General features: G+C 72.9%; 74 protein-coding genes, 1 tRNA gene and 1 pseudogene. 22 read left to right on the top strand and 54 right to left on the bottom strand.

Annotated features, from left to right (window positions below; genetic code table 11):
- Positions 1–323 precede the first annotated feature (323 nt).
- Complete coding sequence (locus ACFXPX_RS04015; protein ID WP_380522065.1) at positions 324–875, top strand: TetR/AcrR family transcriptional regulator; 552 nt, start codon at positions 324–326, stop codon at positions 873–875.
- A 56-nt stretch (positions 876–931) separates the two neighbouring features.
- Here the strand turns inward: ACFXPX_RS04015 and ACFXPX_RS04020 are convergent, their stop codons facing one another.
- The 3 genes from ACFXPX_RS04020 to ACFXPX_RS04030 form a co-directional block, all read right to left on the bottom strand.
- Positions 932–2617: a methylmalonyl-CoA mutase gene (locus tag ACFXPX_RS04020; protein WP_375891490.1), complete on the bottom strand. Its 1686-nt coding sequence runs from the start codon at positions 2615–2617 to the stop codon at positions 932–934.
- Positions 2618–2862: 245 nt separating this feature from the next.
- Complete coding sequence (locus ACFXPX_RS04025) at positions 2863–3201, bottom strand: DUF3817 domain-containing protein (protein WP_375891489.1); 339 nt, start codon at positions 3199–3201, stop codon at positions 2863–2865.
- Positions 3202–3277: 76 nt separating this feature from the next.
- Positions 3278–3814 carry a MarR family winged helix-turn-helix transcriptional regulator gene (locus ACFXPX_RS04030; RefSeq protein ID WP_375891488.1) on the bottom strand — a complete coding sequence of 179 codons (537 nt, stop codon included), beginning with the start codon at positions 3812–3814 and terminating at the stop codon, positions 3278–3280.
- 498 nt (positions 3815–4312) lie between these two features.
- Here ACFXPX_RS04030 and ACFXPX_RS04035 point away from each other — a divergent pair, with 498 nt between their 5' ends.
- Positions 4313–5941, top strand: a complete 1629-nt coding sequence (locus tag ACFXPX_RS04035) for a M4 family metallopeptidase (RefSeq protein WP_375891487.1) — start codon at positions 4313–4315, stop codon at positions 5939–5941.
- Positions 5942–6389: 448 nt separating this feature from the next.
- A complete protein-coding gene (locus ACFXPX_RS04040) occupies positions 6390–8015 on the top strand; it encodes a M4 family metallopeptidase (protein ID WP_380639540.1) in 1626 nt (541 codons plus the stop codon).
- A gap of 105 nt (positions 8016–8120) precedes the next feature.
- On the opposite strand, the gene ACFXPX_RS04045 is transcribed toward ACFXPX_RS04040, so the two are convergent.
- Positions 8121–8432: a DUF3817 domain-containing protein gene (locus tag ACFXPX_RS04045; protein ID WP_375891485.1), complete on the bottom strand. Its 312-nt coding sequence runs from the start codon at positions 8430–8432 to the stop codon at positions 8121–8123.
- A gap of 247 nt (positions 8433–8679) precedes the next feature.
- Here ACFXPX_RS04045 and ACFXPX_RS04050 point away from each other — a divergent pair, with 247 nt between their 5' ends.
- The 5 genes from ACFXPX_RS04050 (at position 8680) to ACFXPX_RS04070 (ending at position 12418) form a co-directional block, all read left to right on the top strand.
- A complete protein-coding gene (locus tag ACFXPX_RS04050; protein ID WP_380639542.1) occupies positions 8680–9483 on the top strand; it encodes a DUF2127 domain-containing protein in 804 nt (267 codons plus the stop codon).
- Between the two features lie 80 nt (positions 9484–9563).
- Positions 9564–10202 carry an AIM24 family protein gene (locus ACFXPX_RS04055; RefSeq protein WP_375891483.1) on the top strand — a complete coding sequence of 213 codons (639 nt, stop codon included), beginning with the start codon at positions 9564–9566 and terminating at the stop codon, positions 10200–10202.
- Positions 10202–10852, top strand: a complete 651-nt coding sequence (locus ACFXPX_RS04060) for an AIM24 family protein (RefSeq protein WP_380396786.1) — start codon at positions 10202–10204, stop codon at positions 10850–10852. The genes ACFXPX_RS04055 and ACFXPX_RS04060 overlap by 1 nt, the downstream gene beginning before the upstream one ends.
- A 209-nt stretch (positions 10853–11061) precedes the next feature.
- Positions 11062–11862, top strand: a complete 801-nt coding sequence (locus ACFXPX_RS04065; RefSeq protein ID WP_375891555.1) for an AIM24 family protein — start codon at positions 11062–11064, stop codon at positions 11860–11862.
- Between the two features lie 40 nt (positions 11863–11902).
- A complete protein-coding gene (locus tag ACFXPX_RS04070) occupies positions 11903–12418 on the top strand; it encodes a MarR family winged helix-turn-helix transcriptional regulator (RefSeq protein ID WP_380639543.1) in 516 nt (171 codons plus the stop codon).
- A 72-nt stretch (positions 12419–12490) separates the two neighbouring features.
- On the opposite strand, the gene meaB is transcribed toward ACFXPX_RS04070, so the two are convergent.
- Positions 12491–13447 (bottom strand): methylmalonyl Co-A mutase-associated GTPase MeaB, encoded by a 957-nt coding sequence (gene meaB, locus ACFXPX_RS04075; protein ID WP_380639545.1) that lies wholly within the window; start codon positions 13445–13447, stop codon positions 12491–12493.
- A 119-nt stretch (positions 13448–13566) separates the two neighbouring features.
- Positions 13567–14760, bottom strand: a complete 1194-nt coding sequence (locus ACFXPX_RS04080; RefSeq protein WP_375892941.1) for an acetyl-CoA C-acetyltransferase — start codon at positions 14758–14760, stop codon at positions 13567–13569.
- 258 nt (positions 14761–15018) lie between these two features.
- On the opposite strand from ACFXPX_RS04080, the gene mce reads away from it, so the two are divergent.
- The 3 genes from mce (at position 15019) to ACFXPX_RS04095 (ending at position 21646) form a co-directional block, all read left to right on the top strand.
- Complete coding sequence (gene mce, locus ACFXPX_RS04085) at positions 15019–15462, top strand: methylmalonyl-CoA epimerase (protein WP_375892942.1); 444 nt, start codon at positions 15019–15021, stop codon at positions 15460–15462.
- Positions 15463–15970: 508 nt separating this feature from the next.
- The gene (locus tag ACFXPX_RS04090; RefSeq protein WP_380639547.1) at positions 15971–20599 is read left to right on the top strand and encodes a hypothetical protein; all 4629 of its coding nucleotides are present in this window, start codon (positions 15971–15973) and stop codon (positions 20597–20599) included.
- A gap of 117 nt (positions 20600–20716) precedes the next feature.
- Complete coding sequence (locus ACFXPX_RS04095; protein WP_188306039.1) at positions 20717–21646, top strand: cellulose-binding protein; 930 nt, start codon at positions 20717–20719, stop codon at positions 21644–21646.
- A 112-nt stretch (positions 21647–21758) separates the two neighbouring features.
- Here the strand turns inward: ACFXPX_RS04095 and ACFXPX_RS04100 are convergent, their stop codons facing one another.
- The gene (locus tag ACFXPX_RS04100) at positions 21759–22070 is read right to left on the bottom strand and encodes a hypothetical protein (protein WP_380521989.1); all 312 of its coding nucleotides are present in this window, start codon (positions 22068–22070) and stop codon (positions 21759–21761) included.
- Entirely contained in the window at positions 22067–22864 is a 798-nt protein-coding gene (locus ACFXPX_RS04105) for an alpha/beta fold hydrolase (RefSeq protein ID WP_375892947.1), read from the bottom strand. The genes ACFXPX_RS04100 and ACFXPX_RS04105 overlap by 4 nt, the downstream gene beginning before the upstream one ends.
- A gap of 92 nt (positions 22865–22956) precedes the next feature.
- On the opposite strand from ACFXPX_RS04105, the gene ACFXPX_RS04110 reads away from it, so the two are divergent.
- Complete coding sequence (locus tag ACFXPX_RS04110) at positions 22957–23961, top strand: ABC transporter ATP-binding protein (protein WP_375892948.1); 1005 nt, start codon at positions 22957–22959, stop codon at positions 23959–23961.
- Position 23962: 1 nt separating this feature from the next.
- Positions 23963–24730: an ABC transporter permease subunit gene (locus ACFXPX_RS04115; RefSeq protein ID WP_380521992.1), complete on the top strand. Its 768-nt coding sequence runs from the start codon at positions 23963–23965 to the stop codon at positions 24728–24730.
- 13 nt (positions 24731–24743) lie between these two features.
- Here the strand turns inward: ACFXPX_RS04115 and ACFXPX_RS04120 are convergent, their stop codons facing one another.
- Complete coding sequence (locus ACFXPX_RS04120; RefSeq protein WP_375892951.1) at positions 24744–25067, bottom strand: ATP/GTP-binding protein; 324 nt, start codon at positions 25065–25067, stop codon at positions 24744–24746.
- A 230-nt stretch (positions 25068–25297) separates the two neighbouring features.
- On the opposite strand from ACFXPX_RS04120, the gene ACFXPX_RS04125 reads away from it, so the two are divergent.
- The gene (locus ACFXPX_RS04125) at positions 25298–26605 is read left to right on the top strand and encodes an LLM class flavin-dependent oxidoreductase (protein ID WP_380639549.1); all 1308 of its coding nucleotides are present in this window, start codon (positions 25298–25300) and stop codon (positions 26603–26605) included.
- A gap of 65 nt (positions 26606–26670) precedes the next feature.
- On the opposite strand, the gene ACFXPX_RS04130 is transcribed toward ACFXPX_RS04125, so the two are convergent.
- Positions 26671–27063: an SCO5389 family protein gene (locus tag ACFXPX_RS04130; RefSeq protein ID WP_350504362.1), complete on the bottom strand. Its 393-nt coding sequence runs from the start codon at positions 27061–27063 to the stop codon at positions 26671–26673.
- Between the two features lie 481 nt (positions 27064–27544).
- Here ACFXPX_RS04130 and nucS point away from each other — a divergent pair, with 481 nt between their 5' ends.
- Entirely contained in the window at positions 27545–28204 is a 660-nt protein-coding gene (nucS, locus tag ACFXPX_RS04135; protein ID WP_188306031.1) for an endonuclease NucS, read from the top strand.
- A gap of 4 nt (positions 28205–28208) precedes the next feature.
- On the opposite strand, the gene ACFXPX_RS04140 is transcribed toward nucS, so the two are convergent.
- From ACFXPX_RS04140 to ACFXPX_RS04160, 5 genes and pseudogenes are all read right to left on the bottom strand, one after another.
- Positions 28209–30554 (bottom strand): ATP-binding protein, encoded by a 2346-nt coding sequence (locus tag ACFXPX_RS04140; RefSeq protein ID WP_380639551.1) that lies wholly within the window; start codon positions 30552–30554, stop codon positions 28209–28211.
- 284 nt (positions 30555–30838) lie between these two features.
- A complete protein-coding gene (locus tag ACFXPX_RS04145; RefSeq protein WP_375892956.1) occupies positions 30839–31156 on the bottom strand; it encodes an STAS domain-containing protein in 318 nt (105 codons plus the stop codon).
- A gap of 390 nt (positions 31157–31546) precedes the next feature.
- Positions 31547–32416 carry a 3-hydroxyacyl-CoA dehydrogenase family protein gene (locus ACFXPX_RS04150; RefSeq protein ID WP_380522000.1) on the bottom strand — a complete coding sequence of 290 codons (870 nt, stop codon included), beginning with the start codon at positions 32414–32416 and terminating at the stop codon, positions 31547–31549.
- A 178-nt stretch (positions 32417–32594) separates the two neighbouring features.
- Positions 32595–33245, bottom strand: a complete 651-nt coding sequence (locus tag ACFXPX_RS04155; protein WP_375892959.1) for a response regulator — start codon at positions 33243–33245, stop codon at positions 32595–32597.
- Positions 33246–33696: 451 nt separating this feature from the next.
- Positions 33697–34413: pseudogene (locus ACFXPX_RS04160) on the bottom strand (histidine kinase); the annotation flags it as partial.
- 187 nt (positions 34414–34600) lie between these two features.
- On the opposite strand from ACFXPX_RS04160, the gene ACFXPX_RS04165 reads away from it, so the two are divergent.
- Positions 34601–35206, top strand: a complete 606-nt coding sequence (locus ACFXPX_RS04165) for a hypothetical protein (protein ID WP_380522005.1) — start codon at positions 34601–34603, stop codon at positions 35204–35206.
- An 8-nt stretch (positions 35207–35214) separates the two neighbouring features.
- Here the strand turns inward: ACFXPX_RS04165 and ACFXPX_RS04170 are convergent, their stop codons facing one another.
- The 26 genes from ACFXPX_RS04170 to ACFXPX_RS04295 all read right to left on the bottom strand — a co-directional run bounded on the left by ACFXPX_RS04170 (position 35215) and on the right by ACFXPX_RS04295 (position 63240).
- Complete coding sequence (locus ACFXPX_RS04170; RefSeq protein ID WP_360233640.1) at positions 35215–35787, bottom strand: cob(I)yrinic acid a,c-diamide adenosyltransferase; 573 nt, start codon at positions 35785–35787, stop codon at positions 35215–35217.
- Between the two features lie 22 nt (positions 35788–35809).
- The gene (locus ACFXPX_RS04175; protein ID WP_030057523.1) at positions 35810–36310 is read right to left on the bottom strand and encodes a DUF2550 domain-containing protein; all 501 of its coding nucleotides are present in this window, start codon (positions 36308–36310) and stop codon (positions 35810–35812) included.
- A gap of 150 nt (positions 36311–36460) precedes the next feature.
- Positions 36461–36844 (bottom strand): F0F1 ATP synthase subunit epsilon, encoded by a 384-nt coding sequence (locus ACFXPX_RS04180; protein WP_375892967.1) that lies wholly within the window; start codon positions 36842–36844, stop codon positions 36461–36463.
- 184 nt (positions 36845–37028) lie between these two features.
- Complete coding sequence (gene atpD / locus ACFXPX_RS04185) at positions 37029–38474, bottom strand: F0F1 ATP synthase subunit beta (protein ID WP_375892969.1); 1446 nt, start codon at positions 38472–38474, stop codon at positions 37029–37031.
- 2 nt (positions 38475–38476) lie between these two features.
- The gene (locus ACFXPX_RS04190; RefSeq protein ID WP_375892970.1) at positions 38477–39391 is read right to left on the bottom strand and encodes a F0F1 ATP synthase subunit gamma; all 915 of its coding nucleotides are present in this window, start codon (positions 39389–39391) and stop codon (positions 38477–38479) included.
- A 32-nt stretch (positions 39392–39423) separates the two neighbouring features.
- Complete coding sequence (atpA, locus tag ACFXPX_RS04195; RefSeq protein ID WP_375892972.1) at positions 39424–40998, bottom strand: F0F1 ATP synthase subunit alpha; 1575 nt, start codon at positions 40996–40998, stop codon at positions 39424–39426.
- Positions 40999–41160: 162 nt separating this feature from the next.
- Positions 41161–41976: a F0F1 ATP synthase subunit delta gene (locus ACFXPX_RS04200; RefSeq protein ID WP_380522011.1), complete on the bottom strand. Its 816-nt coding sequence runs from the start codon at positions 41974–41976 to the stop codon at positions 41161–41163.
- On the bottom strand, positions 41973–42533 hold the full coding sequence (locus ACFXPX_RS04205) for a F0F1 ATP synthase subunit B (RefSeq protein ID WP_375892975.1): 561 nt from the start codon (positions 42531–42533) through the stop codon (positions 41973–41975). The genes ACFXPX_RS04200 and ACFXPX_RS04205 overlap by 4 nt, the downstream gene beginning before the upstream one ends.
- Positions 42534–42570: 37 nt before the next feature.
- A complete protein-coding gene (gene atpE / locus ACFXPX_RS04210) occupies positions 42571–42804 on the bottom strand; it encodes an ATP synthase F0 subunit C (RefSeq protein ID WP_350504378.1) in 234 nt (77 codons plus the stop codon).
- An 84-nt stretch (positions 42805–42888) separates the two neighbouring features.
- Positions 42889–43701, bottom strand: a complete 813-nt coding sequence (atpB, locus tag ACFXPX_RS04215; protein WP_375892976.1) for a F0F1 ATP synthase subunit A — start codon at positions 43699–43701, stop codon at positions 42889–42891.
- Positions 43702–43986: 285 nt separating this feature from the next.
- Positions 43987–44430, bottom strand: coding sequence for a hypothetical protein (locus ACFXPX_RS04220; RefSeq protein ID WP_375892977.1), 444 nt, complete (start codon positions 44428–44430; stop codon positions 43987–43989).
- Between the two features lie 301 nt (positions 44431–44731).
- Positions 44732–46012, bottom strand: coding sequence for an MraY family glycosyltransferase (locus ACFXPX_RS04225; protein ID WP_375892979.1), 1281 nt, complete (start codon positions 46010–46012; stop codon positions 44732–44734).
- 173 nt (positions 46013–46185) lie between these two features.
- Positions 46186–47466 carry a serine hydroxymethyltransferase gene (gene glyA, locus ACFXPX_RS04230; protein ID WP_380522015.1) on the bottom strand — a complete coding sequence of 427 codons (1281 nt, stop codon included), beginning with the start codon at positions 47464–47466 and terminating at the stop codon, positions 46186–46188.
- A gap of 279 nt (positions 47467–47745) precedes the next feature.
- On the bottom strand, positions 47746–48387 hold the full coding sequence (locus ACFXPX_RS04235) for a protein-tyrosine-phosphatase (RefSeq protein ID WP_360233710.1): 642 nt from the start codon (positions 48385–48387) through the stop codon (positions 47746–47748).
- Positions 48388–48419: 32 nt separating this feature from the next.
- A complete protein-coding gene (locus ACFXPX_RS04240) occupies positions 48420–49067 on the bottom strand; it encodes an L-threonylcarbamoyladenylate synthase (RefSeq protein WP_380639554.1) in 648 nt (215 codons plus the stop codon).
- A gap of 130 nt (positions 49068–49197) precedes the next feature.
- Complete coding sequence (prmC, locus tag ACFXPX_RS04245; RefSeq protein ID WP_375892984.1) at positions 49198–50064, bottom strand: peptide chain release factor N(5)-glutamine methyltransferase; 867 nt, start codon at positions 50062–50064, stop codon at positions 49198–49200.
- Between the two features lie 63 nt (positions 50065–50127).
- Positions 50128–51204 carry a peptide chain release factor 1 gene (gene prfA, locus ACFXPX_RS04250; protein ID WP_375892986.1) on the bottom strand — a complete coding sequence of 359 codons (1077 nt, stop codon included), beginning with the start codon at positions 51202–51204 and terminating at the stop codon, positions 50128–50130.
- A 147-nt stretch (positions 51205–51351) separates the two neighbouring features.
- Positions 51352–51573, bottom strand: coding sequence for a 50S ribosomal protein L31 (gene rpmE / locus ACFXPX_RS04255; RefSeq protein ID WP_327680707.1), 222 nt, complete (start codon positions 51571–51573; stop codon positions 51352–51354).
- 193 nt (positions 51574–51766) lie between these two features.
- Positions 51767–52915 carry an LCP family protein gene (locus ACFXPX_RS04260; protein ID WP_380639556.1) on the bottom strand — a complete coding sequence of 383 codons (1149 nt, stop codon included), beginning with the start codon at positions 52913–52915 and terminating at the stop codon, positions 51767–51769.
- A 139-nt stretch (positions 52916–53054) separates the two neighbouring features.
- Positions 53055–55175 (bottom strand): transcription termination factor Rho, encoded by a 2121-nt coding sequence (gene rho, locus ACFXPX_RS04265; RefSeq protein WP_380586782.1) that lies wholly within the window; start codon positions 55173–55175, stop codon positions 53055–53057.
- Positions 55176–55752: 577 nt separating this feature from the next.
- Positions 55753–56691 (bottom strand): homoserine kinase, encoded by a 939-nt coding sequence (gene thrB / locus ACFXPX_RS04270; protein ID WP_375892992.1) that lies wholly within the window; start codon positions 56689–56691, stop codon positions 55753–55755.
- A gap of 365 nt (positions 56692–57056) precedes the next feature.
- The gene (gene thrC, locus ACFXPX_RS04275) at positions 57057–58154 is read right to left on the bottom strand and encodes a threonine synthase (RefSeq protein ID WP_375892994.1); all 1098 of its coding nucleotides are present in this window, start codon (positions 58152–58154) and stop codon (positions 57057–57059) included.
- Between the two features lie 10 nt (positions 58155–58164).
- Entirely contained in the window at positions 58165–59457 is a 1293-nt protein-coding gene (locus ACFXPX_RS04280) for a homoserine dehydrogenase (RefSeq protein WP_380522025.1), read from the bottom strand.
- A 137-nt stretch (positions 59458–59594) separates the two neighbouring features.
- Positions 59595–60986 (bottom strand): diaminopimelate decarboxylase, encoded by a 1392-nt coding sequence (gene lysA, locus ACFXPX_RS04285; protein WP_375892997.1) that lies wholly within the window; start codon positions 60984–60986, stop codon positions 59595–59597.
- 88 nt (positions 60987–61074) lie between these two features.
- Positions 61075–62736: an arginine--tRNA ligase gene (gene argS / locus ACFXPX_RS04290; protein WP_375892999.1), complete on the bottom strand. Its 1662-nt coding sequence runs from the start codon at positions 62734–62736 to the stop codon at positions 61075–61077.
- A gap of 84 nt (positions 62737–62820) precedes the next feature.
- The gene (locus tag ACFXPX_RS04295) at positions 62821–63240 is read right to left on the bottom strand and encodes a response regulator (protein WP_380639568.1); all 420 of its coding nucleotides are present in this window, start codon (positions 63238–63240) and stop codon (positions 62821–62823) included.
- Positions 63241–63421: 181 nt separating this feature from the next.
- Between ACFXPX_RS04295 and ACFXPX_RS04300 the strand changes: the two genes are divergently transcribed.
- Positions 63422–63493 (top strand) — tRNA-Arg (locus ACFXPX_RS04300).
- Between the two features lie 139 nt (positions 63494–63632).
- On the opposite strand, the gene ACFXPX_RS04305 is transcribed toward ACFXPX_RS04300, so the two are convergent.
- From ACFXPX_RS04305 to ACFXPX_RS04315, 3 genes are all read right to left on the bottom strand, one after another.
- On the bottom strand, positions 63633–64634 hold the full coding sequence (locus ACFXPX_RS04305) for a trypsin-like serine peptidase (RefSeq protein WP_375893000.1): 1002 nt from the start codon (positions 64632–64634) through the stop codon (positions 63633–63635).
- A gap of 275 nt (positions 64635–64909) precedes the next feature.
- A complete protein-coding gene (locus ACFXPX_RS04310) occupies positions 64910–66529 on the bottom strand; it encodes an MFS transporter (protein WP_380522030.1) in 1620 nt (539 codons plus the stop codon).
- 215 nt (positions 66530–66744) lie between these two features.
- Positions 66745–68451 (bottom strand): DUF885 domain-containing protein, encoded by a 1707-nt coding sequence (locus tag ACFXPX_RS04315; protein ID WP_375893004.1) that lies wholly within the window; start codon positions 68449–68451, stop codon positions 66745–66747.
- Between the two features lie 164 nt (positions 68452–68615).
- On the opposite strand from ACFXPX_RS04315, the gene ACFXPX_RS04320 reads away from it, so the two are divergent.
- A complete protein-coding gene (locus ACFXPX_RS04320; protein ID WP_375893006.1) occupies positions 68616–69374 on the top strand; it encodes a TetR/AcrR family transcriptional regulator in 759 nt (252 codons plus the stop codon).
- Positions 69375–69416: 42 nt separating this feature from the next.
- Here the strand turns inward: ACFXPX_RS04320 and ACFXPX_RS04325 are convergent, their stop codons facing one another.
- Positions 69417–70268: a fumarylacetoacetate hydrolase family protein gene (locus ACFXPX_RS04325; RefSeq protein ID WP_375893008.1), complete on the bottom strand. Its 852-nt coding sequence runs from the start codon at positions 70266–70268 to the stop codon at positions 69417–69419.
- Positions 70269–70536: 268 nt separating this feature from the next.
- On the opposite strand from ACFXPX_RS04325, the gene ACFXPX_RS04330 reads away from it, so the two are divergent.
- Positions 70537–71235, top strand: coding sequence for an MBL fold metallo-hydrolase (locus ACFXPX_RS04330; protein WP_380639558.1), 699 nt, complete (start codon positions 70537–70539; stop codon positions 71233–71235).
- Here the strand turns inward: ACFXPX_RS04330 and ACFXPX_RS04335 are convergent.
- The 7 genes from ACFXPX_RS04335 to ACFXPX_RS04365 form a co-directional block, all read right to left on the bottom strand.
- Positions 71191–72399 carry a serine/threonine-protein kinase gene (locus ACFXPX_RS04335; RefSeq protein WP_380522034.1) on the bottom strand — a complete coding sequence of 403 codons (1209 nt, stop codon included), beginning with the start codon at positions 72397–72399 and terminating at the stop codon, positions 71191–71193. The two genes, ACFXPX_RS04330 and ACFXPX_RS04335, sit on opposite strands and share 45 nt — an antisense overlap.
- Before the next feature lie 146 nt (positions 72400–72545).
- Positions 72546–73535 (bottom strand): transporter substrate-binding domain-containing protein, encoded by a 990-nt coding sequence (locus tag ACFXPX_RS04340; protein ID WP_380522036.1) that lies wholly within the window; start codon positions 73533–73535, stop codon positions 72546–72548.
- Between the two features lie 76 nt (positions 73536–73611).
- Positions 73612–74364: an amino acid ABC transporter ATP-binding protein gene (locus tag ACFXPX_RS04345; protein WP_360233704.1), complete on the bottom strand. Its 753-nt coding sequence runs from the start codon at positions 74362–74364 to the stop codon at positions 73612–73614.
- 65 nt (positions 74365–74429) lie between these two features.
- On the bottom strand, positions 74430–75455 hold the full coding sequence (locus ACFXPX_RS04350) for an amino acid ABC transporter permease (protein ID WP_380522038.1): 1026 nt from the start codon (positions 75453–75455) through the stop codon (positions 74430–74432).
- Between the two features lie 28 nt (positions 75456–75483).
- The gene (locus tag ACFXPX_RS04355) at positions 75484–76431 is read right to left on the bottom strand and encodes an ABC transporter substrate-binding protein (RefSeq protein ID WP_380586771.1); all 948 of its coding nucleotides are present in this window, start codon (positions 76429–76431) and stop codon (positions 75484–75486) included.
- Between the two features lie 10 nt (positions 76432–76441).
- Positions 76442–76939, bottom strand: coding sequence for a GNAT family N-acetyltransferase (locus ACFXPX_RS04360; RefSeq protein WP_380586769.1), 498 nt, complete (start codon positions 76937–76939; stop codon positions 76442–76444).
- Complete coding sequence (locus ACFXPX_RS04365; protein ID WP_380639560.1) at positions 76936–78102, bottom strand: LLM class flavin-dependent oxidoreductase; 1167 nt, start codon at positions 78100–78102, stop codon at positions 76936–76938. The genes ACFXPX_RS04360 and ACFXPX_RS04365 overlap by 4 nt, the downstream gene beginning before the upstream one ends.
- A 680-nt stretch (positions 78103–78782) precedes the next feature.
- Here ACFXPX_RS04365 and ACFXPX_RS04370 point away from each other — a divergent pair.
- Both ACFXPX_RS04370 and ACFXPX_RS04375 read left to right on the top strand, forming a co-directional pair.
- Positions 78783–79760, top strand: a complete 978-nt coding sequence (locus ACFXPX_RS04370) for an amino acid ABC transporter permease (protein WP_380586763.1) — start codon at positions 78783–78785, stop codon at positions 79758–79760.
- Entirely contained in the window at positions 79757–81685 is a 1929-nt protein-coding gene (locus ACFXPX_RS04375; RefSeq protein ID WP_380522048.1) for an FAD/NAD(P)-binding protein, read from the top strand. Before ACFXPX_RS04370 ends, ACFXPX_RS04375 begins: the two co-directional genes overlap by 4 nt.
- A 28-nt stretch (positions 81686–81713) precedes the next feature.
- On the opposite strand, the gene ACFXPX_RS04380 is transcribed toward ACFXPX_RS04375, so the two are convergent.
- Together ACFXPX_RS04380 and ACFXPX_RS04385 are read right to left on the bottom strand one after the other, a co-directional pair.
- Entirely contained in the window at positions 81714–83600 is a 1887-nt protein-coding gene (locus ACFXPX_RS04380) for a protein kinase (RefSeq protein ID WP_380639562.1), read from the bottom strand.
- A gap of 70 nt (positions 83601–83670) precedes the next feature.
- Entirely contained in the window at positions 83671–85548 is a 1878-nt protein-coding gene (locus tag ACFXPX_RS04385; RefSeq protein WP_380639564.1) for a protein kinase, read from the bottom strand.
- Between the two features lie 150 nt (positions 85549–85698).
- Between ACFXPX_RS04385 and ACFXPX_RS04390 the strand changes: the two genes are divergently transcribed.
- The coding region (locus ACFXPX_RS04390; RefSeq protein ID WP_380639566.1) for an FdhF/YdeP family oxidoreductase at positions 85699–88018 on the top strand (2320 nt) is incomplete at its 3' end.

The raw sequence follows: 88018 nt of genomic DNA on the forward strand, positions 1-88018 counted from the left end.
CGCCTGGTTGTCACTGCTTTCGCTACAGGTCGTAGCGTAACTGGAGCCGGTGCCCCGGCCGCAAGCCCCACCGGCGGTTCGGGGACGTGAGCTGCCCCACTTTCACGGTCCGCCCGGCTGCCCGAATCGGCGAACAGTCGCTACCGTTACCAGCCCCACCCAGGTTACTTACCAGTAGATCGCAAGGAGGCCCGGTGCCGGCCGCCCAGCCCTCCGTGAGACCGGACGACACCGTCCGGGACGGCTCCGCTCGGGAGGGCACCGCCCGGGAGGGCGCCGTCCGGGCCAAGGGCCGCCCGCGCAGCGCCGCCGCCGACCTCGCGATCCTCGACGCCACCCGCGAGGCCCTCGCCGAACTCGGCTGGGGCGGACTGACCATGGGCCACGTCGCGAGCCGGGCCGGGGTCGCCAAGACCACGCTCTACCGGCGCTGGCCCTCCAAGAACGAGCTGGTGGTCGACGCCGTCGCCAGCCTCTTCGACGAGCTGGTGATGCCCGACCTCGGCAGCCTGCGGGCCGACATCGAGGCCGTGGTCGGCCAGTTCGCCGACCTGCTGGCCCGCCCGGAGACCCAGGCCGCGCTGCTCGCCCTGTTCGCCGAGGGCACCCGGGACCCCCAGCTGCGCCGCCGGATCCGGGAGGCCATCGTGGACCCGCAGAAGCGGCTGGTCCGGCAGGGCCGGGCGGCCGCCCAGGCGCGCGGCGAACTGGAGGCGGACACCGACACCGCCTCGGCCTGCGAGGAGGTCGACATCATCTTCGACACCATCGCCGGCACCGTCGAGCACCGCGTGCTGGTCAGCGGCGAGCCGATCACCCCCGCGTGGACCCGCCGCTTCATCGACCTGCTGCTCGGACCGCTGATCATCGGCTGACGGCACGCCGGAGCCGCCGTACGGACCTCCGTACGGCGGCTCGGGTGCTCAGCGGGTCAGAAGGCCGCGTTCTCCTGGTACGTCCCCCACTCCTGCCGCAGCGCGTTGCAGATCTCGCCCAGGGTCGCCTCGGCGCGCACCGCGTCCAGCATCGGCGGGATCATCGACTCGCCCGAGCGGGCCGCCGCCAGCATGGCGTCCAGCCCGGCCCGCACCGCCGCCTCGTCCCGGGCCGCCTTGCGCTCGCCCAGCACCCGCACCTGCTCGCGCTCGACCTCGTGGCTGACCCGCAGGATCTCCAGGTCGGGGGTGACGCTGCGCGGGTGGCAGTTGACGCCGACCACGCGCTTGTCCCCCTTCTCCACCGACTGCTGGTACTGGAAGGCCGCCTCGGCGATCTCGCCGGTGAACCAGCCCTCCTCGATGCCGCGCAGGATGCCGGAGGTGATCGGGCCGATCTCGTGGTCCTCCCGGCCCTTGTCCAGGATCCGCCGGAAGATCGCCTCGGCCTGCTGCTCGATCCGGTCGGTCAGCGCCTCGACGTACCAGGAACCGCCCAGCGGGTCGGCCACGTTGGTGACGCCGGTCTCCTCCATCAGCACCTGCTGGGTGCGCAGCGCGATCTCGGCGGCCTGCTCGGAGGGCAGCGCCAGGGTCTCGTCCAGCGCGTTGGTGTGCAGCGAGTTGGTGCCGCCGAGCACCGCGGAGAGCGCCTCGACCGCGGTGCGCACCACGTTGTTGTACGGCTGCTGCGCGGTGAGCGAGACGCCGGCGGTCTGGGTGTGGAAGCGCAGCCACTGCGCCTTGTCGGTCTTCGCGCCGAAGCGGTCGCGCATCCAGCGGGCCCAGATCCGGCGCGCGGCGCGGAACTTGGCGATCTCCTCGAAGAAGTCCAGGTGGGCGTCGAAGAAGAAGGACAGGCCGGGCGCGAAGACGTCCACGTCCAGGCCGCGGGACAGGCCCAGTTCGACGTAGGCGAAGCCGTCCGCGAGGGTGTACGCCAGCTCCTGCGCGGCCGTCGCCCCGGCCTCGCGGATGTGGTAGCCCGAGACGGAGAGCGGCTTGTACGCCGGGATGCCCCGGGCGCAGTGCTCCATCAGGTCGCCGATCAGGCGCAGGTGCGGCTCGGGGGCGAACAGCCACTCCTTCTGGGCGATGTACTCCTTGAAGATGTCGGTCTGCAGGGTGCCGTTGAGCACCGCCGGGTCCACGCCCTGGCGCTCGGCGGCGACCAGGTACATGCAGAAGATCGGGACGGCCGGGCCGCTGATCGTCATCGAGGTGGTGACCTCGCCGAGCGGGATGCCGGCGAACAGCACCTCCATGTCGGCGGCCGTGTCGATGGCGACGCCGCAGTGGCCGACCTCGCCGAGCGACTTGGGGTCGTCCGAGTCGTACCCCATCAGGGTGGGCATGTCGAAGGCGACCGAGAGGCCGCCGCCGCCCGCGTCCAGGATCATCCGGTAGCGCTCGTTGGTCTGCTGGGCGTTGCCGAAGCCGGCGAACTGCCGGATGGTCCAGGTGCGGCCGCGGTAGCCGGTGGGGTGCAGGCCACGGGTGAACGGGTACTCGCCGGGCCAGCCGATCCGCTCGAAGCCCTCGACGGGCTGCCCGGGCGCCGGGCCGTAGACCGGCTCGACCTCGTCGCCGGAGAGGGTGGTGAAGTCCGCGTCGCGCTTGCGGGCCTTGTCGTACCGCTGCTGCCAGCGCTGCCGTCCGCGCTCGATCTCCTCGGCGTCCATGGGCCGAACTCCGCTCCGTACGGCCGCCACGGCACCGGGCGGCACAGCTATTAGGACGTCCTACTAATTTACTCGGACGTCCTAGTACTTGTCGATGGAGCCCCGCCCGCGGAAACGACGGGAACGGCCGCCGGGCAGCCGGACAGCCGGTCCGCCCGGGCAGCCGGGTCCGGATGCGCCGAGGGCGCCCCTCCCCCGCTCGGGGAAGGGGCGCCCTCGTGGCGCGTGCTCGTGGCGCGTGCGGCTCAGACGCCGGCCGGCTGACGGGCGCCGCCCGCCGGCAGCTGCTCGGCGGCCTCGCGGGCCACCCGGCGCTCGAAGACGAAGGAGAGGAACGGGATGCAGCCCGCCGCCAGGGTCAGCACCAGGCGGCCGAGCGGCCACTTGAGCTTCTGCCCGAGCAGGAAGGTCACCACGAAGTACCCGATGTACAGGTAGCCGTGCAGCATCGCGACGTAGGTGGTCAGGTCCTCGGCGGTGCTGAACCCGTACTTCGCGACCATGAAGCCGCAGAACACCAGGAGTGCCACACCGGTCGCAATGGCCAGGCCGCGGTACCAGCCCAGCAGGGGGGTCGCCTTCATACTCTTCCTCGCCTCGCTCGGCTTTTTCGGCCGGTACGCCCGGATCCGCGCACCGCTCCCACGAGGGTAGCCGCCCTCACGGCCGCCCTTCCGCAGCCCCCTCGTCCGGCTCGGCGAAGTCGCCCGCCGCGATCCGCAGCGGCTTGAGCAGTTCGAAGACCTGCCGGCACTGCTCGGGACCGTACTCCTCCAGCCCGAACTCCATCGACATCAGCTCCCGGGTGGCCTCCTCGACCACCTCGCGGCCGCGCCCGGTGATCGCGGCGAGCACCCCGCGGCCGTCCAGCGGGTTGGGGCGGCGGGCGACCAGGCCGGCCCGCTCCAGGCGGTCGACGGTGTTGGTGACGCTGGTCGGGTGGACCATCAGCCGCTCGCCGATCTTGGAGAGCGAGAGCTCGCCGGTCCGGCTGAAGGTCAGCAGCACCAGCGCCTCGTACCGGGCGAAGGTCAGTCCGTACGGCTTGAGCACCGCGTCGACCCGGGACAGCAGGATCTGGTGGGCGCGCATGATCGAGGTGATCGCCGCCATCGAGGGCACGGTGCCCCAGCGGCGGGCCCACAGTTCGTCGGCGCGGGCGATCGGGTCGAAGTCGAGTGCGAGGGGCTTGGCCACCTCCTTACCGTACCGGCGGACGGGACGTGTGCTACCAGCCGTCCTGATGGTGGACAAGCGCGACGCGTGGCGGGATCCCGCCAATCGGACGGCCAGGTCCATACCTGGACATTGCGTCGGTGTGAACTGCGGGCAACAGCCGCCCGGCACAACGGGGTTGACCATCGAACGCCCGAACGCCCCGCTAGCAGGCCTCGGTTCGGACCGGAACCCGCTGAAAGTCGGGGCGGAACGCCCCCTTTGTCCGCCCGTTCACATTCCTTCGCCTTGGCGGGACTTGGCCAATTCATGAGGAAGACCTGTCATTTGATTTGCTCGATTGTCATGCTTTCCGCCAACCCCGTTCGACCGCCACCACCCCCACCCAACCGGTGGCAGCCGCACGACCGTTCGGGGTCCTCGCACGTCAGCGCCCGTCCCGCCCCGAAGGTGCCGAACCCGGCCCCCCGGGACGCGGCGCGACCGCGCCCACACGCGGTTTCCCGGAAGGACTCGTCCGTGAAGCGAAAGCTCGCCGCAGTCGCCGTACTCTCCGCCACCGCTCTGCTCACCGGTGTCGTCCAGGCCGGCGCGGCCCAGGCCGACCCCGCCCCGCAGGCCGGCAGCTCCCAGCAGCTCGCCGCCCTGCTCGCCCAGGCGAACGGCCAGTCCGGCAAGGTCGCCCACGCCCTGGCCCTCGGCGGCCAGGAGCAACTGGTGGCCAAGGACGTCGTGGTGGACGCCGACGGCACCCGCCACCTCCGCTACGAGCGCACCCTCGCCGGGCTCCCCGTCCTCGGCGGCGACCTGGTCGTGCACCAGAAGGCGGACGGCACCACCACCGCCGTGGACAAGGCCATCGGCGCCAAGCTCGCGCTGCCCAGCCTCACCCCGCAGATCCCCGCGGACAAGGCGGCCGCCCAGGCCACCGGCGCCGTGCAGTCCACCGTCGGCATCACCGTCGACGAGGACGAGGCGCCGCTGACGGCGGTGCACCAGACCGGCAAGGCCGAGCTGGTGGTCTGGGCCACCGACGGCAGCCCGCGCCTGGCGTACCGCACCACGGTCGAGGGCGAGCGCGCCGACGGCACCCCGAGCCGCCAGCTGCTGGTCACCGACGCGGCGAGCGGCCAGGTGCTGTCCACCCACGAGGAGGTGCAGACCGCCGCCGGCACCGGCAAGGGCGTCTTCGTCGGCACCGTCCCGCTGACCACCACCCAGAGCGGCAGCTCCTACCAGCTCAAGGACGCCACCCGCGGCGGCCAGGCGACCTACACCCTCAAGGGCAAGACCTCCGGCTCCGGCACCCTGGTCGCCAACACCACCAACAGCTTCGGCAACGGCCTGGCCTCCAACGCGGAGTCCGCCGCCGTGGACGCCCAGTACGGCGCCGCGGTCACCTGGGACTTCTACAAGAACACCTTCGGCCGCAACGGCATCAAGAACAACGGCGTCGGCGCCGCCAGCCGGGTCCACTACGGCTCCAACTACGTGAACGCGTTCTGGGACGACTCCTGCTTCTGCATGACGTACGGCGACGGCTCGGGCAACACCCACCCGCTCACCGCGCTGGACGTGGCCGGCCACGAGATGAGCCACGGCGTCACCTCCGCCACCGCCGGCCTCAACTACTCCGGTGAGTCCGGCGGCCTCAACGAGGCCACCTCGGACATCTTCGGCACCATGGTCGAGTGGTACGCCAACCTGCCCTCCGACAAGCCGGACTACCTCATCGGCGAGCAGATCAACATCAACGGTGACGGCAAGCCGCTGCGCTACATGGACCAGCCGTCCAAGGACGGCGCCTCGGCGGACTACTGGTCCTCCACGGTCGGCAACAAGGACGTCCACTACTCCTCGGGCGTCGCCAACCACTTCTTCTACCTGCTGTCCGAGGGCAGCGGCGCCAAGACCATCAACGGCGTCAACTACAACAGCCCGACGTACAACGGCTCCAGCCTCTCCGGCATCGGCCGGGACAAGGCGGCGAAGATCTGGTACCGCGCGCTGACCACCTACTTCACCTCCACCACCAACTACGCGGCGGCCCGCACCGGCACCCTCAAGGCCGCGGCGGACCTGTACGGCGCCACCAGCGCCGAGTACAGCGCCGTCGCCGCGACCTGGACCGCCGTCAACGTGAAGTGACGCCCGGCGGAAGGTGAGCTGGACGCCCGGGGCCCCGTTGGAGGGCAGGCCCCGGGCGTCCGTCCATGTCCGCCGCCGGCCCGCCGCGCCCCCTCGCCGCCGGCCCGCCGCGCCCCGCGGCGCGTCAAGCGGTCCCGGTTGGCGGAGTCCCGCCAGCCGGGACGAACCGACGATTCCGGACAGTGGACGGCAACCGAACCATCCGCACCGCCTCTGGCGACTCCTGGCCAATCCCGGGAGGCGCCCTGTCCTTTCCTGCCACGGATTGTCATGCTTATGACCAAGCTCCCGCCCGACGATCCGTCGCCCCCACCCGACCGACGGACCGTCAGCGGCCGCACGGGAGCAGCACGTTCGCGCCCTACCGCCCCAACGGCGCCACCCCCGGCGCCCCGGTACGCGGCGCACCCGCACGCACGCGCGGGTCCCGTGGAAGGAACTGCCCCACGTGAAGCGAAAGTTGACCCTCCCGGCGGTGCTCTCCGCCACCGCACTGCTGGCCGGCGTCGTCCAGATCGCCGCCCTCCCCGCCGCCCAGGCCGCCGACCTGTCGCAGTCCGCGCCGCTCGCGATCGCCGCCGGCCAGAGCGCCCCGCTCGCCGGCGCGCTCGCCCTGGGCGCCCAGGAGCGGCTGGTCGCCAAGGACGCCGTGGTGGACGCCGACGGCACCCGCCACCTCCGCTACGAGCGCACCTACGCCGGCCTGCCGGTGCTGGGCGGCGACCTGGTCGTCCACCAGCGCCCGAACGGCTCGGTGGCCTCGGTGGACCGCGCCTTCGACGGCCGGATCGCCCTGCCGAACGGCCTGGCCCCCGGCCTGTCCGCCGACCAGGCCGCCGCACGGGCCACCGACGCGGTGCGGGCGACCGTCGGCCTGGCCGCCGACGACGACGAGGCCGCGCTCAGCCGGGTGGACGGCACCGACCGGACGGACCTGGTGGTCTGGGCCGCCGACGGCAACCCGCGGCTGGCCCACCGCACGGTGGTGCGCGGCGAGCGCGCCGACGGCACCCCGAGCAGCCAGCAGGTGGTCACCGACGCGGCCACCGGCGACCTGCTCTCCACCCACGAGGAGGTCCAGACCGCGGCCGGCAGCGGCAAGGGCGTCCACGTCGGCACCGTCCCGCTGACCACCACCCAGAGCGGCTCGACCTACTCGCTCAAGGACGCCACCCGGGGCAACCAGTCGACCACCGACCTCAAGGGCGGCACCTCGGGCAACGGCTCGCTGTTCACCGCCACCAGCAACACTTGGGGCAACGGCCTCACCTCCAACCGCCAGTCGGCCGCCGTGGACGCCCAGTTCGGCGCCTCGGCCACCTGGGACTTCTACAAGAAGACCTTCGGCCGCAACGGCATCAAGAACAACGGCGTGGGCGCCCTCAGCCGGGTGCACTACGGCTCGAACTACGTGAACGCGTTCTGGAACGACTCCTGCTTCTGCATGACCTACGGCGACGGCAACGGCAACGGCAACACCAACCCGCTCACCGCGATCGACGTCTCCGGCCACGAGATGACCCACGGCGTCACATCCGCCACCGCGGGCCTCAACTACTCCGGCGAGTCCGGCGGCCTCAACGAGGCCACCTCGGACATCTTCGGCACCATGGTCGAGTGGTACGCCAACCTGCCGGCGAACCCGCCGAACTACTGGATCGGCGAGAAGATCAACATCTTCGGCAACGGCAAGCCGCTGCGCTACATGGACAAGCCCTCGCTGGACGGCAAGTCCGCGGACTCCTGGTACTCCGGCGTCGGCAACCTGGACGTCCACTACTCGTCCGGCATCGCCAACCACTTCTTCTACCTGCTCTCCGAGGGCAGCGGCGCCAAGAGCATCAACGGCTACAACTACAACAGCCCGACCTCCAACGGCTCGAAGGTCACCGGCATCGGCCGGGACAAGGCGGCCGCGATCTGGTACCGCTCGCTGACCGTGTACTTCACCTCCACCACCAACTACAAGGCCGCCCGCACCGCGAGCCTCAAGGCCGCGGCCGACCTCTACGGCGCCAACGGCGCCGAGTACAAGGCGGTGGCGGCGGCCTGGAGCGGGGTCAACGTCAACTGACCGCGCCCCGTACGAGCCATCCCCGGTAAGAAACGGCGACAGGCTGCCGCGGCCCTTTGGGAGAGGAGGCCGTGGCAGCCTGTCGGCCGTCCACCCGGAGCGGGATCAGGCGGTGGCGGGCTCCAGCTCGCCGCGCTCCTCGCGGCCGAGCATCCGCTCGGCGAAGAAGCCGCCGAAGGGCAGCACCGAGAGCACGAAGAGCAGGGCGCCGCGCTTGACGTCCCACTTCTGCGCCTGCCAGGCCTGGATCCAGAAGACCACGTACAGGACGAACAGGACCCCGTGGACCATGCCCATCACCGGCACGGCGTCGAAGGACGTGGTCCGCTTCAGCACCGAGCAGATCAGCAGCAGGACGAAGGAGATCGCCTCGGGGGCGGAGACCAGGCGCAGGCGGTGGACGGCGCTGCTGTTCACGTTGGATACCTCAATACGGGGGTCGGAGGCGTGGGCACGCTTGTGAAGCGACTCACAAGCCTTCCGGCCATTATCACCGAGCACACGTACGGGCCCCGGGCCGGGGGTGGCCACCGTGCCGGATGTCACAGCCGCGCGCCAGAACCCCGCCGGCCGCAGCAGGGCGTCGCCCGTACCCCCTATCCTGCTGCCCGCGCGCCCAACGGAACCGGGCGCCACCGGCATCGCACCACGGGGGTAGCACCACATGTTCAAGCGTGACTGGGACCGCAGGACCTGCGCCAAGCGCGGCCACACCACCTACGCGCCGACCGAGCCCGAGCTGGCCGCCCGGCTGCACACCGCCACCGCCGTCGGCGACGCCTGGCGCTGCCTGCGCTGCGGCGACTTCGCGCTCGGCGCCCCGCACGGCTCCGGCCCGGCGGCGGACGCCCCGCTGGTGCCCCGCGGCAAGGCGCTGCGGGACCTCTTCATCCTGCGCTTCCTGGCCGTCGAGCGGGTGCTGCGCGGCGTGATCATCATCCTGATGGCCTGGGGCGTCTGGAAGTTCTCCAACAGCCAGGAGGCCGTGCAGCGGATCTTCGAGGACGACCTCACGATCTTCAAGCCGGTCACCGACCACTTCCACTGGGACCTCGACCACGCCCCGATCGTCGAGACCATCCGCAAGACCTTCGGCTACCAGAAGAAGACCCTGCTGGTCGTCGCGGGCGCGATGATCGCCTACGCGCTGATCGAGATCGTCGAGGCGGTCGGCCTCTGGCTGGGCCGGCGCTGGGCCGAGTACCTGACCGTGGTCGCCACCGCCGCCTTCCTCCCGCTGGAGGGCTACGAGCTGCACGAGCACGTCAGCGCCGTGAAGGTCTGCACCCTGCTGCTGAACATCGCCGCGGTGCTCTGGATCATGCTCTCCAAGCGGCTGTTCGGCCTGCGCGGCGGTGTGGTGGCCTTCGAGGCGGAGCGCCACTCGGCCTCACTGCTGGAGGTCGAGGAGGCCGCCGGGACCGTCCCGCACCCGGGCCACGGCCACGGGGCGCACGCACGCTCCTGACGCGAACGATTGTCCCGAGTCCGTACCGGTCCGCCCCGGCCCTCTCGCCCGGCCGCCCCCGCGGCGGCTAGATTGCGGCCGTGGCACAGTTCAGACTCCAGGGATCAAGGGTCCTCGCCGTCGAGTTGGGCGGGGACGCCGTCAAGGCCCGGCACGGCTCGATGGTCGCGTACACCGGCCAGATGACCTTCAAGAAACTGACCGGCGGCGGGGACGGGCTGCGCGGCATGGTCGCCCGCAGGCTCACCGGCGAGCGGATGACGGTCATGGAGGTGAAGGGGCAGGGCACCTGCTACTTCGCCGACCGGGCCACCGAGATCAACCTGGTCCGCCTCGACGGCGAGACGCTCTACGTCGAGGCGGACAACCTGCTCTGCACCGAGGCCGGGCTGCACACCGGCACCAGCTTCACCGGGCTGAACGGCGTCTCCTCGGGCAACGGCCTCTTCACCACCAAGGTGGAGGGGCACGGCTGGGCGGCCGTCACCTCCAACGGGCCGGCCGTCATCCTGCGGGTCGGCAAGGACATGCCGCTGCGGGTCGACCCGGGCGCGTACGTCGCGCACACCGGCAACCTGCACCGCAGCGTGAAGTCGGGCGCGGGCTGGACCACGGTGATCGGCGAGGGGGGCGGCGAGGCCGTGCAGGTCGAGTTCACCGGCGAGGGCCTGGTGTACGTCCAGCCCTCGGAGAAGGTCACCCTCGGGGGTGACGTCTGATGGGCTTCACCCGGATCAACGGCAAGATGGTCGAGGCCCAGGTGGTGCCCGGCCAGCGGCTGTTCAGCCAGCGCGGGGCGATGCTCGGGTACACCGGGGACGTCCGCTTCACCCCGAACATCACCGGCGGCCAGGGCGGGGTGATGTCGATGATCGGCCGGCGGGTCGCCAACGAGGACACCCCGCTGATGACGGTCGAGGGCCACGGCCGGGTGATGTTCGGCCACGGCGGCCACCACGTGCACGTGATCGACCTGGTCGGCGACACCCTGTTCGTCGAGGCGGACCGGCTGCTCGCCTTCGAGGGCACCCTGCGCCAGTCCACCGTCTTCCTCGGCTCGCAGGGCGGGGTGATGGGCATGGTCCGCGGCCAGGTCAGCGGGCAGGGCCTGTTCACCACCCGGCTGGAGGGCCACGGCTCGGTCGCGGTGATGGCCCACGGCGGCGTCTTCGAACTGCCGATCACCCCCGGCCAGTCGGTGCACGTCGACCCCCAGGCGTACGTGGCGCACCGCGGCGAGGTGCGCAACAAGCTGTCCACGGCGATCGGCTGGCGCGAGATGATCGGCCGCGGCTCGGGCGAGGCGTTCCAGCTGGAGCTGTCCGGGCAGGGCACGGCGTACGTCCAGGCGAGCGAGGAGAAGCTCTGATGTCCCACCCGCCGCAGCCTCCGCAGCCGCCGTACGGGGGAGGCTCCCCGCACGACCAGCCGACCCAGCCGGGTTTCACGGTGCCGCCGGACTACGGCCGCGCCGCCGGGTACCCGCCGCCCCCGCCCCCGCCCTACCAGCCGCAGGCCCAGCCGCAGCAGCCCCAGCAGTCCTACGCCCAGGAGCAGTTCGGCGGCGTGCAGGCCCCGCTGCCGACCGCCCACGGCGGCTCCGGCCCGGTGGTGTACGACGCGCACACCCTGCCGTCCAACGACAACGTCAACCCGTACGCCTTCGCGGTCGAGCTGAACGGCTCCTACTTCCTGCAGAAGGGCAAGATGGTCGCCTACTACGGCGACATCTCCTTCCGCGGCGTCGGCGCCGGGATGGTCGACCGGGTGCTCGGCCAGCACTTCAACTCGCCGCTGCACGCCTCGGACTGGGTGGTCGCCCAGGGCTCCGGCCGGCTGCTGCTGGCCGACCGGGCCTTCGACCTCAACTCCTACGACCTGGACGACGGCAACCTGACCGTCCGCTCCGGCAACCTGCTCGCCTTCGACCCGACACTGCGGCTCAAGCAGTCGATCATCCCGGGCTTCCTGACCCTGATCGGCACCGGCCGCTTCGTCGCCGCCTCCAACGGGCCGGTGCACTTCGTGGAGCCGCCGGTCCGGGTGGACCCGCAGGCGCTGGTGGGCTGGGCGGACTGCCCGGCACCCTGCCACCACTACGACCACGACTACCTGCACGGGGTGGTCGGCGGCCTGCGCCGGCTGACCGGCATCGGCGGCGCCTCCGGCGAGGAGCACCAGTTCGAGTTCATCGGGGCCGGGCAGGTGCTGGTGCAGTCCAGCGAGACGCTGCTGGCCGAGCGGTCGGTCGGCCGGGTGGACGCCGAGGCCGGGGTCCCGGTCGGCGGGGTGCCGAACCAGCCGGGCCACGCCGGCGACCACCCCAACACCCCCGGCCTCGGTAACCTGGGCGAACTCGGGCGGCGTTTCGGCCTGTAAACTCGTACAAGATTGAACTAAATCGGCTATGCTGGACCCCATGGATACGCACGCGACCGACACTGCGGACACTCCTCCGTCGCAGCCCGAGGAGGAGACTCCCTGGCTGACCGCCAGGGAGCAGCGGATGTGGCGCGCCCATCTGGAGGTCGCCAAGCTGCTGGACTACCAGCTCAGCCGCGAACTCCAGCCCCACAGCCTGGCGATCAACGACTACGAGATCCTGGTCGTGCTCTCCGAGGCCCCGGACCACCGGATGCGGATGACGGACCTCGCCACCGCCACCCTCCAGTCCAAGAGCCGGCTCTCCCACCAGATCACCCGGATGGAGAACGCCGGACTGGTGCTGCGCCAGGAGTGCCCCGGTGACCGCCGCGGCCTCTTCGCCCACCTCACCGAGCAGGGCTGGGAGACCATGCAGCGGGTCGCCCCCGACCACGTGCGCAGCGTCCGGGCCCACTTCATCGACCGCTTCACCCCGGAGCAGCTCGACGCCCTCTACGAGGCCCTGGCCCCGGTCGCCGACCACCTCCGCGGCCTGCGCGGCCGCTCGTAGCCGCTCCTGGCCGCACCGCGGACAGCGGCGGGGCCCCGGACCGCACCCGGTCCGGGGCCCCGCGCGCGACGCTCAGCCCGTGGTCAGGCCCGCGACCAGTTCGTCGGCCGCGCCGTACGGGTCCAGCTCGCCGTTGACCACCCGCTCGGCCAGGCCGACCAGGTGGCGGTCGCCGGAGAGGTCGCCGATCCGGGCGCGCAGCTCGGCCAGCGCGATCGCCTCGATCTCCTGGGCGGCCCGACGGCGGCGGCGCGCCGCCAGCTCACCGGTCTCCTCCAGCCAGGCGCGGTGCTTCTCCAGGGCCTCGACCACCTCGTCCACGCCCTCGCCGCGGGCCGCGACGGTCTTCACGCTCGGCGGGCGCCAGTCCCCCGCCTCGCGGGCCTCGCCGAGGCCCAGCATGTGGTTGAGCTCCCGGGCGGTGGCGTCGGCGCCGTCCCGGTCGGCCTTGTTGACCACGAAGACGTCGCCGATCTCCAGGATGCCCGCCTTGGCGGCCTGGATGCCGTCGCCCATCCCGGGGGCCAGCAGCACCACGGCGGTGTCCGCCTGGGCGGCGACCTCGACCTCGGACTGGCCCACGCCGACGGTCTCCACCAGGATCACCTCGCAGCCCGCCGCGTCCAGCACCCGCAGCGCCTGCGGCGCCGCCCAGGACAGCCCGCCCAGGTGCCCGCGGGTGGCCATCGAGCGGATGAACACCTCGGGGTCGGTCGCGTGGTCCTGCATCCGGACCCGGTCGCCCAGCAGCGCCCCGCCGGAGAACGGCGAGGACGGGTCGACGGCGAGCACCCCGACCCGCTTGCCGAGCCGCCGGTAGGCGGAGACCAGCGCCGAGGTGGAGGTGGACTTGCCCACCCCGGGCGAGCCGGTCAGGCCCACCGTGTACGCCTGCCCGGTGTACGGCGCGAGCGCGGCCATCGCCTCCCGCAGCTGCGGGGCGGCGTTCTCGACCAGCGTGATCAGCCGGGCGACCGCCCGCGGCCGGCCCTCCCGGGCCTGCTCGACCAGCGTGGCGACATCGATCATCAGGAGCTCCTTGCGCGGATGCCGGCGGGTGGCGGCGGCGTACGGCGGCGAACGACGGCAGATGCCGAAGGGGCCGCGGACCACTTGTGGCGGTCCGCAGCCCCGGAGGTCGGAACAGATCAGGCCTTCGGCACGCGCACGATCAGCGCGTCGCCCTGGCCGCCGCCGCCGCACAGCGCGGCCGCGCCGACCCCGCCGCCGCGGCGCTGCAGCTCCAGCGCGAGGGTCAGCACCACGCGGGCACCGGACATACCGATCGGGTGGCCGAGCGCGATCGCGCCGCCGTTGACGTTGACGATGTCGGCGGAGACGCCGAGGTCCTTCATCGACTGGTGGGCGACGGCCGCGAACGCCTCGTTGATCTCGATCAGGTCGAGGTCGGAGACCTCCAGGCCCTCCTTGCCCAGCGCGTGCCTGATCGCGTTGGACGGCTGCGACTGGAGCGAGTTGTCCGGGCCGGCCACGTTGCCGTGGGCGCCGATCTCGGCGATCCAGGTCAGGCCCAGCTCCTCGGCCTTGGCCTTGCTCATCACGACCACGGCGGCGGCGCCGTCGGAGATCTGCGAGGAGGTGCCGGCGGTGATCGTGCCGTCCTTGGTGAAGGCGGGGCGCAGCTTGGCCAGGCCCTCCACGGTGGTGTCGGCGCGGATGCCCTCGTCCTGGCTGAACAGCACCGGCTCGCCCCTGCGCTGCGGGATGGCGACCGGGACGATCTCGGCCTCGAAGACGCCGTCGGCCTGCGCCTTGGCGGCCCGCTGGTGGGAGGCGGCGGCGATCTCGTCCTGCACGTCGCGGGCGATGCCCAGGCGGGTGTTGTGCTTCTCGGTGGACTCGCCCATCGGGATGTTCTCGTAGGCGTCGGTCAGACCGTCGTACGCCATCGCGTCGAGCACCTCGACCGCGCCGTACTTGTAGCCCTCGCGGGACTTCGGCAGCAGGTGCGGGGCGTTGGTCATGGACTCCTGGCCGCCGGCCACCACGATGTCGAACTCGCCGGCCCGGATCAGCTGGTCGGCCAGGGCGATGGCGTCCAGGCCGGAGAGGCAGACCTTGTTGATGGTCAGCGCCGGGACGTTCATCGGGATGCCGGCCTTGACGGCCGCCTGGCGGGCCGGGATCTGGCCGGCGCCGGCCTGCAGCACCTGGCCCATGATCACGTACTGGACCTGCTCACCCGTGATGCCGGCCCGCTCCAGCGCGCCCTTGATCGCGAAGCCGCCGAGGTCGGCACCGGAGAAGCCCTTGAGGGAACCGAGCAGGCGGCCCATCGGGGTCCGCGCACCGGCAACGATCACAGAGGTGGTGTTGGTCATGGGACGGGCCCCTTCGCACGTCGTGGCCAGGTGGTGAGGATGCGCTCAGGGTACTGACCCGTTTTCCGCCCGTCACCGGAGCGACGGTGTGATCGAGCGCACTGGCACCGTCCAGTCAACACCGTGTCAATGCGATCCGGGTGAACGTCCGGGTGATTCCCGGCGTGTGAGCAGGCTCGCACGTCCGGCACTGGCGCCGCCTCGGGGCCGTACGCTGCACTGGGTGCCACTGTCCGTCCACCGCCCCCTGGAGGCGCCGTGCTGACCCGCATCGACCACATCGGCATCGCCTGCCGAGACCTCGACAAGACGGTCGAGTTCTACCGCGCGACCTACGGCTTCGAGGTGTTCCACAGCGAGGTCAACGAGGAGCAGGGGGTCCGCGAGGCCATGCTCCGGATCAACGGCACGGACGACGGCGGCGCCTCGTACCTCCAGCTGCTGGAGCCCACCCGCCCGGACTCCACCGTCGCCAAGTGGCTGGAGAAGAACGGCGAGGGCGTGCACCACATCGCCTTCGGCACCGCCGACGTGGACGGCGACGCCGAGGCGATCCGCGACAAGGGCGTCCGGGTCCTGTACGACCAGCCGCGGATCGGCTCGATGGGCTCGCGGATCACCTTCCTGCACCCCAAGGACTGCGGCGGCGTGCTGACCGAGCTGGTCACCTCGGCCCAGCCGGGCGAGCACGAAGGGCACTGAAACGACCTCGGAACCGCTCCCGGTGCCGCCCGGGACCGGGCGGCACACCGGAATTCGGCACTAGCGACCCGTCAGTAACGTGGTCCGGCAGCCGGAAAACCCCCACGCGGCCATTCCCCCGCGGTGCGCGCCCACTACAATGCCCAGGTGCGCGAAGACTCCGGGGGACGGAGGCGACGGGCACGGCCGATGACAGGCCTGTCCGCCCTCCGGTGGCCGGCCCGTCGCAGGGGAGTCCAGTACGCGGGCACGGCTGAACAGTCGCAAGACGGATCTGTCACCATTCTCCACAGGCAAGAGTTCGCCCAGGAGTCCACCCGGACGGGGGAACGCGGCACGTCCGCGCTCCCGCGACCAGGACTCCGACGACCGCGGCGGACGGCTCCGGCTTGGCAGCGGGTCGTCCGGTGGGCGCGGATGCAAGGACCAGTCGGACCAGGACCCCGGACACGGGTGGCCGGGACCGGCCCGGTCGAGGACGCGACCAGGAGATGGATGGGACCGCGGAGTGCGGGGCAACGACCGCTACGAGGTTGACGATCACCTCTCCCAGTTCGAGGCCGAGATGGGTCGGACTCGGAAGGAGCGGGACAAAGCAGTCGAGCATGCCGAGGACCTCGCCTACCAGGTGGAGGTGCTCCGGGCCAAGCTGCACGAATCCCGGCGCATGCTCGCCCAGCCGCGCGCCTTCGACGCCGTCTCCGGCCAGGCCGAGCAGATGCTGCGGACCGCCGAGATGCAGGCCCAGCAGATGCGCGCCGACGCCGAGCGCCAGCTGCGCGACTCCCAGGCCGCCACCCAGCGGATCATGGCCGAGACCGCCGAGCGCACCGCCCGGCTGGAGGCCGAGCTCGCCGCACGCCGCCGCCAGCTGGAGGACGAGCTCACCGAGCTGCGCCGCTCCGCCGAGCAGCACGTCAACGGCTGGGCCGAGCAGACCCGGTCCGGCTCCGAGCAGGAGGCCCAGCGCCTCCTCCAGGACGCCCGCGCCGAGGCCGAGCGGATGGTCGCCGCGGCCCGCGCCGAGGCCGCCGCCCTCTCCGACCACGCCCGCGCCCAGACCGCCGCCGACGTGGACGCCGCCCGCGGCGAGGCCCAGGCCGCCGCCGAGGCCGCCCTCCAGAAGGCCCAGAACGACGCCGAGCGACTGCTGCGCGCCGCCTCCGAGCACGCCCAGCAGGCCGGTGCCCAGGCCGCCGCCGATGTGGACGCGGCCCGCGGCCAGGCCCAGCAGGAGCTGGCCGCCGCCCACGCCGCCGCCGAGCAGCAGCTGGCCGTCGCCCACACCGAGATCAGCCGGCTCAAGGAGCAGGCCGCCGCCGAGCAGGCCCGCGCCGAGCAGCAGCTGGGCGCCGCGAAGGCCGAGATAGAGCGGCTGCGCGACGCGGCGATCGCCGAGGCCGAGCGCGCCCGCCGGGAGGCCACCGAGCTGCGGGTCCAGGCCGAGCAGGCCGCCGAGCAGTTGCAGGCCGACGCCGAGGCCGCCGCCGAGCGCAAGGTCGCCGACGGTGAGGCCGCCACCGAGCAGCGCTCGCAGACCGCCCGGGCCGAGATCGCCCGGCTGGTCGCCAACGCCACCAAGGAGTCCGAGGCCATCCGGGCCGAGGCCGAGGCGATCCGCAGCAACGCCGCCACCCGGCAGGCCGAGGCGGACGCCGCCAAGGCCGCCGCCGCCGAGGAGAGCGAGCGGCTGCGGGCCACCGCCGAGTCGGTCGCCGCCCAGTTGAAGGCCGAGGCCGAGGCGGCGATCGCCGAGCTGCGCGCCCAGGCCGACCGGGACGTGGCGGAGCTGCGGGCCCAGGCCGAGGCCGACGCCCAGCGGCTGCGCGGCGAGGCCGAGGAGGCCGGCCGCGCGGCCGGCGCCAAGGACGCCACCGTGCACCTCGCCAAGGCCGCCAAGACCGCCGAGGAGGTGCTCGGCCGGGCCAACCAGGACGCCGAGACCGCCCGCGGCGAGGCCTCCGCCGAGGCCGAGCGGATCCGCGCCGAGGCGCACGCCGAGGCCCAGCGGCTGCGCGAGCAGGCCCAGGCCGCCGTCGAGCAGGCCCAGAACGCCGCCCTGGACGACGCCGCCGCGATCCGCGAGCGGATCGAGCAGATGCAGGACGAGGCCGCCCGGCTGCGCGCCGAGGCCGAGGAGCTGCGCGCCCAGGCCGCCGCCGAGGCCGACCGGGCCCGCAGCGAGGCCCGCCGCCAGGCCGTGCTGCAGATCGAGGAGTCGGCGAAGAACGCCGAGGAGCTGCTCACCAAGGCCAAGGCCGACGCGGACGAGCTGCGCGCCGGTGCCGCCGGGGAGATCGAGCGGCTGCGCACCCAGGCCCAGGAGCAGGCCGCCGAGACCCAGGGCCGGGCCGAGCAGACCCTGGCCCGGGCCCGGACCGAGGCCGAGAAGATCACCTCGGCCGCCGAGCAGCAGGGCCAGGACGCGGTGACCGCCGCCAAGGCCGCGGCCGCCGAGAACCGCGCCGCCACCGAGCGGGAGACCGCCGAACTCCGGCGCGGCGCAACCGAGTTCGACCAGCAGGTGCGCGCCGCGGCGACCGCCGCCGCAGAGGCCCTGGCCGCCGAGTCCCAGGCCGAGGCGAACGCCGTCCGGGACGCCGCGGTCGCCGACGCCGAGCGGGTGCGCACCGAGGCCGACACCGAGGCCGCCCGCACGAGGGCCGAGGCCGAGGCCACCGCGAACGCGCTGCGCGAGGAGAGCCGGCGCGAGTACGAGGAGGCCGCCGCCGGGCTGCAGCGCGAGCGCGAGGAGACCGCCGAGCAGCTGGCCGGTGCCCGCACCGCCCGCGAGCAGGCCGAGCAGGGCGCCGCCGAGCTGACCGAGCGCACCGCCCGGGAGAGCACCGAGGTCCGCGCGGCCGCCGACCGGTACGCCGCCGAGCAGCGCGAGAGCGCCGACCACGAGACGGCCGAGCAGCGCGAGGAGGCGGAGCAGTACGCCGCCGAGCACCGTGCCGAGGCCGAGCGGGCCGCGGCCGAGCTGCGCGCCCTCGCCCAGCAGGAGACCACCCAGCAGCGCGAGAGTGCCGAGGCCTACGCCGACCGCGTCCGCACCGAAGCCGAACAGCACGCCACCGACCTGCGCACCGAGGCCGAGCAGTACGCCGCCGACCACCGCACCGAGGCCGACGAGCTGCTGGAGCAGGCCGGCGCCGCCGCCGAGCAGCGCCGGGCCGAGGCCGCCCAGGACGCCAAGGCCACCCGCGAGAAGGCCGCCGCCGAACTGGCGCTGGCCGACGAGCAGGCCGAGACCGTCCGGGCCGAGGCCGGCCGGGAGCTGTCCGAGGCCCGCGCCACCGCCGACGCCATCCGCGCCGAGGCCGCCGCCGAGCTGGAGCAGGCGCGCGCCGACGGCCAGGACGTGGTGGCCGCCGCCCGGGCCGAGGGCGCCGAGCTGGTCTCCACCGCCGAGGACGAGGCCGCCGAGGTCCGCCAGTCGGTGGCCGGCCTGCACGAGGCCGCCGCCGAGCAGATCGCCGCGCTGCGGGCCACCGCCGAGCAGGACGCCGCGGACACCCGCGAGCGGGCCGAGCAGGACGCCGCCGAGGTGCGCGAGCTCGCCGACCGCGAGACCGCCGAGCAGCGCGAGGCCGCCGACCGGTACGCCGCCGAGGTGCGCGAGCTCGCCGACCGCGAGACCGCCGAGCAGCGCGAGCTCGCCGACCTCGAAACGGCCGAGCTGCGCGCCCGGACCGAGGCCGAGACCACCGCCCTGCGCGAGCGGACCGAGCTGGAGCTCACCGCCGAGCGCGAGGCCGCCGAGGCGGAGCTCGGCCGGCAGCGGGCCGAGGCCCAGGCCTACGACGAGCAGCTGCGCGCCGAGGCCGACGCCGAACTGCGGGCCGCCCAGGAGGCCGCCGAGCAGCTGCGCGCCGACTCCGAGGCGCAGGCCGTCCGTACGGTCGCCGAGGCCGACGCCCAGGGCCGGCGGGCGATCGCCGACGCCGAGGAGCTGGCCGCCGGGCTGCGCGCCGAGGCCGAGGAGTACGCGCTCGCCACCCGCACCCTGGCCGACGAGTACGACGCCTCCACCCACGCCCGCGCCGACGCCTACGACGCGCAGACCCGGGAGGCCGCCGAGCAGTTCGACAAGGCCACCCGGGACCGCGCCAAGTCCGTGCTGGAGAAGGCCTTCGCCGACGCCGAGTCGCTCGGCGAGGACGCCCAGACCACCGCGCTGGCCACCACGGCCGCCGCCGAGGAGCAGGCGGACGCGATGGTCGCGGCCGCCCGCAAGGAGGCCGACCGGCTGGTCGCGGCCGGCGAGGCGGCCGGTCAGGCCGAGGTCGAGAAGGGCCGCTCCGACGCCGACGTGCTGCTCGCCGAGGCCCGCCGGGACGCCACCGCGATCCGCGAGCGCGCCGAGGAGCTGCGCGAGCGCACCGACGCCGAGGTGGAGGCGCTGCACGAGCGGGCCCGCAAGGAGAACGCGGCGGCCATGAAGTCGGCCGGCGAGCGGGTGGACGCGCTGGTGACGGCCGCCCAGGAGCAGCTGACCGAGGCCGAGGAGCAGGCGGTGGCCACCGTCGCCGCGGCCGAGGACCGCGCCGCCGCCCTGGTCGCGGCCGCCGAGGACCGGGCGTCCGAGCTCACCTCGGAGGCCTCCGCGGAGGCCAGCAAGGTCCGGCTGTCCGCCGTCCGCAAGGCCGAGGGCCTGCTCAAGGAGGCGGAGACCAAGCTCGCCAACTCCACCGACCGGGCCGAGTCGCTGATCGAGAAGTCCGAGGCGAAGCTGCGCGCGGCCGAGACGGAGGCCGAGGAGCGCCTCGACGGCGCGGCCGCCGAGGCGGAGAAGCGGCTGCGCGACGCCGACCGCACCGCGGACGAGCAGATCGAGCTGGCGAAGGCGGAGGCCGAGCGGCTGATCGCCGAGGCGAAGGCCGAGGCCGAGCGGGTCACCGGCGAGGGCCGGCGCGAGCTGGACGAACTGGTGCGCCGCCGCAAGGACATCAACACCGAGATCTCCAGGGTCCAGGACGTGCTCTCGGCGCTGGAGGCGTTCGAGGCACCGACACCGGTCGCCCAGGTCAACGGGGGAAGCAACACCAAGAAGGACGGGGGCGCCAAGGCCGGTGCCGGAGTTGGCTCCCCCCGGTCGGGTGGCAATCGTTCCAAGAACGCACCACCCGATTGAGCGGACATTGACGGTCATTGTCCGTGAGACAACGGCATTTCGCCGTCGACACTCCGGTACCGTGTCAGGATTCCCTCAACCACCTCAGCGGTTTGACGACAGGAAGCCCAGAGTCCCATGAGCGACAGTCACTCCCCTCACGGCTTCGACCTGGTACGCCGTGGGTACGAGCGCGCCCAGGTCGACGAGCGGATCACCAAGCTGGTGGCCGACCGTGACAGTGCCTTGACCCGGATCAGTGCACTGGAGAAGCGCATCGAGGAGCTCCACCTCGAAACCCAGACCGCCCAGGCGGCGGTCGCCGAGCAGGAGCCCTCCTACGCCGGTCTCGGCGCCCGGGTCGAGAAGATCCTGCGGCTCGCCGAGGAGGAGGCCAAGGACCTGCGCGACGAGGCGCACCGCGCTTCCGAGCAGCACCGCGAGCTGGCCGAGGCCGCCGCCCAGCAGGTCCGCACCGAGGCCGAGAACTACGCCAAGGACCGCAAGGCCAAGGCGGAGGACGAGGGGCTGCGGATCGTCGACAAGGCGAAGAGCGACTCCGCCCAGCTGCGCGCCGAGGCCAACAAGGACGCCCAGAACAAGCGTGAGGAGGCGGACGCCCTCTTCGAGGAGACCCGCACCAAGGCCGCCCAGGCCGCGCTGGAGTTCGAGACGAACCTGGCCAAGCGCCGCGAGCAGTCCGAGCGCGACCTGGCCGCCCGTCAGGCCAAGGCCGAGAAGCGCCTGGCCGAGATCGAGCACCGGGCCGAGCAGCTGCGCCTGGAGGCCGAGAAGCTGCGCACCGACGCCGAGCGCCGGGCCCGCCAGACCGTCGAGACGGCCCAGCGCCAGTCCGAGGACATCGTGGCGGACGCCAACGCCAAGGCGGACCGCATCCGCAGCGAATCGGAGCGCGAGCTGGCGGCGCTGACCAACCGTCGCGACAGCATCAACGCCCAGCTGACCAACGTCCGCGAGATGCTGGCGACGCTGACCGGCGCGGCCGTGGCCGCCGCCTCGCTGCCGAACGACGACACCATGGGCGTGCCCGCCCAGCAGTCGCGCTGACGCAGCCGCTGACGCAGTCGCCGGCACAGCCGCCGACGCGGTCGTACGACAGGCCCTCACCCGCCCGGGTGAGGGCCTGTCGCGCGTGCGGCTGTCACCACCTCGGGGGCATTTACCGGGGGTAGGCCCCGTCCGGCCGCTGGTACCCGCTGCTGAGCTGGTTGCCCTCGTCGTCCGACACGGTGCCGTACCAGGAGGTGCACCAGACCGACACCGAGTCGGGCCAGTACTGCACCTCGAAGGGGTGCCCGGACCCGTAGTCGCCGTACGAGGTGACGATGAAGGTCTCGCCGGGGCGCAACCAGTAGTCCTCGCCCAGCGGCTCCAGGGTCAGCTCCACCAGCCCCTCGCCGCGGTTGGTCACCGGCATCCGGCCGGTGACCTCCAGCGCGGAGAAGTCCCAGCCCTGCTCGTCCGGGCTCATCCGGCGGCCGCCCGGGCGAGCAGCCGGCGCGCGGCCGCGTCGAACGCGCCCGGGGACTCCAGGGCGCTCAGGTGGCCCACCCCGGGGACGACGGTCAGCTCGGCGTCCGGGCGGGCCCGGTGCATCAGTTCGGCCTCCTCGGGCGCCACCAGGGCGTCCAGGGCGCCCGCGAGGAACGTCACCGGCACCCGGAGCCCGGCCAGCACCTCCAGGGAGTCAGGACGGGCCGCCATGGCCCGCTGGGCCCAGGCGACGGAGGCGGGCGGCGCGGCGGCCACCATCGCCTGCACCCGCTCCACCAGGTGCTGGGAGTCGGGCCCGAGCTGCCCGGCCGCGACCCGCTCGTCCAGCAGCAGCTGGACGCTGCCCCGGGCGGTCACGGCGGCGGCGATCCGCTCCCGGTCGGCCCGGGTGGCGTCCCGGTCCGCGGTGGCGCGGGTGTTGGCCAGCAGCAGGCCGGACAGCCGGTCCGGGTGGCGGCGGGCGAAGGCGAGCGCCACGTAGCCGCCCATGGAGAGCCCGCCGACCACCGCGCGGTCGATCCCGGCCGCGTCCAGGAGCAGCGCCAGGTCGTCGGCGACGAGGTCCAGCGAGGGTTCGTCGGCGCCCAGCTCGGTCCCGCCGAAACCCCGCTGGTCGGGGGCGAGCACCCGGGCCTCGTCCCCGGTCAGTCCGGGCAGCGCGTCCAGCTGGGCTGACCACATCGAGGCGTTCAACGGAAAGGCGTGCAGCAGCACGAGGGGTGTTCCGGTACCGCTCTCGCGGACGGACACTGCGGAGGGGAGCTGACTCATGCAGCCACCGTATTGCGGCACGCCCGACGGGCCCACTCAGCGGGCCGCGATATCCGCTTTGTCCTAGCCTGCCAGAGAGCAAGGGAGCGCCAATGATCGAGTTGCACGACCTGACGAAACGTTACGGCAAGACGCTCGCGGTGGACCGGCTCAGCTTCTCGGTCCCGCAGGGAGTGGTCACCGGCTTCCTCGGCCCCAACGGCGCGGGCAAGTCCACCACCATGCGCATGATCCTCGACCTGGACCGCCCCACCAGCGGCCGGGTCACCCTCGACGGCAAGCGCTACGGGCAACTCAGCGAGCCGCTCAAGTACATCGGCGCCCTGCTGGAGGCCAAGGCCGTCCACCCCGGCCGCACCGCCCGCGACCACCTGCTCTGGCTCGCCCAGAGCAACCGGATCCCGGCCGGCCGGGTGGACGAGGTGCTCGCCCTGGTCGGCCTCACCCCGGTCGCCCGCAAACGCGCCCGCGGCTTCTCCCTCGGCATGGGCCAGCGCCTGGGCATCGCCTCCGCCCTGCTCGGCGACCCGGAGATCGTCATGTTCGACGAGCCGGTCAACGGCCTCGACCCGGAGGGCATCCTCTGGATCCGCAACCTGATGAAGCGCCTGGCCGGCGAGGGCCGGACCGTCTTCGTCTCCTCCCACCTGATGAGCGAGATGGCCGTCACCGCCGACCACCTGGTGGTCATCGGCAGGGGCCGGCTGCTCGCCGACCTGCCGATGCCGGAGTTCATCCGGCGCAACTCCCGCTCCGCCGTCCGGCTGCGCACCCCGCAGCCCGAACGCCTGCTCGACGTCCTGGCCGGGGCCGGACTGCGGCACGAACCGGGCCCCGACGGCTCCTACGAGGTGGTCGACGGCGACATCGCCCGGCTCGGCGAACTGGTCTCCGCGCACGGCGTGGTGCTGCACGAACTCAGCCCCCAGCAGGCCTCGTTGGAGGAGGCGTTCATGCAGATGACGGCGGACTCGGTGGAGTACCACGCGGGCGACGGCCCCGGCCGGGACGCCGCCGGCGCGCCCGGCACCTGGGGCGCGGGCTGGCAGACGGACGGCGCGGCGCCGACCGCGGCGGCGCAGCAGGAGGAGAACTGAGATGACGTCCTTCCCGGCGATCCTGCGCTCCGAGTGGACGAAGATCCGCAGCGTCCGCTCCACCGTCTGGACCCTCGCGCTGGCCTTCGTGGTCACCGTCGGCATCGGCGCGCTGCTGTCCCTGCTCACCAACAACAACTTCACCGAGTTCAGACGCCACGAGGAGACCCCGTTCGACGCCACCGGCACGGCCTTCTCCGGCATCATGCTCGGCGAGCTGGCCATCATCGTCTTCGGGGTGCTGGCGATCGGCAACGAGTACAGCAGCGGCATGATCCGGGTCACCCTGGCCGCCGTCCCCCAGCGCGGCACCCTGCTGGCCGGGAAGGCGACGGTGCTGGGCGGGCTGGCCCTGGCGGTCTCGCTGGTGACCGCCTTCGTCACCTTCTTCGTCGGCCAGGCGCTGCTCGGCCCGCACTCCACCGCCCTGGGCGAGCCGAACGTGCTGCGCGCGGTGCTCGGCGCCGCGCTCTACCTGACGATGCTCTGCCTGTTCTCGGCCGGCGTCACCGCCATGCTGCACAACCAGACGCTCGCCCTGGGCGTGCTGGTGCCGTTCTTCTTCCTGCTCTCGCCGATCCTCTCGGCGGTGCCGAAGGTCAAGACCCTGGCCCACTACTTCCCCGACTACGCCGGCTCGCGGATGCTGCTGGTGTACGAGCAGAACGGCCAGCCGTACGGGCCGTGGGCGGGCTTCACGATCTGCCTGGCCTGGACCGCGGCCGCGCTGGTCGGCGGCGCGCTGGTGCTCAAGAACCGGGACGCGTGACGGCCCGGCGGACTCAGTGGCGCGGAGCGCCGCGGCCCCGCAGCACGTTGGAGGCCCGGCGCTCCCGCGCTCCCCAGCACGCCCGGTGCCAGTGCCGCCGGTCGTCCACCCCGGCGCCGTGCATCGGCCAGGCCACCACGTGGCCCACCCCGGGCGGGATCTCCTGGTCGCAGCCCGGGCAGCGGTAGAACCGTCCCGACGTCCCGGCGACCGTCTGCACCACCCAGTCGTCACCCTGGTAGTTCTCGGTGCGGCGCAACGATCCGCCCAGCGGGGCGGCGGCCGGTTCGGCGTTCTCGCGGTCGGCGGCGCTGTTGATCCGGTTGCGGCGGGGCACGGCGGACTGCCTCTCTTCCGGGGGCTCGAAGTCGCTCCAGCCTACGGGTGTCAAACCCTTTTATTGGCCCCTATCACGGCTTCGGCCGACCCGTCCGGGGTTTTTGCCGAGATCCACCCGATCATCGGGGAAATTCGGGGTTCCGCGTGCCATTGGCACATGACATCGGATACCCACGAGTGGACAGGCGGGGCCCGCAGACCCTGCGTGCACCCGAGGAGGCCCCCAGGATGACCAAGACCAGCCCGCGCGCCGAGACCCGCCGACCCGTCGGCGTGCGCCCACCCGCCCCGGGCCCGGCGCTCACCTGCGTACCGCCGCTGGCCGTCACCGGCGAACCGCTGACCGCCGCCCAGCGCGCCGGCGCACTGCCGCCCGACACCGCCCCGGTACGGGTCGGCGCGTTCCTGTTGTCCGCGCAGTTCCCCGGGCAGAGCCACGGCGAGGTGCTGGAGCGCACCGTCCGGGCCACCGTCGAGGCGGAACGCGCGGGCCTGGACAGCGTCTGGCTGGCCGAGCACCACTTCGTCCCGTACGGGGTCTGCCCGGACGCCGCCACCCTCGCCGCGCTGCTGCTCGGCCGCACCCGCCGGATCGGCATCGGCACCGCCGTCAGCGTGCTCTCCACCAGCCACCCGGTGGCGCTCGGCGAGCAGGCCGCGCTGCTGCACCTCATCTCCGGCGGGCGCTTCACGCTCGGGGTGGGCCGCGGCGGGCCGTGGATCGACCTGGACGTGTTCGGCAGCGGCGTGGACGCCTTCGAGAACGGCTTCCCGGAGCGGCTGGACCTGCTGCTGCGCTGGCTGCGCGGCTCCCGGGTCGGCGCGGACGGACCGCAGTTCTCCTTCCCCGAGGTCGCGGTGGTGCCGCGGGCCACCGAGCCGGTGCGCCGGCCGGGCCTGGGCAGCTGGCTCGGCCTGGACGAGCCGACCGGCCCGGTGCGCTTCCCCCGCCAGCGCCAGGACGCCGACGGCCTCGCCGAGGAACGCGACCGCACCGGACGGCCGGTGGCCGGCCCGCCGGTGGTGGTCGCCTGCACCTCCCCGGGCGGGGTGCGGCTGGCCGCCGAGCGCGGCCTGCCGATGCTGCTCGGCATGCACTCCGGCGACGAGGACAAGGTGCGGATGCTGGAGCTCTACCGCACCGCCTGGCTGGCCGCCGGGCGCGGCGAGGAGCAGCTCCGCCGGGTGACCCGCCAGCACGTCGCGGCGGGCGTGGCCCAGGTGGACGACCGCACCTCGGCCGCCCGGGCCACCCTGCTGAACGCGATGCCCGGCTGGTTCGAGTACGGGCTCGGCGCCCACCGCACCGTGGACGGCCGCGAACGCAAGATGCGCGACCCGCACCAGTACACCGAACTGCTCTGCGACCTGCACGCGGTGGGCACCCCGAAGCAGTGCGCCGACCGGCTGCTGGCCACCGCCGAGCGCACCGGCATCCGCCGCTTCGCCCTGCTCGCGGAGGGCAGCGGCGACCGTGAGGCGACCCTGCACAACATCGCCCGGCTCGGCTCCGAGGTGCTGCCGCAGCTGGGCTGACCGCCGGCCCGGACCGCCGCCCCTCCCCCCGCACCGGGGGACGGGGGCGGCCGGCTCCGGCCGGATCAGCAGTCCCGCAGCTCCTCGGACTGGTTGAGCAGCTGCTCCCGGACGGAGGTGAAGCGGTCGTACCGCGCCTCGTTGGCCTCCGACGGCACGAACACCGCCACCCGGTGACAGTTCTGGAAGGCCAGCCGGACACCGAAGTGGCGCTGCAGGGCGCCCCGGATGGCATCGCTGGCCAGGGCGCGCAGCAGCTGGCCGCGGGCCTGCTCGCTGGGCGGCGGCACCTGGTTGTCGGCGAAGTCGGTACCGTCGACCTTCGCCTGGGCGACCAGCGAGCTGATCAGGTCCCAGGCGTACGGCAGCGAGACGCGGACGCAGTCGACGAATTCCCGCTCGTCGACCTCGCCCCGCTCGGCCTTTTCCAGCAGGGCCGGTGAGACGTCGAGCGACATGGATTCTCCTCTCGCGGTCCACCCGCGCGGCGCCCGGGTGGTCATGCGTAGTCCAAGCTCACAGTGAGGGTGGGCGAAATCGCAGGAGGTGTCCGGAACACCGTCGGACCGGGGTTTCCGGCACCTGTTGCGAAGGCGGCGGCGCCACGGGACGTGACGTCCTGAACACCGACCGCGTCAGAACAGCGTGGCAGTCAACGGCGGAGCAGGCCGGTCGTTCCTGCGGATTGCTCCGGAAATACGCCGTGGTGCACCAGATTGGCCTGATCCCGTCGGATCGTTCATCTGAAGTCTCCGTCCCCGTTGACAGCGACCCCGCATCCGTAGCGTCACACACCGTAGCGACCCCGGGGGGCGTACGCCAGAGCGCGGCGAGCGGCGGCGGGTCCGCCGAACCTCCATGTTCGCGGGGTTCGCGCTTTCTTCACCCGGTCGTCTCGGAATCGCATCAACTGGCCCCGGTGGGCTAGCGTGGTCGACCGTGCGTCTCGTAATTGCCCGCTGCTCAGTCGACTATGCCGGTCGGCTCTCCGCCCATCTGCCCTCCGCCACCAGGCTCATCCTGGTCAAGGCCGACGGCAGCGTCAGCATCCACGCCGACGACCGCGCCTACAAGCCGCTCAACTGGATGTCCCCGCCGTGCGCCCTCAAGGAGGCCGACGGGGTCTGGACGGTGGTGAACAAGGCCGGCGAGAAGCTCATCATCACGCTGGAGGAGGTGTTGCACGACTCCTCCCACGAACTCGGGGTGGACCCCGGCCTGATCAAGGACGGCGTCGAGGCGCACCTCCAGGAGCTGCTCGCCGACCGGATGGAGGTGCTCGGCAGCGGCTGGTCGCTGATCCGCCGCGAGTACCCGACCGCGATCGGCCCGGTCGACATCCTCTGCCGCGACGCCGACGGCGCCACCGTCGCCGTCGAGATCAAGCGCCGCGGCGAGATCGACGGCGTCGAACAGCTCACCCGCTACCTCGAACTCCTCAACCGGGACCCGCTGTTGGCCCCGGTCAAGGGCGTCTTCGCCGCGCAGGAGATCAAGCCCCAGGCCCGCGTCCTGGCCACCGACCGGGGCATCGGCTGCGTGGTGCTGGACTACGACGAGCTGCGCGGCATCGACGACGACAAGCTCAAGCTGTTCTGACCGGTCACGGGGACTTCGTCCCCGTCGGGGACGGGGTGGCCGGACCGGTCGGCACGGCCGGGGTCGTCGCGGGTGCGGTCGGCGTGGCCGAGCCGGTCGGCTGGCTCGGCGACGGCGAGTTGCCGCTCCCGCCACCGGTGCCGCCGCCGCTCTGACCACCGCCGCCGTTGCCCCCGCCGTTGCCGCCCCCGCCCGACCCGCCGGGCTTCTGCCCCGGCGGCTGCTCCGACGGCTGCGGCTGCCCCGGGCCGGGCTGCTGCGACTGCTGCGGGGCCGCCGACCCGGTGGCCCCCGGCGAGGCGCTCGACCGCTTCGACGGCGTGGCGCTCGGCGCGTGCGAGGCACTGCCGCTCGCCGAGGGCTCCGTACCGGCCGCCGTCCCCGCCGGGGCGACCGGCTCGGTGCCGCCCGCCCCGGCCGTGCCCGGGGAGGCGTCGGGGGACGGCGCCGGCACCGGCGCGTTGCCGGTGTCCCCGACCTGGTCCAGCTGAGCGTGCGGGTCCTTCCCCTGGTGCTCCTCGGGCCCGGCGAGGCTCATCGCCACCGCCGTGCCGAGCACCCCGAAGGTGAGCAGGGCCGCGGAGGCCACCACCACCTTGCGCCGCCGCCCGGCCCGGGCCCGGGCCTTGAGGCCGGCCGGCACCCGGGCGGCGATCTTCCGGATCACCGGTCCGCGGCCCGACGCCGCCGGGGTCGCGGCGGCCGGCAGCTGACGGCCGTCGGCGCGCAGCAGGTCGATCATCCGGCCCGCGGCGGCCACCCCGCGCGGCTCCCCCGCGGTGGCCCGCAGGGTCAGGGCGGTCTCCAGTTCGGCGATCGCCCGGGAGGGCTGCCGCAGGCAGATCGCGAGCACGCCCGCCTCGTGGTGGAACCAGGCCTGGTCGACCGTCGAACCGGTCCGCCGGGCCGCCTCCAGGCCGAGCTGGAGGACCCGCTCCCAGGCGCCCCAGCGCAGCGCCAGCGCCAGTGCGGGGGCGGCGGCCCGGGCCAGTCGGACGACCGCCTCGTGCCGCCCCGCCGTCCGGTCCGCGAGCAGCACGCCGATCAGCACCTCGGCCTCGGCGGCGATCTGCGCCAGCGACACCGAGCTGTGCCCGACCCACCAGGCGAAGTGCTGGGCGGCGCCGTCCACGCAGCCGCGGGCCGGCCAGTGCGGGGCGAGCAGGTCGAGCGCCCCGGCGGTCAGCCGGTGGTGCCCGCCGATGGACACCGCGAGCCCGGCGTCGGCGAGTTCGGCCAGCGCGCTCTCGCCCTGGCCGACGTCGATCAGCGCGGGCAGGTGCGGCGCGGTGGGGCACTCGCCGCCGAGCGCGACGGCCAGCCGCAGCACGGCCTGCGCGGCCTCGCCGAGCCCTTCGGCGAGCCGGACGGCGGGCGAGGCGGTCTCGGCGACCGAGGGCAGCGGCACGGTGCGCCGCAGCGCGTTCTCCCGGATCGCCGGGTCGGGGTCGTGGGCGGGCTCCTCGACCGCGCCGAAGACGTCCCGCCGGTCCTCCTCGGCGGCGACCAGCGCGTCCACCGAGACGTCCCGCTGGCGCAGCAGCGCGGCGGCCTGGACGAAGCGCAGCGGCAGGCCCTCGGACTCGAACCAGAGGTCGACCGCCCAGGCCTTCTCGGCCACGTCCAGCGGCCGCCCGGCGAGCCGGGCGGTGAGGGCCAGACAGGCGGGCCGGGAGAGGCCGGGGACGAGGTGGTCGCGCAGCCGGGAGTCGGCGGGCAGCACCGGGCCGCCGGGGGCGACCGAGATCAGGAAGGCGCAACCGGGGGCGGCGGCGAGCAGCTCCTCCAGGTCGTCCCCGGCGGGCTCGGCCTCGTCGATCACGACGACCGCGCCGACCCCGGCGAGGTGGGCGGCCAGTTGGCCCGGGTCGGGGCGGTAGCCGGGGGCGTGGTGGGTGGCCGCGAAGAGGTCCTGGAGCAGGTCGGCGGCGGTGCGGCGGTGGCCGCAGAGCTGGACGACGCCGCCGGGGGCGAGGTCGGCGGCGGCCGCGGCGACGGCCGACAGCAGGGTGCTGCGGCCCGAGCCGGCCTGGCCGACCAGGCGTATCGAGCGGCCCTCGGCGAGCAGGCCGAGGAGTTCGGCGATGTCGGCCTCGCGGTCGAGCAGCGGCAGGTCGGTGGGGCCGGCGCCGAGGGCGAGCGGGCCGACCGCCCGGCCGACGCCGCCGACCGGGCCGCGGGCGGGCTCGCTGCGTTCGATCCGGCGCGGGCGGGGCCGCCACTCCTCCGGACAGGGCCGGGCCTCGGAGCCGTCCGGGGCGCCGACGCCGACCAGCAGGCCGCCGGAGACCAGTTCGCCGCCGCGGGTGCGGGCGGCCTCCTGCCGGAACTCCCCGGATGGCTGTGCCACGTTCTGCTCCGCATCGTGTTCGGCCGCCGGCGCCCCGCGCCGGCCGGCACACGTCTCGGTCGCGGCCGCGGGCGGGCTGTGGGCAGCCGGCCCCGGGCGGCCGTCATCTGACGGGCAGACTCTCGCACATCCGGGCCCGGCCGTGCAGTGCGGTCCCGGTGCGGGGAAGGTGAAGGCCGGAGGCGCCGGTCGGGCCCGGCCCGGTCAGGAGGGCGGCCCGAGGGGCGCGCGAACGGGCGTGCGGCATGTTCCGCGAGCCGCTCCGTACGCCCCCGGAACGGGCGTCAGGAGGCCTGGACCTCGGGGATCCCGCCGTCGACGGCGAGGATGCGGTGCAACTTGGTGGCCACCAGCAGCCGCTGGAGCTGGGCGGGGACGGCCCGCAGCACGAGCCGGCGGCCGATCCGGCCGGCCCGCCGGTGGGTGCCCATGATCACGCCGAGGCCGGTGGCGTCCCAGAACTCCAGCCGGCCGAGGTCGAGCACGAGGTCGCCGAGGCCGCCGTCCACGGCCTGGTGCAGCCGGGCCCGCGCGTCGGCGGCGGTGCGCACGTCGAGGCGGCCTTCGATGGCCAGCGCCGTGTGGTCGCCGGTGATGCGCATGCTCTCCTCCTTCGCCTGGGTGGTCTGGTGCGGGGCGGGTCCGGCCCCGGCCGGGACGGACCGGGAGGCGGGACGGCCCCTGGATCGGAGTGGGAGGGCCCGGGCGGAACGCCTGCGACGGCTCGGCTCGCGCCCGGCCCCGGTCGGAGTGCCGGGTTCCCTCATCTGACGGTGGAGCAGCGCCGCAGGTTGCTGGTTTCCGCCCTGATCTGAAGCAACTTCACTCGTCCGAGGGAATATACGCAGGAACTCTCCACACCTACGCTCGATTACCGCCCAAATCACCCGTCTGCGGCACCGGGCGTGAGGAAACTCACCCAGCCCGGTACGGCGGGCCGTACGATGCCCCGATCGCACGGCCCACCAGGGCGTTCGCTCAGTCCCGCGGGCTCACTTGCCCTCGTACGGGTAGAAGCCGCGGCCGCTCTTGCGGCCGAGGTCACCGGCCGTGACCATGCGGGCCATGATCTCCGGGGCGGCGAACTTCTCGTCCTTGGTCTCGGTGTAGATGTTGTGGGCGGCGTGCAGCAGGATGTCGACGCCGGTCAGGTCGGCGGTCTGCAGCGGGCCCATCGCGTGGCCGAAGCCGAGGCGGCAGGCGGTGTCGATGTCCTCGGCGGTGGCGACGCCCGACTCGTACAGCTTGGCGGCCTCGACGACCAGCGCGGTGATCAGGCGGGTGGTGATGAAGCCCGCCACGTCGCGGTTGACCACCACGACGTCCTTGCCGACGCCCTCGGCGTACGCGCGGGCGGCGGCCAGCGTCTCGTCGCTGGTCTTGTAGCCGCGGACCAGCTCGACCAGCTTCATCATCGGGACGGGCGAGAAGAAGTGGACGCCGACGACCGACTCCGGCCGCCGGGTGACGGCGGCGATCCGGGTGATCGGGATGGCGGAGGTGTTGGAGGCGAGGACGGCGCCGTCCTTGGCGAGCTTGTCCAACTCGCGGAAGACGCCCTCCTTGACCTCCAGGTTCTCGAACACGGCCTCGACCACGATGTCGGCCTCGGCGACGGCGCCCAGGTCGGTGGTGGTGGTGATCCGGCCCAGCGCGGCCTCGGCGTCCTCGGCGCTCAACTTGCCCTTCGAGACGAACTTCTCGTACGAGGCGCGGATGCCGGCCAGGCCCCGCTGCAGCGCCTCCTCGGTCACGTCCCGCAGCACCACCGGGTGGCCGGCCTGCGCGGACACCTGGGCGATGCCGGCGCCCATCAGGCCGGCACCGATCACGGCGATCTGCTTGCTGGACGCATTGCTCATGGCTGGGTCTCCCGACGCCGTCGCCGCCCTGCGGGCGGGCCCTGAAGGCGGCTCAGGGCAGGGGTCGCCGCCAAGGAGCCGCATTGCTCTGGCGGGGACTCTAATGCCCAGATCGCCCGTGCCATAGCAATCGGGAGTGTGATCTGCAACCGACCTGGTCACCCGACCAGGATGGTCGTCAGATGGTCAGACCGAGGTCCTGGGCGAGGATCGCCGCCTGCACCCGGCTGCGCAGCCCCAGCTTCGCCAGGATCCGGCTGACGTGGGTCTTGGTGGTCGCCTCCGCCATCTCCAGCCGGAGCGCGATCTCCCCGTTGGACATCCCCGCCCCGAGACAGGCCAGCACCTCCCGCTCACGCGCGGTCAGGCCCGTCACCGCCGTCCGGGCCTCCGGTCCGACCGGCCGCCCGGGGCGGGCGAAGGTGCCGATCAGCCGCCTGGTCACCGAGGGCGCCAGCATGCCGTCCCCGCGCGCCACCGTGCGGATCCCCTCGACCAGGGTGTCCGCCTCCAGGTCCTTGAGCAGGAAGCCCGCCGCGCCGGCCCGCAGCGCGCCGTAGACGTACTCGTCCAGGTCGAAGGTGGTCAGCACCAGCACCTGGGCCGCGCCGGCGTCCACCACCTGGCGGGTCGCCGAGACGCCGTCCAGCCGGGGCATCTGCACGTCCATCAGCACCACGTCGGGGCGCAGCTCCAGGGCCAGCCGGACGGCCTCCTGCCCGTCGGCGGCCTGCCCGACCACCTCGAACCCGGGCTCGGCCCGCAGGATCATCACCAGCGCCGCCCGCACCGCCGCCTGGTCCTCGGCCACCAGTACCCGGATCGTCATGCCCGCCCCCGCTCTCCCGGCCGCGCGGCAGCTCCGCACGCACCCTCCAGTACCCGTCCCGCGGCCCGGCCTCGAAGCTGCCGCCGAGCAGCGCGGCCCGCTCCGACATCCCCACCAGCCCGGCCCGGGCGCCGGGCAGTTCGCGGCCCGGCCCGCCGCGGTACGGGCTGTCGACCGCGATCCGCAGCGCGTCCGGGCCGAACTCCAGCCGCAGTGCGACCAGTCCGGGCCCGGCGTGCTTGAGCGCGTTGGTCAGCGACTCCTGCACGATCCGGTAGGCGGCCAGCCCGACCGGCACCGGGAGGTCGCCGCGCTCGCCGCTCTCGGTCAGCTCGAAGTCCAGTCCGACGTCCTGCCCGGCGGCCCGGGCCCCCTCCAGCAGGGCGTCCACGGCGGCGAGGTCGGGGGCCGCGTACGACTCGTCGGCCTCTCCCCCGCCGCTGTCCCGGAGCAGCCCGATCATGCGGCGCATTTCGGCCAATCCCTGGACGCTGTTCTCCCGGATCACCGCCAGCACCTCGACCAGCGGATCGCCCTCCGGCAACCGCCGCCGCCGGGCGGCCGACTGGGCGCCGGTGGCGTGGATCGCGATCGCCGACAGGTGGTTGGCCACCACGTCGTGCAACTCCCGCGCCATCCGGGCGCGTTCGGCGACGACCGCCTCGCGCCGGTCCATCTCCGAGAGCAGCGCGGTCTGTTCGGCCCGCAGCCGCTCGTTCTCCGCCTGCTCCCGGTGCTTGCGCACCAGGTCCCCGGTCCACACCGGCGCCAGGAACACCAGCGAGCCGACCACCACGACCAGCAGCCCGGCCGAGGTCCCGGCGACGTACCAGACCAGGCTGGAGAGCACCAGCACGGTCGCGCCGCCGGTCAGGTGCAGCACCCGCGACATCCGGCCGGTGCCGTAGAGCACCGCCGCGTACAGCAGGTCGGTGTACATGATCGTGGTCGCCAGCAGGCTGCCGGCGACCAGGCTTCCCGCGAAGGCCAGCCCGCCCAGCGACACCGCCAGCACCGGCCGGGTCCGCCGGACCAGTTCCAGCCCCGCCATCACCAGCAGCGGGGCCGTGACGGCCCACAGCGGCAGCCGGTCCGCCCGGTCGTAGACCTTGAAGGCGATCAGCACCGCGCCGCCGAGCAGCCCGCTCAGGGCGATCAGCCGGTCCATCCGGCGCGGGGCGAGGGAGGGTACGAGCACGCCCCCATCTCACCATCCCCGGCGGCCCGCCCGGCTCCGGTGCGCGGAGGAGGCCGCTACATCGAAAGGTGCAGGCCCGGACGGCACCGGGCGACGACGACAACAGCGCGCCCGCGCACGAGGCTGGGGACACCGTCGGAACGACCGGGAGCAGAAAGTGATCGTCACCCTCATCGTCGCGGCCGAGATCTCCTGGTGGATCGTGCTCGGCCTCGCCCTCTCCGCCCGCTACCTGCTGCGGATGCGCCGCACCAGCACCGTGCTGCTGATCGGCCTGCCGGTGGTGGACCTCGCCCTGTACGCCCTCACCGTGCTGAACCTGCGCGGCGGCGCGCAGGCGGGCTGGACGCACGCCCTGGCCGCGAGCTACGCCGGCTTCTCGGTCGGCTACGGCCCCTCGCTGGTCGCCTGGGCCGACCGGCACTTCCTGCACCGCTTCGCCGGCGGCCCCGCGCCGCTGCCCTCGCCCACGTACGGCCCGGAGCGGACGGCGCACGAGTGGCGGATCGCCCGCCGGACGGTCGTCTCCGCCGTGATCACCCTGGCCCTGATCAGCCTGCTCGTCCCGCTGTCGGCCGGATCCGCCCACTTCGGCACCTTCGCCCAGTGGTACTGGAAGCTGGGCATCGCGGCCGTGGTCAACGTGGTCGTGGCCGGCTGCTTCTCGCTCTGGCCCAAGGAGGCGCCGGCGGGCGTCACCGTGGTGGACGGCCGGGTGGTCGAGCGGCCCGCCCCGGAGAAGGCGTCCCAGGACGCCTCCTAGGGCAGGCCCTAGCGGTTCTCCCCCGGCACCCAGAGCACGTCGCCGCGCTCCTTGTTGGCCACCCGGGCCAGGATGAACAGCAGGTCGGACAGCCGGTTGAGGTACTTCGCGGTCAGCGGGTTGACGGAGTCCCCGTACGCGTCGATCGCCGCCCAGGTCGAGCGCTCGGCCCGCCGCACGACCGTGCAGGCCAGGTGCAGGTGGGCGGCGCCGGGGGTGCCGCCGGGGAGGATGAAGCTGCGCAGCTTCTCCACCTGCTCCAGGTAGTGGTCGCAGTCCCCCTCCAGCCGGTCGACGTAGGACTGCAGCACCCGCAGCGGCGGGTACTTCGGGTCCTCGACCACGGGCGTGGAGAGGTCGGCGCCGACGTCGAACAGGTCGTTCTGGACCCGGACGAGCACGGCCGCGACGTCCTCGGGCAGTGCGCCGACCGCGAGGGCCACCCCGATCGCCGCGTTCGCCTCGTTGGCGTCGGCGTACGCCATCAGCCGCGGGTCGGTCTTGGTGGTCCGGCTCATGTCGCCGAGCGCGGTGCTGCCGTCGTCCCCGGTACGGGTGTAGATGCGCGTCAGATTGACCATGCGGCCAGCCTAGCCGGGCACGTTAGGCGACGTTAACCCTTTGCCCGGGGGGAGCCGCCTCCAGCCAGGCCAGGAAGCCGGTGAGCGCGTCCTCGCTCATCGCCAGCTCCAGCGGCGCCCCGTTGTGCAGGCAGCGCAGCACCACCGAGCCGGAGAGCAGCGCCAGCTCCTCCTGGCCCTCCGGGTAGCGCCGGCCGAGGACCTCGATCTCCCGGCGGGGCAGGACCTTGCGCGGGCGGGGGGCGTACGAGAAGACCCGGAACCACTCGATCGAGTCGCCGCTGTATCGGCCGATACCAAAAACCCACCCCTTGCCGTCGGTCGGTGGGACCGGGGCGGAGGTGGGCTTGCCGTTCTCGTCGAGGTCGGGCTGCGTCGAGGCGTCGGCGGGCATTTTGAGCCGGTAACTGCAGTCGAACGTGCCGCCGACCCGCTGGATCAGGCGGCGGCGTACGGCGAAGGCCATCAGGCCGATCACTCCCAGCGCCACGACCGCCGCACACACCACAAGCGCGAGGACCATGCTCACCTACCTCCTCGCTACCCGCGTTCCCCGTTTCACGGCCGTCCCGGACGGCCGCGCTGACCTACCAACTACGACGACAGTCCCGGGGTCACGCTCGCGCGTCCCCGGGACCGTCGGTCGACCCCGCCAAGTCGGGGTCCGGCACACTCAGGCGTGGGCCTTGAGGCCGCGCGCCGCGAACAGCCGGACCTCGGCGCGACGCTCGGCGTGCGCGTCCAGGTCGGACTTGGCCTCCTCCAGCGCGCGCTCGGCACGCGCGACATCGATCTCGTCCGCCAGCTCGGCGATCTCCGCGAGCAGAGACAGCTTGTTGTCGGCGAAGGAGATGAAGCCGCCGTGCACCGCGGCGATGACGGTGCCGCCGTCCACCGTGCGGATGGTGACCGGACCGGTCTCCAGCACGCTCAGCACCGGGGTGTGGCCCGGCATGATGCCGGTGTCACCGGAGGCCGTACGGGCGACGACGATGGTGGCCGCACCGGACCACACCTTGCGGTCGGCTGCGACCAGCTCGACGTGCAGCTCAGCCAACGTGGGCTCCTAGGCTCATGCAACCCCCGATTACTCGGGAGTTTCGGTAAGAATAACGGCCCCGCGCCTCCGGCATGAAACCGGCGGCACGGATTTGACCGGAATCACAGCCGATGTGCCGTGAGGGGTGGTCCCCAGGCTCGGGGGCCACCCCTCACGGTCACTCAGCTGCTACCGGCCGCGATTACTTCTTCGCCAGCTCGGCGGCGTTCTTCTCGAGGTCCTCGATGCCACCGCACATGAAGAAGGCCTGCTCCGGAACGGAGTCGTACTTGCCGTCGGCGATCGAGTTGAAGGCCTCGATGGTCTCCGACAGCGGCACGGTCGAACCCTCGACACCGGTGAACTGCTTCGCCACGTAGGTGTTCTGCGAGAGGAAGCGCTCGATGCGACGGGCACGGTGGACCGTGATCTTGTCCTCTTCGGACAGCTCGTCCATACCGAGGATGGCGATGATGTCCTGGAGGTCCTTGTACTTCTGCAGGATCCCCTTGATACGGACGGCCGTCTCGTAGTGGGTCGCCGTGATGTACCGCGGGTCGAGGATGCGGGACGTGGAGTCCAGCGGGTCGACGGCCGGGTAGATGCCCTTCTCCGAGATCGGGCGCGACAGAACGGTCGTCGCGTCCAGGTGGGCGAAGGTGGTGGCCGGGGCCGGGTCGGTCAGGTCGTCCGCGGGGACGTAGATCGCCTGCATCGAGGTGATCGAGTGACCGCGGGTCGAGGTGATGCGCTCCTGGAGGAGGCCCATCTCGTCGGCCAGGTTCGGCTGGTAGCCCACCGCGGAGGGCATGCGGCCGAGCAGGGTCGACACCTCGGAACCGGCCTGGGTGAACCGGAAGATGTTGTCGATGAAGAGGAGCACGTCCTGCTTCTCGACGTCACGGAAGTACTCCGCCATGGTCAGCGCGGAGAGCGCGACGCGCAGACGGGTGCCCGGCGGCTCGTCCATCTGGCCGAAGACCAGCGCGGTCTTGTCCAGGACGCCCGAGTCGACCATCTCGTCGATGAGGTCGTTGCCCTCACGGGTGCGCTCGCCGACGCCGGCGAACACCGACACACCACCGAAGTTCTCGGCGACGCGGTAGATCATCTCCTGGATCAGAACGGTCTTGCCGACACCGGCACCACCGAACAGACCGATCTTGCCACCCGTGACGTACGGGGTGAGCAGGTCGATGACCTTGATGCCGGTCTCGAACATCTCGGTCTTGGACTCGAGGTCCTTGAACTCGGGGGCCTTGCGGTGGATCGGCCAGCGGACCTCGACCTGCTTGTCGAACTCCGCCTTGTCGACGTTCAGCACGTCACCGAGGGCGTTGAACACCTTGCCCTTGGTGATCTGGCCGACCGGCACCGAGATGGCGGAGCCGGTGTCGGTGACCTGCGAACCGCGGACCAGGCCGTCGGTCGGCTGCATCGAGATGCCGCGGATCAGGCCGTCGCCGAGGTGCTGGGCGACCTCGAGGGTGAGGGTCTTCTTGCCCGAGCCGTCGGGGTTGTCCACCTCGACGTGCAGGGCGTTGAACATGTCCGGAATCGCGTCGACGGGGAACTCCACGTCGACGACCGGGCCGATGACCCGCGCGACGCGGCCCGTCGCCGTGGTCGGCTCAACAGTGGTGGTCATACTCATTCGCTCCCGCGGCTAGCGTCGGCGAGGGCGTTGGCGCCGCCGACGATCTCGCTGATTTCCTGGGTGATCTCGGCCTGACGGGCCGAGTTGGCAAGCCGCGTGAGCGACTTGATGAGCTCGCCGGCATTGTCCGTCGCGCTCTTCATCGCGCGGCGGCGGGCGGCGTGCTCGGAAGCGGCCGACTGCAGCAGCGCGTTGTAGATCCGGCTCTCGACGTACCGCGGCAGCAGCGCGTCGAGCACGCCCTCCGCCGACGGTTCGAAGTCGTACAGCGGGAAGATCTCCGACTTGGCCGGCGTCTGGTCGCTGAGCTGGACCTCGTCCAGCTTCAGCGGCAGCAGCCGCGCCGCGACCGCGTCCTGCGTCAGCATGGACACGAACTCGGTCGAGACCACGTGGAGTTCGTCCACGCCGCCGGTCTCGGCCGTGAAGGCCTCGATCAGCTCGGCCGCCACCGTCTTCGCGTCGCCGTAGGTCGGCTTGTCCGAGAAGCCCGTCCACGAGTTCCCCACCGCCAGGTTGCGGAAGGTGTAGTACGACAGACCCTTCCGACCGACGATGTAGGTCACGACGTCCTTGCCCTCGCCGCGCAGGCGCTCGGAGAGCGTCAGCGAGGCCTTGATGGCGTTGGACGAGTAACCGCCGGCCAGGCCGCGGTCCGCCGTGATCAGCAGGACCGCCGCGCGGGTGGCGTTCGGGTTCTCGGTGGTGAGCGGGTGCTTGGCGTTGGACCGGGTGGCCACCGCCGTCACCGCCCGGGTGAGCTCATCGGCGTACGGAGCGGAGGCCGCCACCGCGCGCTGCGCCTTGCCGATGCGCGCCGCGGAGATCATCTCCATCGCCTTGGTGATCTTCTTCGTCGCGGTGACAGAGCGGATCCGGCGCTTGTAGACCCGAAGCTGTGCTCCCATGGGTCGTTACGTCCTTTCCCTCGCTACCGGACTCAGGCCTGCTCGGAGAGCAGCTTGCCGTCGGCGGTCTGGTACCCCTGCTTGAACGACTCGATCGCGCCGGTCAGGGCGTCGACGGTGCCGTCGGCCAGCAGGCCGGTCTCGACGATGCCGGCGAGCAGGTCCTTGTGCTGCAGGCGGACGAAGTCGAGGAACTCGCGCTCGAAGCGGCGAATCTCCGCGACCGGGACGTCGTCCAGCTTGCCGGTGGTGCCGGCCCAGATGGAGACGACCTGCTCCTCGACCGGGAACGGCTGGTACTGGCCCTGCTTGAGCAGCTCGACCATGCGCGCACCGCGCTCCAGCTGGGCCTTGGAGGCCGCGTCCAGGTCGGAGCCGAAGCCGGCGAAGGCCTCCAGCTCACGGTACTGGGCGAGGTCCAGGCGCAGACGGCCGGCGACCGAGCGCATGGCCTTGATCTGGGCGGAGCCACCGACGCGGGAGACCGAGATGCCGACGTTCACGGCCGGGCGGATGCCGGCGTTGAACAGGTCGGACTCCAGGAAGCACTGGCCGTCGGTGATGGAGATGACGTTGGTCGGGATGTACGCCGAGACGTCGTTGGCCTTGGTCTCGATGATCGGCAGACCGGTCATCGAGCCGCCGCCGAGGGCGTCGTTCAGCTTCGCGCAGCGCTCCAGCAGGCGGGAGTGCAGGTAGAAGACGTCACCCGGGTAGGCCTCGCGCCCCGGCGGGCGGCGCAGCAGCAGGGAGACGGAACGGTAGGCCTCGGCCTGCTTCGACAGGTCGTCGAAGATGATCAGGACGTGCTTGCCGTCGTACATCCACTCCTGGCCGATGGCCGAACCGGTGTACGGCGCCAGGTACTTGAAGCCGGCCGGGTCGGACGCGGGAGCGGCCACGATGGTGGTGTACTCCAGCGCGCCGGCCTCCTCCAGGGCGCCGCGGACGGACGCGATGGTGGAGCCCTTCTGGCCCACGGCGACGTAGATGCAGCGGACCTGCTTCTCCGGGTCGCCCGAGCGCCAGTTGTCGCGCTGGTTGATGATCGTGTCGACGGCCACCGCGGTCTTGCCGGTCTGGCGGTCACCGATGATCAGCTGACGCTGGCCACGGCCGATCGGGGTCATCGCGTCGATGGCCTTGATACCGGTCTGCAGCGGCTGCTTGACCGACTTGCGGGCCATGACGCCGGGGGCCTGCAGCTCAAGGGCGCGACGGCCGCTGGCGGCGATCTCGCCGAGGCCGTCGATCGGGTTGCCCAGCGGGTCCACGACGCGGCCGAGGTAGCCGTCGCCGACCGGAACCGAGAGGACCTCGCCGGTGCGGCGCACGGTCTGGCCCTCTTCGATACCGCCGAACTCACCGAGGACGACGACACCGATCTCGCGGGTGTCGAGGTTCAGCGCGAGGCCGAGCGTGCCGTCCTCGAACTTCAGCAGCTCGTTCGCCATGACCGAGGGCAGGCCCTCGACATGCGCGATGCCGTCCGCCGCGTCAGTGACCGTGCCGACCTCTTCCACAGAAGCGGCGTCCGGCTGGTACGACTGGACAAAGTCGGCCAGCGCGTCCCGGATCTCCTCCGGACGGATCGTAAGCTCCGCCATCAGGCTTCCCTGCTCTCCTAGTTTGCGATCCTCGGCCCGCCGTTGAGGGCCGGCCGCAAGTACTCGACTCTCGGCCGGGTCGTATGAACCGGCCGTACGTTTTGCCGACTCCTTGGGGAGCCGGTTTCCCGACCGAGGGTCGGATGGGCTGCTCGGTCCTGCTCAGCCTTCGAGCGACTGGCGAGCGCCTTCGAGGCGGCTCGACACGGTGCCGTCGATGATCTCGTCGCCGATCTGCACCCGGACACCACCGACGACCTCGGGGTCGACGTCGATGTTCAGGTGGACCTGGCGGCCGTACATCCGGCCCAGAGCACCGCTGAGACGCTCCTTCTGGGTGTCCGACAGCGGCACCGCGCTGGTGACCAGGGCCACCATGCGGCCGCGGCGCGCGGAGGCGAGCTTCGAGTAGGACTCGAGGCCCTGCTCCAGGCTACGACCACGCGGCGCGTTGACGAGGGCGGTGACCAGCCGCACGGTGCCCGCGTTGGCGCGGCCGCCGAGCAGCTTGTTGATCAGCGCGGTCTTCGCGACGGCGCCGGCCTTCGGCTCGGTGAGCGCGGCGCGCAGCTCGTGCGAGCCGCTCACCACCCGGCCGAAGCGGAACAGCTCGTCCTCGACGTCGTCCAGGGTGCCGGCCTTGTCCGCGGCGATGACCTCGGCGTAGGCGGCGAGCTCCTCGGTCGCGTCCACCAGGTCACGCGCACCCGACCAGCGGGACCGGACCAGGCCGGAGACCAGGTCGACGGTCTCGCCCGAGACCTGACCGGTCAGCAGCGAGGTGACCAGCTGGGCCTTGTCCTGACCCGACCGGGACGGGTCGGTCAGGACGCGGCGCAGCGACACCTCGCGGTCCAGCACGACCGTGACGGCGGCGAGCTCCTCGGCCAGCTTGGCCGCGTCCACCGAGGTGGAGTCGGTCAGGCTGTCCAGGTTCTTCCGGCCGGCGGCGAGCGCCTCGCGGCTGGCGCCGATCACTTGGCCGCGCCCTGAGCCACGGTGGCCTTGGCCTCGAGCTCGTTCAGGAAGCGGTCGATCACGCCGCTCTGCCGGGCGTTGTCCTCGAGGGACTCGCCGACGATGCGGGAAGCCAGCTGGGTGGCCAGCGAACCCACGTCCTGACGCAGGGCGGCAGTCGCCTGCTTCTTGTCGGCCTCGATCTGGGCGTGGCCGGCGGCGACGATGGCCTCGCGCTGACGCTGGCCCTCCTCGCGCATCTCGGTGAGCTGGGCGGCGCCCTGCTCGCGAGCCTGCTCGACGATGCGGGCGGCCTCGTGGCGCGCCTCGGCGAGCTCGGCGCGGTACTGCTCAAGCAGGGCCTGGGCCTCGGCCTGAGCGGCCTCGGCACGCTCCATGCCGCCTTCGATGGCGTCCCGACGCTCCGACAGCACCTTCTCGATGCTGGGGAGGAGCTTCTTGCCGAGCAGACCGAAGACGATGAAGAAGCAGAGCAGGCCGATGATGACCTCGGGCCACGCGGGAAGCAGGGGGTTCATCTTCTCCCCCTCCTCCGCGAGGTTAGCCACGAAACTCATATCTGGACCTTCCTCGAAAGGGTCTAACGGCGGGGAATTACTTGCCGGCGCCGAAGACGAACGGCATGACGATGCCGATGAGGGCGAGCGCCTCGGTCAGCGCGAAGCCGATGAACATGTTGGAGCGGATCAGGCCGGCAGCCTCGGGCTGACGGGCCATGGCCTGGACACCGTTACCGAAGATGAGACCAACACCGATGCCGGGGCCGATCGCGGCGAGGCCGTAACCGATCGAGGCGACGGAACCGTAGACCTCAGCGAGGTTCTGCATTTCAGCTTGTCCTTTGCGGGGTGGTGGACCGGTGGTGGTTGGCCACCGGGCGTTCGGGAGGGGAAGCAGCCGGGGCTGCGAGGCTCAGTGCGCTTCTTCCAGGGCACCGGCGATGTAGCTGCTGGCCAGCATCACGAAGATGTAGGCCTGCAGGAACTGCACCAGCAGCTCGAAGGCGGTGAGGCCGACGGCGACCACGAAGGAGGCCGAGCCGTACAGCGCGCCCAGGGTCGGGCTGAGCAGGTACCAGGAGGCGACGGAGAACATCACGACCAGCAGGTGGCCCGCGAACATGTTCGCGAAGGCTCGGACCGCCAGGGTGAAGGGGCGCACGAAGATGTTCGAGAAGAACTCGATCGGGACCAGGATGAACATGACCCAGCCGGGGATGCCCGACGGCCAGCAGAGGTTCTTCAGACCGCCGACGAAGCCGTGCTTCTTGAAGGTCAGCGTCATGTAGGTGATCCACACGACCGCGGCCAGGCCCGCGGGGAAGGCGATCGACGCCGTCACCGGGAACTGCGCGAACGGGATGATCGACATGATGTTCATCAACCAGACGAAGAAGAACATCGAGACCAGCATCGGAACGTACTTCTCGCCGTTCTTGCCGATCGTCTCCATCACGATGGAGCGCTTGACGAAGTCGTAACCGATCTCGCCGACCAGCTGCAGCTTGCCGGGGACCAGTCGCGGCTTGGCGAAGGCGGCCCAGAAGAACACGACGACCAGCAGCGCGACGATGATCGACAGCAGCATCGGCTTGTTGAAGTCGATGCCGCCGACCGAGAAGATCGGCTTGAACTGGAACTCGTTCAGACCCGGGGCCGGGAAGCCGCAGCCAGCGTCCCCGAAGTGGCAACTGCCTGAGGCGAGGGACGTGAGTTCAGCACTCACCACGGACTCCTTCGTCGTGACGCATGGTTACGGCAACCTCGGTGTGTCGGCGTGGCCTGCGACCACGGAGCGGCACTGGAACTTGATGGGTATCTCGCCGACCCCGCACGACGGCGCGCTGCGCTGCTGCGGGATCATCGAAGACTGCGCGGGTCCGGGGGGCGATCAGTCCGCGATCCGGACAGACCAGGCCTCTTCCCGTACTCCGTTGTTGCGACGGACGATAGCAGCCCGTCAGTGCGGCATAAACACCGCCCCCCTCGTTGGGGGGACAGTCGGGCCTCGTCACTGTTGACGACCCTTGTCGGAGGGCTTGTCACCCTTGCTTTCCGAGGCGTGAGGGTCGACGTAGAACATCTTGGCCTTGAGTGCGCCGCGCACCTGGAAGCCGGTGAAGATCAGCACGCAGCCGATCAGCGTGAACGCGAAGGTCTGCCGGTTGAAGAGGTCGGTGTCCTTGAAGACCGCCAGGACGATGCCGACCAGCAGGATCTGGGTGGTGTACACCAGCAGCGCCGCGGCCATCATGATCTGCGGGTTCGACCTGGTCAGCCGGTCGAGCGCGATCTGGCCGGAGCTGAAGAAGGCCAGGACGAGCAGGGCGCCGAAGAGGGCGCCGAGCAGGCCCTTCCCACCGGCGACGGCGAAGGAGATCGCCATGGCGATGATCCCGGCGACCGCAGTGGGAATCGCGGCGCCTCGGAGGACCCGGGCGTCGGGGGACGGCATGTCGGCAGCTCCGGCGGCATGTCGATGTGGCGGGGGACGGGCACAGATGGTGGCGGGGTGACACCGGACCGAGTGGCCGCCGCCGGACCGCCCGCGGTGAGCGGCGGATCCGTCGAAGGAGACCGACCAGGGACGGAAGTCCTCCACCTGTCAGGTCTTTCGGCGCGTTCTCGGTACTCGTGAACGGTATCACAAACTATTTGATGAGAGCTTTACCATGAATGTGTGGCTCCTGTCACACCGATGGCGCAACGAATCCGCCGTACGGGTGAGCCCATTTGACGGATCGTCAACTTCGGTGTCACCGGCGGCCGGTGGCCTTGTGGTGGTCGGCGGACGCGGAGGACCCGTGGCCCGCTTCACCCAGAAGTTGCTTGTCCTTCGCCGACAGTTCGGCCATCGGGGCGGACGACGAGCGCCGCCGGTACCGCGGCGGGACGAAGGACTGCACCGCCCGGGGCGCCCGCGGCCGGAACCGCGGCGTCAGCAGGACCACCAGGCCGACCAGGCAGAGCCCGGCGAGGGTCAGCACCACCGTGCGGCCGGTCTTGGTCACCGAGAAGGCGACCGTGCCGAAGGCGATCAGCGCGGCCCAGAAGTACATGATCAGCACGGCCCGGCTGTGCGAGTGCCCGACCTGGAGCAGCCGGTGGTGCAGGTGGCGCTTGTCGGCGGCGAACGGGGACTGGCCGGCCCAGGTGCGGCGCACCACCGCGAGCAGCAGGTCGGCCAGCGGCAGCGCGATGACCGTCAGCGGCAGCAGCAGCGGGATGTAGATCGGCACCAGGGTGTGCACGGTGGCGGTCTGCGAACCGGTCTCGCTGTTGATCAGGTCCGGGTCGACCCGGCCGGTGATCGAGATCGCGGCGACGGCCAGCATCAGGCCGAGCATCATCGAGCCGGAGTCGCCCATGAAGATCCGCGCGGGGTGCATGTTGTGCGCCAGGAAGCCCAGGCACATGCCGATCAGCAGCACGCTGAACAGCACGGCGGGGGCAGCGTCGGAGATCGTGTAGCCGTACCAGAGCCGGTAGCTGTACAGGAAGAAGGCCATCGCGGCGATGCAGACCATGCCGCCCGCCAGGCCGTCCAGCCCGTCGATGAAGTTCACCGCGTTGACCATGACGACGACCAGGGTGACCGAGATGACCATGCCCTGGGTCGGGCTCACCGCGACCGAACCGACGCCGGGCACCGGGAGGCTGATCACCGTGACGCCCTGCCAGACCATCACGCCGGCGGCGATCATCTGGCCGCCCAGCTTGACCAGGGCGTCCACGCCCCACTTGTCGTCCAGCACCCCCAGCAGGAACATGATCCCGGCGCCGGACAGCAGCGCGCGGATGTCACTGCCCCCGTTGAACACCTTGCTCAGGTTGTCCAGCTGGGAGGCGACCAGGATGCCCGCGCACAGTCCGCCGAACATCGCGATGCCGCCGAGCCGCGGAGTGGGCTCGCGGTGCACGTCGCGGGCGCGGACCGGGGGCATCGCGCCCGCCGCGATGGCGAACTTCCGGACCGGACCGGTCAACAGGTAGGTGACGGCGGCGGTGCAGAACAGCACCAGCAGATACTCACGCACCACTGGCCTCCTGCATCACTGTCGAACGGGGAGGTACCGAAGGTACTCCCCTGCCTTCCCGGGGTTCGAGGTGCGTCGCCACGGCACACACCTTATTGAGTCGGACGCCCGGGACGTGCATCGCGGTTCGCTCTCCCGGGTAGGAGATCCGAATACCTGTGGACCCGCGGGCCTCAGACTCCCCCGGCGAAGGCCGCCGCCAGCTCCCGGACCCGCGCCGCGACCGGCCCCGGGGCCTCCCCGGCGAGCAGCCGGGCGATCAGGGCGGCGATCGCGGTCAGCTCCGCCTCCCCCATCCCCTGGCTGGTCACGGTGCCCGTGCCCAGCCTGATCCCGGAGGTGTCGGCGGCCGGCGCCGGGTCGTACGGCAGTGCGCACTTGCCGAGCAGCAACCCGGCCGCCGCGCAGCGCCGTTCGGCCTCCGCGCCGGTCACGCCGAGCGGGCTGACGTCGGCGGTCACCAGGTGGGTGTCGGTACCGCCCGTCAGAGGGCGCATTCCGGCCTCTGCGAGCCCCCTGGCGAGCGCCTGCGCCCCGGACACCGCCCGCTGGGCGTACGCCCGGTAGGCGGGCGTCCCGGCCTCCGCGAGGGCCACCGCCTTGCCGGCCACCTCGTTCATCGCCGCGCCGCCCTGGCTGAACGGGAACACCGCCCGGTCGATCCGCTCGGCCAGCTCCGCGGTGGACAGCAGCAGACCGCCGCGCGGGCCGCGCAGCAGCTTGTGGGTGGCGGCCACCGTGACGTCCGCGTACGGCACCGGGGAGGGCGCCACACCGGCCGCGACCAGGCCGGTGGTCTGCGCGACGGAGGCGATCAGATAGGCGTCCACCTCGTCGGCGATCTCCCGGAAGGCCGCCCAGTCCGGGTGCCGGGGGTGGGAGATCGAGCCCGCCACGACGGCCTTCGGGCGGTGCCGCCGGGCCAGCTCGCGCACCTGGTCGAGGTCGATCAGGCCGTCGTCCGCGCGCACGCCGTAGCCGGTGAACTCGAACCAGCGGCCGGAGAAGTTGGCCCGCGAGCCGCAGCTGAGGTGGCCGCCGTGCTCCAGCGACATCGCCAGCACCCCGTCACCGGGCCGCAGCAGCGCCGCGTAGGCCGCGAGCATCGCCGAAGTCGCCGAGCGGGGCTGGACGTTGGCGTGCGGCGCGGCGAACAGCGCGCGGGCCCGGTCGATCGCCAGCAGCTCCGCGGCGTCCGCCAGCGCGCAGCCGGTGTGGTGCCGGCGGCCGGGGTAGCCCTCGGCGTACTTGTCGATCAGCGGCCCGGTCAGCGCCGCCAGCACGGCGGGCGAGGTGAGGTTCTCCCCCGCCAGCAGCTGGATCGTTTCGGCGCGCCGCTCGGACTCGGCGGCCAGCAGGTCGGCGATCTGCGGATCCGCCCGGTGCAGCGCCTCGGACGCCCACGGGCGCCCCGTCGTCGTGGTCGGGCCGGTCGCGGCATCGGTGACGGTCATGGCAGGGCTCCCGGGCGCGGCAGGGACGGTGCCCCCAGCGTAGGACCGTCGCCCCCGTACGGCCCGCCGAGAAGGGGCCGTTCGGGCCCGCTATCTGGCGCTCGGCTCGCCTCCGGGCCGCTCTCACCCGGTGCCGACGGTCGGCGCTCCAATGCCCCTCTCCCCCAGCCTTCGGCCGGGGGTACCCCCATCTCGGGGCCTCCTCGCTTCTCCCTTTCGGCACCGGCGCGGCCCTTCGGCTCGCTCGCGCGGCTCGCTCGCGCGGCTCGCTCGGGCGCGTCAGCGCGGCGCGGGCACACCCGTCAGCGCGGTGACCACCGGGTCGACCGCGTGGAATATCTCCTCGCCGCAGTTGCGGAACATGCCGATCGGAGCGCCGTACGGGTCGTCCACCTCGTCGGACTCCGGGGTCGCGGCCAGCAGCCAGCCGCGCAGCGCGGCGGCGGCCCGCACCAGGGCGCGGGCCCGCTCGGTGACGTCGGCGCCGCGGCGCGGGTCGGGCAGGGTGCCCGGGTCGATCGTCCGGACCAGCCGGGTGAACTCCTTCATCGTGAAGGTGCGCAGGCCCGCCTCGTGGCCCATCGAGATCACCTGGGCGCGGTGGTCCAGGGTCGCGGTCAGCACCAGGTCGGCCTCGACCACGTGCTCGTCCAGCAGCTCCCGGCCGGTGAAGCCACCGCTGTCGGCGCCGTACTCGTCGAGCACGGTCGCCGCGTGGTCCTCCATCGGCGCCCCCACGTGGCCCCAGGTGCCGGCGCTCTCCACCAGGATCCGCCCGGCCACCCGGGGACTCAGCCGGGTGTCCAGCTCACGCCGGGTGAGCCGCTCGGCTATCGGCGAGCGGCAGATGTTCCCCGTACAGACGAACAGGATCCGGAAGTGGTCCAGCGGCCTGGGACCCACGCTCAGGTACGGCGCTATGCCGGGCCCGTCATGGAGCGAGGCGGTGGGTGTCAACTTCCGGCCTCCAGGTCGGGGACGACCTCCCTCAGCTGCTCGATGCTGATCGCCCCGGCCCGCAGGAGCACGGGCACCTTGCCGGTCACGTCGACGATGGACGAGGCGGTGGCGTGGTCGGCCCTGCCGCCGTCCAGGTAGACCGAGATCGCGTCGCCCAGCTGGGCCTGCGCCTCGTCACAGGTCGCCGGGGACGGGCCGCCGGTCTTGTTGGCGCTGGAGACCGCGAGCGGGCCCGTGCTGTTCAGCAGCTCGATGGCGACCGGGTGCAGCGGCATCCGGACCGCGACGGTGCCGCGGGTCTCGCCGAGGTCCCAGCGCAGCGAGGGCTGGTGCTTGGCGACCAGGGTGAGGCCGCCGGGCCAGAACGCGTCGACCAGTTCCCAGGCCTGCTCGGAGAAGTCGGTGACCAGGCCGTGCAGGGTGGTCGGCGAGCCGACCAGGACGGGCGAGGGCATGTTGCGGCCACGGCCCTTGGCGGCCAGCAGCTCGCCGACGGCCTCTGGGGAGAAGGCGTCCGCACCGACCCCGTACAGGGTGTCGGTGGGCAGCACGACGATTTCGCCGCGGCGGATGGCCGATGCGGCCTCCCGCAGGCCGGTGGCGCGGTCCCCGGCGTCGGCACAGTCGTAGCGGCGGCTCATCGGTGCGGTCCCCTTCCGGAAAGGCTCATGACGTTCACGGCGAGCTTCACAGCGCGGCCCTGCGGGCGGTCGTGCTGTGCTCGATCGTTCACAACCCGACCCTTCGGGCGGTTGTGCTGTGCTCGATCGTTCACAACCCGACCCTTCGGGCGGTTGTGAAGCGCGGTCGGTTGTTCAGGTCGCGGTGGTCGGCGGTGTCCGTCCACCCGCGTTCCTCGTTGAAGATCCACGGCACCTGGCCGCCCTGCTGGTCGGCGTGCTCGATCACCACCGCGCCGCCCGGGCGCAGCAGCCGGGCGGCCACCCGCTCGATGCCGCGGATGGTGTCCAGGCCGTCCTCGCCGGAGAACAGGGACATCTGCGGGTCGTGGTCGCGGGCCTCCGGCGCGACGTACTCCCACTCGGTGAGCGGGATGTACGGCGGGTTGGAGATCACCAGGTCGAAGCGGCCGTCCCAGGAGCGGTCGTCCTCGAAGGCCTTGGTGGCGTCACCGGCGTGCAGGGTGACCCGGGCGCGGTCCGGGCTGGCCTCGATGTTGCGCCGGGTGTACTCCAGCGCCCCCTCGTCCAGCTCGAAGGCGTGCACGGTCGAGCGCGGCAGCTCCTGGGCCAGGGCGAGCGCGATGGCGCCGGAGCCGGAGCACAGATCGACCACCAGCGGCTCGGCGACGTCCATGTCGCGCACGGCGTCTATGGCCCACTCGACGACCGTCTCGGTCTCCGGCCGGGGCACGAACACCCCGGGGCCGACCGCCAGTTCGAGGTAGCGGAAGAACGCCCGCCCGGTGATGTGCTGCAGCGGCTCGCGGGCCTCGCGGCGCGAGACCGCCTCCCAGTAGCGGGCGTCGAAGTCGGCGTCCTGCACGGTGTGCAGCTGGCTGCGCTTGACGTTGTGGACGTAGGCGGCGAGTTCCTCCGCGTCGAAGCGCGGCGACGGCACGCCGGCCGCGGCCAACCGCTGGGTGGCCTGGGCCACCTCGGCGAGCAGCAGGTTCATCCGTACGACCTCATGTTTCTGCGCTCCGGCTCCGGTCTTGCGTCGGGCCGGGGCGCGCCGGTCTCAGTTCTCTTGGGCCGCGGCGAGCTTGGCCGCCGCGTCCTTGTCGACACAGGACTGGATCACGGCGTTCAGGTCGCCGTCCAGGACCTGGTCCAGGTTGTACGACTTGAACCCCGTGCGGTGGTCCGAGATGCGGTTCTCCGGGTAGTTGTACGTCCGGATCCGCTCGGAGCGGTCCACCGTGCGGACCTGGCTGCGACGCGCGTCCGAGGCCTCCCGCTCGGCCTCCTCCTGCGCGGCGGCCAGCAGCCGCGAACGCAGGATGCGCATCGCCTGCTCCTTGTTCTGCAGCTGGCTCTTCTCGTTCTGGCAGGACGCCACGATACCGGTCGGCAGGTGGGTGATCCGGACCGCCGAGTCGGTGGTGTTGACCGACTGGCCGCCGGGGCCGGAGGAGCGGTAGACGTCGATCCGCAGGTCGTTCGCGACGATCTCGACCTCGACCTCCTCCGCCTCGGGGGTGACCAGCACGCCCGCCGCGGAGGTGTGGATGCGGCCCTGCGACTCGGTGGCGGGGACGCGCTGCACGCGGTGCACGCCGCCCTCGTACTTCAACCGGGCCCAGACGCCCTGGCCGGGCTCGCTGTTGCCCTTGGTCTTCACGGCGACCGAGACGTCCTTGTAGCCGCCGAGGTCGGACTCGTTGGAGTCGATGATCTCGGTCTTCCAGCCGATCCGCTCGGCGTAGCGCAGGTACATCCGGAGCAGGTCGCCGGCGAACAGCGCGGACTCCTCGCCGCCCTCACCCGCCTTGATCTCCAGGATGACGTCCTTGTCGTCGCTCGGGTCGCGCGGGACGAGCAGCAGCCGCAGTTCCTCGGTCAGCTCGTCGCGGCGCGCCTCGGACTCCTTCACCTCGGAGAGGAACTCCGGCTCCTCGGCGGCGAGTTCGCGCGCGGCCTCGATGTCCTCGCCGGCCTGCTTCCACTGCCGGTAGACCCGGGTGATCGGGGTCAGCTCGGCGTACCGCTTGGCCAGCTTGCGGGCGTTGTTCTGGTCCGCGTGGACGGACGGGTCGGCCAGCCTCGTTTCGAGGTCGGCGTGCTCGACGAGGAGCTCTTCGACTGCCTCGAACATGGGGTGGCCTTCTTCCCGGGGACTCGGATCGTGCGGAGGGCGGAACGGGGCGGAGCTGTGCGGTACGCGCTGGGACGCGAACGGCGCCGGCCCCCAGCGCCCCCGACAACGAGTACGGGGGCACCGGGAACCGGCGCCGAGGGAGCGCTAGGCCTTCGCGCTGTGCTGCTTGCCGAAGCGGGCCTCGAAGCGGGCCACGCGGCCGCCGGTGTCGAGGATCTTCTGCTTGCCGGTGTAGAACGGGTGGCACTGCGAGCAGACCTCGGCGCGGATCACGCCACTGGTCTCGGTCGAGCGGGTGGTGAACTCGGCGCCGCAGGTGCAGGTCACGTTGGTGACCACGTACTCCGGGTGAACGTTGGGCTTCAAGGGGTTCTCCTAGTTTTCGGGAGGGCACCGGGTCGGCGACTGGAGTGCCGCACGTGAACCGGGACCGACGGACCAGTCTGCCAGGACCGGCCGCATCTTCCCAAACCGGGGCCCGCCGCGGCTTATTCCGGGGGACATTCCGGACGCTTCGCACGGCCTCCCGGAGGGTGGCGCAGGCGCGCGGGCCGGCGGCTCAGCGGACGGCGGAGGCCTTCACGGTGGGCTGCACGGACGACTTCACGGACGGCTTCACGGACGGCCCGGCGGCGCCCGCCGCCGGGGCCGTGGGGGCCGCCTGGGCGGGGTTCTCCGGCTGGGCCGAGACGACCGCCTGCGGGAGGGGCTGGTCGGCCTTGAGCGCCGCCCAGACGTTCCCGGCCTGCGGCTGCTGCTCGACCACCCGGTTGGGGTCGCTGGGCGCGGTCACCACCGGCAGGGTGACCATGGACAGCTGGTCCGGCCCGATCCCCTTGAGCTCCTGCACCAGCCCGACCAGGGAGTTCACCGAACCGAGCGCGGAGTCGGTGGTGACGCTCTTGGTCATGGTGTCGCCGATCGACCACAGCTTGACCGGGTTGGAGAACAGTCCGATCCCGCCGGCCTGCTGGAGCAGCGACTTGACCATCTGCTTCTGCAGCTCGATCCGGCCGAGGTCGCTGCCGTCGCCGACGCCGTGCCGGGTGCGCACGAAGGCCAGCGCCTGCTGCCCGTCCAGGTGGTGCTCGCCGGCCGGCAGGTCGAGCCCGCTGTCCTTGTCGTGGATGGCCACCGTGGTGGTCACGGTGGCCCCGCCTATCGCGTCCACGACCCGGGCGAAGCCGGCGAAGTCCACCTGGAGGTAGTGGTCCATCCGCAGCCCGGTGAGCTGCTCGGTGGTCTTGACGGCGCAGGTCGCGCCGCCCGCCTCGAAGGCGCTGTTGTACATCGCGCGCTTGGCCGCCGGGACGGCCTTGCCGGCGCCGTCGGTGCACTGCGGGCGGTCGACCAGGGTGTCGCGCGGGATCGAGACGATCGAGGCCCTGGAGTGGTCCTGGTAGACGTGGACCACCATCGCGGTGTCGGACCGGGCGGAGTCGCCGGTGTCGCCGCCGGCCAGGTCGCCGTTCTCGCCGACCCGCGAGTCGGAGCCCAGCACCAGGATGTTGAAGGAGCCGTCGGTGGCGGCCGGGGGCCGCGCCTCGCCGAGGCGGGAGTCGATGTCGACGCTCTTGATGTTGCCGTTGAGCTTCAGGTACGCGTACGCCCCCGCGCCGCCGCCGGCGACGACGAGCGCGGCGACCGCGCAGGCGGACCACCGCAGGACCTTGCGGCGGCGACTCGGGACCCTCTTGTGCTCGGCCATACGGTCCAGAGTAAATCGGACAAGAAGATCAAATGGTCCCAAGCTGTCCCAACTCTGGAACAAAGCGGCCCTGAACGCACGGAACCCCGGACCGCTCGCGCGATCCGGGGTTCCGTGCTGCAGCGGAGTCCGCCTACGGTCAGTCGCCCGAACCGGGGGTGGTCTTGGCGATCTGCATCAGGAACTCGGCGTTGCTCTTGGTCTGCTTCATCTTGTCCAGGAGCAGCTCGATCGCCTGCTGCGAGTCGAGCGCGTGCAGCACCCGGCGCAGCTTCCAGACGATGGCCAGCTCCTCGCTGCCGAGCAGGATCTCCTCCTTGCGGGTGCTGGAGGCGTCCACGTCGACGGCCGGGAAGATGCGCTTGTCCGAGAGCTTCCGGTCGAGCTTGAGCTCCATGTTGCCGGTGCCCTTGAACTCCTCGAAGATCACCTCGTCCATCCGCGAGCCGGTCTCGACCAGCGCGGTGGCCAGGATGGTCAGCGAGCCGCCGTTCTCGATGTTGCGCGCGGCACCGAAGAACTTCTTCGGCGGGTACAGCGCGGTCGAGTCGACACCACCGGACAGGATGCGGCCGGAGGCCGGCGCCGCCAGGTTGTAGGCGCGGCCCAGGCGGGTGATCGAGTCCAGCAGGATGACCACGTCGTGGCCCAGCTCGACCAGGCGCTTGGCGCGCTCGATGGCCAGCTCGGCGACGGTGGTGTGGTCCTCGGCCGGGCGGTCGAAGGTCGAGGAGATGACCTCGCCCTTGACCGACCGCTGCATGTCGGTGACCTCTTCCGGACGCTCGTCGACCAGGACGACCATCAGGTGGCACTCGGGGTTGTTGTGGGTGATCGCGTTGGCGACCGCCTGGAGCACCATGGTCTTGCCGGTCTTCGGCGGCGCGACGATCAGACCGCGCTGGCCCTTGCCGATCGGCGACACCAGGTCGATGATCCGGGTGGTCAGCACGCCCGGGTCGGTCTCCAGGCGCAGCCGCTCCTGCGGGTACAGCGGGGTGAGCTTGTTGAACTCGGGGCGGCCGCGGCCGGTCTCCGGGTCCATGCCGTTGACGGAGTCCAGCCGCACCATGGCGTTGAACTTCTCGCGGCGCTCGCCCTCGCGCGGCTGGCGCACGGCACCGGTGATGGCGTCACCCTTGCGCAGGCCGTTCTTGCGGACCTGGGCGAGCGAGACGTAGACGTCGTTCTGGCCCGGCAGGTAGCCGGAGGTGCGCACGAAGGCGTAGTTGTCGAGGATGTCGAGGATGCCCGCGACCGGGATCAGGACGTCGTCGTCGCCGATCTGCGTGTCGACCGCCGGACCGGCCTCGAAGCCGTCACGGCCGCGACGGCCCCGACGGTCGCGGTAACGGCCCCGACGGCCGCGACGGCCGTCGCCGAACTCGTCGTCGTCGTAGCCGCCCTGCTGGACCTGCGGCTGCTGGGCCTGCTGGCCCTGGCCGCCCTCGCGGCGCTGCTGGCCGTCGCCCTGGGCCTGCTGCTGGCCCTGCTGGCCCTGGCGGTCGGTGCGCTCGCGGCGGTTGCGGCGGTCGCGACGCGACTCGCGGCCGTCGGCGTCCTGCCCGGCCTGGGCCTCGCCGGCGTCCTGACGCTCGGTGCGCTCGGTGCGCTCCGTACGCTCGGTGCGCTCGCCGCCGTCCCGGCGGTCACGGCGCTCGCGGCGGTCGCGACGGGTCTCGCGACCCTCCTCGCGGCCCTCGAAGGCGCGGGTCTCGGCCGGACGGTCGGCCTGCTTGGGCTCGGCCACGGCGACGGTGGCGGCCTCGGCGACGGCCTCCGCGGCCGCGACGGGCGCGGTCGGGGCGCCGGCGGCCGAGGTGGCGCGGCGGCGGGTGCGCTCGGCACGGGCCGGCGCGGCGGTCTCGGCGGCGGCCTGGACCGGGATCTCGATCTGGGCCTGCGGCTCGGCGGCCGGGGCCGCGGCAGCGGCGGCCTTGGTGCGGCGGGCCGGCTTCTCGGCCGGGGCCTCGGCGTCCGCCTTGGCGGCGGTGCGCTTGGCGGCCGGGGCGCCACCGGCGGCGAGCAGCGGGTCCCCGCCGCTCTTCTCCTTGATGGTCTCGATCAGCTGGCTCTTGCGCATGCGTCCGGTACCGGTGATGCCCAGGTCCGCGGCGAGCTTCTGCAGCTCGGCGAGGACCATGCCGTCCAGGCCAGCGGCGGCACTGCGGCGGCGGCGAGCCGGGGCAGCGGGGGCGGCGGTCGCGTCCGACGCTTCGGCGTCCGGGCGCGCGCCCATCAGATCGGTGGAGTCGCTCACTAAGGGTCCTTCCCTGGAGCGGACGTCGGCCTGTCTGGCTCGGCGACCGGTTGTGCTGTCCTGACCAACGCTCGACTGCGTCGGTCCGAGGCGGTGATCCCTCGAATGGCGGGAGCCCGTCGAGGGAGAGCTGCGAGGTGCGGTGCGTGAAGCACGGTGGTGCTGAGGTGGCGCGTGGGCCGGTCGTGTGTCGACCTCCCCAGAGGGCGTTGCGCCCACGCTGCCTGCGAATCCCGGGCCCCCGTCGCGTGACGGTGGCCCGCGCTCCGCCCGTCCTGGCCCCTAGTGGGAGGCCGCGGGTGGGAGTCAGGTGCCGTCACGGCTTCGGGATGCGACCGCTTGTCGCGCAGGCAGGCTGCGTACGCGCTGCGGTGGGCTCCCGGAGAATCGTCGCCCCGGACCTCGCGGCGGTTCCACGGCAGTGGAACGCTGGGATCGGGACGCGGCGCACCTAGCCCCGGAGGGCACCTGGTGCAGCAATGAGGTTAACACTACCGACCCCCTCAGACATTCCCCGACCTCGAGCTTGCCAATCGTGTCCGGACGGCCCGGCTCTGCACCGGGCCGAACCGGCAGCTCAGACGCCCAGTGGGAGCACGGTGGCCCCGGTGCGGTCGACGTCGAGCCGGTGCGCGGCGAACGCCGGGTCGCCGCCGTGGCCGTGGTGCCCGGCGAAGGAGAGCACCTTGTCGACGCCCGCCTCGTCGGTGAGCGCCAGCACGGTCGGGCCGGCCCCGGAGATGACCGCGGGGACGCCCTCCGCGCGCAGCGCGCCGACCAGCGCGGCGCTGTCCGGCATGGCGGAGGAGCGGTAGTCCTGGTGCAGCCGGTCCTCGGTGGCGGCGAGGAGCAGTTCGGGGCGCCTGGTCAGGGCCTCCACCAGCAGGCCGGAGCGGCCCGCGTTGACGGCGGCGTCGGCCAGCGGGACGGTCTTGGGCAGCAGGCCGCGGGCGGTCTCGGTGAGCACCTCGCCGGCCGGCACGAACACCACCGGGACGACCTGCGCGGAGGGCTCCAGGGCGACCGCCTTGGCCGACTCCTCGTCGGTCCAGGCGATGGTGAAGTTGCCGCGCAGGCAGGCCGCGACGTTGTCCGGGTGGCCCTCCAGCTCGGAGGCGAGGGCCAGCAGCGCGTCGTCGTCCAGCGCGGACGGGCCGCCGATGGTGACGGCGCGGGCGGCCACGATCCCGGCGCAGATGGCGGCCGAGGAGGAGCCCAGGCCACGGCCGTGCGGTATCCGGTTGGCACAGACCACTTCGAGGCCGCGCGGCTGGCCGCCGAGCCGGTCGAAGGCGGCCCGCATCGAGCGGACCAGCAGGTGGCGCTCGTCCCGCGGCAGCGTCTGCGCGCCCTCGCCGGCGATGTCGACGGAGAGGCCGGAGTCGGAGACCCGGACGACGACGTCGTCGTACAGGCCCAGCGCGAGCCCGAAGGCATCGAAGCCCGGGCCGAGGTTGGCGCTGGTCGCGGGAACCCGGACCCGGACGGCGGCGGCACGGAACGCAGGACCGGCCATGCGGTGGACTCTCCTGGGGAAATCGGGCGGCGCGGAGCGCGTCGTCGGTGCGAGGTGGGGAAAGGGCCGCGGCCTCTCGGGCCTGGCGGTCGCTGTCGTCGGCGCGGCCCGTACCAGGACGGGCCCGGGGCATGTGCCACACGGCCGGTCCCAGAGTATCGAAGAGAGGTTCCCCAGTGGTACACCCCGTGGGCCTTCGATCTGGTGTGTTGCCGGTTCTGGCCGGAATGCGCACCCCCCGCGGTCAGGGAGTGGGGTGGAATCGGATCGGAATGCGCAGCGGAATTGACACAAAAGTGTCACCGGAGAACTGTGACGGGCCGACCCCCGAAAGGGTCGGCCCGTCGAACTGTCAGGCCCCGCCGTCAGTCCAGCAGTCCGAGCCGCTGGGCCGCGGCCTCCGGGTCGACCGGGACGACCTGCGGCTGCGGCGCGCCGGCCACCGCCCAGTCCGGGTCCTTGAGGCCGTTGCCGGTCACCGTGCAGACGATCCGCTGGCCCGGGTCGACCAGGCCGGCCTCCGCCTTGGCCAGCAGGCCGGCCACCGAGGCGGCCGAGGCGGGCTCCACGAAGACGCCCTCCTGCGCGGCCAACAGCCGGTAGGCGGCGAGGATCTGACGATCCGTCACCTTGTCGATGAGGCCGCCGGACTCGTCCCGCGCGGCGAGCGCGAAGTCCCAGGAGGCCGGGTTGCCGATCCGGATCGCGGTGGCGATGGTCTGCGGCTTGAGGACGGGCGCGCCGTCCACGATCGGGGCCGAGCCGGCGGCCTGGAAGCCCCACATCCGCGGGGTGCGGGCGGCCATCCCGTCGGCGGCGTACTCCCGGTAGCCCTTCCAGTAGGCGGTGATGTTGCCCGCGTTGCCGACCGGCAGGACGTGGATGTCCGGGGCGTCGCCGAGCATGTCGACGATCTCGAAGGCCGCCGTCTTCTGGCCCTCGATCCGCACCGGGTTCACCGAGTTGACCAGCGCCACCGGGTACTTCTCGGACAGTTCGCGGGCGAGCGTCAGGCAGTCGTCGAAGTTCCCGTCGACCTGGAGGATCTTGGCGCCGTGCACCAGCGCCTGGCCCATCTTGCCCAGGGCGATCTTGCCCTGCGGGACGAGCACGGCGGAGACCATCCCGGCCCGCACCGCGTAGGCGGCGGCGGAGGCCGAGGTGTTGCCGGTGGAGGCGCAGATGACGGCCTGGGCACCCTCCTCCTTGGCCTTGGAGATGGCCATCGTCATCCCGCGGTCCTTGAAGGAACCGGTCGGGTTGGCGCCCTCGACCTTGAGGTAGACCTCGCAGCCGGTGCGCTCGGAGAGCACCTGGGCCGGTACCAGGGGCGTGCCGCCCTCCAGCAGGGTGACCACCGGGGTGGCCGCGGTGACCGGCAGGCGGTCCCGGTACTCCTCGATCAGGCCGCGCCACTGGTGGGTGTGCGCGCCTCGGACGACGTTCTCGGCAACGGCGTTCATGGCTGGTTCCTTATTCCCCTTCGACCCGCATGATGCTGGCCACGTCCCGCACGCTGTCCAGCGCGCGGAGCTTGTCGACCGTCGCCGACAGCGCGGCGTCGGTGGCACGGTGGGTGACCACGACGAGCGAGGCGTCGCCGTCGCGGCCCTGCTGGCGCACGGTGTCGATGGAGACGCCGTGCTCGGCGAAGACGGACGCGACCTGGGCGAGCACGCCCGCCCGGTCGTCCACGTCCAGGCTGACGTGGTAGCGGGTGACCACCTCGTCCATCGGCTTGGCGGGCAGCTGCGTGTACACGGAGTCACCGGGACCGGTGGACCCGGCCAGCTTGTTGCGGCAGACCGCGACCAGGTCGCCGAGCACCGCGGAGGCGGTCGGCGAGCCGCCCGCGCCCGGGCCGTAGAACATCAGCCGGCCGGCCGCCTCGGCCTCGACGAACACCGCGTTGTACGCCTCGCGGACGGACGCCAGCGGGTGCGAGAGCGGGATCATCGCCGGGTGGACCCGCGCGGTGACGGACGCGCCGTCGGCGGCCCGCTCGCAGATCGCCAGCAGCTTGACCACGCAGCCCATCGCCTTGGCGGAGGCGATGTCGGCGGCGGTCACCTCGGTGATGCCCTCGCGGTAGACGTCCGCCGCGGTGACCTCGGTGTGGAACGCGATCCCGGCCAGGATGGCGGCCTTGGCGGCGGCGTCGAAGCCCTCGACGTCGGCCGTCGGGTCCGCCTCGGCGTAGCCGAGCGCGGTGGCCTCCTCCAGCGCCTCCGAGTAGCCGGCGCCGGTGGTGTCCATCTTGTCGAGGATGAAGTTGGTGGTGCCGTTGACGATGCCCAGCACCCGGTTGACCTTGTCCCCCGCGAGGGACTCGCGCAGCGGGCGCAGCAGCGGGATCGCGCCCGCCACCGCGGCCTCGTAGTACAGGTCCACGCCGGCCGCGGCGGCCGCCGCGTGCAGCTCGGTGCCGTCCTTGGCGAGCAGCGCCTTGTTGGCGCTGACCACCGAGGCGCCCTTCGCGAAGGCGGACAGGATCAGCGATTTGGACGGCTCGATGCCGCCCACCACCTCGACCACGACGTCGATGTCACCGCGGCCCACCAGGGCCTCGGCGTCGGTGGTGATCAGGTGCTCGGGCACCCCGGGGCGCACCCGGCCGGCCCGGCGGACCGCGATCCCGGCGAGCTCGACCGGGGCACCGATGCGAGCGGCGAGGTCGTCGGCCGTCGTCGTCATGATGCGCGCCACCTCGGAGCCCACCACACCACAACCCAGCAACGCCACCTTCAGCGGGCGCGTACGCATCATCCGACTCCGCTCTGCATTCTTCGTGCTTCGGTATTTCCGGCGGTTTTCAGGGGCCGCCGGTCACTTCGGTCCGTACCAGTCTCGGGGACTTTCCGCACGGATCTACGGTCGTTCCATGATCTGAGACGAGAATTTCTTCATCCGATATCCAGGCGCAGGAGATCCTCCTCCGTCTCGCGCCGGACGATCACCCGGGCCGCGCCGTCCTTGACGGCGAGCACCGGAGGCCTGAGGGCGTGGTTGTAGTTGCTCGCCATCGAGCGGCAGTAGGCGCCGGTGGCGGGCACCGCGATCAGGTCGCCCGCGGCCAGGTCGGACGGCAGGAAGGCGTCCCGGACGACGATGTCGCCGGACTCGCAGTGCTTTCCGACCACCCGCACCAGCATCGGCTCGGCGTCGCTGGTGCGCGACACCAGCGCCACCGAGTACTCGGCGTCGTACAGCGCGGTGCGGATGTTGTCGGACATCCCGCCGTCCACGCTGACGTAGGTGCGCAGGCCCTCCAGCGGCTTGACCGTGCCGACCTCGTACAGCGTGAACGCCGTCGGGCCGACGATCGCCCGGCCCGGCTCCACGCTCAGCCGGGGGGCGTTCAGGTCGGCGGCGGCGCACTCCCGGCGGACGATCTCGGCCAGCGCGGCGGCGATCTCGGCCGGCTCGCGCGGGTCGTCCTCGCTGGTGTAGGCGATGCCCAGGCCGCCGCCCAGGTCGATCTCGGGCAGCTCGACGCCGTGCTCGTCCCGGATCCCGGCCAGCAGGCCGACCACCCGGCGGGCGGCGACCTCGAAGCCCGCCATGTCGAAGATCTGCGAGCCGATGTGCGAGTGGATGCCGCGCAGCTCCAGGCTGTCGTGGCCGAGCACCCGGCGCACCGCCTCGGCGGCCGCTCCCCCGGTGAGGGACAGGCCGAACTTCTGGTCCTCGTGCGCCGTGGCGATGAACTCGTGGGTGTGCGCCTCGACGCCGACGGTGATCCGGATCAGCACCTGCTGGCGCACGCCCTGGCGGGCGGCGATCGCGGCCAGCCGCTCGATCTCCTCGTAGGAGTCGACCACGATGTGCCCGACGCCGGTCTTCACGGCGTGCTCCAGCTCGTCCACCGACTTGTTGTTGCCGTGCAGCGCGATCCGCTCCGCCGGCATCCCGGCGGCCAGCGCCACCGCCAACTCCCCGGCGCTGCACACGTCGAGGTTGAGGCCCTCCTCGTGCAGCCAGCGCACGACCGCCTTGGAGAGGAAGGCCTTGCCGGCGTAGTAGACGTCCGCGTCGGCGCCGAAGGCGTCCCGCCAGGCGCGGGCCCGGCTGCGGAAGTCCTCCTCGTCCAGCACGTAGGCCGGGGTGCCGAACTCGGCCGCCAGCCGCTTGACGTCGATCCCGCCGACGGTGGCCACGCCCTCGGCGTCGCGGGCGACGGTGCGCGACCAGACCTTGGGGTCGAGCGCGTTCAGATCGGCCGGCGGGGCCTGGTAGTGGCCCTCGGGCAGGACATCACCGTGACGGGGGCCTGCGGGGTGTGCGGAGCGACTCATGTCCAAAGTCCTTCGAGACCTATGGCGAGGGGCGGCGACGGTCCTCGTTGACCGTCAGCCGCCCCCGCTGTGCGCTTGGGGGTGGTGCTTACATCCGCTCGGGCGCCGTCACGCCCAGGAGCGTGAGGCCGTTGGCGAGCACGGTGCGCGTCGCCTCGACCAGCCAGAGGCGGGCCCGGTGCGTGTCGTTGAGCTCCTCGTCGCCCTTGGGCAGGAACATGCAGTTCTCGTACAGGCGGTGGTACTTGCCCGCGAGCTTCTCCAGGTAGACGGCGACGCGGTGCGGCTCGCGCAGCTCGCCGGCCGTGGCCAGCACGCGCGGGAACTCGGCGAGGTGGCCGAGCACGTCGGACTCCCACTCGGTGGCGAGCAGCTCGGGTTTGAACTGCTCGGCCGTGCCCTTGTCCACGCCCAGCTCGGCCGCCTTGCGGGCGACACCGCACATCCGGGTGTGGGCGTACTGGACGTAGTAGACCGGGTTCTCGTTGGTCTGGCTGGTCAGGATGTTGATGTCGAGCGTGATCGTCGAGTCCGTGGAGGAGCGCGCCAGGGTGTAGCGGGCGGCGTCGACGCCGATCCAGTCGACCACGTCGTCGATCGTGATGATGTTGCCGGCCCGCTTGGACATGCGGACCTCTTCGCCGTCGCGAAGCATCTTCACGAACTGGCCGATCTTCACCTCGATGTTGTGGTTCATGTCGTCGCCCGCGCAGGCCGCGATGGCCTTGAGGCGGTTGACGTAGCCGTGGTGGTCGGCGCCCAGCATGTAGAGCGCGACCTCGGCGCCGCGGTCCCGCTTGGACAGGTAGTACGCGGCGTCGGCGGCGAAGTAGGTCTTGTCGCCGTCGGCCTTGATCAGGACGCGGTCCTTGTCGTCACCGAAGTCGGTGGTGCGCAGGAAGACCGCGCCGTCCTGGTCGAAGACGTGGCCCTGCTCGCGCAGCCGCTCGATGGCCTTCTCGACGGCGCCCGAGTCGTGCAGCGTCTTCTCCGAGAACCACACGTCGAAGTGGGTGCCGAACTCGTCCATCGAGCGCTTGATCTCGGCGACCATGAGCTTGAGGCCCTCGGTGCGGAAGACCTCCAGCTGCTCGGCCTCGGGCAGGTCGAGCACGCCCGGGACCGCGTCGGTGAGCGCCTTGGCGATGTCGACGATGTACTCGCCGACGTAGCCGCCCTCGGGCACCTCGCGGCCGTTCGCGGCGGCCTGGAGCGAGGCGGCGAACTTGCTGATCTGCACGCCGGCGTCGTTGAGGTAGTACTCGGTGGTGACGTCGGCGCCGGAGGCCCGCAGCACGCGCGCCAGCGAGTCGCCGACGGCCGCCCAGCGGACGCCGCCGATGTGGATCGGGCCGGTCGGGTTGGCGGAGACGAACTCCAGGTTGATCTTGAGGCCCTTGAGGGCCTCGTTGCGGCCGTAGGCCTCGCCCGCCTCGACGACGGTGCGGGCGAGCGCACCGGCGGTGGCGGTGTCCAGGGTGATGTTCAGGAAGCCCGGACCGGCGATGTCGACCTTGGCGACGCCGGTGATCCCTCGCAGGCGCTCGGCCAGGGCCTCGGCAACGGCTCGCGGCGGCTTGCCGGCCGCCTTGGCGAGCTGGAGGGCCACGTTCGTCGCGTAGTCGCCGTGGTCCCGGTTCTTGGGCCGCTCGACCGTCACGTGCTCGGGCACGGCGACGGCCAGCTCGCCCGCCTCGACGGCGGAGCTCACTGCGGCCTGGATTGCCTGGGAAAGGTCTGCGGGGGTCACGACGCCAAGCGTAGGCGAGACGGGGTACCCGCCCGCCACCCGGTTTGCCGGTTGAGACGCCGCGGGACGGCGCCCCCTGGGGTGTCAGCCGCGATCCGCACGCCCTGTTCGCTCAGGGCGAAACCCGGCGGGCCGTTCCGCGGCCGGCATCAGGCGCCGGACCAGGGCCACCAGGTCGGCGGGGTCGAAGGGCTTGCCGAGGGAGCCGTCCACCCCGACCGCCTCCCCCCGAGCGAGGTCCGCCGGGGTGCAGGCGCTCACGATCGCGATCGGCAGCCCGCTGGTGTCCGGGGTCGCGCGCAGCCGGGCCGCCGTCCGCAGGCCGTCCAGCCGAGGCATCACCACGTCCAGCGTCACCACGTCGGGCTTCACCCGGCGGACGACCTCCAGGCACTCGGCGCCGTCGGCGGCGGTCACCACCTCGAAGCCCTCGAGCTCCAGGTTGACCCTGATCAGCTGGCGGATCACCTCGCTGTCGTCCACCACGAGGACCCGCCCGGACACGACCGACACCTCACCGAGGGTATCGGCGGCCCCGCCGCCCCGTCCGGCCTTTGGACACTTCCGCCCGCCGGGTGGCCGCCCGGCGCCCCGACGATCTTTCCGGAAACCCGTGCACGGACCCTGCTGGAAGCCTGGTAGTGTTCATCCCGTCGGAACGCGCGAGTGACCGACAGGCCAACCGGCCCCCGTAGCTCAGGGGATAGAGCACCGCCCTCCGGAGGCGGGTGCGTAGGTTCGAATCCTACCGGGGGCACTTCGCAGGAAGTGCAATAGAGGCCCAGATCAGTGGAGTTGATCCACGGATCTGGGCCTTCGTCATGTCCGGGCGCGGACGCCCGGGACGGGGTGCCGACGGGCCCGGGCCCCGGGGGGAGGGGCCCGGACCCGTCGGGTCAGGGGGCGCTGCCCTCGACCTGGGTGTACAGGGTCGCGATGGTGTGGTCGAAGTAGGCGCTGTACGAGGTGTCGTCGCTGTCGCCGCCCTGCTGGTAGCCGCCGATCGCGCCGACCACGTCCCCGGTCGCGGTGTTGATCCAGGGGCCGCCGCTGGTGCCGGACGGGTACGCCGGGCAGTCGATCACCCGCTGGTAGGCGCTCTGCTGGGCGGTGGTGTTGGTGCAGAGGCTGGGCGTCTCGGCGCCGGCCGGGTAGCCGTAGAGGCGGACGGTCGCGCCGAAGGACTCGTCGGTGCCGAGCTTGTTGCCGCCGACCACGTCCTCGACGTTGCGGCCGTTGCTGGGGGCGGTCTCCAGGATCGCGAAGTCCTCGTCCACGTCGCCGTTCTGGGACCAGCCGCTCGCCGTGTGGACCGCCGTCACCTGCCAGGTGCCGTACGGCGCGGAGCCGTCCCGGTAGCCGGGGGCGAAGGTCACCCCGCCGGGACTGCTGACGCAGTGCGCGGCGGTCAGCAGCAGGTTGCCGGTGGCGCTGTGCAGCACGCTGGCGGTGCAGAAGTGGTTGCCGGGCCCGACCGGGCCGCTGAACAGCGCGCCGACGGTGGAGGACTCCCGGTCGTCGGCGGGGGCGGCGGCGGTCCTGCCGAGCGCGGCGCTGCGCACGTCGGGTGCGGCGGACGTGGTCGGGGCGGGGGCCGTCGGGGTGTCCGTGGCGGTCGGCGTCCCGGTGGGCGTCGGGGTGTCCGTCGGGGTCGGGGTCGCGCTCGGGGTGGTGTCCGCGGCCGGGCCGGGCGAGGCCGGCGCCGCGGTGGCGGTGGCCGGCTCCGGGACGACGGCCCGGGTGCTGCGGGCCACCTTCCCGGCGGCCGTCGCGTCGGACAGGCTGAACCCGTGCGTCCCGGCCAGCACGGCGGCCACCACGAGGGCCGCCAGCGCGGTGAACAGCGAGGGGGCGAGCAGACGGTGACGGCGCGACCTCTCGCGGCTGTGCTGGCCCATTCCTGACTCCCCTGCCCTGGTCGGTGGCGCCTCGTTCGGTCAATGACTATGGCGCCCCAGCCTGGAAGCCTCGTTACCGTCGGCTTGGAGCTCGATGAGAAAAGCGCCCACCGGAGCAGGAGCGTAACCGGAACGGGCCCTGCGATGAAGGCGGTGGACGTCGAAGACCGTGGACGTCGAAGGGCGGTGGACCTCGCGGCACGGCGGCGCCCCCGCGCACCCCCGGCGGGGGGCGGGGAGCGAGGGGGCGCGGGGGTTGCGGTGCGCCGCCGCGGTCAGTCGGCCGGTGGCCGGTCGGACCCCGCCTCCGCGCGGACCTCCGCCGCCGGCTTCACGTTGGCCTTCACGTCGGCCATCGCCGCGGCGCGCGGGCTCGGCCGGCCGTCCACGGCAGCCGGTGCGGCGGCCGCCGCCTCCACGCCGCCCGGGACGGCGGTCGCCTCGGCGGGCGCCGGCCGGTGGTCGATCATCAGGAAGGCGACCAGGGCGGCCAGCAGCAGCACGCCCATCGCGACCCAGGTCGCGACCACGTAGCCGTGCACCGCACCCTGGGCCCGCACCAGCGGATCGCTCGTGATCCGGGTGGCCAGGTACGTCGCGGTGGCGCTGGCGGCGATCGTGTTCAGCAGCGCCGTGCCGAGCGAACCGCCCACCTGCTGGGCCGAGTTGATGGTGGCCGAGGCCGCACCGGCCTCGTGCGGGGCGACCCCGAGGGTGGCCAGGCTCATCGCCGGCATGAACACCAGGCCCATGCCGAAGCCGATCAGCAGCACCGAGGGCAGCACCATGGCGGCCCACGGGCTGTCCACCTTCATCTGGGTCAGCCAGGCCATGCCGCCCGCGGCCAGCAGCAGCCCGGGGGTGATCAGGTTCCGGGACGGCACCCGGGTCATCAGCCGGGCCGCGACGCCGGTCGAGCTCAGGATGATGGCCGCCGTCATGGGCAGGAAGGAGACGCCCGAGACCACCGGCGAGAAGTGCTTGATGGCCTGCATGTAGTAGGTCAGGAACAGGAACAGGCCGAACATGCCGACCATGGCCAGGCCCACCGAGAGGGCGCCGCCGCCGCGGTTGCGCTCGGCCACGATGTGGATCGGCAGCAGCGGGTGCGCGGAGCGCTTCTCGACCAGGACGAACACCCCGAGCAGCGCCACGCCCAGCAGCAGCGAGCCGATCACCAGACCGTCGCTCCAGCCCCGGGTGACGGCCTCGGAGGTGCCGAACACGATGGCCAGCAGGCCGCCGCAGCCGAGCAGCGCCCCGGGCAGGTCCAGCTTGATCCGGCGGCCCTTCTCGACGTGGTCGCGGTGGAGCACCCGGAAGGCCGCGAAGGCGGTCACCACGGCGATCGGGGTGTTCACGAACAGGCACCAGCGCCAGTCCAGGTACTCGGTGAGCAGCCCGCCGGCGATGAAGCCGATCGCGGCGCCGCCACCGGCGATCGCGCCGAAGATGCCGAAGGCCGTACTGCGTTCCTTCGGATCGGAGAAGGTGGTGGAGAGCAGGCCCAGCGCGGACGGGGCGAGCAGGGCGCCGAACGCGCCCTGGAGGGCGCGGGCGCCGAACAGCATGGCCGGGTCGACCGCCGCGCCGCCGAGGGCGGAGGCGAGGGCGAAGCCCAGCAGGCCGACGATGAACACGCGCTTGCGGCCGAAGAGGTCGCCCAGCCGGCCGCCGAGCAGCAGCAGGCCGCCGAAGGCGAGGGTGTAGGCGGTGATCACCCATTGCCGGTTCGCGTCGGTGATGCCCAGGTCCCGTTGGGCCGACGGCAGCGCGATGTTCACGATGGTGATGTCGAGGACGATCATGAGCTGGGCGATGGCGATGACCGTCAGCGCCCACCAGCGGCGACTGTCGGCGGTCCCATGACCGATGGCGGCGGGTTGAGCAGACACTGGTCGAGCCTTCCGGAGGGGGTACGGAGAGGTCACGCAGTCGCCTTCCAGCCAAACGCCGACCTCGGCGAATGGCAAGGAAAAACCTCACCAAATCGACCTTTGTCGGACAAAAGGACCAGGACCCCGGGACTCGCGACCGAGTCCCGGGGTCCTGGTCCCCACCACGCGCCCCGGCGCGCCGACGGCTCCGCCCAGGGCGCCGACGGCCCCGCTCAGAGCGCCGAGAGCTCCGCGACCAGGTCGTCCAGCCCCAGCGAGCCCTGCGAGAGCGCCGCCATGTGCCAGGCCTTGAGGTCGAACTCCTCGCCGCGCGCCTCGTGCGCCGCCCGCGCCGCCGCCCGGCCCCGGAGCCAGGCCCGCTCGCCCAGCTTGTAGCCGATCGCCTGGCCGGGCATGCCCAGGTAGCGGACCAGCTCGCTGTCCAGGAAGTCGGCGGACAGGCCGCAGTACCGGCCGAAGAACTCCCGCCCGTGCTCGGGGCTCACCGGCTCGCCCGGCCGGTACGGGGAGTCCGCCGGGAAGTCCAGGCCGACGTGCATGCCGATGTCGACGATGACCCGCAGCGCCCGCATCATCTGGGCGTTGAGGAAGCCCAGCCGGTGGCCCGGGTCGGTGAGGTAGCCGAGCTCGTCCATCAGGCGCTCGGCGTACAGCGCCCAGCCCTCCAGGTTGGCGCTCACCCCGCCGAGGCTCACCTGGTAGCTGGAGAGCCGGTCGGCGACGTACACCCACTGCGCGAGCTGGAGGTGGTGGCCGGGGACGCCCTCGTGGTACCAGGTCGACACCAGGTCCCAGACCGGGAAGCGCTCCTCGCCGAGGACCGGCAGCCAGGTCCGGCCGGGACGGCTGAAGTCCAGGGCGGGCTGGGTGTAGTACGGCGCGGCGGCGCTGCCGGGCGGGGCGATCCGCGACTCGACCCGGGTGACCGGCTCGGCCAGGTCGAAGTGGGTGCCCTGGAGGTCCCGGATGGCCTGGTCCATCAGGCCCTGGAGGTACTCCCGGGCGGCCTCGGCGCCCTCGATCGCCGGGCCGTCCGTCTCCAGCCACTTCATCGCGGCCATCGGGCCGACGCCCGGGCGGACCTTCTCGGCCTCGGCCTCCATCTGCGCGAGCAGGTCGTGGAACTCGCTCCAGGCCCACGCGTACGCCTCGTCCAGGTCCAGGTCCGCGCCCGTCCAGTAGCGCACCCAGCGGGCGTAGCGCTCCCGTCCGGCGGTGTCCGGGGTGCCGGCGGCGGCCGGGCCGTACACGTCGCGCAGCCAGTCGCGCAGCGCGGCCAGCGCCTCGGCGGCGGCCACCGCGTGCACGGACAGCTCGGCCCGCACACTCTCCGGGGCGTCCTGGACGAACTCGCCGAACCAGCCGCCCGGGACGTCCCCGGCCAGCCACTCGCCGAACTGGCCGACCACCGTCCCGACCTGGCGCGGGCCGGACAGCAGCCCGCGCTCGATGCCCTCGGTCAGCGTCCGCCGGTACTGCTCCAGCGCCAGCGGGACGCGGGCCAGGCGGCGGCCGATCAGCTGCCACTCGGCCTCGGTGTCGGTGGCCATCAGGGTGAAGGCCTCCCGGGTGTTGTGCACCGGGGAGCCGAGGTTGCGCACCGCGCGGTAGTCCTCCCCGGCGTCGTGCACGGCGAGTTCGGCGGTCAGCCGCTCGCGCAGCAGGCGGGCGCAGCGGCGCTCGGCCTCGTCGTCGGCGGCGCCGGCCCGCTCGGCCTCGTCCAGCCGGGCCAGGGTGCGGCGGGCGAGGTCGGCGATCCGCTCGGCGCCGTCCGGGGAGAGGTCGGGCAGCCGGTCGTCCTCGGGGTTGAGGCCGAGGTAGACGGCGGTCAGCGGGTCGAGGTCGGCCAGCGCCTGGACGTAACCGTCGGCGATGCGGCGGGGAGTGTCGCCGCCGGTGGTGATCAGTTCTTCAACCATTCGGACATCATCGCGGTGCCCGGGCCGAATGCAAGCCCCCGTCATCGACCGTTGACCGGCTGGGGTCAGGGCTCTGACACAGGGTGAGCGGGCCAAACACCCGTTCGGAGAGATCCGGTGCGTGACAGGTCCCGATCGGCACGACGCCCATTACGCTGACGGCCATGGAAGCCCGCCCCACCTCGGCAACCGACCCGGCCGCCCCCGGACCGCGCCCGCGCCGCTCCGGCTACCGGCGGCTGCCGGTCGAACAGCGGCGCGAGCAGCTGATCGCGGTCGCCCTGGAGCTGTTCGCCGTCCGACCGCCCGAGGAGGTCAGCCTGGACGACGTCGCCGAGGCCGCCGGCGCCTCCCGGCCGCTGGTCTACCGCTACTTCGCGGGCGGCAAGCAGCAGTTGTACGAGGCCGCGCTGCGCACCGCGGCGGACGAGCTGACCGGCCGGTTCGCCGTCCCCTCGACCGGGCGGCCGTCCGAGCAGCTGGCCGCCGCGCTGGACGGCTACTTCGCCTTCGTGGCCGAGCACGACGCGGGCTACTCGGCGCTGCTGCGCGGCGGTTCGGTGGTGGAGACGGCCCGGACCACGGCCATCGTGGACGACGTCCGGCGGGCGGCGCTCCGGCGGACCCTGCGGCACCTGGGCGTACGGGAGGCCGGGCCGCGGCTGACCCTGCTGGTGCGCTCCTGGATCGCGGTCGTCGAGGGCGCGTCGCTGAGCTGGCTGGACGAGGGGCGCGCGCTGCCGGTGGAGGGCCTGCGGGACTGGCTGGTGGACCAGTTCACGGCGATGGCGGCGGCGACGGCGCTGCACGATCCGCAGACGGCGGAGGTGCTGGCGGGGCTGCTCGCGCTGGAGGGGCCGCGGGCGGAACGGGCCGAGCGGCTGCGGGCGGTGCTGGGCGGTACTCCCCCGGACGGGGCCTGAGGGCCTCCCGACCCCCGTGCCAAGGGTCGGGCGGCGCACGCCCTACGCCTTGCCGAGCACCTGGCGCTGCCGGCCGAGGCCGTCGATCTCGATCTCGACGACGTCGCCCGGGGCCAGGAACGGCGTGCCCGGGTGGCCCAGGGTGACCCCGGCCGGGGTGCCGGTGACCATCACGTCGCCGGGCTCCAGCACCATGAACTGGCTCGCGTAGCGGACGAGTTCCAGCACCGGGAAGACCATCTCCGCGGTGCTGCCGTGCTGCCGCCGCTCGCCGTTGACCCAGAGCCGCAGCGTCAGGGCCTGCGGGTCGGCCACCTCGTCGGCGGTGACCAGCCAGGGCCCGAGCGGGGTGAAGGTCTCCGCCGACTTGCCCTTGTCCCACTGGCCGCCGCGCTCGAACTGGAACGCCCGCTCGGTGACGTCGTTGGCGATCGTGTAGCCGGCGATCACGGCGGCGGCCTCGGCGTGCGAGTCCAGGTAGCGGGCGGTGCGGCCGATCACGATCGCCAGCTCGGCCTCGTAGTCGGTCTTCTCACCGCCGCGCGGCACCAGCACCTCGTCGTAGGGGCCGACCACGGTGGAGCTCGGCTTGAGGAAGATCACCGGCTCGTCCGGGATCGCGGCCCCGGCCTCGGCCGCGTGGTCGCGGTAGTTGAGCCCGATGCCGACCACCTTGCCCGGCCGGGCCACCGGCGCACCCACCCGCAGGCCGGCCAGGTCCACCACCGGCAACGCGCCGGCGGCCACCTCCCGGGCCAGCTCGGCGGTGTCCAGCCCGGCCAGGAAGGCCCCGTCGAGGTCGCGGGCCCGCCCGGAGAGGTCGTACGCGGTGCCGTCCTGGCCCAGCACGACCGGGCGCTCGGCGCCCGGGGGTCCGACGCGGAGGAGCTTCATCGATCCGTCACCAGCCTTTCGTCGCAGCTCACCGGGGCGGCGCGGACACCGCTCCCGAGTCTGGCAACGAGGTATATCAACGGCCCGGGCCGGTGGACCAGACCGTCCCGATGGGCGGATTCCCATCAAATCGCACGAAGGCACGGGGGCCCGAATAGGTGGCCCGTACGGTTGACAGCCCTCCCGGTCCGGCGGATCCGCCGGACCGGGAAGCACGCCCAGGGCGAACGTCCGTGTGCCGAGGCGCCGCAGGGCGCAGGATCCGGGCATGGAGATCACCCGGGTACGCGACGAGTTGCACATGATCACCCTGGAGTTCGGCACCGCCTACCTCTGGCAGGACGACCACGGACCGACCCTGATCGACACCGGCATCGCCGGGTCGGCGGACGGCATCGAGAAGGCGATCCGCACCATCGGGATGGAACCGACGGCCGTACGCCGGATCGTGCTCACCCACCACCACGAGGACCACACCGGCTCCGCCGCCGAACTGGCCCGCCGCTGGTCCGCCGAGGTGGTGGCGCACCGGCTGGAGGCGCCGGTGGTACGGCGCGAGCAGCCCGCGGTGCCGCCCGTGCTCAGCCCCTTCGAGCAGCAGCTGTGGGACGGGCTGCCGCCGATCCCGCCGGCCGAGCCCTGCCCGGTGCACCGCGAGGTCGAGGACGGGGACGTGCTGGACATCGGCGGCGGCGCCGTGGTCGTGCACGTGCCCGGGCACACCGACGGCAGCATCGCCCTGCACCTGCCCGGGCCCGGGGTGCTGTTCACCGGGGACCTGGTGTCCAACGTCCGGGGGCGGACCGGGCCGGGGGTGTTCCACACCGACCCGGCACTGGCCCTCGCCTCCTTCCACCGGCTCGCCGCACTGCCGGTGGAGACCGCCGTCTTCGGGCACGGCGACCCGATCGCCGCCGGTGCCTCAGCCGCGCTGCGCGCCGCCGCCGAGCAGCACCCGCAGGTCTAGCGACGGCCCCTGGCCCGGGCCGAGCCGCTCGGCCTCCCCCCGCCAGTGCGCGAGGTCGCGCCGCAGGTCGGCCCGGGCCTCCGGGGCGGTGCCGGGCTGCTCGGCCAGCGCCTCCAGCAGGGCGACGGCGGCGGCCCGGCGGCCGGCCCGGGCCAGCCAGAGGGCCAGGTCGTGGCAGGTGCGCAGGGTGCGCGGGTCGGCCGGGCCGCAGGTCCGGGCGAAGTCGGGGACGAGCTGGAGCAGCATGTCCACCGCGTCCCCGGGCCGGCCCTCGGCGCCGTGCTGCCAGGCCTGGTCGGCCCGCCGGCGCAGCTGCTCCGGGCTCGGCCCCGGCCCCCGCACCCCGGGGCGGACGGCCCGCAGCCGCTCCAGCACCTCGGCGGCGTCGGCGGGCCGGTCCGCGGGCCGCTTGGCGAGCAGCCGGGCGACCAGCTCGGCCAGCGCCGGGTCCGTGCCGCGTACCCGGGGCGGGGTCTCGTCCATGTGCTTGCGCATGTACTCGTACGGCGAGTCGGCGCGGAACGGCCGCCGGCCGGTGCTGACCTCGTACAGCATCACGCCGAAGGCGTAGAGGTCGGCCCGGCCGTCCACGGTCCCGCCGGACCAGCACTCGGGCGCCAGGTACGGGACGGTGCCGACCACGCTGCCGGTGGAGGTGAGCCCGACCGACTGGGTGAGCAGCCGGGCGATGCCGAAGTCCAGCACCTTGGCCCGGCCCCCGCCGTCCAGGATCATGACGTTCTCCGGCTTGATGTCCCGGTGGATCACCCCGCTGCGGTGCGCGACGTCGAGCGCCTCGCAGACCTGGGTCATCCAGGCCAGCGCCAGTCCGTGCTCCGGCTGTCCGTCCCTGAGCACCGCGGACAGCGGGCGGCCGCGGACCAGCTCCATCACCAGGTAGTGGACCTCCCCCTCGACACCGGCGACCCGGCCGTAGTCGTGCACCGTGACGATGTGCGGATGGGACAGGTTCCCGGCCAGCTTGGCCTCGCGGACGAACCGGCCGACGGCCTCCTGGTCGGCCGCGTGCTCGGCCAGCAGCAGCTTGACCGCGACCGGCCGGTCCAGCACGGTGTCGGTCGCCCGCCAGACCACGCCGAAGCCGCCCTTGCCCAGCCACTCCTCCAGTCGGAAGCGACCGCCGAGCACCTCACCCTTGCGCATGCCCTCCCCCAACGTGCCCCCGCCCGAACGGCGTTCGCCGCCGGAGGGGTCACCATAGCGGCGGGCGGGGACGAACGGGTGAACGACGGAGGCCCCGGTGTCACAGCTCGGTCCGGCGTGGTGTCAGGCCTTGGGCCGCCCCGCTGTCACGCCTTGGGCTTGGGCAGGCCCACCGGGTTGATCTCGGAGGTCTGGACGGCCTCGTTCTCCAGGCCCCAGCGCTTGAGCACCTGCCCGTACGTCCCGTTCCTGATCAGCTCGTTGATCGCGCTGTTGAGCGCCTTGACCAGGCCGTTGTCCTTGTGGGTGGTGGCCGCGATCTTGCCGAGGACGTCCGCGCCGCCGCCCGAGTAGGTGCCGACCACCTCGGTCTCGCCGGTCTGCACGGCGTGGAAGGCCAGGCTGGGGTTGGGGCCGGTGTAGACGTCGATCCGGCCGGAGGAGAGCGCCAGGTAGTACTCGGTGCCGGAGAAGTACTTGATGTCGATCGGCTTGAGGCCGTTGCGGACGTCCTCCTCGCTCCAGGAGATCAGCAGTTTCTCCTGGTTGGTGCCGGTGGCGACGCCGACGGACCGGCCGGCCAGGTCCTTGGCACCGGTGACCTTGATCCCGCTGCCCTTCTTGGTCTCGAAGCCGAGGACGTCCAGCCGGTAGGTGGCGAAGTCGTACTTCTCCTTGCGCTCCTCGGTGACGGTGATGTTGGACAGGCCGGCGTCGTACTTGCCGCTGTCCAGGCCGACGAAGATGTTCTCCCAGGAGACCGGGTTGAACTCGACCTTGAGGCCGAGCACGTCGCCGATGAGCGAGGCGATGTCCGGTTCGATGCCGATGATCGTCTTGTCGTCGTTGGCGTAGAAGTCCAGCGGCGGGGTGGTGCCGATCGAGTCGACGACCTTCAAGGTGCCTCTCTTCCGGATCTCCTCCGGGACCAGCGCCGCGATCGCGTCGACCTTGGCCGTCGAGACCCGGTTCTGCTGCGGCGACAGGTTCACCACGGTGCCGTTCGGCGCCGTGCTGCCCTTGGCCGGGGCGAGTTCCGCCGAGGCGCCGTTCGCGCCGCTGCCGCAGCCGGCCAGGACGAGGGCGGCGGCGAGCGAGCCGGCGGCGGTCACGAGGGCGCGACGGGGTAGGGACATGGCGGAACTCCTGCTCGGGTGAAGGGGGTTCGGGGAGAGGGGGCGGTAGCGGAGGGCGGGGTGGGCAGCGGGGGTGCTACAGCACCTTGGCCAGGAAGGCCCGGGTGCGCTCCTGCCGCGGACGGTCCAGGACCTCGGCGGGCGGGCCCTGCTCGACCACCACACCTCCGTCCATGAAGACCACGGTGTCGGCGACCTCGCGGGCGAAGCCGATCTCGTGGGTGACCACGATCATCGTGGTGCCGCTGCGGGCGAGGTCCTTGATGACGTCCAGCACCTCGCCGACCAGTTCGGGGTCGAGCGCCGAGGTCGGCTCGTCGAACAGCAGCACCTTGGGCTCCAGGGCCAGCGCCCGGGCGATCGCCACCCGCTGCTGCTGGCCGCCGGACAGCTGCCGGGGGTAGGCGGCGGCCTTGTCCGCCAGGCCGACCCGCTCCAGCAGCGCCAGCGCCGCCGCCCGGGCCTCGGCCCGCGGGCGGCCCAGGGCGGCGATCGGCGCCTCGACCAGGTTCTCCAGCACGGTCAGGTGCGGGAACAGGTTGAAGTTCTGGAACACGAAGCCGATGCCGGTGCGCTGGCGCAGCACCTCGCGCTCCTTGAGCTCGTACAGCCGGTCGCCGGAGCGCCGGTAGCCGATCAGCTCGCCGTCGATGGCGACGTGGCCGCGGTCCAGCTTCTCCAGGTGGTTGATCGCCCGCAGCAGGGTGGACTTGCCGGAGCCGGACGGGCCGAGCACCACGGTGACCGAGCCGGCCGGGACGTCCAGGTCGACCCCGCGCAGCACCTCCAGCCGGCCGAAGCTCTTGTGCAGGCCGCGGACCTGGACCATCGGGGCGGCCCCGGCCGGGTCGGCGCGGTCGGCCGCAGGGGTCGGGTCGGCCTCGGTCGGCGTGGTCACGGGGTCCCTCCGGGGGTGCGGGCGTCGGTACGGGTGGGCAGGGTGCGGAGGAAGGCCCGCAGGCGGTGCAGCGGGCCGGGCGGCGGGGTGCGCCGGGAGCCGCGGGCGAAGTAGCGCTCGACGTAGTACTGGCCGACCGACAGCACCGTGGTCAGCACCACGTACCAGACGGTGGCCACCATCAGCAGCGGCACCACCCGGCCGGTCCGGCCGTAGATCACCTGGGCCTGGTAGAACAGCTCGCCGATGGCCATCACGTAGACCACCGAGGTGCCCTTGAGCAGCGAGATCACCTCGTTGGCGGCGGCCGGCAGGATGCCCCGCATGGCCTGCGGCAGCACGATCCGCCAGGCCTGCCGCCAGCGCGGGATGCCGAGCGCGGCGGCGGCCTCGCGCTGGCCGGCCTCCACCGCGATGATGCCGCCGCGGATGATCTCGGCGGCGAACGCGGCCTGGTGCAGTCCGAGGCCGAGCACCGCGGCGCCGAGCGCGCCGAGCACCCCGACCGTCTCGAACTCGCCGAAGGTCGGGCCGAACGGGATGCCGAAGCCGAACCGCTTGTAGAGGTAGGAGAGGTTGAACCAGAACACCAGCTGGACGATCAGCGGGATCGAGCGGAACACCCAGACGTACGCCCAGGCGATGGTCCGCAGCACCGCGCTGCGGGACAGCCGCATCCCGGCCACCACGGCGCCGAGCACGAAGCCCAGCACGGTGCCGTAGGCGGTGAGTTCGAGGGTGCGGCCGATCGCCTGGAGGATGGTGTCGGCGGTGAAGTAGAGGCGGAAGGTGGCCCAGTCCCAGCCGGGGTTGGTGGCCAGGCCGTGCAGGAACTGGAGCAGGACGACGAGGGCGGCCGCCCCGGCCGCCCAGCGCCACGGGTGCCGGGCGGGGACGGTCCGCAGGCCGGCCAGCTCGGCGGCGTCGAGGCCGGTCGCGGGGCCCGGACCGGTCGCGGGGTCGGGGTCGGGGGCGGCCGCGGGTCTCGGCGGGGACGGCGGTGCCGGGGTACTGGTGGTCATCGGAGGACTCCTTCGACAGGGCCTGCGGTCACGGGTGTTCGGGCGGGCTGATCTGCGACTCCTTGATCGCCGAGTCGGCGAGCCCCCACTTGCGGAGGATCCGCTCGTACGTCCCGTCCTTGATCAGCTGGTTGACCGCCGCCTGGAAGGCCGGGGTGAGCGGGGATCCCTTCTTGAAGGCGAAGCCGACGTCCAGGCGGTGGAACTCGTTGAGGAAGCGCACCCCGGCGGCCTCCTGCGCGGCCTGGTGGCGCAGTCCGTTGATGGTGGACATCTCGACGTCCACCCGGCCCTGCTGGAGGCCGGTCAGCAGGGCGCCGCCCTCGCTGAACGCCTTCACCTCGTACGGCTTCTTCCCGGCGTCGGTGCAGACGTTCTTCTTGTTGTTGAGCGTGGTCTCGAAGGTGGTGCCGGCGCCGGTGCCGATGGTCAGCCCGCAGAGCTGGGCCAGGTCGGTGACCGGCTGGACCGACGTGTTGTCCTTCTGCACCGCGAAGCCCTGGCCGTCGTCGATGTAGGTGACGAAGTCGATGGTCTTCAAGCGGGCGGTGGTGACCCCGAAGTTGCCGGTGCCGACGTCGAACTTGCCGCTGTCCAGGGCGGGCAGGATGGTCTCGAAGGCGGCGTCCTGGCGCTGCACGGTCAGGCCGAGGACCTTGGCGACGGCGTCGGTGAAGTCCACGTCGACCCCGACCGGCTTCTTGGTGGTCTGGTCGGCGTAGTAGGCGCTCGGCGGGGTGCCGAAGGACGAACCGAACTTCACCACCCCGGACCTGCGCACCTCCTCGGGCAGCAGCGCGGCGGCGGCCTCCGACCTGCCCACGCCGGAGACGACGTCCTCGGTGGCGGTGGCGGCCGGTCCGCCCGCCCCGGCCGCGCCCGCGATCTTCGGGTCCGAGCCGCACGCGGCCAGGGCCAGGACCGGCAGCAGCGCGGTGGTCGCGAGGAAGCGGCGGCGGACGGTGGTGGTTCTCACGGGGGGCCTTTCAGTGGGACGGGACCAGCACGGGCAGGGGCTTCTCGAAGGGGAGCGGGCCGATGGTCAGGGGATCGGCCGTGACGTCGAACAGCGGGGTGTAGCCGGCCGCCAGGTAGAGGCCCTTGGCCTCGGGCTGGCGCGGGCCGGTGGTGAGGTGGATCCGGCGGTAGCCGGCGGCCGCGGCGGTCCGCTCCAGTTCGGCGAGCACCCGGCGGGCCAGGCCCCGGCGGCGGTGCGCGGAGTGGGTCCACATCCGCTTCACCTCGGCGGTCCGCTCGTCGTAGCGCTTGTACGCGCCGCCGGCCACCGGCTCGCCGTCCTCCAGCAGGAGCAGCAGCACTCCGTGCGGCTCGGCGAAGGCGTCGTCCGGGTAGCGGGTCATCTCCTGGTGGGCCTCGGGGCCGTAGCGGGTGACGTACTCGTGGGTGAGCTCGCGCAGCAGCGGTGCCACCAGCGGGTCCGCCAGGGTGACCCGGCGGAACTCCCACCCCGGAGCCGGGCTCACGCCTGCACCGCGATCAGCTGGTGCCGGTCCCGCTCGGCGCGGGCCGCCGCCTCGGCCTCGGCCTCCGCCCTGGCCGCGTCGCGCTTGGCGACCTCCTCGCGGACGATCGGGATCACGTACCGGCCGAAGTCGATCGCGTCGTCCAGCAGGTCGTAGCCGCGCGCGGAGAGGATGTCCACGCCGAGGTCGTAGTAGTCCAGCAGCGCCTGGGCGACCGTCTCCGGGGTGCCGACCAGCGCGTTGGAGTTGCCGGCCCCGCCGGTGGCTGCGGCGGTCGGGGTCCACAGCGCGCGGTCGTAGCGCTCGCCGGCCTCGGCGATCTCGATCAGCCGCTGCGACCCGGTGTTCTCCGGGGCCCCGCCGACCGGGCGGCGCCTGGTCACCGGCTCCCCGCTCTCCCGGCGGGCCCGGATGGCGGCCACCGTGCGGTGCGCCTTCTCCCAGGCCAGTTCCTCGGTGGGCGCGATGATCGGCCGGAACGCCACCTGGATCCGCGGCAGGTCGCTCCGCCCGGCGGCCCGGGCCGCCTCCCGCACCCGCTCGATCTGCTCGGCGGTGCGGGCCAGCGGCTCGCCCCACAGGCAGTAGATGTCGGCCTCGGCCCCGCCGGCCGCGTAGGCGGCGTCCGAGGAGCCGCCGAAGGAGACCGCCGGGCGCGGCTGCTGGACCGGGAAGACGTCGGAGACGAAGTCGTGGAAGCGGTAGTGCGTGCCCTCGTGGTCGAAGGGCTCCCGGCTGGTCCAGGCCTTCTTCACGATGCCGATGTACTCGCGGGTGCGCTCGTAGCGCTGGTCCTTGCTGAGGAAGTCGCCCTCGCGCTGCTGCTCGTGGTCGGTGCCGCCGGTGATGAAGTGGACGGTCAGCCGGCCCTCGCTGACCTGGTCGAGGGTCGCGAAGGTCTTGGCGGCGAAGGTCGGGTAGGACACGTTCGGCCGGTGGGCGAGCAGGATCTGCAGCTTGTCGAGGCGCGAGGCGAGGAAGGCCGCCGCCGCCGCGGGCTCCGGGGAGCCGGAGCCGTACGCGAAGAGCACCCGGTCCCAGCCGTGGTCCTCGTGCGCCCGGGCCAGCCGCAGGGTGTAGTCGCGGTCGAAGGCGGCGGTGGTGCGCGGGTTGGTCTCCGAACCGTCGCCGGTGGCGGCGATGCCGAGGAATTCGACGGGCATGGCGGAACCTTTCGGGTGACTGACTCCGGCGGGCTGCGGGTGGGCAGGCCGGAGGCGGCCGCGGCGGGGCGCGGCCGTCGGGCGCGGGGCGGTGGAGCGGGCATGCGGTGGCGCGGACGCGGGAGGAGGAGCGCAGGAGGAGGACGGACGCGAGCGGAACTGCCGGAGCGCAGAACGAGGGCGGTGGAGGCGAGGCGGCAGCGTGCGCCTGACGATCCGTCAACTACCGCGACGGACCATGGTTCCCGGCCCGCGACGGGGCACACCGAGGGAGGTCTCCCCGAAGGGATTCAGGGCCGGACGGGCGGCCCGCTGCCGGGTCAGCCGCGACACGCCGCGGACCACACCCGACCGAAGTCGATGTGGTCGCGGGTGACCAGGGGCTGCTCGGCGTACATGGCCTCAAGTTGAGCAGTCGGCCGAGCGGTACGTCAACCGTGCATCATTGCCGCACTGTTGCGATCTCCTGTCGCTTCTCCCCCCACCCCCGGGCGGCCCCGACCGCGCCCCGGCCGGCCCCCGATCACCCTTGACAGCCGTCGATCGCGCATGCGTACGATCGACGCGGAGTGCAGTGCGCTGCACCGGACGCGTTGAGGGACGCGGGCCGGTGCCCGAGGGCCCGTACGTGATCACACCCGTACCTCTCCCCGCCCGCACTCCGCCCAGGAGCCGCCGCCATGGCCACCCCGCAGGACGTCCTGCCCGCCCCCGCCCCCGCACCAGTCCCCGCACCCGCACCCGCCCTCACCGGGAGCCCGCCACCACCCCCCGAGGCCCGGATCGTCGCCCGCCGCAGGCCCGGGCAGTGGATCGCCGCGGCCGTCGCCCTGCTGCTGGCCGCGATGGCGGTCGGCTCGGTGGTCCGCAACAAGGCCTTCCAGTGGGACGTGGTCGCCGAGTGGTTCACCGCCCGGTCCGTCCTCGACGGCCTGACCCTCACCCTGTGGCTGACCGCCGTCACCCTCGCCCTCGGCTTCGTCCTCGGCACCGTCCTCGCCACCATGCGGCTGTCCACCAACCCGGTGCTGCGCACACTCAGTTGGGGCTACATCTGGATCTTCCGCTCCACCCCGCCGCTGGTGCAGCTGCTGTTCTTCTTCAACATCGGCGCGCTCTACCCGACGCTCGGCCTCGGCATCCCCTTCGGCCCCGAGTTCGTCACGGTCAAGACCGTCAACCTGATCGGCCCCACCCTGACCGCCGTCATCGGCCTCACCCTGCTGGAGAGCGCGTACGCCGCCGAGGTGATCCGCGGCGGCATCCTGTCCGTCGACCGCGGCCAGCTGGAGGCGGCCGCCGCGCTCGGGCTCGGCCGGTGGCGGGTGCTGCGCCGGATCGTGGTGCCGCAGGCGATGCGCGCGATCGTGCCGAGCGCCGGGAACATGCTGATCGGGGCGCTCAAGGGCACCAGCATCGTCAGCGTGCTGGCCGTCTCCGACCTGCTCTACTCGGTGCAACTGGTCTACCTGCAGTCCTACCAGGTCATCCCGATGCTGATGGTCGCCACCCTCTGGTACCTGGTGGTCACCACCGTGCTGTCGATCGGCCAGTACTACGTCGAACGCCACTTCGCCAGGGGCGCCAGCCGGGACGGCCTGCCGCCCACCCCGCTGCAGCGCGCCCGCGCCGCCCTCGCCCGGGTGGTCCGGGCATGACGACGACGCTCGTGATCGTCGGCGCCGGGCCGCGCGGCACCGGACTGCTGGAGCGGATCGCCGCCAACGCGGCCGAACTCCTGCCCGCCGACCGGCCGTTGGAGATCCACCTGGTCGACCCGTACCCGCCCGGCGCGGGCCGGATCTGGCGCCACGACCAGTCCCCGCTGCTGCGGATGAACTCGATGGCCGAGGACGTCACCATGTTCACCGACGAGCGCTCCACCGTCGAGGGCCCGGTCCGCCCCGGCCCCTCACTGGCCGAATGGGCCCTACGGCAACGGGAGTTCGCGCCCTACCGGGAGGTCGCCGACCCGGCCGTACGGGCCGAGCTGAGCGCCCTGGCGCCCACCGACTTCCCCACCCGGCGCGCCCAGAGCGCCTACCTGGACTGGGTGTTCCGCCGCGCCGTCGCCGACCTGCCGGCCCACGTCACGGTCACCGTCCACCGGGCCACCGTCCGGCGGATCGACGGACCGGCCGACGGCCCGCAGACCGTCCACCTGGACGGCACCACCCTCACCGCCGACCACGTCACCCTCACCCTCGGCCACCTCGACTCCGCCCCGCACCCCCGGTACGCCGAGGACGCCGCCTTCGCCGCCCGGCACGGCCGCTTCCACCTGCCACCCGCCTACTCCGCCGACGTCGAGGCCGAGTTGGCCCGGATCGCCCCCGGCGAGCAGGTGGCACTGCGCGGCTTCGGCCTGGCCTCCGTCGACCTGGTCGCGATGCTCACCGAGGGGCGCGGCGGCCGCTTCGAACCCACCGGGGACGGGCCCGCCCTGCGCTACCTCCCGTCCGGCCGCGAACCGGTGCTGCACCTGGGCTCCCGGCGCGGCGTGCCCTACCACTCCAAGACCGACTACCGGCTCCAGGGGCCGCCCGCCCCGCTCCCCCGGTACTTCGACGCGGCCGCCGTGGACGCCCTGCTCGCCACCGGCCGACCGCTGCGGCTGCGCCGTGACGTCTGGCCGTCGATGGCCAAGGAGGTCGGCTTCGGGCACTACCACGAGCTGTTCCACGCCCACCCGGAGCGCACCGCGCTGCCCTGGACCGCCTTCCTCGCCCGGTACGACCGGCACGACTGGTACTCCCCCGAACTGGCCGCACTCGTCGCCGAGGCCGTCCCCGACCCGGCCGACCGGATCGACTTCGAACGGCTCGACCACCCGCTGGCCGGGCTCGAACTCGGCTCCGCCGAGGAGCTCCAGACCCACCTGCGCGCCTACGTCACCGCCGACGCCGACCGCCGCGCCGACCCGGCCCACAGCGCCGACCTGGGCGCCTTCCTCGCCCTGCTGTCGCTGTTCGGCCAGCTCCCCCGGATCCTCGCCTCCGGCCGGCTCACCGCCCGCTCGGTCGCCGAGGACGTCGACGAGTGGTTCTTCGGCTACTTCAGCTTCCTCGCCTCCGGCCCGCCCGGCTTCCGGCTGCGCCAGCTGCTCGCGCTCTCCGAGGCCGGGGTGGTGCACTTCCTCGGCGCGGGCGTGCGGATCGAGCGGGACGAGGCCACCGGCACCTGGCGGGCCTCCGGCGCCACCGTGCCCGGCCACACCGTCACCGCCACCGCACTGGTCGAGGCGTACCTGCCCAAGCACGCGCTGGCCCGCACCCTCGACCCGGTGCTGGACTCGCTGCACCGCACCGGGCGGGTCGCGGAGGAGGTGGTGAGCGACGCGGAGCACACCCACCGCTCCGGGCTGGTCACCATCGACCCCGCCGACAGCCGGCTGATCGACCCGGCCCTGGACGGCGCCCCGCACCCGCGCCGCACCGCGCTCGGCCCGCACACCAGCCTCCGGGCGGCCGCCGCCTTCGCCCGGCCCCGCACCAACGCCCCGGGCTTCCGCCAGAACGACGCCGCCGCCCGGGCCCTGCTCCGCGCCCTGGCCGCACTCCCGGCGGCGGCCCTGGTGGGGTGAGACCCGGGGGGGTCAGGGGTTCAGGGGTTCAGGGGCCGAGGATCTCCGCCACCAGGTCCTCGTCCGTGACGAAGGGCGGCGCGGCGATCACCCGTTCCCCGGCACCCTTGACGCCCGTCCCGCGCTCCAGCTCGCGGACCAGCTCCGGGACGGGCTCCTGGCCGGCCTTCCGGATCCACCCGACCAGCCCCAGCACCCGGTCGCGGTCGATCCGCGCCCGCCAGGCCCGGGCGAGCCGGTTCGGCCCACGGTGGGACCGGGCCCGCTGCCGGTACTCCGCCAGGTCCAGCCGGGCCTGGGTGCACCGCCGGTCGGTCGGGCCGAAGGCCTCGACCAGCTGGGGCAGCAGCTCCTCCAGCCGGGCCACCGCGCCCGCGAAGTCGCCCCGCCCGGCCTGGCAGGCCGCGAGGTCGGCCCCGGCCTGGAGGACGAGCGGACCGCGCGGGCCCTGGGCCGACCTCAGTGCGGGCAGCAGCGCGGTCAGCAGCCGGATCGCGGTGACCGGGCGGCCGCTCTCCCGGACCAGTGCGGTCAGCGCGTACCGCGCGTCCAGGGTGACGGGATCGATCGGCCCGGACGCCGAGGTCAAGTCCTCGATCAGGCCCTCCAGTTGCCGGACCCCATCGGCCGGGCGGCCGGACCGGCCCAGGTACCACGCGAGGTCCCGCCGGGCGGCGACCACCTCCGGATCGGCCCCGCCGAGCGCCCGTACGGCGGCCTCCACCACCGGTCGCAGCTGGTGCGCGGCCAGCGCGGGACGCTCGTCCCGCACCGCCCGTACGACCCGCTCCAGCCGGGCCCGGACGACCGCCGCGTCCTGGACCGGCACGGGCGGTTCGACGGGGCGCCCGATCTGCCGGGGCGCCGGGTACAGCAGCGCGGGCCGCCCCACCGGCCGGAGCCTCGGCTCCCGGGCCGGAGCACGCCGCCGGACGGGCGCGGACCGCTTCACCGGCGCCGCTCTCGGGGCGGCCGGCTCCGGGGCGGCCGACTCCAGGACAGTCGGGTCCGGGACCGTCGGTTCCGGGACAGCCGACTCAGCCCCGACCCGGTCGACCGGTGTCGCCGTCGGCGGCAGCTCCCGGCCCTCCGCGAGGTCCGCGAAGCACCGGGCGACCGTCCGGGCGTCGGCCGGCCGCTCCGCCGGCTCCTTCGCCAGCAACCGGCCCAACAGCTCGGGGAGCCGGAGCGGCAGACCGTACTTCACCGGATCCACCGCCGGGGGCGGCTCGTTGAGGTGCTGGTACATCAGCACCGGCGTCGAGTCCCCGGTGAACAGCCGCTTCCCGGTGAAGAGTTCGACCAGGACGCAGCCCAGCGCGTAGAGGTCCGCCCGCCCGTCCACCCGGCCGCCGGTCCACCGCTCCGGCGCCATGTACGGCGGGCTGCCGATCACCGTTCCGACGGTGGTCAACCCGCTTGCCCCGACGTCCAGTTGGGCGATGCCGAAGTCCAGCACCTTGGGCAGGCCGTCCTCGGTGATCATCACGTTGTCCGGCTTGATGTCCCGGTGGACCATCCCCGCGTCGTGCGCGGCCGCCAGCGCCTCGCAGATCTGCCGGGCCCAGCGCAGGCCCACCTGCGGATCCGGCCGGCCCTCCCGGATCACCTGGGTCAGGGTGCGGCCGGTGAGCAGCTCCATCACCAGGTAGGTGACCTGCTGCTCGTCGGCCTCGCCGTGGCCGAGGTCGTGCACCGTGACGATGTGCGGGTGCGACAGGTTGCCCGCCGCCGAGGCCTCCCGGGCGAACCGCAGCGCGGCCTTCGCCTGGTCGCCGTCGTCGTGCCGGATGACCTTGACCGCCACCGGCCGCCCGACCCGGGTGTCCTGAGCCCGCCAGACCACCCCGAACCCGCCCTGGCCGAGCTTCTCCTGGAGCTCGTACCGGTCGTCGAGGACGTCACCGACCCGCACCTGCCCTCCCCCCATCGGCTGTGTACCCACCGACTCTAGCGAGCGGCCCGGGCAGCGTCCCGCCCCGCCCTCAGGGGCCGAAGATCTCCTCCACCACGTCCTCGTCCGAGACGTGGTCCGGCGCCTCGAACACCAGGTCGGCGACGCCCTTGAGGCCGATGCCCCGCTCCAGCGCGCCGACGCAGGCGGCCGCCTCCTCGTCGGTGCCGAAGTCCCACACCCGCAGCCGCCGGACCAGCACCAGGGCCTCGATCGGGCTCATCCGCGGCGCCCGGCGGCGGTGGCCGCCGCCCTTGCGGCCGGTCTGCGCCAGCCGCTGCTGGTAGCCGGCCAGGTCCTGCCAGGCCTGGACGGTGCTCGGGTGGTGGTCGCCCAGGGCCCGGGCCAGTTCGGGCAGCAGCCCGTGCAAGTGCACCACCGCGCCCTGGAGGTCGCCCCGGTTGGCCTGGTGGACGGCGAGGTCGTGCCGGGCCTTGAGGACCCGGCCGTCCTGCGGGCCCCAGACCGCGGCCAGGTCGGGCAGCAGTTCGCGCAGCAGCCGGACCGCGGTGACCGCCGAACCGCTCTCGCCGATGCACCAGGCGAGGTGGTAGCGGGCTCCGAGGGTGTCCGGGTCGGTCGGGCCGAGCGCGGAGCGCATGTCGGCCACCACGCTGGAGAGCAGCCGGATCGCGCCGTCCAGGTCCCCGGTCCGGCTGAGGTACCAGGTGAAGTCCCGCCAGGCGCCCAGAGTGTCCCGGTCGGCCGCGCCGAGCGCGGTGACGCTCTCCTGGGCGACCGCCTGCAGCAGGATCGCCGACTCGCCCGCCGTCGCGGCCCGGTACGCGGCCGCCCGGCGCTCGCGCAGCTCGGCCCGGACGGCGTCCTCGGACGCGGGGGCCGCGACCACCGGCGGGGTGGTCAGCGGGGACAGTACGGAGGGCGCCGCAGGAATCGCGGGAGCCGCGGGCGGCACCGAAGGCGGCGAAGGCACCGAAGGCACGGGCCGCGCCGGCGGTACGACCGGCGGCACCGCGGGCGGCGCGGCCGGAGCAGCGGGCACAGCAGGAGCGACGGGCACGGCAGGGGCGACGGGCACGGCAGGGGAAACGGGCACAGCAGGGGCGACGGGCGCAGCAGGCGTGGCCAGCTCGGCGAGCCGCCGCTCGACCGTCCGGGCGTCGGCCGGCCGCTCCGCCGGCTCCTTCGCCAGCAGCTCCGCGACCAGCCCGGCCACCTGCGGCGGCAGCCCGAACCGGGCCGGGTCGAGGGCCGGGGGCGGCTCGTTGAGGTGCTGGTACATCAGCACCGGCGTCGAGTCCCCGCCGAACGGCCGTGCCCCGGTGAAGAGTTCGACCAAGACGCAGCCCAGCGCGTAGAGGTCCGCCCGCCCGTCCACCCGGCCGCCGGTCCACCGCTCCGGCGCCATGTAGGCGGGGCTGCCGACGATCGTGCCGGTGGTGGTCAGCCCGCCGGCTCCGGTGTCCAGCTGGGCGATGCCGAAGTCCAGCACCTTGAGGTGCCCGGCGTCGGTGATCATCACGTTGTCCGGCTTGATGTCCCGGTGCACCATGCCCGCGTCGTGCGCGGCCGCCAGGGCCCCGCAGATCTCCCGCCCCCAGCGCAGGCTGAGCGCGGGCTCGGGCGGTCCGGCCCGGAGCACCTCGGTCAGGGTGCGGCCGGTGAGCAGCTCCATCACCAGGAAGGTGACCTGCTGGTCGCCGAGTTCGCTCTGCCCCAGGTCGTGCACGGTGACGATGTGCGGGTGCGAGAGGTTCCCGGCCGCGCAGGCCTCCCGGACGAAGCGCAGTGCGGCCTTCGCCCGGTCGCCGCCGTGGTGCCCGATGACCTTGACCGCCACCGGCCGCCGCATCCGGGTGTCCTGGGCCCGCCAGACCACTCCGAACCCGCCCTGGCCGAGCTTCTCCTGCAGCTCGTACCGGCCGTCCAGAACGTCCCCGACTCGCACGCGCCCTCCCCCTCCCGTGGTGACGCCCAGACTCTACCGACGGCCCTCCCCACCCGACGGCCCTCCCCACCCGACGGCCCAGGTGGAAGGATGGGGAGGAGCCCCGCGACGGTGCGACGGCTCCACCCGTACAGCCCGAGGAGCGCAGTCATGGCCAAGCAGGCCCCGCAGAGCGACCCGGCGCAGGACGCCCCCGAGGTGTCCGCGCCCCAGCACGCGGCCGCCGGCCTGCCCGCCGTCGGTCACAGCCTGCGGATGGCCGCCGAGCAGATGGGCGCCCGGCGCACCCTCGCCACCCTGCGCAAGGTCAACCAGCCGGACGGCTTCGACTGCCCCGGCTGCGCCTGGCCGGAGCCGGGGAAGACGCACACCGCCGAGTTCTGCGAGAACGGCGCCAAGGCCGTCGCCGAGGAGGCCACCGAGCGCCGGATCCGGGCCGAGTTCTTCGCCGCCCACCCGGTCGCCGACCTGGCCGACCGCTCCGGCTACTGGCTGGGCCAGCAGGGCCGGCTCACCGAGCCGATGCTGCTGGAGGAGGGCGCCACCCACTACACCCCGGTCTCCTGGGACGACGCCTTCGCGCTGATCGCCGAGGAGCTGCGCGCCCTGGACACCCCGGACGGCGCCGCCTTCTACACCTCCGGCCGCACCAGCAACGAGGCCGCCTTCGCGTACCAGCTGTTCGCCCGCCGGCTCGGCACCAACAACCTGCCGGACTGCTCCAACATGTGCCACGAGTCGTCCGGTTCGGCGCTCACCGAGACGCTCGGCGTCGGCAAGGGCAGCGTCAGCCTCAAGGACCTCTACCAGGCCGACCTGATCATCGTGGCCGGCCAGAACCCGGGCACCAACCACCCCCGGATGCTCTCCGCGCTGGAGCGCGCCAAGCGGGCCGGCGCCACCGTGGTGAGCGTCAACCCGCTGCCGGAGGCGGGCCTGGAGCGGTTCAAGAACCCGCAGAACGCCCGCGGCCTGGTCGGCCACGGCACCAAGCTGACCGACCTCTTCCTGCAGATCCGCCTCGGCGGCGACCTGGCGCTGTTCCGCGCGCTCAACCGGATGGTCCTGGAGGCGGACGGCGTCGACCGCGCCTTCGTCGCCGAACACTGCCACGGTTTCGAGGAGTTCGAGGAGCAGGCCGGGAAGACGGACCGCGACGAGGTGCTCGCGGCGACCGGTCTGCCCTGGGAGCAGATCGAGGAGCTCGGCCGGCTGGTGCTGGCCTCGAAGAAGATCATCGTCTGCTGGGCGATGGGCCTCACCCAGCACAAGCACGCGGTGCCGACCATCCGCGAGGTGGTCAACTTCCTGCTGCTGCGCGGCAACGTGGGCCGCCCGGGCGCCGGGGTCTGCCCCGTGCGCGGGCACAGCAACGTCCAGGGCGACCGCACCATGGGCATCTTCGAGCGGCCCGCCAAGGCCTTCCTCGACGCGCTGGAGAACGAGTTCGGCTTCGAGCCGCCGCGCGCGCACGGCCTCGACTCGGTGGACACCATCCGCGCGATGCGCGACGGCAAGGTCAAGGTGTTCTTCGCGATGGGCGGCAACTTCGTCGCCGCGACCCCGGACACCGAGGTCACCGAGGCCGCGATGCGCCGCTGCCGGCTGACCGTCCACGTCTCCACCAAGCTCAACCGCTCGCACGTGGTGACCGGCGCCCGCGCCCTGATCCTGCCCACCCTGGGCCGCACCGACCGGGACGTCACCGCCGCCGGCGCCCAGTTCGTCAGCGTCGAGGACTCGATGGGCCAGGTCCACTCCTCGCGCGGCGGACTGCGCCCGCCCGCGCCGGGACTGCTCTCCGAGACGGCGATCGTCTGCCGCCTCGCCCGCGCCGTCCTCGGCCCGCGGGACACCCTGCCGTGGGAGGACTTCGCGACCGACTACGACACCCTGCGCGCCCGGATCGCCCGGGTGGTGCCGGGCTTCGAGGACTTCAACGAGAAGGTCCGCCGCCCCGGCGGCTTCACCCTCCCGCACGGCCCCCGGGACACCCGCACCTTCCCCACCGCCACCGGGAAGGCCAACTTCACGGTCAACCCGCTGACCGCCCCCGAGGTCCCGCCGGGCCGGCTGCTGCTGCAGACCCTGCGCTCGCACGACCAGTACAACACCACGATCTACGGCCTGGACGACCGCTACCGCGGGATCAAGGGCGGCCGCCGCGTCGTCCTGGTCAACCCGGCGGACGCCGCCGAACTCGACCTCGCCGAGGGCCGGTACGTCGACCTGGTCAGCGAGTGGACGGACGGCACCGAACGCCGCGCCCCGCACTTCCGGGTCGTCCACTACCCCGTCGCCCGCGGCGGCGCGGCGGCCTACTACCCCGAGACCAACGTGCTGGTGCCGCTCGACTCCACGGCCGACATCAGCAACACCCCGGCCTGGGCGGCCGTGGTGCTCGGCGACGAGCGCGAGCCCGGCGCGGCCGGGGCGGGAGCTGTGCCCGGCGGCGGAGGGGCTGGTGGCT

It is taken from the genome of Kitasatospora sp. NPDC059146 (assembly GCF_042786665.1).
Classification (GTDB): domain Bacteria; phylum Actinomycetota; class Actinomycetes; order Streptomycetales; family Streptomycetaceae; genus Kitasatospora.

Bases quoted from the DNA above. Each gene is read 5' to 3' on its own strand.
- ACFXPX_RS04020 (WP_375891490.1), bottom strand. From the start codon at position 2,617: ATGGACGCCGAGGAGATCGAGCGCGGACGGCAGCGCTGGCAGCAGCGG.
- ACFXPX_RS04025 (WP_375891489.1), bottom strand. From the start codon at position 3,201: ATGAAGGCGACCCCCCTGCTGGGCTGGTACCGCGGCCTGGCCATTGCG.
- ACFXPX_RS04050 (WP_380639542.1), top strand. From the start codon at position 8,680: ATGTTCAAGCGTGACTGGGACCGCAGGACCTGCGCCAAGCGCGGCCAC.
- ACFXPX_RS04060 (WP_380396786.1), top strand. From the start codon at position 10,202: ATGGGCTTCACCCGGATCAACGGCAAGATGGTCGAGGCCCAGGTGGTG.
- ACFXPX_RS04070 (WP_380639543.1), top strand. From the start codon at position 11,903: ATGGATACGCACGCGACCGACACTGCGGACACTCCTCCGTCGCAGCCC.
- meaB (WP_380639545.1), bottom strand. From the start codon at position 13,447: ATGATCGATGTCGCCACGCTGGTCGAGCAGGCCCGGGAGGGCCGGCCG.
- ACFXPX_RS04080 (WP_375892941.1), bottom strand. From the start codon at position 14,760: ATGACCAACACCACCTCTGTGATCGTTGCCGGTGCGCGGACCCCGATG.
- ACFXPX_RS04095 (WP_188306039.1), top strand. From the start codon at position 20,717: ATGAGCGACAGTCACTCCCCTCACGGCTTCGACCTGGTACGCCGTGGG.
- ACFXPX_RS04100 (WP_380521989.1), bottom strand. From the start codon at position 22,070: ATGAGCCCGGACGAGCAGGGCTGGGACTTCTCCGCGCTGGAGGTCACC.
- ACFXPX_RS04105 (WP_375892947.1), bottom strand. From the start codon at position 22,864: ATGAGTCAGCTCCCCTCCGCAGTGTCCGTCCGCGAGAGCGGTACCGGA.
- ACFXPX_RS04110 (WP_375892948.1), top strand. From the start codon at position 22,957: ATGATCGAGTTGCACGACCTGACGAAACGTTACGGCAAGACGCTCGCG.
- ACFXPX_RS04115 (WP_380521992.1), top strand. From the start codon at position 23,963: ATGACGTCCTTCCCGGCGATCCTGCGCTCCGAGTGGACGAAGATCCGC.
- ACFXPX_RS04125 (WP_380639549.1), top strand. From the start codon at position 25,298: ATGACCAAGACCAGCCCGCGCGCCGAGACCCGCCGACCCGTCGGCGTG.
- ACFXPX_RS04130 (WP_350504362.1), bottom strand. From the start codon at position 27,063: ATGTCGCTCGACGTCTCACCGGCCCTGCTGGAAAAGGCCGAGCGGGGC.
- ACFXPX_RS04145 (WP_375892956.1), bottom strand. From the start codon at position 31,156: ATGCGCATCACCGGCGACCACACGGCGCTGGCCATCGAAGGCCGCCTC.
- ACFXPX_RS04150 (WP_380522000.1), bottom strand. From the start codon at position 32,416: ATGAGCAATGCGTCCAGCAAGCAGATCGCCGTGATCGGTGCCGGCCTG.
- ACFXPX_RS04155 (WP_375892959.1), bottom strand. From the start codon at position 33,245: ATGACGATCCGGGTACTGGTGGCCGAGGACCAGGCGGCGGTGCGGGCG.
- ACFXPX_RS04170 (WP_360233640.1), bottom strand. From the start codon at position 35,787: ATGGTCAATCTGACGCGCATCTACACCCGTACCGGGGACGACGGCAGC.
- ACFXPX_RS04175 (WP_030057523.1), bottom strand. From the start codon at position 36,310: ATGGTCCTCGCGCTTGTGGTGTGTGCGGCGGTCGTGGCGCTGGGAGTG.
- atpD (WP_375892969.1), bottom strand. From the start codon at position 38,474: ATGACCACCACTGTTGAGCCGACCACGGCGACGGGCCGCGTCGCGCGG.
- ACFXPX_RS04190 (WP_375892970.1), bottom strand. From the start codon at position 39,391: ATGGGAGCACAGCTTCGGGTCTACAAGCGCCGGATCCGCTCTGTCACC.
- atpA (WP_375892972.1), bottom strand. From the start codon at position 40,998: ATGGCGGAGCTTACGATCCGTCCGGAGGAGATCCGGGACGCGCTGGCC.
- ACFXPX_RS04205 (WP_375892975.1), bottom strand. From the start codon at position 42,533: ATGAGTTTCGTGGCTAACCTCGCGGAGGAGGGGGAGAAGATGAACCCC.
- atpE (WP_350504378.1), bottom strand. From the start codon at position 42,804: ATGCAGAACCTCGCTGAGGTCTACGGTTCCGTCGCCTCGATCGGTTAC.
- ACFXPX_RS04220 (WP_375892977.1), bottom strand. From the start codon at position 44,430: ATGCCGTCCCCCGACGCCCGGGTCCTCCGAGGCGCCGCGATTCCCACT.
- glyA (WP_380522015.1), bottom strand. From the start codon at position 47,466: ATGACCGTCACCGATGCCGCGACCGGCCCGACCACGACGACGGGGCGC.
- ACFXPX_RS04240 (WP_380639554.1), bottom strand. From the start codon at position 49,067: ATGAGCCGCCGCTACGACTGTGCCGACGCCGGGGACCGCGCCACCGGC.
- prmC (WP_375892984.1), bottom strand. From the start codon at position 50,064: ATGAACCTGCTGCTCGCCGAGGTGGCCCAGGCCACCCAGCGGTTGGCC.
- prfA (WP_375892986.1), bottom strand. From the start codon at position 51,204: ATGTTCGAGGCAGTCGAAGAGCTCCTCGTCGAGCACGCCGACCTCGAA.
- ACFXPX_RS04260 (WP_380639556.1), bottom strand. From the start codon at position 52,915: ATGGCCGAGCACAAGAGGGTCCCGAGTCGCCGCCGCAAGGTCCTGCGG.
- thrB (WP_375892992.1), bottom strand. From the start codon at position 56,691: ATGGCCGGTCCTGCGTTCCGTGCCGCCGCCGTCCGGGTCCGGGTTCCC.
- thrC (WP_375892994.1), bottom strand. From the start codon at position 58,154: ATGAACGCCGTTGCCGAGAACGTCGTCCGAGGCGCGCACACCCACCAG.
- ACFXPX_RS04280 (WP_380522025.1), bottom strand. From the start codon at position 59,457: ATGATGCGTACGCGCCCGCTGAAGGTGGCGTTGCTGGGTTGTGGTGTG.
- lysA (WP_375892997.1), bottom strand. From the start codon at position 60,986: ATGAGTCGCTCCGCACACCCCGCAGGCCCCCGTCACGGTGATGTCCTG.
- ACFXPX_RS04305 (WP_375893000.1), bottom strand. From the start codon at position 64,634: ATGGGCCAGCACAGCCGCGAGAGGTCGCGCCGTCACCGTCTGCTCGCC.
- ACFXPX_RS04315 (WP_375893004.1), bottom strand. From the start codon at position 68,451: ATGGTTGAAGAACTGATCACCACCGGCGGCGACACTCCCCGCCGCATC.
- ACFXPX_RS04320 (WP_375893006.1), top strand. From the start codon at position 68,616: ATGGAAGCCCGCCCCACCTCGGCAACCGACCCGGCCGCCCCCGGACCG.
- ACFXPX_RS04325 (WP_375893008.1), bottom strand. From the start codon at position 70,268: ATGAAGCTCCTCCGCGTCGGACCCCCGGGCGCCGAGCGCCCGGTCGTG.
- ACFXPX_RS04330 (WP_380639558.1), top strand. From the start codon at position 70,537: ATGGAGATCACCCGGGTACGCGACGAGTTGCACATGATCACCCTGGAG.
- ACFXPX_RS04335 (WP_380522034.1), bottom strand. From the start codon at position 72,399: ATGCGCAAGGGTGAGGTGCTCGGCGGTCGCTTCCGACTGGAGGAGTGG.
- ACFXPX_RS04340 (WP_380522036.1), bottom strand. From the start codon at position 73,535: ATGTCCCTACCCCGTCGCGCCCTCGTGACCGCCGCCGGCTCGCTCGCC.
- ACFXPX_RS04345 (WP_360233704.1), bottom strand. From the start codon at position 74,364: ATGGTCCAGGTCCGCGGCCTGCACAAGAGCTTCGGCCGGCTGGAGGTG.
- ACFXPX_RS04350 (WP_380522038.1), bottom strand. From the start codon at position 75,455: ATGACCACCAGTACCCCGGCACCGCCGTCCCCGCCGAGACCCGCGGCC.
- ACFXPX_RS04365 (WP_380639560.1), bottom strand. From the start codon at position 78,102: ATGCCCGTCGAATTCCTCGGCATCGCCGCCACCGGCGACGGTTCGGAG.
- ACFXPX_RS04370 (WP_380586763.1), top strand. From the start codon at position 78,783: ATGGCCACCCCGCAGGACGTCCTGCCCGCCCCCGCCCCCGCACCAGTC.
- ACFXPX_RS04375 (WP_380522048.1), top strand. From the start codon at position 79,757: ATGACGACGACGCTCGTGATCGTCGGCGCCGGGCCGCGCGGCACCGGA.